Below are 115,343 nucleotides of genomic sequence, written 5' to 3' on the forward strand. Positions count from 1 at the left end.
AACTTCATAATCTTAAGAACTCCTTTTGGCGTGGCAGATAAGTCAGCTACACCTCTAATTCAAAAAAGTGCAGAACTCTTAAGACTTAGTAGTTCAGGTAGAGTAAATGTTGGACTATTTATTGGAATAGTTGTTGCCTTCTTAATTTATTGGATTTTATGGAAAACTACTATAGGTTATGAACTAAGAGCAGTTGGAATTAATCCACATGGCGCAGAATATGGCGGAATTAATATATCAAAAAATACAATACTAGCAATGGTATTTTCAGGTGCAATTGCTGGTATGGGCGGTGCAGTACACGTTTCTGGTATTTTACATCAAACACAAAACTTTATGGCTTTACCAGGCTTCGGTTTTGATGGTATGGCTGTTGCACTTTTAGCTAAGAGTAACCCAGTTGCCTGCATTTTCTCAGCAGTACTTTTTGGTGCACTAAACAGCAGCTCAAAAATATTACAGCTTAATAGTATTCCCAAGGAAATTGTTTATTTAATTCAATCTATAATAATAATATTTGTTGCTACAGATTATATTGTCAAATTTATTGGAGAAAAGAGAAAGAAGAAGGTGATGATAAATGGCTAGTATTACAGTTATTGTTGCGTTATTAGCAGCTACTTTAAGAATGGCAACACCTCTTATTTTTGCAGGTCTCGGAGGAGTATTTTCTGAAAGATCAGGAGTTGTTAACATTGGACTTGAAGGGATGATGACAATAGGTGCCTTTTTTGCTGTACTTGGTACTTATCTTACAGGAAGTCCACTGCTTGGTATATTAATTGGTATGGCAGCAGGGGCAGGGCTTGGACTCATTCATGCATTTTTAAGTATTCACCTTCGAGCAGACCAGGTTATATCAGGTACTGCAATAAATCTTTTTTCCACAGCTTTTGCATCCTTTATGATATATAAGGTTTTTAAAAAAGGCGGACAGACAGATTTAGTAAACTCACTGCCTTATGACTTACCTAAATTTATTAAAGGTATTCCAGTTATTGGAGATTTACTATCTCAGCTAAATTGGTTTGTAATACTTGCAATTGTACTTGTATTTATCGTATCCTATGTCTTATATAAAACCCCTATTGGACTTAGAATAAGATCGGTAGGAGAGCATCCTGCTGCTGCAGATACTTTAGGTATAAGTGTTTATAAAATAAGATATTCCTGTGTTGTATTATCTGGTGCTCTTGCAGGATTAGGTGGTGCAGCGCTGTCACTTGGAATTACACCTCTTTATAGGGAGGGTATGGTTTCAGGACGTGGATTTATAGCATTAGCGGCACTTATCTTTGGCAACTGGACACCTAAAGGAACTATGTGGGCATGTTTACTATTTGGTTTTGCAGATGCCTTTCAGATGAAAGCTCAAGGCTTTGGATGGAGTCTTCCGCAAGAAATATATGCAATGTTCCCTTATGTTCTAACAATGCTTGCACTTGCTGGATTTATAGGTAAGACTCAGGCTCCAGCTGCTGATGGAACTCCTTACGTTAAGGGTGAGAGATAATTTTAATAGCTTATAAATAGAACTCGCAGGTCATTAACCTGCGAGTTTTTATTTTCTTATTATTGAAAAAATGTTATTATAGGTGTATTAAATGAATTTTATTTCTTCAGGTGGTGAAAGAGATGGCTATGAACTTTGAATTATCTTTAACTCAAGAACAAAAGCTTATAATGACCCAGGAAATGCAGCTTTCAGTAAAACTTCTGCAAATGTCAAGCATTGAGCTCAAGGAGCATATAGAAAATGAGGTTTTGGAAAATCCTGTACTTGAGTATGCTGATGAGAATAAAGATAATAATTCCACCATGGAGTATAAAGAATTTATGGACTTTCTAAAAAAAGATAAAACTTATTATAATAATGAAAATACAGATGAGGAAGTTTCACCTTTTTATTTTATTTCTGAAAAAAAGTCTCTAAGACAATTTTTACGAGAGCAGATTAATGAATTAAATGTAAATGATTTCTATAGAAGTATTTGCTATAATATTATAGACAACTTAGATGAAAAAGGCTATTTAGATGAAGAAGTAAAGGATATGGCAATGAACCTTAGAATCGAAGAAAAATTCGTATCTCATGCTTTAAGAATCATACAGGACTTGGATCCTGCTGGAATTGGTGCAAGGAACTTAGAGGAATGTTTAAAGCTTCAGCTTAAGAGAAAAAATATTATTGATGAGACTTTATTAGCTATTATAGAAAATCATATGGAAGATATAGCTGAAAATAAATATAATAAAATAGCAAAGATGCTTAATGTTGAGTTAAAGATAGTTCAAGAATATGCAGATATTATAAAAAAATTAGAACCAAAACCTTCAAGTGGATTTTATGATGGAGAGGAAACAAAGTTTATACTACCAGACGCTTATATTAAAAATATAAATGGTAAACATGAAGTAATAATTAATGAAGCCATTACACCAGGCCTAAGAATAAACCCGATTTATAAAGAAATTCTTAGTAATGATAGTGATAAAAAAGCGGTGGAATATGTTAAACAGAAAATAGATAATGCTGTTTTTTTAATGAAAAGTATAGAATATAGGAAATCAACAATTTATAGAGTAGTAGAAAAAATTGTGGAATTTCAAAAGGATTATTTTGAATATGGAGATGATTTTCTAAAGCCAATGACCTTAAAAGACATTGCTGATAACCTAGGTATACATGAATCTACTGTAAGCCGAGCAATTAAGGACAAATTTATAAATATAAGTAAAGGTACAATTAAGATAAAGGATTTATTTACCTTAGGCTTATCTTCTAAAGACAATACTCAGGATATTTCTACAAACCTAATAAAAAAAGAAATTAAACTTTTAATTGATTCAGAAGATAAGACCAATCCATATTCAGACCAAGGTATTTGTGGTATACTAAATGAAAAAGGTATGAATATTTCTAGAAGAACTGTTGCAAAATATAGAGAGGAATTAGGATTAAAGTCCTCAAGTAGAAGAAAGAGGTACTAAAGTAATGAAACCTGTTTTTTATTTGTTAACACTTTATTAACAAATTTTTTAAAAATACTAATTTAAAAAAATTAGTATTTAATTTATAATATAAGTGGGACAAGAAATGAATGACTGGGACATTCAATGACCAAAGAGGTGTAGCAATTGAATGAAATTATGAAGTTAGCACAAAAGATTGTACCTGAAGCCGTTGACTTGCTTAATAAAAGGTATAATATTCTTAGAACAATTTATTATAATCAACCCATTGGGCGGAGAATTCTTGCAAATAAGCTTGGTGTGGGAGAAAGAATTGTCAGAAGCGAGATAAACTTTTTCAAGGAGGAAAACTTAATAGAGATAAATACTCCAGGAATGACCATCACCAAGGATGGAGAAGAAATAATTGAAAAGCTTAAGGATCTTATTCATGAATTTAAGGGCCTTTCAGATATTGAAAAGGTTATTAAGGAAAAGTTAAGCTTAAAGAATGTTATTATTGTTCCAGGAGATGTTGATGAAGACAATACTGTAATAACTGAAATAGGGAAATCGGCTTCCATATTTCTAAAAAATCTATTTAAAGATAATTGTATTATAGCCATAACTGGAGGTTCTACAGTAAAAGCAGTAATTGACAATATACATAAGACTCCAAATCTCAATAATGTTCTCGTAATTCCTGCAAGAGGTGGAATGGGTAGAAGTGTAGAAATTCAGGCAAATAACTTGGCTGCTAGTTTTGCAAAAAAATTAAATGGTAATTATAAACTTCTTCATATACCAGATAACATTAGCTCTACTGCTTTAAATTCTTTACTTAATGAAAAAGAAGTTAAAGAAATTGTTAAAAATATTAGGAGTTCAAATATATTAATATACGGTATTGGCAAAGCTGATGAAATGGCAGCAAGAAGAGAGCTTCCGCCTGATAAAATCATAGAACTAAAATCTAAGGGAGCAGTTGGTGAAGCTTTTGGTTATTATTTTGATAGAAATGGGAAAGTAATTTGTGCAACCTCTTCAATTGTTGTTGATGGGAATTCACTAAAAGCAATTGAAAATCTAGTTGCAGTTGCAGCAGGGAAAGGTAAAGCAGAGGCAATAGTAGCCACCCAAAAAAATATAACAAACAGCACCTTAATTACTGATGAAGGTGCAGCACTGGAAATAATAAATATACTCAATAGATTAGAATAAGCTAATAGTTTCTAGTGTATATTATTTAAATTTTGTCAAATTATATTTTATATATAATTATAAATATTTTATTATTAGGAGGTAAATATCAAATGGTTAAAGTTGGTATTAATGGATTTGGAAGAATAGGAAGAAATGTGTTTAAGGCATTAGTTAAAAACTATGGCAGTGAATTACAAGTAGTAGCTATAAATGACTTAACTACACCTGCAACACTTGCACATCTTTTAAAATTTGACTCATTATTTGGAAAATATGAAGGAACTGTAGAAGCTACAGAGAGTTCTATAATAGTAGATGGTAAAGAAATAAAGATTTTTGCAGAAAAAGAAGCAAAGAACATTCCATGGGCAACTGTAGGAGCAGAAATAATAATAGAATCCACTGGTTTCTATACTGATGCAACAAAAGCTAAAGCACATATGGAGCAAGCAGGAGTAAAGAAGGTATTAATTTCAGCACCAGCTAAGAATGAAGATATAACAATAGTTCTAGGTGTTAATGAAGACAAATATGTACCAGCAGAGCATAACATAATTTCAAATGCATCTTGTACAACAAACTGCTTAGCACCATTTGCCAAAGTTCTTCATGAAGAATTTGGAATCGTTAAGGGACTTATGACAACTGTTCACTCTTATACAAATGACCAAAAGATACTTGATGCCCCTCACAGTGATTTAAGAAGAGCAAGGGCAGCAGCAGAAAGCATGATTCCAACTACAACAGGAGCAGCTAAGGCTGTTGCACTAGTTCTTCCAGAATTAAAAGGAAAGTTAAATGGATTCTCACTTAGAGTTCCAACTCCAACAGTATCTTGCACAGATTTAGTAGCTGAACTTTCAAAGGATGTAACTGTAGAAGAAGTTAATGCTGCATTTAAGAAGGCTTCTGAGGGTTCATTAAAAGGAATACTTGGATACGAAGAACTTCCACTTGTTTCTATGGACTATAGACAAGATGAAAGATCATCAATTATTGATGCTCCATCAACAATGGTTATAGGCGGAAATATGGTTAAAGTTGTATCATGGTATGATAATGAATGGGGTTATTCAAACAGACTAGCGGACTTAACTAAGTTTGTTGCAGATAGACTATAATAAGATTATTAAGGTCTGGTTTTGTAGTTAGGGCTATAAACCCAGACCTTTCTTTGTTATTTTATTAAATTTTATGTTAAAGGAGATTAAATCATGAATTTCAATAAAAAGACAATAGAAGATATTGATGTTAAAGGCAAAAGAGTATTAGTTAGATGTGATTTCAATGTGCCCATGAAAGATGGAAACATAACTGATTTAAACAGGTTAAATGGCGCACTTCCTACGATTAACTATTTAATTAAGAATGGTGCGAAGGTAATACTTTGTTCTCATTTAGGAAAGGCTAAAGGCCCAGACCCTAGCCTAACACTAGCTCCTGTTGCTATTAAGTTATCCGAGCTATTAGGGAAAGAAGTATTATTTGCAGCTGATGACAATGTAGTTGGAGACAATGCAAGAAGAGCTGTAGAAAAAGCTAAAGATGGAGACGTTATCCTTCTTGAAAACACAAGATTTAGAAAAGAAGAGGGCAAAAATGAGGATTCCTTTTCAATGGATTTAGCTTCACTTGCAGATGTATATGTAAATGATGCCTTTGGAACAGCTCACAGAGCTCATTGTTCAACAGTGGGAGTTACTAAGTTTGTAAAAACTGCTGTTTGTGGTTGCTTAATACAAAAGGAATTAAAATTTCTTGGAGATGCAGTTGAGAATCCTACAAAACCTTTCTGTGCTATTTTAGGTGGTGCAAAGGTAGTTGATAAAATTGCCGTTATAGATAATCTATTAGAAAAAGTTGATACTTTAATAATTGGCGGCGGCATGGCTTATACTTTCTTTAAGGCTCAAGGCTTTGAAATAGGCAAGTCACTACTTGATGAAGAAAGATTAGGCTATGCAAAAGAAATGATGGAAAAAGCTAAGGCAAAAGGTGTTAAACTTCTATTGCCTGTTGATAATAGAGTTGCACCAGAATATGCTGATGTAGATGCTAAAATTACTGAAGATCAAAATGTTCCAGAAGGATTTATGGGGCTTGATATAGGACCAAAATCAGAAGCTCTTTTTGCCGATGCTATTAAAGATGCAAAAACAGTTATTTGGAATGGACCAATGGGTGTCGCAGAATTTAAGAATTTTGCAGATGGTACAGTCGCAGTTGCTAAAGCTATGGCTGCTTCAGGAGCAACGACAATTATTGGTGGAGGAGACAGCGCAGCAGCAGTAAATAACCTTGGATTCGGAAACAAAATGACACATATTTCCACTGGTGGCGGTGCATCACTTGAATTCTTGGAAGGAAAAGAGCTTCCTGGTATAGCTGCCCTTAATGATAAATAGAAGCTTACAATTTGCAGTTAAGAATTGTTATCAATTAAGTTTACAAAATGTGTAATTATGATATAATATATTTGGTTATTAATAATGAATTTTCAAGAAAACTTACAACTCTTATGTTATATTTATAAGCTTATAATTCATTATTAATTGCTAATTCATAAAATAGGAGGGGTTTTAATGAGAAAACCAATTATTGCAGGTAATTGGAAAATGCATAAAACTGTTAATGAAGCTGTTAGCTTTATAGAAGAAATAAAGCCGCTAGTTAAAGACGCTAAATGTGAAGTTGTGGTATGCCCAACGTTTGTATGCCTTGATGCTGTTGTAAAGGCAGCAAAAGGATCAAATATAAAAGTAGGAGCACAAAATATACACTTTGAAGAAAAAGGTGCATTTACTGGTGAAGTGGCTCCTAATATGCTTGAGGCTCTAGGAGTAGACTACGTTATAATAGGACATAGTGAAAGAAGACAATATTTTAATGAAACAGATGAAACTGTTAATAAGAAGCTAAAGGCAGCTTTTGCTCACAATATTATTCCAATCCTTTGCATCGGTGAATCTCTATATGAAAGAGAGGCAGATATTACTGAAGAAGTTATTGGAAGGCAAATAAAGCTTGACTTAGCAGGACTTAATAAAGAGCAGGTTGAGAAAATTGTTATTGCCTATGAACCTATTTGGGCAATAGGCACAGGTAAAACTGCTACTTCTGATCAAGCTAATGATACAATTTCATATATCAGAAAAGTTGTAACTAATTTATATGGAACAGAAACTTCAGATAAAGTAAGAATTCAATATGGTGGTTCTGTTAAGCCTTCAACTATAGGTGAACAAATGGCTAAATCTGATATAGATGGAGCATTAGTTGGAGGGGCGAGTTTAGTTGCTGCTGATTTTGCAGCAATCGTAAACTTTTAACGAGGGGGAATAGCCGTGTCAAAGAAACCAGTTATGTTAATGATTTTAGATGGATTTGGAATATCAGATAAAGAAGATGGTAATGCAGTAACTGCAGCTTATAAGCCAAACTTTGATAGATATTACAACAATTACCCAAGAACTGAGCTTGGGGCTAGCGGCTTGGATGTTGGTCTACCAAGAGGACAAATGGGTAATTCAGAGGTCGGACATTTGAATATAGGCGCTGGCAGAATAATATATCAGGAATTGACAAGAATAACTAAAGCAATAGAAGATGGAGATTTTTTTGAAAAAGAGGAATTTATAGATGCTATTGACAAGGCTATTAAAAGTGGAAATTCACTGCATATTTTAGGACTTTTATCAGATGGTGGGGTTCATTCTCATATAGATCATCTTAAGGCTCTTATTAAACTTGCAAAGAATAGAGGACTTAATAAGGTATATATACATGCTTTCCTTGATGGAAGAGATGTTCAGCCAGGTTCTGCTAAGAATTATATTATTGAGTTAGAAGATTATTTAAAAGAAATAGGAATAGGAAAAATAGCAACTATATCTGGGAGATATTATGCAATGGATAGAGATAAGCGCTGGGAAAGAGTGCAGCTTGCTTATAATGCTATTGTATTATGTGAAGGAGAAACAGCAGCTTCAGCTCTTGAGGGTGTTGAAAAATCCTATCATGACAATAAAACAGATGAATTTATATTACCAACAGTAATCTTAGAAAATGGTAAACCTACAGCTAAAATATCAAACGGGGACTCAGTAATTTTCTTTAATTTTAGACCAGATAGAGCAAGGGAAATAACTAGAGCAATAAATGATAAGGTGTTTGATGGATTTGAAAGAGAAGCTTTAAACTTAAATTATGTTTGTATGACTCAGTATGATAAAACACTAGAAAATGTAACTGTTGCTTATAAACCTGAATCCTATGCAAATACCCTGGGGGAATATGTAAGCAAATGCGGTAAAACTCAGCTTAGAATAGCTGAAACTGAAAAATATGCCCATGTAACCTTCTTTTTTAATGGCGGTGTTGAAGCTCCAAATAAAGGAGAAGATAGAGCGCTTATTCCATCTCCAAAGGTAGCAACCTATGATTTAAAACCTGAAATGAGTGCCTATGAAGTAACTGAGGAGCTTTTGAAAAGAATTGACAGTGATGGATATGATATGGTAATCTTAAACTACGCAAATCCAGATATGGTTGGTCATACAGGTGTATTTGAAGCTGCTAAAAATGCTATTGAAGCTGTTGATGTATGCCTTGGAAAAATTGTTGAAAAGGTATTAGAAAAGGATGGCACAGTTTTCATTACAGCAGATCATGGAAATGCTGAACAAATGATAGATTATTCAACTGGAGATCCTATGACAGCTCATACAACTGATCCTGTTCCATTTATTTATGTTTCAAAAGAGGCAATAGGTAAAGAATTAAGAACAGGTATTTTATCAGATATAGCACCTACTATGTTAGGTGTAATGGGACTGACCGTTCCAGGAGAAATGACAGGTAAATCATTAATAAAATAATTAAAGCTAATATACTGCAAGGTACATGTAAATGTTATTTTGGATATTACAATTTACTGGATCTTGCAGATTATATACATATTTGAAGGGAGTTTTTAATAATGAAAATTCATGTTGACATTGTAGATGTAACTGCACGACAAATTCTAGATTCAAGGTGCTTCCCAACTGTAGAGGTAGAAGTTACTCTCGAGGATGGAACAATCGGCAGAGCTGCTGTACCATCTGGAGCTTCCACTGGTATATTTGAAGCTGTAGAATTAAGAGATGGAGATAAAACAAAGTTTAATGGTAAAGGTGTATTAAAAGCAGTAGATAACGTAAACAATACTATTGCTCCAGAATTAATTGGAATGAACATCTTTGATCAAGTTTCTATTGATAAAACTATGATCGAATTAGACGGAACTAAAAATAAAGGAAGACTTGGTGCTAATGCTATGCTAGGAGTTTCACTTGCCTGTGCACATGCAGCTGCTAATTACTTAGGACTTCCATTATATCAATATGTAGGTGGAGTTAATGCAAAAGTTCTTCCAGTTCCAATGATGAACATAATCAATGGTGGAAAACATGCTGATAACAACGTTGACCTTCAAGAATTTATGGTTATGCCTGCAGGTGCAGCATCCTTTAGCGAAGCATTAAGAATGAGTGCAGAAGTTTACCATGCGCTAAAATCATCCTTAAAAGCTAAGGGTTATGAAACTGGTGTTGGTGATGAAGGCGGCTTTGCCCCAAACTTAAAATCCAATGAAGAAGCTATTCAAGTTATAATTGAAGCTATAGAAAAGGCTGGATATGTTCCAGGAAAAGATATTTATATAGCTCTAGATCCAGCATCATCAGAGTTATTTGAAGATGGAAAGTATAACTTAAAGGGAGAAGGAAAAGTTCTTACTCCTGCCGAAATGGTAGATTTCTATGTTGATTTAGTAAATAAGTACCCAATAATCTCAATTGAAGATGGTATGGCAGAAGAAGATTGGGAAGGCTGGAAGCTTATTACTGAAAAGCTTGGCAGCAAGATTCAATTAGTTGGTGACGATTTATTCGTAACTAATACAGAAAGACTTCAAATGGGTATTGAAAGAGGAACTGCTAATTCAATTCTTATAAAACTTAACCAAATTGGTACTTTAACTGAGACTTTAAATGCTATTGAAATGGCTGAGAGAGCTGGTTATACAGCTGTAGTTTCTCATAGAAGCGGTGAAACAGAAGATACTACAATTGCAGATTTAGTTGTAGCTATGAACGCTGGTCAAATTAAGACTGGTGCACCTGCAAGAAGTGAAAGAGTTGCAAAATATAATCAGCTACTTAGAATTGAAGAAGAACTTGGAGATATGGCAGAATATAGAGGCTTAAAAGCATTTTACAACATCAAAAAGTAGTAAAAAATATGTGGAGCTTAACTGCTCCACTTTTTTTGGAAATTTATATATTTTATTAAGTTGTAAAATATTTGATACTATGATACAATGGGATTACATGATTTGTATGGGAGGTATTTTTAATGCGTATTCCACTTATAATTGCTCTTGTAATTATTTCTATAATTTTAATTGTTTCTGTGCTTATGCAGCCAAGTAAATCCAACGGCCTATCAGGTTTTATAGGTGGAGGAACTGCTGATACATATTACAGTAAAAATAAAGCAAAGTCTTATGAAGCAATAATGGCTAGAGTTACTGTAATAACTGCTATATTATTTGCACTAGTAGTAATAGCCTTAAGTTTGGTAAAATAATAGATTTGCTAAAAGTATAGTCATTGACTGTACTTTTTTATTTTAATAAAATAAATTGGATAGGTTTACTAATAATGTGAATATATTTTTTGTTTATACCAAAAATAGAATATATCTATTTTTATGCAAGGAGGTTAAAGCCCTAAATGGGCTTTAACGGGTAATTTGCGAGGTAAAAGTTCTAAATGAACTTTTACGGGTAACTTGTGAGCGATAGGGAATATTTTAAGTTACCCAGTGCCTGTAAGGGAACGAACGTGGTTAATTACCCAGTTTTGTGACCACTAAAAGGAGGGATAATTTTGAATATAAGAGAAGCTGTATTAGAATTAATGAGAGAAAAAACTTATAAGCCTATTTCTTTATATGAAATTGCAAGCGCACTTAATATTAATAAAGAAGATATAAGAATGTTTGAAAATGTGCTTGAAGATATGGAAGCTGATGGAGACTTAATAAGGATTAAGTCCAATTTATATGGATTGCCTGAAAAAATGGGTTTAGTTATAGGAAAGCTCCAGGGACATCAAAAGGGTTATGGCTTTGTTATACCGGAAAATGGTGAACCAGATGTATTCATACCTATAGCCAATATGTATGGGGCAATGCATGGTGATAAAGTAATTGCTAAGGTTTTAAGAGAAGAAAATGCAGGCAGGAGAAGAGAAGGTGAAATTGAAAGAATTCTTCATAGAGCAAACAAGAACATTATTGGTACCTATGAAGATAGCAGAAATTTTGGCTTTGTTGTTGCAGATGACAAGAGGATTCATCAGGATATCTTTATTCCTAAAAATTTTAGAAGCGGTGCTATAACAGGTCAAGTAGTTATTGTTGAGATTATCTCTTGGCCAGACGGTAGGAGAAATCCCGAGGGTAAGGTTAAACAGATATTAGGCAATAAGGGAGATAGAGGAATAGATATTTTAACTATCATCAAAAAGTATGGTCTTCCAGAGGAATTTCCTCCTAAGGTTGAGGCCTATGCAGAAAATATACCTGATGCAATTCCAAATGAAGAGTATTCTAGAAGAGAAGATTTAAGGCAGCTTAAATTAGTAACTATAGACGGGGAAGATGCAAAGGATTTAGATGATGCTGTATCTATAGAAAGGCTAGAAAATGGTGATTATAGGCTGGGAGTACATATTGCAGATGTATCACATTATGTAAGGGGAAAAAATCCACTAGACAGAGAAGCGCTTAAAAGAGCAACTTCTGTTTATCTTATTGACAGAGTTATTCCTATGCTGCCCAAAAAACTCTCAAATGGTATTTGTAGTTTAAATCCAAAGGTTGATAGACTAGCACTAAGTTGTTTTATGGAAATAGATAAAAGCGGAAAGGTGTTAGATCATAGAATTGTTGAAAGTATAATAAAGACTAAGGAAAGAATGACCTATACAGATGTTACTAAGATACTTAAAGATAAGGATGAAGAACTTATAATAAGATATGATTATCTTTACGAAGACTTTAAGCTTATGGAAGAACTATGCAGTATCCTATACAAGAAAAGAATGTCAAGAGGTGCAATAGACTTTGATTTTGATGAAAGTAAGATTATTTTAAATGATAAAGGAAAACCAATTGATATTAGCCCTTATGAAAGGGAAATAGCAAACAGGATAATCGAAGAATTTATGCTAGCTTGCAATGAAACTATTGCAGAGCATATTTTCTGGGCAAATATACCCTTTGTCTATAGAGTTCATGAAGACCCAGATGAAGAAAAATTATCTAACTTCCATGAATTTGTTCACAACCTTGGTTACACAGTAAGGTGGAGCAAGGAAGTACACCCTAAGTCCCTACAGGAGATAATTGAAAAAGTTAAAGGAAAAAAAGAAGAAACTGTGGTAAGCACTCTACTACTTCGATCATTAAAACAGGCGAGATATTCCCCTGAATGCAGCGGGCACTTCGGCTTAGCAGCCAGATATTATTGCCACTTTACCTCTCCAATAAGAAGGTATCCAGACCTTATTATTCATAGAATAATAAAAGAATATATAAATGGGAAAATAGATGATAAAAGAATAGAAAGACTCAATAAAGAGGTGGAATATGCTTCAAAGCAATCCTCGGAGATGGAAAGACTAGCACAGGATGCTGAAAGAGAAGTGGATGATCTTAAGAAAGCAGAGTATATGGCTGAGAGGATTGATGAAGAATACGAAGGCATTATATCTTCAGTAACAGGCTTTGGCTTCTTTGTGGAACTACCTAATACTATAGAGGGATTAGTTCATATGAGTAATCTAGAGGATGACTATTATATTTATGATGAAAAACACCTAAGTCTAATAGGGGAGAAAACTAAAAAGATTTATAGGCTAGGAGATGAAGTGAGAATTAAGGTCTCTAAAGTTGATATAGAATTTAGAGAAATTTATTTTGAACTCGTTGATGAAGAGAAGGAAGTAGTGGGAAAGAAAAAGTCAGAAAACAAAATAATATCAGTAAAGGAATTTGAAGGGGAAAGTACTTTAAATTTAAGTGAAAATATAGATTAACTAAAAGAGACTGTTAAAGCAGTCTCTTTTATAGTTTTAACATTTTAGAGAAGTCTATTATTCATGTAATAAAATAATATTTATAATCATATCTTATTATGATAATTAAATGCATGGGGGCTTGTAATGTTATCCAACAGTGAATTTGTTAGACAATCCTTGGAACTAAACTTGTTCTTTATGAGAATAGCAAAAGAGCACTCTATATTTTTAGAGGCAGGCTTTACTACAAGAGATAGTCAGTATATAGAACAGTCAGAAATGCTAAAGAATATATTCAGCCAGCTTCTTGTAGAAACTACCAGGATGTCAGCGGGAATAATCAGTCCTGAAGTTGCAACATCTGGTGAATTAGTAACTGATTTAACAATAGATGCTGAAAGAAAAACCCAATTTTATACCGATATTAAAATTGACACAAACATAACTGTAATGGAATCATCACTGGCTTCCAGTAGTCCAAGACCGATTTCTATGAATACTCTAAGAATGGTGGAGGACATTAATAACAGGGCTATAAGAGCAGCACAACAGATAGCAGGCTTTAAAAGTAATATCCTTCAGAATGTATTATCCTGCAGGATGTTTACAACAAACTATCCACTGCTTATTGACCATATTTTAAGGGAAGCTAAATTTTATCTTAGAATGCTTAATATGCTTCAAAAAAGGGAAGAGTTTGATATAGCTAGGGAAGCTGCCTATCAAGAAACCTTCTGGAATAGAATTATGGCTGAACACTCAAAATTTATAAGAGGACTACTAGACCCCACAGAAGAGAAACTGTTTGATACTGCTAACGACTTTGGCAAGAAGTTTGACGAACTTACTCAGGAGGCAAAAAACTTATCTGAAAACATTGGCTTGCTTCCACAGGTAACTGATAAAAGCCTTAAGAATACTGTGGATGTACGAGATTTTAAGAGACAGGGTACTGAGGGACTCATACAGTGTCATATTAAATCAATAGCTTACCCACTTTTAGGTGATCACGTAGTTAGAGAAGCAAATCATTATATAAGAATGCTTAAAAATTTTAAACAAGGCAAAATGGAATAATTTTATACAGGGTACGAAGCTGCATATGTAAACCTTTGTCTAATGGTTATCTTGTATAAAGCACCTTATATATTTTAAATAGTGGGCCGCATATAAAACTATGAGGTCCACTATTTTTACTATCCTTAGCAACTGTAATTATTGTTTGCTGGTTATGCCTTTAATAAAGTGATAATGCTGTTCGGTTATATAGGTTGGACCTGAAATAAAATGAATATGACCGCCAGGCACGTAATAGTTTAGAGTTGTATGCATTGCATAGTAGTGTCTATGTCCATCAGCAAAATCGGTATAACCTGCTATATAATGAATATGGGGCACTCCTGTTGACGCTGCTGAAGTTTCTCCATTATATCTATGGCTGTGACCATCGTTAACTGTAGTATCGCCTGAATAGTGATGAGTATGGTACATCTTTTGGCTCCTAAATATTGTTTGCAATTATATAGTATGTGAAATATGTTTTTATTTGTGTATAGATTTTTGAATAAAATCTATATACAAAAGATATTTTTTAAAGCCTTGTAACGTACAGTGGTGTCAAAAAATTATTTATTTAGCTGCTATTCCATTACTTGAAAATTAATTATAAATAAACGCAGCAAATCTTTTGTGTTGCTTTATTTTATGTTAGTTATTATAATATAGTAAAGAATTATATTGTATTTATTAGTTATTAAATTAATAATATTAACAGTTAACTAAGTTGGTGATTATATGGCAAAGCAAAAAGAAAATAAAACTGTTGCAGAAAATAGAAAAGCAAGACACGATTATTTTATAGAAGAAGCAATGGAAGCTGGAATAGAATTAGTTGGCACAGAGGTTAAATCAATTAGAGCTGGAAAAGCAAATCTTAAAGATAGTTATGCGGAAATCAGAAATGGAGAAGCCTTTGTTAGAAATATGCATGTAAGCCCTTATGAAAAAGGCAATATATTTAATAAGGATCCTCTTAGAGACAGAAAACTTTTACTTCACAAAAACGAGCTGATAAAGCTGGCGGCTTTATCAGCTCAGCAGGGGTATACCTTAGTACCACTATCTCTATACTTAAAAAATGGCATGGTGAAGGTATCCCTAGGTGTTGCCAAAGGTAAACATAACTATGACAAAAGAGATGATATGCTGGAAAAGGCTGCTAAGAGAGATATTGATAGACAAATGAAGGAAAAATCGAGATATTAAATATTTAATTTTAACTTTTCCTTTATTTAAATATTGATAATGATTATAATATGCTGTATTATAATAAATGTACTTGAGGCAAGAGAGTATATTAAAACTTAATAATAGATACACTTCAATCTCTCTATGCACTCCACATAATATGGGGGCGTGCTTGGTTTCGACGGGGGTAAGGGGTATCTAGGAAGCGAGTGGAGGGAACCTGTGGACCCGCCTTAAAAAACTATAGGACTAAATATAAACGCAAATAACGATAATTTAGCTTTAGCAGCTTAGTCTGCTAACGTCAGCCCGGTAGGACCGCGAACCGGAACCTGGCGTCGACAGCGGTGAAACGAGCCCTAGTAAGCTTTGCCTAGGGAACGGGAATAATGAAGCTACTAAAACCAGAAGCCTGTCCTTGGGCGTCTGGCAGAGGGAATGTTAAACTAAGGACTGCACTCGGAGATGCTTAGGTATTTCTACTTTCGGACAGGGGTTCGACACCCCTCGCCTCCACCATACATAAAAACAAAGCTCAGCAATATGCTGAGCTTATTTTAATTGAATGAATTCTTCGTAAAATTGTTTTTTTTCTGAAGTAAACTTTTAGAATACCGCCCATTTCTTGGGTTGGTTTGCTTATACTAGTTAATAATCATTTGGGCTCTTTTCTTTTTAGTGTCAATAACAAGAAAGGGTTCTATTTCCTCCAACAGTTGAATGGCATCATTATATCTTAAATAATATTAGCTTTTTCTTCTAAAGTCATAATAATATGAACACTCTCCTCTTAGATATGTAACTATTATTGACAAATTAAGCTAAAAATATGTTTTAACAAGTTTTCTATGGAGGAATTTCTAATTTGTAAAAGATATACCAATATGAAGAATTTATTCAAGGAAAATAGAAAAGTATTCCGTAATTACGTAAATAGAAAATTAAATATTAAAAAGACTGTCAATAAAAGAGGATTTTGACATTTTATGTAGTAATAATATATAAGATTATTTTATACAAACAACTGCATAAATTTAAAAAATATAATTTAATTTATGATTGGAGGTGTTGATATATGAAAAAATTCTATAAGCTTATTGGTTCAACTTTTTTAGGAATTGCAGCATTAATTACTATTGTAGGTCCTGCATCATTAAATTTAGTTGCTGTTGAAGAAATTCCTGAATCTATAAAACGTAATCGATAGCTAAAAACAAAAAGTTTGTCAGAAATAGGGACAGACTACTGTCCCTATTAAATATTCAAAGGATGGGTACGATTTTATGTTGATAAGAATTTATGACGTTCTTAATACTATCATCCAATCATTATTATTTGTGTGGATATGCAATTATATAGCCCCAGGAAATTACAAAATACCAAAAATTAAGGTAATCATTTTAAGTGCACTAATATTTAGCGATATTTTCTTATTTACTACTTATAGTAATATAAATCCAAATGTTTCAAACTTATTGGCACTGCTTATAGCATTATTACTACTAATCCTATTTTATAGAAAAACCATTATAGATGTCTTTGTAGGTTTTTTTGTAGCATATTTTCTTATTACAATAACCAGTTATTTTACAGTAACTATTTATCAATACTATATTAGCAAACTGAATATTAATATTACCAATGAATTAAGCATGCTCATTTTTATATACATTCCTATATTTTTATTTTACTTACTGTTTTATAGATTAAGAAAATATATCCTTAATTTTGCTATGCATTTAAGGGGGCTCAAGCATTCAATAATTATCATACAGATTATGACCTATGCCTTGCTTTTCATAAATATTTTTTTTCTAGACTGGATTACGGAAAATATGAATCCAGTAATTAAGGCTTTTTTATATAGTCTAGTCTTTATATGCTTTATTTTTGCAGCAATATATTTTGCAAAGATAAATGAGAAAGCAAAGGAAGTGGAGGCCTTAAACGAAGCTCTTAATAATAAAATTATTGAACTTAAAAAGATAAAACATGATCATGGAAGTGAAATAAGCAGTATTTATGGAATGTATCGACTTGGCGATATGGACAGATTAGGCGAATTTTTAAAAAACATTGTAGAAAGAAATCAGACTTTTACTCCTGCAGTAAATGTTGATATAAAGTCTAACCCACTCATTGCCCCTGTATTGAATTTAGCCGTTAATGCAGGTATTAATGTAATAAATCTTGATGGTGCAGACTATGAAAAGTTACCATTAACAGTAAATGAGTTTTTAAAGCTCATTTCAAATATTATAAGAAATTCTATAGATGCAGTAGAAAAGGTTGAAAATCCAATCATTAAGTATAATAGTTATAATAATTCTATGGGGATTGTTATTATGATAAGTAACAATGGCCCTAATATTCCGCAGGAAATTAGAAATAAGATTTTTGAGGCGGGATTTAGCACAAAAGATAATAATGGTGATAGAGGATTGGGGCTTAGCATAGTAATGGATATTCTTAACAAATGTAATGGAAAGATTTCTATTAGGGATAATAGAGAATTTGTGCAATTCATACTTGAGCTTCCTTACAAAGCCTCTTAAAATAAAGAGTTTATTTAGAATTTGTAATATTAGGGAGAATGTCAGTGAGAAGGTTAATTAAAAATTTTGCAGCATTTATTTCGAGAAAAAATGAATATACAAAAGATTTAGAAGAACAAATAGAATATTCTTTAAGAATAACAGTGTTTGAAACCTTAAAGATTTTTGGAGTATTATTTTTCTTCAGTATATTGGGACATTCTGTTGAGGCTGCTGTAGCTGTTGGTACAATGGCTATAATAAAACCTTTTATTGGAGGATACCACGAAGACACACAGGTAGGGTGTTTTGCTGCAGCATTAGTTATTGTAGCATGCGTTATTTATTTGAGTATTAATCTGAAAACTAATTTTATTTCAAAGCTTATTTTAAGTGGTGTATCTTTATATTGTATATGGAATCAGGCACCAGTGTTAAATCCTAAAATGACATTAACAAGAGTAGATTTAATTATGAGAAACAGAAAGGTTGGTCTGTTTCTTACCGCTCTATTTATTATTATTTCCCTAGTAACATATAGATACGATTCAGTTTCTAATTCTATTTTGTGGATAATAGTTATTCAAGCATTATTAATGTTTAATAAAAGAAAACTAGGAAACATTAAAAATTGATTTTAAATTATGTGGATATAATAATTAAAAGCCACGCTAAAGTAATATTTAGCGTGGCTTTTAATATCCTAAAGAATTATGAAGCATATAAAATTAGGTCTCTGCAAAGAAGCATGCTCTTTTTAAGAAGTTATAGGAATATAGCAAAATAAATATATGCAGACTTGTTTTGTATGAGTGATAAATAAGCGTTGAATCACACCAAGGTCATTCACATAAAAAAAACCCATAATGAAAAGAATATAATAAAGAATTAATATTAGGAGTATCAATGATATCTTTAGTTTTTAATAAATTCTAAATGGAGGAATTATTATGGATTCAAGATTTGTACCTGTGATCTGGACAGAGGATAAAATACCTTTTGAAGCCGAAAGTTATTTGGAATGTGAAGTATGTACCGCTAAATCTCGTATTATCTGGGGAGAAGGAAACCCAAAGGCACCTATTATCATTATTTTGGATAACCCAGGGGCTCGTGAAAATAAAGATGGACAAGATTATGTTTGTGGAACAAGAGCTACGCTGCAATTGGCTTTAAATCAAATAAATCTTTCAGCTGATAACGTTTATATTACCTACTTATTGAAATGCAGGCCTCAAGGAAGTTATAATAAGGAAAAGGCAAGATCCTTCAGCAAACCATTTCTAGAAAAACAGATAGAAGCCATTCAGCCCAGATTTATAGTTTGTTTAGGAGATGTTGTTGTTCAGTGGATGTTTGATAATAAAGATGCTCATGTAAAGGATTTACGCGGGAAATGGCATGTAATGATGGGATTTTCAACCATGGTTTCCTATCACCCCTTAGCTGTAAGAAGAAGGCCTAATCTAATGAAGCAATTCATGGAGGACTTTGAAATGTTGTCACAACGTCTTATTGGTGATATCTAAATTTCAATATTAAAAAGAGTATTCGTTTATTATATTAATTCTATATTAGATGACTAAATTAATTTTTAAAATTAGTTCAGTAACATAATTAAATGTGAAAATTATAGCACTTAATACAGAATTCTGGTATAATGTAGCTAACTGAATTGATAATGGGAAATCTCGTTTATTGCTCTATTTTAAAAAATTAAATTAAGATATTAGAAAAGTTTGAGGAACTTATGTCATGATAGAAACTATACTCCTTGCTATGCTTGTGGCTAAACTAAAAGGGTACAAGCTGAACCCCATTTTTAGGTCTTGGGAAATATATCCTATACTTTTTTTTGCGATTTTTTATGTGTTTTTAAATGCAGAAGTGTTTTTGGGAAAGTATAACTTAATAAAATATGCAGGCATCTTAGAGAAAGTTTACTTTTGTACATTTTTCCTTTTAATTATTAAATATAAACAGTATGTTAACGCAATATTTGGTTCTGCAGCTGTTATAATAGGAACAGTATTAAACAAGATAGTAATTTCGGCAAACAACGGAAAAATGCCGGTGTATCCAACTTTATCTTATATTACTGGATATATTAAGCCAGATACTTTTTTGAAAGTTAAGGATATACATATTATTGGAAGTTCCATAAGTAATTTGAAATTATTAACTGATTATATTGATATTGGCTACAGCATTTTAAGTATAGGTGATTTATTTATAAGAGCATTTGTTTTTATTATTATTTATGGCTGTATTAAAAGTGTTATAGAATTAAAAGAAAAAAGTTTGATGAATTAATTTAAAGCAATATTTATAATCTATTTTTACTAAGGGAGATAGGGTATGTTATTAAGAGTATCATTTTTGGAGTTTTTATTAAGGGGAATTCCTGAAAGTCTGCTATTCTATTTAGCGGCTTATGCATATGCAAAATATAAAATTCAATTTAAGAGATATTTTCTTTCTTGTATGCTTCAATCTGTAATTGTCTATCTTATTCGATTCCTTCCAATACAAAATGGTACAGATGCAATATTGAATTTAATCTTACTTATTACATTATCAGTAATTATAAATAAATTTGAAATTATTCAATCTATTAGAGCTGGTATTATTATAATTCTACTTGAATTTATATGTGAAGCATTTAATGTTTTTTTCATTCAGTATATTCTAAAAAAAGATATTAATCTTCTTTTTAATAATCCTATGTTAAAAATATTATATTCTTACCCTTCCTTGCTGTTATTTGGATGCTTCGCAATTTGCTATTATATTAGATTAAGTAAAAGAAATGAGTTGAAGAGTATATAATATGGAAAGGCTTACAAATAATATAGCTGCCAAAATTTCCGAGGAATTAAAATTAGATAATGATAAAAGAGACGTAATTGCTTATGGTATGTTTGCCATAATAGATATTGCTTTTTCTATCTTTCTTGTTATTATTTTTGGACTATTTTTTCACGTTACAATAGAGGCGCTTATAGTTTGTCTTACTGGAAGCATTCTACGAAAATACTCTGGTGGTGCACATGCAGCTTCTCCAGGTAAATGTGCTGCAATAACAACTATAGTTTGTATTGGGTTAGCTTTATTTTTAAAACTTCTAATTGCTAATATAATTACTCCAAGTGTATTATATATTCTTGGCATTGTAATTTATGTAATAAGCTATTATCTGATTTATAAGCTAGCGCCTGTTGACAGCCCTTCAAAACCAATTAAGAAGAAAGAAAAAAAAGACAGGATGAAAAAAGGCTCCAGTTTAGTTTTAAGCATTTACACAATACTTGTTATAGCTAGTTTAGGTATTTATTTTTACACGAAAAATAAAAGTTTTTTAGTGTATTCTTCATGTGTTTATGGTGGTACTATGTGGCAGGCATTTACCCTTACAAAAGCAGGACATAGTACAGTGCATAATATGGATAAGTTTTTAAGTCGAATATTTGCATATAAAAAAAGGAGGTGAGCGAAATGAAAAAAAGACTATTAGTAATGGTTGCAGCTGCTGCAACTTTAGTAGCTTCTATTGTAGCATCATCAGCTTGTTTTTTCTTTAATTATCAGCCAGAAGAACCAAAATCCTTAAGAGAAGAATAATTATAAGGTCGGTTATCCGGCCTTGACATTTTTAAATTTTAACAAGGTAGTGAAAGCATGAGCAAAATAGACGATGAAAAAAAGCAGATAAATGATATAGTATCAGTAGTAAAATTAACTTCGCTTTTATTTTCAGGAATGGGTTTTTTTAAATTTATATTTAATTATTATAAAATACCTTTAGATAATTCAAGTTACACATTAACTATGGTTATGGGTATAATTATAATAGTAGTGTTTGTTTTATCACTAGTTTATTCCATTTGGGCTTTTTCAACTACTAAAAAGTTTAATAAAAAATATATTGCACGAATTCAGTTAATAGAAAATTTTATATTTATTTTTATATTCTTGGTCATCATACTTATTACAAATGCACAAGAAAGCGACTTTAAATTTTTGTTCTTATTTATTATTTTAACCACTACTATTCAATCAGGTATGAAACAAGGTGCGGTAATTGCCTTTTTATCTTCTGCCTTAATCTTAGCTATGGATTTAATATATGGACCTCATACAGGCGAAAATATATATTTTGAAAAGGACTTAATAATAGCTGGCGTTTTTGTACTTACTGCATGGACACTCGGTTTTTATGTAAAAACTGAAAGTGAACATATAAGAAAGCTGAAAAACCTTGCAAATGAAGATGGGCTTACTGAAGTGTACAACCATAGATTCTTTCATGAAGCTTTACTTGAGAAAATAAAATCTTATGAAATAGATAAAAAGCCTATTTCATTAATATTTTTAGATATAGATCATTTCAAAAATTATAATGACCTTTATGGGCACCAAAAGGGTGATGAGGTACTGAAAACTATTGGACTTATCCTTAAGAACAATGTGAGAGAGGAAGATATTGTTGCTAGGTACGGAGGAGAGGAATTTTCTATCATACTACCTGCTACATCGGAACAAACTGCAATTAATATAGCAGAAAATATTAGAATTAAAATTCAAGAAACACCTTTTGAAGGGGAAGAGAATCAGCCCCATGGCAAATTAACTGCTTCTATTGGGGTATCGGTTTTTCCTGACAAGGCAAAAAATGATGTTGAGCTAATTAAATCCGCTGATGATGCCCTTTATAGAGCAAAGTTCTTTAATAAAAATAGGGTTGAAGTTTATTATTCAATATTAGATGAGTTAAAAGAAGATATTGAAGATAAGCATATAGATCTTATTACTTCCATTAAAACCTTAATAAGCGTTATTAATGCGAAAGATAGATATACCTATGGTCATGTTGAAAGGGTTGTAGTATACAGCAGAATGCTTGCAGAAAAGCTTAATTTATGTGCTGAAGATAAGAAAAAACTAATTTATGGAGCCTATATGCACGACATTGGTAAAATTAATATAATGGAAGAAATTTTAAATAAGAAAATGCCATTAACTAAAGAGGAATGGGAAATATTGAAGCAGCATCCTGAGAATGGAGTGGAGATAATAAAGCCAGTAGAATCTTTAGACGAAATTGTTCCACTGATATTACATCATCATGAAAGATACGATGGAAAGGGATACCCAGATAACTTAAAAGGTGAAGATATACCTTACCTTGCCAGAGTTTTAACAGTAGTTGACTGTTTTGATGCCATGACTTCAAACAGACCTTATTCAAAAAGGAAAACTCATGATGAGGCTATTGAAGAGCTAAAAACCTGCAGCGGAACACAGTTTGATCCAACGATCGCTGAGGCCTTTATCGAAGTTATTGAAGAAAACAATGCTAAAATAATTTAATAGAAGAAAGAATTCTAGGCAAAATAAAAGTCCAGTGGTTCACTGGACTTATTTTAATTGTAGAAATATCTAAAGTAAGCTTAAATGCATCAAGTATAAAATATTAATTATTTCTAATGATATGATTAAGAGGAGATGATGAGCTTGAAAAAAGAAAGATTAGAAGAAATATTAGAATCTTATGGCATTATAGATGTTACATATAAAAATAATCCTGTTTGGCTTGAGAGTATCGGTACAGACAAAGATGGAGTTATACAAGTAAGAGATTTAAAGACAGATAAAATTATGATGGTAAACATTAGTGACTTAGATGGATAATTATTATTAAAACTTTGAATGACTACAAATTATTAATAGTATTAAAGAGTTGTTCGAGTTTAGTAAAATTATTTTTGCATATAATAATTTCTTGACCCTCTCTATAAATAATACCTTCATTTGTTAATTTGTTTAAATATCTATAAAGTGTTCTTTTATTTATTTGAAGGGAATCTGCAATGAAAGCTTTATTATCATGTATTCTATGTGGCAGACTTTTGCCTAAAACCTTGTTATATAAGTAAATAATTAAATTTTCATAGGATGATACTGATGACTTATATTCTGAGACCATTATGGAGTGGGTCGAAAAATATGCTAAGTATTTTATTATGATAGATGCAATTTGAATATCATTATAAACTGCTTCTAAAAATTTATCTTTATTTACTTTAACGAGTAAAGCTTTAGACAGCGTGATTACAGTGCCTTTATAATAATTTTCACAATTTATAGCTTCAATTAATCCAAAAACTTGAGCTGCCTTAAGAGTGTCAGCTATAATACGCCTGCCATCAAGAGTATAATTTTCAACATAAGTAGTGCCATTTACTAGAATATATATAAATTCTAATTTTTCATTACTCTTAATGATTATAGTATTCTCTTTTAAACTCAATATTTGAATTAGATCAAATGAAAAATCCTTTAAAAAAGCTCTTGTGTCATATAAGGGCTTTTCTTCTTGAGAGAATGAAAATTCAAGTATTTTTTCTAAAGAATTATAAAAATTATTCATAGCGGCTCCTTTTTTATAAAATGTGACAGTTGTCATTTATTTTATAATAGCATTATTGATAAACTATAATCAATAGAAAATGTTATCAATAAATAAGAAACTGGGGGAGTTTAAGTGAAGATTTACAAAAACATTGAAGAAACAAAAGAAGAAGTTTTAAGAACAATTAAGAACTCAGCGCTTACTTATGAGCAGCAAACCTATGGACTTGCTAAGCTGGCTGAAAATCAGCTGCCGTATCCATCTGGAGCTGATGAAAGATTCTTTGAACTTGTTAACAAAGGAATTATCTGTGATCTTGATGAAGGTCATGCACCTTATGCTCCTAGATATATTTTACCTGATTATGAAAAGTTAATTAAGGAAGGTTGTGAATTCCTAAGATTAGAACCTGCTAAAACCTTAACAGATGCAATTAATATACTTTTGGTATTTTATCATCATGTTCCTTCAGTAACAAGATTTCCTGTTTATTTAGGCAGTATTGATAAACTATTAAATCCATTTATTACTGATGAAGTACAGGCAAGAGAACAAATAAAATGGTTCTTAATTCATTTAGACAGAACAATTAATGACAGCTTTTCACATGCTAATATTGGCCCTGAAGAGACCTTAGCCGGTAATATTATTATTGATTTAGAAAAAGAACTTCAAGATGTAACTCCAAATTTAACTATCCTTTATGATAAGGAAAAAACAAGCAATGAATTTGCTTTAAAATGTGTAAGTACCTCCTTGGTTTGTGCAAATCCGGCCTTTGCAAATGACAAGATGTTTAGAGAAGATTTCAATGGAGATTATGGAATTGCAAGCTGCTATAATGGACTTCCAATTGCTGGCGGAGCCTTTACACTTTCAAGACTAAGATTAAATAAAATAGCTTTAAATTCAGATTCTGTAGAGGATTTTTTTCAGGTTAAGCTAGTAGAAGCTATTGATTCTATGACTAAATTTATGGAAAGTAAAATTAGATTTATAGTTGAAGAAACTCCATTCTTCAAATCAAACTTTTTAGTTAAAGAAGAATTCGTAAAGCTTGATAGATTTGTTGGTTTGTTTGGAATGGTTGGAATGCATGAATGTGTTAATAAGCTAATGGAATTAGATAAAAAGAATTTATGCTATGGCAAGGACCAGGAAGCAAATGAATTAGGAGTTAAAATTTTAGATACTATTAAAAAGAGAGTAGATAAATTTGAAAGTAAGTACGGAAAAATATGGGGTAATAGATTTATATTACACTCACAGGTAGGTGCTGCTAACGATGAAGATACTACTGCTGGCGTAAGAATAGCTATAGGTAAGGAAACTCCTCTATATGACCATTTAAAACAAGCTGGAATGTTCCATAAATATTTTCCATCTGGAATAGGTGATCATTTCCCATTTGATCATACAGCAAAGGAAAATCCGCAGGCAGTTTTAGATATCTTCAATGGAGGCTTTGCTTCTGGTATGAGATATATTTCTGCATACCCAGAAGATGGAGATTTAATAAGGGTTACGGGCTATCTTGTAAAGAAATCAGACCTTGAAAAATTAAATAGTGGGCAGCAAGTAAGTTATGATACCATACAATATGCTCAGCAGCCACTAAATGAGTATGGAATCTTTGATAGAAAAGTAAGAAGTACAAATGAATAAAGCTAGAATAAACAAAATAATTGACAGCAGCGTTGTAGATGGTCCTGGAAATAGAACAGCTATTTTTTTTCAAGGTTGTAATTTTAACTGCAAGTACTGCCATAATCCTGAGACTATTAATAATTGTATAAATTGCAAAGAATGTGTCTCTGAGTGCCCAGTTCATGCACTTTCTGTTGTAGAAGGCAAAGTTCTGTGGAAGAAGGAAATTTGTATTGACTGTGATACCTGTATAAAGGTATGCAGATTTAATGCTTCTCCTAAAATACAAAACCTAAGTGTAGAGGAAGTAGTAGATAAAATTAAAAAGAATATGCCTTTCATTCAGGGCATTACAACCTCTGGAGGGGAGTGTACTCTTCAAAAGGATTTCTTAATACCTTTATTTAAGGAAACCAGAAAATTAGGACTTACTAATTTTATAGATTCAAATGGCTCAATAAGATTTTCTGATTATCCAGAACTTATGGAATATACAGATGCTGTAATGCTTGATATTAAGTCCATTGATAATGAGGAGCATATTGAGCTAACCTCAAAAAGCAATGAAATTGTGCTGGAAAATGCCAAGTACTTGGCAAGCATTGGGAAATTATTTGAAATAAGAACTGTAGTTATTGCCAATTATCTAAATAATCGAAAAACCGTTTATGAAATAACCAATATGCTTAAGGAATATCAAAAGGTTAAAGAAATAAGATATAAGATTATTAGATACAGACACTTTGGTGTTAGGGAAGAATATAAGAATATGAAGGCTCCTTCTGAAGATGAAATGAAGAATTTAAAGGAAATAGCTAATAATAATGGATTTTCTAATGTTTTGTTAGTTTAGTTTTTAAGGTTATTACATCAAAATCAAAGAGTCTGCTATGGTGAATCCATAACAGACTCTTTAATATTAAAGCAAACTATTAAAAGGGTAGAATAAATTATCCTTTAAAATATGAATATCAAACTGTTTTTATTTTCATAGATAAAAACAAATTAATTACAGCTATAAGTGCTGCAAATAAAAAAACAAATTGATAACCTAGTTTAGACCATAAAAGCCCTCCGAAAAACGGAATGGTCATTGCAATAACATGGTCGAAGCTTGTACCTGCAGATAGGGTAGGAGTTACATCCTCTGGATGTACTGCTATTTTTTTAATATAGGTAGACCTAGCCATTTCAACAACACTCATAGAATTATCTATTATGTAACAGGCTGCAATTACTACGACAGCTATACTAGTAGGAAATAATTTAGAAGCAAAGGAATAGCCCATACATATAACTATTAATACTATAGCTTCAAGTGAAAGCACGAATCTTTCACCTTTTATATCTATAGCATTTCCTATTGCAGTTCTAGTAAGTATACTTAAGGTAGCTACAATAAATCCAAGTATGGCAAAGGTTGGTGGACTTAGATGATATTCTTGAATTAATACCCAGGGGGCAAAGGTTAAAAATATTTGCTTTCTCGCACCATTTACAGTACATAATATATAATATAAGGTATATTCCTTTCTAAAGACAAATTTCATTTTCCTAGCAGTTTTTTTATTTTGCTTCATTAGTCCAAGTATAAAAGCAGCAAATATATAAAAGATAGAGGCAATAATAAAGGCAATTTTATAGGTGAGGCCTAAATAATTAAAACCAATCCATACAATTGCATAACCTATTATTGTGGCAACAAGATTATAGGCATTAAATTTTCCAAGTCGCATACCATATTTTTCTTTATCAGAAAGATCCATGCCTATTCCTGCAGATAAGGGCATGAAAATATGAGTTCCAAGGCTTAATAGCATCATCCACACAAGCATTCCTGCAAAACTTGGAGAAAATAGCCCAAGACCAAGCATTCCTAGGGAAGCAAAACACATACCAACTATAGCCATTCTTATATCTCCTAAAAAGGATAATATACCTAAAACAATAACTATGAGTGCACCTGGCAGTTCCCTTGGGAATTCAACTATTCCTCTTGCTGAAGCTGAGAGCTTGTACACATCACTTAAAAAATTATTAAATATAGTTGAATTGATACCACTAGCAATTCCTGTAAATAAACCAACTATTAGAAATAAAGTAAAGTCTCTATCTACACTAAAATTGTGTAAGAGCTTATTAACTTTAATTTTAACTAAATAGTCGGTGTTGGTATTTTTTAATAACTTAAAATTTTTCCCCATAATATATACTCCTTTACATCAACTTAGTTAAGTATATAATAGAAATTGAAACTAATCAATTTAGTAATAACTGCACAGTATTTATTTTTTTGCCTTTTTTGTGTATAATTTTAATTATTAGTTAACAAAAATGTATTAAATTATTAATATTTTCAAGTCACATTAGATATTACTATTACAGTTAATATAATATTATTAATATTTTAATTAAGGTGTGATAAAGTGAGAAAAGAAGATTTCAATATTGAGACTATTAATAAAATTACAAAAAAAATCATAGGTGAAATAGGCTCCAGCAGAGAATCCATAGTTGAAATTGCAGAATCCTTAAGAAAAGAATATGAAAAGCTAAAATATGAGCTAAGTGAAGTTAAGAGTAGAATGGTAAATATAATTCACGAAGTAGATAACCTTGAAAAAGAGGATAAGGCAATGAGACAAAAACTTGCAGAAGTTTCAGCAAACTTTGATAAATATACTGAACTTGATATCAAGTATGCTTATGAAGAGGCTTCTGAAGTGAGGATACAATATTTTGGTAAGCAAAATGAGGAAAAAAATTTAAGAGACAAAAGGACAAGCCTAGAAATTGCACTAAGGCAATCACTTAAAAATATTAATCAAGCGGAAAAAGTTGTTAATCAAGTAAGTATTGCTTTAGGATATTTAGAGGGGGATTTATTGCCTGTAATAGAAAGTTCAGATAAGAGTTCTGAAATGTATATGGGTATAAAAATCCTTGAAGCACAGGAAAATGAAAGAAAGAGAATAGCTAAGGATATACATGATGGACCTGCGCAGCATATGGCAAATGTAGTAATGAAGGTAGATATATGCGAGAAATTTATAAAGAAAGATGTTGAGAAGGCACTTTCTGAACTTTCTGATTTAAAGGAAGCAGTGAAGGTAGCTCTAAAAGAAGTTAGAAGTATAATTTATGACTTAAGACCCATGCTTCTAGAAGAGGTAGGATTAAATCAAACAATTAATGATACTGTTCATACAATTCTAAAAGAAACAAAGATCGAAGTTGAATTTATATTAAAACCTATAAAAAAAGAAATTGAACCAATTATTCAGGTTGCTGTTTATAGAATTCTTCAGGAAGTCTTTAACAATATTAAGAAACACTCAAATGCAAAACATACAAAAGTAAAATTGGATTTTGGAACTAAATATTTAATGCTTATTATTTCAGATGATGGTAAAGGTTTTGATGTAAAGGATACATTAAAAAGAGTGAGAAGTAATGCTGAATCCTTTGGACTTATTGGAATCTATGATAGAGTTTACCAGCTTCAAGGTGAACTTAAAATAAAATCTTCAGTTGGAAGCGGAACTACTTATATTGTTAAGCTGCCAATAAATAGAGAGGTGATAAAGGATGATAGAAACGGAGATTAATGTATTAATAGCTGATGACCATGAGTTAATTAGAGAAGGCCTTAAAAAACTTATTAGTTTGGAAGATGATTTGAAATTGGTTGGAGAGGCTTGTAATGGCGAAGAAGCACTAAAGATAATTAAGTATATAAAAGTAGATGTTATGGTGCTGGACTTTAATATGCCTAAACTTAATGGTATAGAGGTTATGAAAATGCTTAAAGAAAAAGGAAAGGATATTAAAGTAATTATTCTCACTATTGAAAATGAAAGAAGAACCCTAAATAATGCTATTGAAATGGGTGCTGATGGTTACGTGCTAAAGGAATCTAGTGGCATAGAAATAGTCAATGCCATAAGGACAGTATATGGTGGAGAAAAGTACATCGATAAATCTCTAGTTTCTTTACTTTTTTCACAAATAAAAAAGAAAGACAATGTGGTGCAAAATATTATAGATTCTTTAACAAAACGTGAAGTGGAAATTTTAATAAAGATTTCAAAAGGCTTGAGTAATAAAGAAATCGGACAAGAGCTGTTTTTATCGGAAAAAACTGTAAAAAATTACATATCAAATATTTTTAAGAAAATTAATACCGATGATCGAGTTAAGGCTACAATCTTCGCACTAGAAAATAGGATAGAAAGTTATTATAATTCCATATCATAGAAAATTAGGGACTAAGGTCCCTTTTTTTTATGACTTAATTTGGAAATAATATGACTATTGCAGTCTATTAAGTTTGTTTAATGGAAATTATAATAGAATTATTGGAGGAAGGAATTGAAAACATATGATTAAAAATATAACAAAAAATGAAAATATATGTAAAGATGTATTAATTGCCAATAACTTTTTTAAAAGATTAAAAGGTTTAATGTTTACAAAGGAGATGTCACCAGATACATCTATGTACATTAGCCACTGTAATCAAATACATACTTTTTTTATGAATTACAATATTGATGTCTTATATCTTAACAAAAACAGCATAATCGTAGAAATTGACGAAAATATGAAACCTGGAAAAATAGGAAGAAAAGTTAAGGATGCAGTATCAGTAGTTGAACTTAAAGGTGGTACTATTTCAAAAACTAATTTAAAAATTGGACAAGCAGTTATAATTTATTAAAAAAGAATAGCTCTACCTGTAAAATAAGGAGGTGAACATATGTTAAAGCTTGTTAATAGATTACTAAATGAAGAAGAAGGACAAGGCATGACTGAATATGCATTGGTATTAGGAGTTATTACGATAGCAATCATAACAATTATCTCAACTTTCAGTGGAAATCTTCAAGCTGCTTGGACTCATAGAGTTAATTTAAGTAATGAACTAGTGAAAAATACATCACCACCAACTCAATAATAAAAAATAAAAAATAGACAAATAAAAATTTTAGGAGGAAAAAATTATGTTAAACATGGTTAAAAGATTAATGGTTGAAGAGGAAGGACAAGGTATGACTGAATATGCATTAGTATTAGGAGTAATAGCTATAGCATGTATTGGACTAATAACAACTTTCAGTGGACAAATTCAAGCTGCTTGGACCAATATTACTAATAATTTAGGAGCTAAAATATCATCTGGAACAGCAGCTCAATAATACAAAAAATTAAAAAGCAAAAAGATTTTCTTAGATAATAAGGCTCTGCATTTTGTAGAGCCTTTAAAATAGGAGGTTAGAGTGTTGATATTTAATATCCTTCTTATTATAACTTTAGTAGCATGCTGCATAACAGACTTAAGAGTTAGAAAAATATATAATAAAATTATTTTTCCAATCTTATTTTCTGTACTATTACTACAGTTAATTCTTAATGGATTTTCTGGATTAAGGGTTTCACTCCTTGGATTTGCCTCTGGTATTGCAATCCTTATTATACCATTTATATTAGGAGGCCTTGGTGCAGGTGATGTAAAACTTTTAGCACTTATCGGAGCTTTAAAGGGAGGTATTTTTGCCATAAATACAGCCCTGTATATGTGTATAATAGGTGGAGCAATTGCACTTATAATAATAATATTTCATAAAGAAACCATAAACTTTTTTAGAAGCTTTATTTACTTTTTAATAGGACTCATTAGTGGATATCGATGCAAATTAGTATTTTCAACAACACCATTTATGCAAAAATTCCCTTACAGTATAGCAATTGCAGGTGGTGCACTTATAAGCCTTTTATCAAAGGGGGCAGTTATTATATGAAAAAGAAAAAAGGACAAGCTCTTGTAGAGACAGCATTAGTAGTACCAATCTTAATATTATTTATTTGTATGATCATAGATACTGGAAGAATTATCTATGCCGAATCAAGGCTAAATCTAATATGCCAAGAATCTGCACGTATTGCTAGTCTTGGAGGAGTTAACGACGTATATACCTATGCTCATAACAAGCTTGATTCAGCTTCAGCAGATACACTTAATGCAAATGTACTTTATAGCAAACCTAATTCAACAACAACTACAACAGATGCTTCTCTAAATAAGTCAGGAAATTTTGTAACCGTTGATTTAAGTGTTAAATTACAATATATTACACCCTTAGCGAATCTTATTTTACCTTCTCCGTTTGTTGCAACAGCTAAATCTACAATACGTATAGAATAGAGGTGGTTAGGTTGATAAAAAAATTTAAATTATTAAAAGAAGAAGATGGAGTAGGCTTAATATGGTTTGCTCTAACCTTTGCGATAATCATATTTATTACAGGTTTAGCAATCGATGGCGGAAGGCTATATTTAAGTAAAATTGAGCTTAGAAAAACTGCAGATGCGGCTGCATTATCTGGAGCTTCAGAACTTACAGGAACTAGTACATCAATTACTAATATTGTAAATGAAATACTTTCTGCAAACAATGAACAAAGCAGCTTAAAAGCTTTAGATATTAAACCAAACGGGGAATACAAAGTCAAAGTAACCCTTGAAAAGAATGTTCCTTTGTATTTTATGAAAATTTTTGGTTTTAATAATACACCTGTGGATGTTTCTTCTACTGCGGCAATTTATCCTATGGTTGAAACCTCTGGAGCAGTACCCTTTGGTATCAATAAAGATACTATATTTGACTCTAATACATTGTACACTTTAAAAGTAGATGCTGGAGATTCTACAGCTGGTAATTTTGGTATATTAGCACTTGGTGGTGTAGGAGCAGATTTATACTCTGATAATCTAAGATATGGTTATAATCAAGATATTCATGTTGGACAGATTATTGACACACAAACAGGAAATATTCAAGGGAAAACAGTAGATGGAGTTAATTATAGAATTCAAAATTCCCCCTATGCAGCATATGATGAAAGTCATAAAGATGATCCTAGAATAATTAAAATATTGGTTTATGAACCTTATGAAGCTTCAACAAATCAGTTGAAATCAATTAAAATAACTGGATTTGCTTATTTTTATTTAGCAGAGCCAATGGGATCTAATGATTCTGCAGTGAAAGGTTATTTTATAAGGCAAACTGGAGCAGGCACAGGAAGCAGTGATGTAGCAGATAATGGTGCTTACGCAGCAAAATTAGTGGAGTAGGTGATTATATGAAATCAAAGTTTATATTAATTGGGGCATTGGTATTCGCTATTGTTACAACCTTTTTATTTAGCAACTACGTTAAAAACTTAGATAATAAGTATAAAAATGATAAGAATCTAATAAACGTTGTTGTCTTAAAACAGAATATAAAAAAGGATCAAAAAATTACAAGTGACTTACTTGAGTTTAAGGCCTATAGCGTGAATTCAATAATTCCAGGGGCAATAAAAAATATTAAGGATATTGATGGGAGCTATGCCCTTGTGGATATGAAAGCTGGGGAACAGCTTTTTATAGATAGATTTTCAAATCAAACAGATGAAAGTTCATTTTTATCAAGAAAAGTTAAGGAAGGAAACAGGGCAATATCTATCGAAGTAAATTATGTAGAATCAGTTTCTACTTTTATAGAACCTGATGATTATGTAGACGTAATTTTTAGTGAAAAAGCAAAAGATGGAACTATTAATACACAGACCATTTTAGAGAATATACGAGTTTTAGCTGTAGGAAAGAGAATGGAGGAGTCCACAGATGCAGCAGCGAGTGCTAAAAGTACGACTCAAGGTGCAGCAAATACTACTCAAGCAGAATATAATTCAATAACCTTAGAATTGAATCCTGACCAGATTAAAACCATCGATAACGCTGATGAAAGAGGAAATCTAAAATTTGTTTTACGAAGTAAATTTGAAAAGAAGTAATTAAAAGAAATTACTAGGAGGAGCCCGCAAATATGAAAGAGGAAATTGATAAAAAACTAGGTAAAATGGCGGTTTTTGTAAGTAGTAAAGGGGGAGTGGGTAAAACTGTAGTATCAGTTAATGTGGCAGCAACTCTTGCTTCCAAAGGCTTTTCCACCTGTATTGTTGATGGTAGTTTTCAGTTTGGAGACGTAAATCTAGCTCTTGATATACAACCAAGATATACAATTAGTGATTTGGCACAAAAGGATGAATTAGAAAATATAAGAATTTCAGATTATCTATATAATCATGACAGCGGATTAAAGGTACTATCTGCACCACTAAAGCCAGAACTAGCTGACTTAATAACTCCAGACATGATTCCAGTAATATGCGATAAATTACGGGAAGATAATGAATTTTTCATAGCAGATCTTACAACCGGTATTTCTGAAATAAATTTAAATTTCATAGAAAAGGCAGACTTAGTTTTTATAGTTACGGATTTAGAACTTTCTGCCCTTAGAAATACGAAAACAATGCTTAGAACCTTTGAAAAATTAAATATGGAAAGTAAACTAAGAGTAATAGTAAACAGATCAGACACCGAAACCTTAACAAAGGCATCACAAGTTCCAGACATACTTGAGACTAATGACATTATATATGTAATGAATAATTTTAAAGTGGTTACCAAATCCCTAAATATAGGAATTCCTTTCGTAATTAGCAAACCAAATGAGAAAATAACCTCGGATATAATTTCTATTACCAGGGAATTTAACATGGAAAATTCACAAAACAGAAGAAGGAGAAAAAGAAAAGGCGGGTTAATGGGAATCTTAGCACGATAAGACTCAATAAGGAGAGATATTATGAGCTTACTTGAAAAAATAAATACCGTAAGCAAAATTGAAGATGAAAAGAAACAAGTAAAATCTGATAGTAAGTCGATTGTTTCTTCTGAAGCTAACAAAGCTTCAGGTGTGGCATTAAGTAAAGAGCAGGAATATAAATTAAAGCTTCAAAAAATAATTATTAATGAAGCTAAAAAAGATGATGATGTTGAAAACATTATCCCTAAAATAGATTCAATAGCTCAAAAGATTATAGATACTGAAGATAATTCATTTAAAACTGTTGATACGAAGAAGGTAGTAGAAGAACTAATAAACGACGTAACTGGATTTGGACCTATAAATCCTCTTTTATTAGATGAAGATATATCAGAAGTTATGGTGAATGGAATCAATATGGTGTATGTAGAAAAAAGTGGGAAAATTGTCCTTACAGATGTAAGGTTTAGAGATAACGACCAAATAATGAATGTAATTGATAAGATTGTATCACCACTTGGAAGAAGAATAGACGAAAGCAGCCCCATGGTGGACGCAAGACTTCCAGACGGCTCTAGAGTAAATATAATAATTCCGCCTCTTGCACTAAATGGGCCAACAATTACAATAAGAAAGTTCGCAAAAGAACCCTATACTATTCATAATTTAATTCAATTTGGCACAATTTCAGCAGATATGGCTAAATTTTTGGATGCTTGTGTAAAGGCTAGACTTAACGTATTAATTAGTGGTGGTACAGGTTCAGGAAAGACAACTACTCTAAATGTACTGTCTGCTTTTATACCTGACGACGAAAGAATAGTAACAATTGAAGATGCTGCAGAGCTGCAGTTATCACAGCAGCATGTTATTTCTTTGGAATCCAGGCAGGCTAATGTAGAGGGTAAAGGAGCTATTTCGATAAGGGAACTTGTAAAAAATTCTCTAAGAATGAGACCAGATAGAATAGTAATAGGTGAGGTCCGTGGCGGAGAGGCATTGGACATGCTACAGGCTATGAATACCGGGCATGATGGTTCCATTACAACAGGTCATGCAAATAGTCCAAGAGATATGATATCTCGTCTTGAAACGATGGTGTTAATGGCAGGACTGGAGCTTCCTATTAAGGCTATTCGTCAGCAAATAGCAGGAGGTATAGATTTAATAGTTCAGCAGTCAAGACTTAAAGACGGTACAAGAAAGATTATTAATATTACTGAAGTTCAAGACTTAGAAGGGGATGTTATCGTGCTTCAAGATATATTTACATTTAATCAAACTGGTGTAGATAAATCAGGAAAAGTAATTGGAAAGATGACTCCAACTGGTATAAGACCAAAATTCTATGAGCGCCTTGAAACTTCAGGCATAGAGGTACCAGCATCTATATTTAATGTAGAGGAGTGGTAATTGTGAAAGAAATAATCTTTTTATTTTACTTTTTGTGTAGTTTTATGATGATTTTCGGAATTTTATATATTTTAATTTTGAGGGACAAGAAGTTAGAAAAAAGACTTAGATATTATCTTGATATAAATGAAAAGCATAAGAAATCCAAGGATAAAACGAGTAAAGAACAACTAAAGTTTGTAGATCTTAAAAATATTTATCAATTTGTAAGGGCCAAAACATCAGAAGAAACTAGTGAGAAGCTTCTGCAGATACTTAGAAGTTCAGGCATACAAATGGATATTGAAGAATACATTGTTCTAGTTATAATTTCAATGGTATTCCTTGGATTTGCGTTAGCACTGCTTTTAAAAAGTTTTATTTTTGTAATTCCTGGTGCCGTTATTGGATATTTATTACCTAAGTTTTGGTTAAGCAGCAAACGAAAAAAAAGAATTAAGGAATTTAACGAAGCACTGCCAGATATGATTATGACAATCGTTGGATCCTTAAAAGCCGGATTAAGTTTTGCTCAAGCTATGAAGACTGTAGCTGAGGAATGTGAGTCTCCTGTAAAAGAAGAAGTAACAGCACTTTTAAAAGAGATGAATTATGGAATAACCATGGAAGATGCATTAAACAACTTAAAAACAAGAATGCCAAGTAGCGACCTAGATATAATGATACAAGCTATTTTAATCCAGAGGCAGGTTGGAGGAAATCTTTCAATGATTCTAGAGATAATAGTTAAAACTATTAGAGAACGTAATGAAGTAGAAAGACATGTTCAATCCTTGTCAGCTCAAGGAAAATTGTCGGGAAAGGTAGTAGGTTTTCTTCCAATTGCACTTTTTATAGTAATATCATTAATCAACCCAGGGTATATGGCACCCTTTACTAAAAGTTTAATTGGTAAAATAGGCTTAGGGGTTGGAGCTTTCTTTATGATAATTGGATTTATATTGATAAATAAACTTTCTAAAATCGAGGTGTAGTGTATGTTGCTTGAACTTTCCTTTGTAGTTACATTAGTATTTGTATGTTTATTCATTTATTCATTATCTCGTAAAGGGGAAATGAAAATAAAAAAGAGATATAAAAATTATGTGGGTGAAACGAAGCCTAATGCAAATGTTGATATAAAAAAAGGCGAGGAAAATATAAAGAAGAAAATTAATTTTTTTAGAAAAAAGGGCAGTGATTATTATACTAAGAAGCTTTCGACTAAGCAGGAAGAAAAATTAGAAAAAGCCTTGCTTAAAATGGGAAACCCATGGAGTATAACTAGTGCTGAATTTCAATTTTACATACTTTTGTTTAGAATATGTTTTCCTTTATCTGTTGGTATCTTTGAGAAATTAATTGGAGGAAAACTATTAGTTATCATTTTACTTATGCTTGCTAGTTTTGTAATGAGTATTTTCTTACCTAATATTTATATAAGTTCCAAGATAAAAAAAAGATATACTGTGGCTCTTAAGGAACTGCCAGATTTTTTAGATCTTCTTACAGTAAGTTTAGAGGCAGGGCTTGGGTTTGATTTAGCAATGAATAAGGTGATTTCAAAAAGCAATGGGGTATTAGCTTCAGAATTTCATATTTGTCTTGAAGAAATAAGGCTAGGTAAAACAAGAAGAGACTCTTTTATTGGACTAAAGGAGAGATTAAATTTTCCATCCCTAGTGTCTTTAATCAATAGTATCCTTCAAGGTGAAAAGCTGGGAATGAGTATGGTGCAGATCTTTAGAATCAAGTCCCAGGAAGAAAGGGACAAACGAAGACAAAGGGCTGAAGAGGCAGCTATGAAAGTACCTGTAAAAATTTTGTTTCCTTTGGTATTTTTCATATTTCCAAGTTTGTTCATTGTATTACTTGGACCTGTTGCAATAGAGTTAATTAATGGAATTGGTAAATAATCGAAAGTTTTAAGATAGGGGGCTTAGTTATGAAGGTAATTAAGATAAATGGAGTAAAATCTGATTCAGCATATGTTCAAAGTGTTTTAGAAGGGTATTCATTTGACAACCCTATTTTTATAATTGATAAGAATAAGGAGTTGTATAAGTTTATTGAAGAACTTACTATAGATGAATGTTATCTATACATTCTAAGAGTAGCAAGAGAAATTGAGTTTTCTGGCATAGATGTTAAGATCAGAAATCTTGAAACTAATTTCATTGAAAAGGATAATATTTTATCCTTTAGTGAATTACTTGAAGAGCTTAATGAATATGATCTTGATATTCACCAGATCATTATAGATACAGAAGATAAAAACTTTTTAAGTGATGTAATTCAAGCTCTTAATTACTTAAACTTAGATATTGAAGTTACAATGAAAAAAGAAAAAGGTGAAAGAGCAAGAGTAAATGCCTTTAAAACTGGCTTTTATAAATTGAGAAGGTCAATAATAAAAGCCCAGGATTTAATAAATGAAATAGAAGTAATAGATGAGCTTTCCTCTGAAAAGGATAATATTGTAGGTATACTAAATAAAATAAAAGTTAATCTTGATAGCGCCAAAGAAAGAAATTTAAATATTTCAGTTATGGCAACTAAAAAATCGGGAAAAAGTGTTGTCGTTAATTCCTTTCTCGGGGAACAATATGCTCCTACAAGTCTAGAATTACCTACACCTAATACCTGTATTTATAAAAAGAGTATAAATGATCAAATTCGATTAGTTTACGGTCCTGAGAATATTTATTTTGACTCACCTGAGGAAATTTACAAATATACCTATAATGAATTTAAGAAAGCCCAGAATAATTCAGAAGAGGAAAGTGCAATTGACGACATGGAAATTCACTATGTAAAAGACAGCAATGACTTTGCCACCTTTACTATTATTGATACCCCTGGGCCTAATTATGCAGGAGCTAATAATTCTAGTCAAGGAATAAATATGCATAAGAGAAATGCCTATAAGTGGATTGAGAAATCAGATGTGGTAATTTTCTTAGTTAATTACTCAAATTATTTAACTACTGATGAAGAAGAGTTTTTCAGAGATATTAAGACTCAATTTGAAAAACATGATAAGTTTTATTCATTAATTGTAGCAGTAAATAAGCTGGATGAAATGTATATGAGCGAATGTGAAAATAAATCTGTGGTAAGATTTCTAGATTACTTAAGGAGCAAGTTAAATAGCCTAGGCTATAGTGGGTTTATAGTACTTGGAATCTCAGCTAGATCATATTTTGATATTATAAAGGTATCTCAATTAGACAGCAGCGAATTAAAATATTTAGGTGAAACTAAGAGAATGTCACAACTTTCCGGTGATGAATTAAGACTTAGACTTAAAAAATTAAAGAGAAAATATATAGGCAAGAATCAGATGACAGTTTTAAGCTTTGTAGATGATCAACTTGAGAAACTTGAATGCTTTCAAGGACTTAATGACGTAAGCCTTAATACTCTTAGGGAGAGAAGCGGAATCCCTAAATTAATGGATTATACAACCTATGTGGCTATTCAGAAGGCAAATACTGAATTATACTCATCAATCATCTGGAGTATTGATGAATTATTTGTTAGGCTTAAAAATCTTGATTTAGTTAAGAGTATAATAGATGCAAAAATTGAAAAACAAGAAGAAATAGAAGAAATTGAAAATATGCTTCAAAAAATGATGGATACCTTCGATTTAATTGATAAAGAGATAAACCAAAATTTAATTTTTACAGAGCTTCAAGAGGATTTAATTTCTAAAATAAATGAATCTAGGGAAGAAAGTATAGAAGACATTAGCGATGTTTATGAGGAAAAGCTGGATAGATTCTTTATGAGGCTTAGAATGAAGGATAAAGATGATTTAAGGGAAATGAAGACTAAGGGCTTTAGTATTGATCTATCGGTTAATAATACTGAAATTGAAGAGGAATTGAATGCTTTGATTGGTAACATACTTAATACAATAAATTCAGATATTGATCTAAAAGAGAATTATTTTAAACAGTGTGATGCAGCAATAAAGGAAATAGTTCATTCCTTTAGTGAAAAGATTAAGAAGGATTATAATTTGAAGGATTTTATTATTACTGTACCTAAGGTTGATCATGCCTTTAACAGAAAATCTCTTGTTAAAATTCCCTCCATAAATATTGATTGTATAAATATTAAAGAGGATGTTTTAAATAGTATAGATTTTAGAGAGAATTTCTTAGAAAAATGCGTAAATCACTTTTTAGAAAATAAGATAGGTACCTATTCTACTGATGGTAAGAAGCTTAATGAAATAAAAAGAAATTGGATTGAGGCTATTAAGAATTCTGTTGAAGGGGAGTATTCTAATTTATTTACTGCCTTAGAAGTTAATACAATAAATTGTATTGAGGATTTAAAAACTCAAATTTATAAAGCTGCTGATAGCCTTACCAGTACGTACAAACTTACATTTAGTGATATGCTAAAAGATTTGTCAATATCTAAGATGAATGTGGAAGAACAGATGAATTATTTAGATGCCAAGCTTCAATTTTTTGATCAGATTGAAGATAAGATGTCTGAATTTAACGACATCTGGAATGGAATAAGAAGAGAACAAGTATAATTTAAGAATAAGCTGCGGTATAAGTAAATTAATACATGAATTTAAGCTATAGCAATTTGGTTAATGCTATAGCTTTTTTTTAGAGAAGTAAAATTTAACCTAAAAATTGAGGATTTTCTTGAAAGTCGGACCTAATGGCCTTTTGTAGAATAATTAGTTTCATTTCCTTATTATCCTTATTTAAGGAACAAGGAAAAGCAGAAGAACAATTCTTACATTTTAGGGTTTCCTCTTCTTTAATCTGCTCTCTATTATTAAACAGGAAGGGATAGGAAGCTTCCTTAGTTAACCAGGACTCATTATTTATACTATCAAGGTCATAAGTGTATAAGTAAGTTGCTTCTCTTATTAGTTCAAAATTAGTACTTCCGCATTTTGGACACTTTAATAAGGTTTGTAATCCTATTTCCATAATATAGCTCCTTTTTAAGAAAATTGAGTTAAGAAATAATATAAGCAATAATAATCACTAATGATATTAGATAGATTAATAAAAGATAATTATTAAATATATTCTTTCAATAATTAAATTATTTTAAACTTAAATTAGAAAATAATTAAAAATTAAAATTTTGAATTATTTTTTTCATTACTTGAATAAATATTTTGCATGAATCTAGAAAATATTGTAGAATTATAGTAGAAATTTCTAAAATGAGGTGATAACATGTTTGGATTTAAAAAGGACAAGACCATTGAAGAAATAAATCTAAATGAAAAAGCTTTAATAAACGCAGCAGCTCCCATTACAAATGAGAGTGGCATTGCAGTATTAAAGCATAATCAAAAATGTATTGTAGATAGAATTAATGAAAAAATTGAGGAAACTGGCTTTGCAGCTGAGAATTTAATAGCCTTGACTCATGAAATTGCTGAAAACGTTGAAGTACAGATGGGATCAATTGAAAAGGTAGTAAGTGAAGTAAGTAATTACTCTGCTCTTGCTGAAGAGGTATTTGCAAGTACGGAAAATTCAAGGCAAATAGCCGAGCAGACAATGGATATTGCTAAAGGCGGAAGTGAAGCAGTAAATAACTCCATAGAGGCTATGAAAGTAATAGAAGAATCTGTAGAAGAAGCAAAAAAAGTAGTAAATGATCTAAACCTTAAATCGGCACATATAAATGATATGCTTGCTATTATTAAAGATATAGCAAATCACACAAATTTGCTTTCCTTAAACGCCTCAATTGAAGCAGCAAGAGCTGGTGAGGCAGGAAGAGGCTTTGCTGTAGTTGCTCAGGAGGTTAAAAACTTAGCAGAAAGAAGTGTAGATTCTGCAGGTCAGATTTCTACGACTATAGATGAAATAAACGACAGCATAAAAGAGACTATTAAGGCCATGGACAATAGTATGAATAAAGTAATTGAAGGTACAGACATTGCTAATAATACAATGAAAGTATTTAATAATATAATTAATGCTGTTGGTACAACTAGCAGTGTTACTGAGGAAATTAATGTGGCAATTTCAAAGCAAACAGAAAGTTTAGAGGGAATAATTGCGGCAACTGAAGACATGAATAGAACATCAGAAAAAGTTCTTGGCATGGTAGAAACAGCATCACTTAATACCCAGTATACAAAAACTTCTTTGAACATGTTATCAGATGTATCAAAAGATCTTCAAACAATATCTTCAAAGCTTTTAGAAAAAATAGATAAAACTGAAAAAAGTGATACACTTGTAAAAACCTTTATAACTGATGCACCCTTAACAATGGATCCTCAAATGGCTTTTGATACTAATAGTGCTCAAATTCTTTATAATTTAAATGGTTCCATGCTTTATATAGGTTCAACCGGTGAAATTACTCCTGGAATAGCAAAAAGCTGGAATGTAGAGGAAGATAATTTAACATGGATATTTAATCTAAGAAAAGGAGCCAAATTTCATAATGGAAGAGAAATTACCGCTGAGGATATTAAGTACTCCTATGAAAGGCTATTAAGCCCTGCCTTAAAGTCACCAAATAGCTGGTTTTTAGATCAAATAGAGGGAGCAGCGGAATTTTTACAAGGTAGATCAAGAGAAGTAAATGGTATTAAAATATTGGATAGATATAGATTATCCATTAAGCTTACTAAGCCATATACAGGCTTCTTAGTTAATTTAGGACAATCTGTATGTTCAATTTTTGCTAAAGAAGATGTGGAAAAAGGAAAGCTTACTGGCTGCGGACCGTATATTCTTGAAAGTATGGATAAGGAAAGATGTGTGTTAACTGCATTTAAGGACTACTTTGGGGGGGCACCTTATGTAGATAAGATTGTTATAAATTTTGACGGTACTAAAGCTGTTGAAAGCTTTATGAATAATGAATGTGACTTTATTACCATCGATAATAAAACCCAAGTTGATGCCTTATCTATTAATAAATCTCTTAAAATAAGTTATAGAAGTATAATGGCTACCTATTATGCAGGTTTTAATTTGCAGAATAATTCAATTTTTGCTAATGATGCTGAAATTAGGAAAGCATTGAATTTGGCAATTGATAAGAAAAAAATAATAAATAATATTCTAGGAGGCTTAGGTGAAGTAGCTAAAGGACCTCTTCCTACCAATATGATTGATAATAGCTATTTATCTGGCTTTGATTATAATCCAAGAGCTGCAAAAGAAATTATTTCAAGAAAACTCCATGGAGGCTCAAAAATTAAATTCTTAATAAGAGATGAAAGCAGCGAAACTACTTTTAGTAAACTTGCTCGTAGTATTATTGAAGATTTAAAAGCAGTGGGTATTGATTGTATAGTTGAAAAAATATCTCCTGATAAATATCATACAAAAGAAGCTTTAAGCCGATGTGATTTGTTTTTAAGCCGATGGCTTTCAGATACTGGAGATATGGATAACTTCCTTCAGCCAATGTTTAATCCTGCTAATTCAACAGATTTTACAGGGTATAACAATTCAGAAGTTACAAGCATTATGGATAAGGCAAAGGAAATTGTAAACCCTCAAAAGAGAGTTCAATTGTATAAGGAAACTCAAAGTATAATAGCAAAAGATTGTCCTTGGATATTCTTATTTCATCCTCAAATAGGATGTGTATCAAAAGAAGGAGTAATCGGTGCAAGAGTAAGTCCTTTAGGGATTGTTAGATATGAAGATATTTTAAGAGAAAATTAAATAGTTATATAAAAAATCAATAATATTTTGGCTGTGATTATACCTTATTAATTTGTATAATCATAGCCTTTTTTGACGTTATTATATTTAAAATAAATTAATAAAAGTATTGAATATTCATAACGTTTTTAATATTATGATATTAGGATAATTAAAAATTTAACAAAGTTAGGAGTGATTCTTATGGTAAATTCCTGCAAATGTACAGAAAGTGGTTTAGATAACAGAACATTAAAAGTGTTAAATATTATTGAAAAACATAAGGAAGTCAAGGGTGGTCTAATACCTGTACTTCATGGAATACAGGAACTTTACGGCTATTTACCAGAGGAAGCTTTAAGGATGGTATCTGACGGACTTGAAATACCAATGACCGAAATATACGGAGTAGCTACCTTTTATCATTATTTTTCTTTAGTACAAAAGGGCGAACATGTTATAAGAGTGTGTTTAGGTACAGCCTGTTATGTAAAGGGAAGTCAACTATTAGTTAAAAGATTAACACAAGAATTAGGCATTGGTATAGGTGAAACTACGAAGGATAATAAGTTTACATTGGAAGCAACTAGATGTTTAGGAGCTTGTGGACTTGCCCCAGTAATGACAATCGACAATAAGGTTTATGGAAAAGTTACTTTGGAAGACATTAGAAGAATCCTAGATGAATATCTAATTAAGGAGCACAACAATTAGTAATTGCTGGGCACTCCAAAGAATTATAAGTGGAGGTATAATATGAAAACCATTGAAGAGCTTGAAAAAATCAGGAAAAAGACCTTTGAGAATATTAACCCTGGTATTAATAGGAAGAATCCAAGAATTGTAATTGGAATGGCAACCTGCGGAATTGCAGCAGGAGCTATGTCAGTTATGGGCGCAATTATAGATGAACTAAAAAGAAATGATATTAATAACGTGATTGTAGCACAGACAGGATGTATAGGCATCTGCAAACTGGAGCCTGTTGTTGAAGTATATATGCCAGGAAAAGAAAAGGTAACCTATGTAAAAATGAATGTCACTAGAGTAAGAAGAATGATTTATGAGCATGTAATAGGCGGAAAGACTATTGATGAATATACCATGCATCTTATAGAAGGAAAAGTTTTAAATGACTATACTGTGCTAGATACCTAAGTTGAGACGTAAATTTTATAATAAAGGAGGAAATTAAATGGATCTATTTAGGGCTCAAATACTAGTTTGCAGCGGATCTGGCTGCGCTTTAGAGGGTTCAATGGATATTGTCAATCAAATAAAGATTGAACTTAAGAAAAATAGAATAGAAAACGAAGTAGAAGTTATAAGAACTGGCTGTCTAGGACTTTGTGAATTAGGACCAATTATTATAGTCTATCCAGAGGGAACCTTTTATAGTAAAGTAACCTCTGAAGATATAAAAGAACTGGTGGAGGAACATTTGGTAATGGGCAAAGTAGTTAAAAGGCTTGCTCATTTCGAGTCCCTAGAGAATTATGCAGTAAGTTCTTTAAATAAGGCCCCATTTTATAAAAAACAAAATAGAATCGCACTTGCAAATTGTGGCTTAATAGATCCTGAAAATATAGATGAATATCTAGCAGTTGAGGGTTATAAGGCTTTGGAAAAAGCATTATTTAAGCTTACCCCAAGTGAGGTTATAGATGCATTAAAAAAGTCTGGTTTAAGAGGAAGAGGCGGTGGTGGTTTTTTAACAGGTTTAAAGTGGAAATTTGCTTCAAAACAAGAAAGTAGTGATAAATATATAATTTGTAATGCAGATGAAGGAGATCCTGGGGCATTTATGGATCGTTCTATACTTGAAGGAGATCCTCATTCGGTAATAGAAGCAATGATTATTGGAGGCTATGCAATAGGAGCTAATAATGGCTTTATTTATGTCAGAGCTGAGTATCCACTTGCTGTTGAAAGACTGAATATAGCTATAATTCAGGCTTTGGACTATGGATTATTGGGTGAAAATATATTAGGCTCTGGTTTTAATTTCAACATAGAAATAAGGCTAGGTGCTGGTGCTTTTGTATGTGGTGAGGAAACAGCTTTAATGAATTCAATAGAAGGAAAAAGAGGAATGCCAAACCCAAAACCACCATTTCCAGCAGTAAGCGGTCTTTGGAGAAAACCAACAGTAATTAATAATGTTGAAACCTTAGCGAACGTACCTAAAATACTGCTTAAAGGACATGATTGGTTCTCAAGTATAGGAACATTAAATAGTAAAGGAACCAAGGTTTTTGCTCTTGGAGGCAAGATAACCAATGCAGGCTTAATAGAAGTGCCAATGGGTATTACATTAAGAGAGGTTATTTATGACATTGGTGGAGGAATACCTAATGGAAAGCATTTTAAGGCGGTTCAAACCGGAGGGCCTTCTGGAGGCTGCATTACAACAGAGAATTTAGACACACCAATTGATTATGACAGCTTAACAGCCTTAGGCTCAATGATGGGCTCAGGAGGAATGATTGTACTTGATGAAGATAACTGTATGGTGGATGTAGCACGATTTTATTTAGATTTTATTAAAGATGAATCCTGTGGAAAGTGTACTCCATGCAGAATAGGCACTAAAAGGATGCTTGAAATTTTAGAGAGAATAACCTCTGGAAATGGAACACTTGAGGATTTAGATAAATTAGAAGCTTTAGCAAAGCAAATTAAGTTGGTTTCCTTATGCGGACTTGGTCAAACTGCACCAAATCCAGTGCTTTCTACTTTAAAATATTTTAAAGATGAATAACTTGCACATGTAGTAGATAAAAAATGCCCAGCTGGAGTTTGCTCAGCACTCATAGAATACAACATAAATTCTGAAAAATGCAGAGGCTGCAGCCTTTGTGCAAGACAATGCCCTGTAAATGCAATAAGTGGTGAAATAAGACATACCTACAATATAGATCAAATGAAATGTATTAAGTGCGGTGCTTGTATAAATAAATGTCCATTTAAGGCAATTGAAAAGATTTAAAAAAGTTGGTGATAAAATGGAAATGGTTAAGTTTATGATAGATGACAATTATGTGGAAGTTCCGAAGGGAACTACGGTACTAGAAGCTGCTAGAAAAATAGGAATTAATATACCAAGTCTTTGCTACCTAAAAGATGTTAATAACTGCTCCTCCTGCAGAATCTGCATAGTAGAACTTAATAACAAACTTAAAGCCTCCTGTAGTTTAAAGGCGGAGGACAATATGGATATAAAAACTAGCACTTCTATGGTGAGAGAAGAACGAAGGCTGGTAGTTGAACTTTTGCTTTCAAATCACAAAAGAGAATGTACAACTTGCATAAGAAGTGAAAATTGTGAACTTCAAAGGGCAGCAAGGGAATTAAATGTGAAGAATATTAATTATATTGGAGAAAAAGTTCAAAAGCCAATGGATTTATCCTCACACTCTATTGTAAGAGATCCAGAAAAGTGCATACTTTGCGGGAGATGTATAAGTACCTGTGCCAATTTGCAAACAGTAAATGCTATTGGTTTTTCCCATAGAGGCTTCTATACTGAAGTAACTTCTGCATATGATAAACCCTTTGGTGAGACAGTTTGTATAAACTGCGGGCAGTGTATTACAGCTTGTCCAGTTGGGGCTCTAAGTGAAAAAAGTGATATTGATAAGGTTTGGAATGCACTAGAAGATAATGAAAAATGTGTAATTGTGCAAACTGCTCCTGCTGTGAGAGTGGCTATAGGAGAAGAATTTGGCTTAGATTATGGTACAAGAGTTACAGGGAAGTTGGTTTCAGCCCTTAGAAAATTAGGGTTTCATAAAGTTTTTGATACAGATTTTGCTGCTGACCTTACAATCATGGAAGAGGGCACAGAATTAATAAAAAGACTTGAGAAGAGAGAAAACCTTCCGTTAATGACTTCCTGCTGCCCTGGTTGGGTGAAGTTTGTAGAACAATTTTATCCGGAAATGCTTAAAAATTTATCAACTTGTAAATCTCCACATGAAATGGAAGGTGCTCTAATTAAAAGTTATTACGCAGCAAAGATTGGTGTAAATCCAAAACAAGTAGTAGTGGTTTCAGTAATGCCCTGCACAGCTAAAAAATTTGAAGGTCAAAGAGAAGAATTATCAAAAGATAATATGCAGGATGTTGATTATGTGCTTACTACAAGAGAGCTTGCACAGATGATTAAAGAGGATGGAATAGATTTTTATAAATTAAATGATGAAGAATTTGATAGTCCGCTTGGGGAATCAACTGGAGCAGCAGTGATATTTGGAGCTACAGGAGGTGTTGCAGAAGCAGCTCTTAGAACGGTATATGAAATTACAAGTGGAAAGCCTTTAGATAAGATAGAATTTGAGGATTTAAGAGGTAATGAAGGTATCAAAATAGCAAAAATTGAGCTAGGTAATGGCACTATTGTAACGACGGCTGTGGCACATGGTCTTAAAAATGCAAGGGCATTATTAAAGAAGGTAAAAAACAGCGAAATAAAAGTTGATTTTATTGAAGTCATGGCATGTCCTGGAGGCTGCGTCACAGGTGGGGGTCAGCCAATTCTTAGTTCTAAAACCCTGGAGCAAATAGATATTAAAACTCTAAGAGCAAAAGCCATTTATGAGGAAGATCGAGAATTGCCCCTTAGAAAATCACATGAAAATCCATTTATTAAAACGCTCTATGAAGAATTCTTAGAGAAACCTAATAGCTACTTAAGTCATGAGCTCTTGCATACAACCTATAAAGAGAGGGAAAAATTCTAATATTAAAAAGCTGTCTCATATTATGAGATAGCTTTTTTGTATTTAAGATTATTGAACTAGACATTTATGTCTATAATTGTAGATAGAAATGTTTTATAATATTAAATAAACGATGTAAACAATAAATTATATATGTTTGTCTATAATTATAGCTAATGCATAGAACTGGAGTGAAATTAATGGTAAATAAAGCTATAGAAGCATTACAAAAGTATTATGGCTATAAGGACTTTAGAGAGTCTCAAAAACCAGTTGTAGAGAGTATTTTAAAAGGGAAAGACACTTTAGCAATAATGCCTACTGGTGGTGGTAAATCTATATGTTACCAAGTGCCTGCTGTGCTTTTTGAAGGTATTACAATAGTTATTTCACCTCTGATTTCCCTAATGAAAGACCAAGTGGATAATATTGTAGATTTAGGAATAAGTGCAGCTTATATAAATAGCTCACTATCAAGTAATAAAATAAATATAATTTTAGATAAACTTAGAAATAAAGAAATAAAAATTTTGTATTTAGCTCCTGAAAGACTAGAGTCAGTTGACTTTTGTGAGCTTATGAAGGATTTGAATATATCTCAAATAGCCATAGATGAAGCTCACTGCGTATCTCAGTGGGGGCATGATTTTAGAACAAGCTATAGATATATTCCTAAGTTTATATGTATTTTTAAAACTAGACCACTTATTACAGCATTTACAGCTACTGCGACAAAAGAAGTTAGAGAGGATATAGTTAAGCTTCTAGAATTAGATAGCCCAAATGTATTTGTTGCAGGCTTTGATAGGGCAAACTTAAATATAAATGTTATAAAAATTTCAAATAGGTTCAGCTATTTATTAAAATATATAAAGGAAAACTCTGATAGCTCAGGAATTATATATGTTTCCACTAGAAAAGAAGCAGATAACATATATGAGAAGTTAATTGAAAATAATATTAATGCAGGTAAATATCATGCAGGACTATCTGATGAGGATAGGAAAAATAATCAGGAAAACTTTGTTTATGATAGGACTAATGTAATGGTTGCAACTAATGCTTTTGGCATGGGCATTAATAAACTTGATGTTAGATATGTTATTCATTATAACCTTCCTAGAAATATAGAGTCCTATTATCAGGAAATAGGAAGAGCAGGCAGAGATAGTGAGAAAAGTGATTGTATTTTAATGTTTGCACCTCAAGATGTTATGACTCAAAAGTATTTAATCGAAACAAGTATAGAGTCACCTGAAAGAAGGGCTAATGAGTATAAAAAGCTTCAAGGTATGGTGGATTTTGTACATCATAATGGCTGCCTTAGAAAATATATTCTAAATTATTTTGAAGAAGAAGAAGCTTACTCAGAATGCAGCAGCTGCAGTAACTGCTTAAGTGATGGAGAAATGATTGATAAAACCGTTGATGCCCAAAAAGTACTATCTTGTATATATAGAATGAAAAGAAATTTTGGTGTTAATGTAATTGTGGATGTACTTAGGGGATCCTCACAAAAGAAAGTTCTTCAATATAAATTTAATGAATTGTCTACCTATGGCATAATGAAGGAATACTCAAAGGAATATGTAGCTGGCTTTATTAATACCCTTATTTCCCATGGATATATATCTTTAAAGGAAGGAGAATTTCCTACAGTAATATTAAACACTATATCCATGGAGATCCTTAGAGGTCAGGAAAAGGTAATATTAAAAGAATTGACAAAAGTTAAAAAAGTATCTTCAGATAACAGTCTATTCGAAAAATTAAGAGCAGCACGTAGAGAAATTGCTCTTAAGGAAGGAGTACCTCCTTATTATATATTTTCTGATGCTACCTTAAGTGAAATGAGTAGACGCTTTCCTGCAGCTGAAGAACAAATGAGAGACATATCCGGGGTCGGTGAAGTAAAGTATGAAAGATATGGAGAAATATTCATCAATCATATAAATGATTATATAGTTGAAAACAATATAGCAGTAACATGGACCTTTGAAAGAGATATTAAAACAGGTAAATCCAAAGAAAAACTTCCTCTGAAAGAAAACATTGAAGGATTAAAAACAAAAACCCATGATATAACGTTAAATATGCTTAAGGAAGGGAAAAGCATAAGGAATATAGCAAAAGAAAGAGAGCTAACTTTAGTTACAATTTTATCTCACCTTGAGAAATGCGCTGAAGAAGAAAAACTTAAAGGCATTTCAATCGATTTTGAAGAAATGTTTACTGAAGAAGAAGAGATGCTGATACTTAAGGCAGCTAATGAGGTTGGTTCTGAGAGACTTACCCCAATTAAGAAGCTGCTGCCTGAGGACATAAGCTTTGATAAAATAAGAGGGGTAATTATAAAGAACTTTGATTTAAAAAGAGAAGCTAATTAAGTAAAGGACTAAGGGAGAGGAAATAGATGAAAAGAGGGGTAATTGAGCGAAATTTTAGAAAGTTGAAAAATCAAATAAGCCAAATTGATGAAATAGTAAGGCATACAAAAACAAATTCCCTATGGGAACATGAGGCTTCTGTAAGAAAAAAACTAAAAGAACTTAGAGAATATGAGAATGAGAATCTAAAGGACTTAAAAGATGTATATGAAGGTTACTTAAAAATATTAGAATTTATTTCAAAAAAGCTAATTGAAGATTTTAACAAAAGCAATAAAACTGATTTTCACTTTGATGAAATTGTTTATGAACATTATGACAGTTACTTAAAATCAGGTATAATGAGTGCCTTAATAACTGAGCACATTCCTGATATAGCTTCCAGGGAATTTGACAAGGTATTTCCTGAAAACCCTAAGAATGAGTATCCTGAAGCTAGAAAAATGAGCAGAAAATTCTACCTTCATCTAGGTGAAACAAATACAGGTAAAACCTATAATGCAATTCAAAGACTAAAGCAGGCGAATAAGGGAATATACTTATCGCCCTTAAGAATATTGGCTCTTGAAAATTATGAAAGGCTTAATAGTGAAGGTATAAAGTGTAATCTAATTACCGGAGAAGAAGAAATAATAGTTGAAGAAGCTAGACATATCGCATGTACTATTGAAAAACTAAATGTGGAAGAAGAATATGACATAGGAATAGTAGATGAAATTCAGATGATTGATGATGATCAAAGAGGGCAAGCATGGACAAAGGCGCTTTTAGGCCTTAAGTGCAAAGAAATACATGTATGTGGAGCCATAAATACTAAAAAGCTTTTGATTAACATCCTAGAGGACTGCGGGGATGATATAGAGATACTTGAATACAAAAGAGAAATACCACTTGAAGTTTTAAGCAAGTCTTTTTCATATAAAGACATTGATATAGGAGATGCACTTGTTGTTTTTTCAAAGAAAAGAGTGTTGGAATTAGCTTATTATTTCTCAGATATAGGAATAAAGGCGAGTTTAATCTATGGAGATTTACCACCTGAGGTTAGAAAAAAACAATATGAGCAGTTTTTAAATAAGGAAGCAGCTATATTAATAACTACTGATGCAATTGGTATGGGTGTAAATTTACCCATAAAACGAATAATCTTCATGGATATAAAAAAATACGACGGCTATGAGGTAAGATATTTAAAATCTCAAGAAGTAAAACAAATCGCCGGAAGAGCAGGGAGAAAGGGAATTTATGAAACAGGCTATGTTGCATCACAGGGTGGCAATTCAGAATTTTTAAAGGAGAGCCTTGAAGTAGAGGACTATCCCATTAGTAGAGCTGTGCTAGGTCCAAGTGAAGAAATTTTAAAAGTAAGAAATTTACCTCTTAAAGAAAAGCTGGCCCTTTGGGTTACTAGAAAAGAAAAAGTTGGGTTTTATAGGAAAATGGATATAAATGAATATTTAATAATTTTAGATAATGTAAAAAAATATAAACTTGATGAAAGAACTCAATGGACCATACTAAAAATCCCTTTTGATGTATCCAATAATGATATGATGAATTCTTTCTTAAGTTATGTAGATGAGATTTTTATTGCTAATAGAAAAATTATATCTAAACCTGAACTGTTAAAAAAGGAACTCTATGATTTGGAATTACAATATCAAAGGGTTAATTTATATTATTCCTTTTCACGTGCCTTTAATCTAGAATTTGATGAACAGTGGGTATTAGATGCAAGAAAAGATGTAAGTGTTTCTATAAATAATATTTTATTAAAAATATAATAATATAATGGCATCCAGATGTGTTAAATAAGTAATAACTCATATGGATGCCATTAAAAAATTATGCTATAATGATTTGGAAAAAGAGAGGTGTTTAAATGAGTGGAGTAGCTGGAGAGGGATGTGAAATTTTAGTTCCCTTTAATGAAAGAAAACCAATAGAGGTTATAGAAAGAAGTATAACTGCAACATATAGAAAACATATTTGGGCTAAGTTTATAAAGGCCATTCAAGAATATAATTTGGTAGAAGAGGGAGACAAAATAGCTGTTGCAATTTCAGGAGGAAAGGATAGCCTTTTAATGGCAAAGCTTTTTCAAGAGCTTTATAAGCATAGCAAGGTTAAATTTCAGCTGGAATTTATTGTAGCAGACCCTGGATATCATGAAAATATTAAAGAGCTTTTAATTGACAACTGCAAGCATCTAAACATTCCTATAAAGATTTTTAATTCAGGAATTTTTGAAATAGTGGATAAGATTGCTAAGGATTATCCATGCTATATGTGTGCTAAAATGAGAAGAGGGGCATTGTATACAAAGGCACAGGAGTTAGGTTGTAATAAGGTTGCTTTAGGACATCACTATAACGATGTAATAGAAACAACACTATTAAATGTACTATATACGGGTAATTTTAGTACCATGCTTCCTAAGTTAAAATCGGATAATTTTGAACATATGGAGCTTATAAGACCAATGTATTATATTGAAGAAATGTATATTGAACGTTTTACTCAAAATAGTGGTATTTGGCCACTTAATTGTGCTTGTATGGTTGCAGCTAAAAAAATAGGAAATAAACGTTATGAAATAAAAGCTCTTATAAAACAGTTAAAGGAAGACTTTAAAGATGTGGAAAAATCAATCTTCAGAGCTGCAGAAAATGTGAATTTAAATGCTATACTCGGCTATAAAAAAGATGGACAAAAACATAGTTACCTAGAGTTTTATGATGAGGAGTAGATATTTTGATTAAGATTTGGGGCAAGATTATAAAAAATAATAAGATAATTAAGGATGCTGTAGCAACTTCAAATATAGAAGGGGATTACCAAGAAAAATTAAAGGAGTGCATCATTGAATTATGTGAAAAATTCGATATTCAAAAACCATACTGGCTGCCCACTAATTTGGAAGAATATAACAAAAGGAACAAAACTACCTTTACTTATCATAATTTTATGGAAGAAATTGATTTTGATAAGTTTGTAATACAAGAGTTAGATATTAAAAATAAATGAGATTGTATGCTTATATACAATCTCAATTGTTTTTAAAACTATTCATGATAAACTTAAGGTCATAAAACATATCCCCAAAGGGACTAGTACAGCCATAATCAATTAATACATTATTATCCTTCAACATTCCCCAAGAGCTAACGGAAATCAGATCTTCATAAAACAGGTAATGTTTATCAGCTAGAAAACATAAATCATTAAAGAAAGCTTTATCTTTAGAGAAATTAAAAACATTAATATATTTATCCTTGAGAGTATTAGTTAACGGCACAGCTCTTTCCATAATCAAAATATTTGGTTTAAAGCAAGCTATAGGTGATAAATATTTTTTAAGTTTTAGATTCACATGAGTGAAAACGTAAAGCTCTACTTTGTTCTGATATATCCCTTCATTTCCTTTTGCAACCTTAATTACATAATCTTTATCAAGTGCATAAACCTTTCTGCTAATACCTTCTCCAAGAAACAAAAATTTTAAATCAAAATCTGTACTTCTTAAGTTGCACAAGTTTTTAAAAAATGCCTCTGAAATTGCCACAGTGTATCACCTAAAAATTATTCTACTATTACATATATGTTAAGGTATTTAGAATGCTACTTTTTTATTCAAAGGGCAGAATGCCAATGGCTGTATAAAAATCATAATCTACTGTATGACTTGTGCTTAAGTTATTATCTTTTCTAAATTTAATAACCTTTTCTTTCATAGCTTCCCCATATTTTCCGTCTAATGCACCTAAGTAATAGCCTTTATCTTTAAGCCTTCTCTGGACTTCATATACGTCGGCGCCAGTATCACCAGGCTCTAGATATCTAAATTTATTTATGAACATGTCATATGGACCACCATATATGACTACAGGGGTTCCATAGCCAACTCTTTCATATAAATTTTCTACATCTTTATTAAGCATTCTTATGCAGCCAAGTGACACTGAGCCGCCTATAGATAAAGGCTTATTAGTGCCGTGTATGCCATATCTGCCCCAAGGTACATTAAGTCCCATCCATCTAGTACCAAAACCGGCACTCCATTTTCCTTTGCTTACAATAGTCCATGTACCGATTGGAGATGGAGTAGATGGTTTTCCACCAGCTATAGTATAAGAGCTTACAATTAAATTTTTTTGAGTGTCAATTAAATATAATTTTGTATCTACTAAATCAATTAGAATATTGTATTTCGGCTTATATTCATTAGATTTTATCTGGGTTTCAGCCTCGATTAATGTAGGAAAGAAGGATAAAATATATAATGAAAAAGAAAAAATTAAGATACATTTTAAGGTTTTAATTTTATCAACTCCTTACTATTATAAAATACAAAGTTATTATTTACTTTAGAAAATAAAATATTCAAATAAAAAAGTAAGAAGAGTGGTAATATGTTCCTCATACTTTCCTCTTCTTACTTTTTAGTTGATTTTATTAAATTAATTTACGTACTTTACATAATCGCTGTAAACATAACCTTGAATTCCATTTAATTTTATGTTTATCCAATTACCATCTTGTGATGCGTTCAAAAATTCTGCAAATTGATTTTGTGCTAAGGTTCCGTAAATTGAACTACTAGCGGAAGCAGATGCCCTAATATTAAGTAAGTAAGCATTATTAATGGCAACGTATCTGCCGGTTAAATTTGAATTAATTAAATTACCATATATAAATCCTGTCTGACCATTATAGGTTATTTGATACCAGCCATTAGAAAAGTTCAAAATTTTCACAATTGCATCCTTTGGAATGGTTCCTGCTAAACTTCCGGATGTAGAAGGACTAGTTCTGAAATTCGCCGCATAATTTACATTGACTATTTTACCTAAGGAACTAGATGTAGTAATGGAATCATCAACAATATTTATATATCTTCCGGGAATATAACCATTATTAATATCATCCATTGTAACAAAATACCTTTTAGTGCCTTGAATACCTCCAAACACTTGATCCCAAGTTGCCTCATAGGTATATGCTCCACTAATACCATTTAGGGTACCCCATCTATCAAAAATCAATACGTGATCACCTGGTCTATCAAGAATATCCATATGCTTTAATTGACTCAAAGAAATTTTTGTAAAATAGTTATCAAATAAGGAATAGGTAGAAAGTTTATCACCTGCAATATTAAAAACTGATTGAACAAAACCTGAACAATCTATGCCTGAAGTACCTGGAATTAAACCGTAACCTGCAGTTGTATTTACATTACCTGTATTGGCTCCCTTATTAACCGCATCTAAGAAATTTGTCCAAGAAGCACCGTATGAACTTGAATCTAAGCTATCATGACCACCCCAATTATAGGGAATTCCTCTTGCTTCATCTGCGGCAATTCCATTTAACTGATCTGGCTGAGTTACCATAGAAGAATAGGTAGAACCTATAGAATTATTTTTACTTTTGTCATAAGTCCATGTGAGGTTTATCATATTCAGTGCTCTTTGTTCTGCTTGACTTCTAGAAATAGAAGTGGCAGTAACAGCACCTGTTTTATAAGAAGGAATTGTAACTGCAGTTAAAAACAATAAAGCTATTGATGTTTTATGAGTCCATTTCAACAATTATCACTCCTAAAATTTTTTTATTAATATAAGTATTCATCGCAGATTTCTTATATTGAATTTAGCAAAAATATATAAAATATGTGGAATGAGGTTAAAAGCCTAAATGGCTTTTAACGGGCAACTTATGAGTGGCAGCGAGTGCTTTTAAGATGCCCAGTGCCAAGTTTAAAAAAAACTCCAAAGCCTTAGGCTATTCGTTTATTTGAGTGAAAGAATAGCCACAAAGCCTTCGTGTTGTATGTCTGAATGAAATGAATTTAGTTCAACACTTGGTTTTGTGGCTATTGAGAGCTTAGAACTTCTTTCGAAGCGATGAGCTCATGCATCATATTTTATATATTGTAGCTATTTTTATATAAATTTTTAACTGTGAAGTTCCTAATATAGTCAGATTAATATGAAAAAACCATTTTATCAACTCTTAATGCTACAGTCTTTGACCAAAGCCAAGTATTTGTAGTACTATCATCAAAATAGAACTGTGCACCATGAGTAGGATCTGTACCTTTTAATGCATCTAAGGCAGCCTGTCTACTATCAGCTGTAGCAGGATTATTAATCCATCCATTTAAAACTGGTGTAAATTGATAGTAACCATTTATTTGTTGATAGATTACATCTTTAATAGTATTTGGCCAATCAGCACTTTTTACTCTGTTAATTACAACAGCACCAACAGCAACCTTAGCTTCATATGGCTCACCTTGAGCTTCAGCGTTTATAAGTCTAGCTAATAAATCTAAGTCTGCTTCGGTGTAAGGAATTACACCTGCAGATGCCTGACTTACAGAAGTTGAAGGAGATGAACTTTGTGAAGAGCTTGTACCCGGAATTATTAAAGTCTGATTTGGATATATAGCATCAATCCAATAGTTATTTGCAGTTCTTAAAGCAGTTAGAGAAACACCAAATTTTTTCGCTATTAAATATAAGGTATCTCCGCTTTTTACAGTATACTGCACAGCAGGTACATTTAATACTTGTCCAGGATAAATCATAGAAGAACCTAATTTATTAGTCTGCATAAGCACTGAACTATTAGTATTAAATAAATTTCCTATTTTATATAGAGAATCACCAGATACAACTTTATAGCTGGCAGCATGTACCAAATTACCAGATAGAAATGAGATTGATAGAGCAAAAAGTAAACTTTTTGTTATTTTAGATTTTAGCATAATTGCCTCCTTTTGCCTCCGAGGTTAGTTGACGGGTTCGGGTAAGAGGTACCCTACTCATTAAATGAGATTCACCCCAGGATAAATCCCCCGTACTCCTTTTGGAGATTCGGCGTTTTGTATGTGATTATTGTAACAAAAGAAATCTTATATTTCTATGCAATATATGTGGAAATGGGGGCAAATGATGGTATGTGTTTAATTCCTAAGTATATTAAGGCTTATTTTAATTTAAACTATATATTATAAAATTAAACTTTTAAAACAATTTTAAATATACATAAAGTTGCGACAAAAATTAATATATTATATTATAAAATAAGGATTAATTTAAGAGGGGATGGCATATGAATGAATTTAATGACGAAATTTAAAAGACTAGGTAATAATAATTTCCATGCATTAACCCATAAAAACTTTAGATATTATTGGTTTGGACAATGTATCTCCTTAATAGGTACCTGGATGCAGAGTATAGGTCAATCTTGGCTGGTTTTTACCATTACAGGTTCACCATTTTTGCTTGGACTTGTTGGAACTATTCAATTCCTGCCTATAACCATATTTTCTCTTTTTGCAGGAGTAGTTGTAGATAGATTTCCAAAGAAGAAGATATTATTAATAACTCAAAGCATTTCTATGCTCCTTGCTTTAACTCTTTCAATTTTAGTATTTACACATACAGTAAAATATTCATACATACTTATAATAGCTCTTATTTTGGGATTTACAAATACACTGGATACACCAACAAGACAAACCTTTGTAGTTGAGGTAGTTGGAAAGGAAGATTTAATGAATGCAATTGCATTAAATTCTGCTGTTTTTAACTTAGCAAGGATTCTTGGACCATCAATTGGTGCATTGATCATGTCTCTACTAGGTGCTGGATGGTGTTTCTTGTTAAATGGCCTTAGTTTCATAGCGGTTATTTATGGACTTATTAAAATAAAACCAACCCCTTATGTAAGAAAAACAAATTCGGAAAGTAAAATATTAAAGGAAATTAAAGATGGGTTATTATACATTTATAAGACTCCAAAGCTAATGAAAACAGTTTTAATTGTATTTGTATTGGGAGTTTTTGCTTTTAATTATAATGTACTGCTTCCTGTATTTACAAAAAATGTTCTTCATCAGTCTGAAGGAACCTATGGATTTTTAATGGCATCATTGGGAATAGGTTCACTTATTGGTGCTGTTACAGTATCTTTAAAAAGTAGGAAGGGTCCTAAACATTCAACTTTGCTGCTAAGCTCAATTATAGTATCAATAATGTTGATGCTCACTGGATTAAGTAAACTGGAGTACATAGCTGCATTTTCTTTAGCTATAACTGGTGTATTTAATATTTACTTTTCCACAACAGCAAATTCTACACTCCAAATAAATGCTAAAGATGAATACAGGGGAAGGGTGATGAGCGTATATGCCTTAGTTTTTGCAGGTTCAACTCCTATAGGTAATTTGTTTTCAGGCACAGCTGCAGATAAGCTTGGAGCTTCCTCAGCCTTTGTAGTTAGTGGAATATTAAGCCTTTTATTTATAACAATTTTAGTTATAATATTTAATAGAAAACCAAATTCTGAAAAAGCTTAATTAAAAGAAGTTTCTATTTATCATTGATTTTTATAGCTTTGCAGAAATATTATATATGTGATATGAAAAAAAAGGGATGAGTTAAAAACTTTTAACTCATCCCTTTAAGTTATTTTGCGTTATCTTTAAAATAATTACTTCTTATTATTGTATCAGAAATAGTTATACCTTCAATTTCTGAGGTTTTTTCTTTTTCACTAGAACTGTTACCTATATATTCTCCATTTGACAGAACTGCAAAACTCTTATTGGTATTAAATAAATTCTTACCTATAGCCGTTCTTTCAAGAGATTTGGTATCGGCACCCATTAAATAAGCGAGGCTAGGAAGAAGGTCAACTTGTCCGCCAATATTACTGAATTTCTTACATTCCATACCTTTAGTGTATATAATAAGAGGTACTCTCATATTATTATTCTGCCACCAGCTTTCTTGAGGCTGAATTTTTGAAACCTCATCATCGTAATATTTGTGTATTCCAGTATGGTCACCATATACCACTACTACTGAATTATCTAAGACACCATCCTTTTGAAGCTTGTCTAGAAAAATTCCAATGTGTTTATCAGTATAATGAATACTTTGAAAGTAACCGCCTAATTTTGTTTCATCGAGCTTACTGTCTAGTTTTAATTCTCTATATTGTGCTGGAATATCAAAAGGTCCATGACTTGATAATGTTATCATAAAACTGTAAAAGGGCTGTTTTTGCTTTGCGATTATTGGTTCTGCCTGACGAAGAAAAGAACCATCACTTAAACCAAGTCCAATTGTTTCATCTAGTTTATAAGAGGTTTCATCCACTGCCTTTTGAAAACCAATGGAAGTAAGAGCAGGCATCCAATTCCAATAGGAACCTTTATCAGGATGTAGTGCTATAGTTGAATAACCAATACCTTGCATTAGCTTAGGCAGAGAATTGTAACTATTATTAGGGTAACGGAAGAAAGTACTACCGCGTCTTACAGGATAAACTGATGTATTGGTCATTAACTCTGCATCTGAGGTTGTTCCGTTGTATACTTGTTCATAATAGTTATCAAAATAAAAACTGTTTTTTAATAATTTATTTATATTAGGAGTTATTTCTTGATTGTTAATTTTTTGCCCTATAACGAAATTCTCTAAGGATTCAACCTGAATTAGAATTAAATTTTTACCTTTAAACATTCCCTTATATTCATTGTCTGGAAGGGATTCCTTATTATTCATGAACCAAGTTTCTATTTGATTTTTCTCAGTACCCGAAAGCTTAAAAGTCTTATTATCTTCATAATAGTTATAGGCATCATAAATATGATAACCTAGAGGAGATAAATTAGCTATTGTTTGAGTAGGTGTCCAGCAAGTCCTAAAAAGTATGGTCTTTTGTCCTTTTTCAACTATATCTATTTTGTAATGGTCAAACCATATATATCCTATAGATATCAATAGGCTCAATAAAAAAAATATAGGTAATCTCTTTTGATTCTTATATTGGCTTTTGTAAAATATAGTTAACGGAATTAAAATTATAAAGTCAATTACAAAAACCAAGTCTATTGTCCTCATCATTGAGAATACATCACTAGATAAATTGTTTAAATTTCCAGTTTGACTTAAATTGTGCAGGGTTATGAAACTATTAAAACCTCTAAAATACCATAAATCACATAATAATAGAAAGGTAAATAATAGATCTATAACTATAAAATACAGAAGCTTGCCTCTATTTTTAAATAAAAAAGAAAAGGACAAGAAAATAATAATAAAACATAAATAAACTAATAGATGGGGACTTCCATAAAATGCCCAACCTACTTTAAAGGATGTGGCTTTATCGCTATTTATAAGCAAAATAAAAAGTATTGATTTTAAATAAAGGCATAAGAGAGTTACAAAAAATAAAGTATCTTTTGCAAGTAATTGGAGGTTTTCTTTTAAAATGCCTTTTCTGTTGATTTTATTTGTATTTAATTTAGTAGTATTATTTAGCAAAACTAAAACTCCTTTTGTATTTTATATTTAAATCACAATAAAAATTATACAGTAATTATTTTAATAGAACAATAAGTAAAACAAAAATCTGGTTACATAAAATAACCAGATTCAGTGTCTTAGAATTAATAATTTATTGAAATTTGAGCTGAATATTTGTGTGGATTGATTTCTTCAATAGTTGGTATTTTACTATTCTTGTTTTTTAGGTAACCTCTGTATATAAAAAATATTTCAACTAAAAGTATTAATATTAATACGGCAAGTATTTTTATAAATCTTGACATTCATACCTCCATATACATTGCTTGAGAATACAATATACATATATTAATATTTATGCTGTTAATATTACACATAATATTAAATTGAAATAATTTTTAACTTAAAATAAAGTACTAATTTACTGAAAGTACTGCTTTATTTTTGTGTTTTTATCTATAAATAGTAATAGAGGTAATCCAAGCACGTAGGTGCATACAAGTTCACCAAAACCAACTTGCAGTGCTGCTAAAATAAATGGAATGTTTGCTGTGTAAGTTAATAGTAGCCCTATAACCACTGCATTAACAAGTACAGCAGGCAGTGGAGCAATATACTTTTTAAATTTCATATTACTCTTTCCTATGTAATAGGTAATAATAGCTGCAATTAATGTAGCAAAAGAACCAACTACTATATCCAAAGGTCCTATTGAACTTAAAAGATTTGCTATAACACAGCCAATAAATAGTCCTGGAATTGATAGGGATGAGAAAAAAGGTAAAATTGTAAGGGCTTCTGCAACCCTAAATTGGATTTCACCATAGCTCATAAAGGCTAAAGACATGGTTAATGCGGCGTAAATTGCTGCTATAAGTGCTGCAATTACAATTTTTTGAGTTTTACTTTTCATATTTTTTGTTCCTCCTAGTTTTGTTAAGGCAGGATGGTTACGAACTGCCTGTACCTTAGATATTTAAAGTACTTGTCTATTTTAGCTTGTATTTATTCTTAAGTCAATAAAATTAGAACATATATCACTTTTAAGGAAAATGTATTATAATTAGTAAGTATGAGATTTTGTCTTAAGTATTATTTTTAAAGGAGTTTACATGAATAAAAACATTTTTGATGCAAAAATTCACATATTAGAAAATGGTCTACATTTAATTTCTATAAAAAAAGATAGCCAGCTTTCCTCTATACATATTGGCATAAAGGTTGGATCAATAAATGAAAATTCTAACGATAGAGGTATCTCCCATTTTATTGAACACATGCTTTTCAAAGGAACTAACAATTTTAATAACGAAGAGCTAAATGATTATTTAGAACATAGGGGTGGAGAGTACAATGCCTACACTGACTATTCTTGTACGGTATATAGTATTACGGCCCTTGCAGAAGAATTAGAACCCTCAATAAATATATTGTCTGATATGATACAATATTCTATCTTTCCTGAAAAAGAAATAGAAAGAGAAAGAGGAGTTATACTTGCAGAAATCAGAACAAGTAAAGATGATATTGAAGATTTTAGCTTTAAAAGGGCTAATGAAGTTGCATTTACTAATAGTCCTTTAAGATATGATACCTTAGGTGAAGAAAAAACAGTAAAAAGGTTTAAAAAGGAGCAAATTGTAGATTATTATAATAAATACTACTGTCCTAATAATGCATTCATTACTATAGTTTCTCCCTATGATCATGAGGTGATATATAACCTTGTTAAAACCTACTTTTTTTCTTGGCAAAAAAGAGAGCTAAAAGAAGACAATGTTAGTTTAGAAAATAATATTGAAAAAAAGGTAGTTAGCTTAAAGAAAGATATCGAGCAAAGTACCATTGTATATGTTTTTACCTTTCACGGCTTAAGTAAACAAGAGGAGCTTGCTCTTAAAATTTTAAATCATAAATTTGGAGAAAGTGCTAATTCAATTTTATTTAGGGAATTAAGAGAAGAAAAAGGTTTAGCCTATGATGTATATTCTCAGATGGATATTACAAATAATGTTAAAACCTTATATATTTACACAGCAGTTTCAGAAGATAAGATTGATGAAGCCATTAACTCTATTGATGCTTCAATTAAAAAAATAAAAACTGGAGAAGCAAATTTTAATGAAAATACAGTTATACTTATGAAAAAGGTGCTAAAAACAGCTGTAGCTGCTACAATGGAAGACTGTACTGATTTAGGGAATTATGTACTTCATCAAAGTATGGATAATGAGAGTATTTATGAATTTCTCGAGGATATGGAAAATTTAGAGCAAATTAAAAGTATTGATTTATACAAAGTAGCTAATAAGGTTTTTAACAGCCCTACAATTCATATTTTAAAATCTGAAATATAATATATTTTAGGAGTTATCATGATAGAAAAAATAACAAAAATTGAAATTCAAAAGAAAAATGAAGATAGAGTAAATATTTATATTAATTATGAATATGCCTTCTCCTGCAGTAAAGAATTAGTATATACTCATAAATTAAGTAATGGGCAGCAAATTGAAAGAGATGCCTTGAATACAATCGCAGCTGAAGATAATTATATAAAATGTAAGAATAGTGCACTTAGGATAATAGAAAGAACTTATAAATCAGAAAAGGAATTATTTGATAAACTCTTTGAAAAAGGTTATGATGATCAAACTATAGAGAAAACTATAGAATTTCTTAAAAACTATAGTTTCTTAAACGATTCAACTTTTACAAAGATGTATATAAAAGATAAAATTAAAACTCAAGGGAAAAACAAAATAAAGTTTACACTTATTAAAAAAGGAATTTCTGAAGAAATAATAAACAATGAATTGCAAGAATTAAATACTGAGGATCAAAATGATACAATAATGACCTTAGCTGAAAAGAAATATAAAACTCTACAGAAAAATGAACAGGATAGCAGAAAACTTTATAAAAAACTGGCTGATTTCCTTATAAGGAAGGGCTTTCAATGGGAAGAAGTAAAGCCGGCATTAAAACATTTATTAAATGAAGACAGTTTTGAAGAATAATTAAGAAAAGCTAGCTATAATATATAATAGATTTTATATATTGCAGCTAGCTTTAGTTATTTTAAACTATCTCTTTAATATTGCATACTTAGGCAAGCCATTTTCAGTTGGAAGCTCTGGAGTTCCTTGAATTAGCGGGCTTATATAATCTACTGCAGCATCTGTAACAAAATTATTTTCCTTAGTAATCCAAGTTTTAGGGAAATTTTTTATGTGATTAGCTACTTTTATAGGATTCATTAATATAGTTTCATATTTATAAGGATTATTTTGAAGTCTTTTTATTCCAACAACAAATCCAGTTGAACCATTGCCTGCATACTCAACTGCCTTTCTTCCTAGTTCATAAGCTTCTTCTAAATCAGTCTTAGAAATGCAATGCATAGCGCAGCGTTGAGTTACTCCAAGCTCTAGTGTTTTTACACGGGTTGTTATTTTACTTTCAATTATAATACTCTTAAGGCTTGTGCAGACTCCACCAAGCTGTGCATGTCCGAATTTATCGTGTGTTACGCCAGAAGTACTTTTGGCAATAAATTCGTTATTCTCATCCCTTAAGCCTTCAGAAGCTACTATGAAAACTTGATTTTGTGCCTTGAATCTCTTATTTACATCTTCTATAAATTTTTCTTTGTTAAACGCTACTTCAGGCAAATAGATAAAATCGCAAACCTGTTTACCATTGATTTTAGCTAATGCAGCACTGGCAGTTAGCCACCCCGCATCTCTACCCATAGTTTCTACAATAAATATACCATTATTAATATAAACTGAGGAATCAAGGTAGCTCTCTAAAATTGTAGTTGCAATAAACTTACTTGCACTGCCAAACCCAGGAGTATGGTCAGTCTCCATTAAATCATTATCAATAGTTTTAGGGATTCCAATAATTTGTACTTGTATATTATTTAGCTTTGTATATTCTGATAAGGCTCTTACTGTATCCATTGAATCATTTCCGCCAATATAAAAGAAGGCTTCAATGTTATATTTCTTAAATATTTTGAATAATTCTTTATATTCACTGTCATCAGTTATGTAATCCTTCATTTTATATCTACAAGACCCTAAGGCTGAAGAAGGAGTATATTTTAATCCTTTTAGTTCCTCATAAGGAACTGAAGATAAATTTACTAATCTTTCTTTTAATATTCCTTCAATACCATTTAATCCAGCATAGACTGTATTAAAGCTCTTATCATCTAAACATTGATCTAATACGCCAATAAAAGAAGAATTAATAACGGCAGTAGGGCCACCTGACTGTGCAACAATACAATTTCTCATAGCTTTTCTCCTCTCGAAGTAATATATTTATAAAGTAAATTCAGATCATTTAAAATAATTTACTGCTTTATTGTATTATATTATTTTTATATATGCAATATTAATAACTTATAAAATCAAGTTTTAATTTATCTTTTAAAGTTTTTGAATATATAGTAGAATAATATTTAAAAATAAAATAAGTAAATAGATCAAAATAGGTTTTTATTTAAAAGGAGGTAATTTCATGAGTGCTATTGATACTATGGTAATTGAACATAAAAATGTTAAAGCTATGTTAAAGGTAATGAGAGGAATGAGCATTAAGGTTTTAAATAATGACAAGGTTGACTATTCGGACTTTTATAAAGTTATAGATTTTGTAAGAACTTATACTGATAAGCATCATCATGCCAAGGAAGAAAATATCCTATTTAAAAAGATGGGAGAAGAACTTGGAGAAAGAATAGCAAGGGGCCCAATAGCTGGAATGCTGGTTGAACATGATTTAGGGAGATTATATATGGCCAATCTTGAAGCTGCTTTAGAGAAATTTTCAAGCGGTGATATGGATGCAAGGGTAGACATTATTGCAAATTCTATTTCATATGCAGACTTACTTACTAGGCATATTGAAAAAGAGGATACAACAATTTATAAATTTGCAGAAAGGGCACTAAATAAAACTGCTATGGAAGATATAGAAGACAAATGTGCAGAAATTGAAAATTTAGCCTCGGAGAAATCTTTTCAAAAAAAATATATTGATTTACTAAATGAACTTATTGAAAAATATTTGTAATATTTTATTATTTAATGTGAATTCGGGATTAGTCAGGCAGATAAAAATATATATAAAAATTGGCTAAAGAGTAGGAAATTTCTTACCTTAAGTAAAAGCTTGTCTACTTTGGTAAGGGTGTCTATACTTTAGCCTTCTCATTATTATAAATTCATAAGTTTCTTCATAACTTTTACAACGTAATTTATATCTTCTTTGTCAATCCAGTAATTTGTTACAAATCTAAATTCACCATTCTCTTCAGAATTTATTTTTATACCTCTTTCGTACATATAATTAACAAAAGTATCTTTATTAAAGTTAGCCTCACTAACTTTGAAATATACCATATTTATATGTATATCTTTTAAATTAACTTTAATTCTAGGTAATTTTTCTAATTCCATTCCTAAAAACAAGGCATTTTCATGATCCTCATTTAATCTTTTCGTCATTGACTTAAGTGCAACGAGACCTGCAGCTGCGAGAAAGCCTACCTGTCTTAGTCCTCCGCCCATAAGTTTTCTTCCTTTTCTAGCACTGGCAATAAATTCTCTGCTGCCTGCAAGAATTGACCCGATTGGGGCGCATAATCCCTTAGACAGGCAAAACATCACTGAATCACAGTTCGCTGTTATTTCCTCTGCCTCAACATTTAAATATGAAGCTGCATTAAAAAGTCTGGCACCATCTAGATGAACAGGAATATCAGACTCCTTAGCAATTTTATATATGCTTTCCATGTTAGCTATTGGAATTACTCTTCCGTTAGAATGAGCATTCTCAAGGCAAATAAGTCCTGTTTTTGGAAAGTGAATATCAGCTGTACGGATTCTGGTGGCTATTTCATTTGGATCTAGCACTCCATTACAGCTTTTTAAAGTTCTTAACTGGACACCAGCTATTACTGAAGAAGCACCTACTTCATGAACAACAATGTGACAATCATCACCTAGTATTACTTCGTCGCCTCTGCGGCAGTGGGTAAGTAAAGCCAGCTGATTTCCAAAGGTACCACTTGGCACAAAAAGAGCAGCTTCTTTATTAACAAGCTTTGCTGCATATTCTTCTAGTTCCTTTACAGTTGGATCATCTTCGTAAACATCGTCACCAACAACCGCATTGTACATTGCCTCTCTCATTTCTTTAGTTGGTACAGTTACAGTATCACTTCTTAAATCAATAAATTCCATTTTATCCTCCTTGTATTCAGTGCGTAACAATTATTAATTATTACGTCCCTTATATTCTTTTTTTATCCTTTCATTAGCTATTGCTATTTGCCCAAGAGCAATTCCGCCATCGTTTGTGGGAAAGGCCTTAGGATAGTATACCTTAAAACCTAGGGACTTTAATTTTTCATATAAATTCTTCAGAATAAATGAATTTTGAAATACCCCTCCGCTTAATACGACTTCATTTAAGGAGGTATCATCTCTTATTATTGCGCATATTTCAGCGGTTAGGTTTATTATGCTATTGTGGAATTTTAGGCTTAATATATGTTTTTCTGTTCCTGAAAATCTGTCAATTAATATTTCTTCTATAAGTTTATAAGGATTTATAATATAATTATTTTCTTCCTTTACTATAGAATAGTGATAACTCTCTGATTTTGTATCTTTAATTGAAGCCTCTAATTCTATGGAAGCTTGCCCTTCATAGGTGATTTTATCTCTTATTCCTATTATACTAGAAACAGCATCAAAAAGCCTGCCCATACTAGAAGTTTCAGGACAATTTATATTATGTTCTATTATTTTTGAAATTGTTAGAGCCTTTTCTCCATAAAGCCTTGTTATAACTTCATTTAAGCTCAGATTAAGAATTTTTATACCTGATTTATAAAGCTTTTGAATGTATGAAACAGCCATTCTCCAGGGTTCCTTTATAGAAATTTCACCACCAGGAATTTTAATATAATCTAAATGGGCAATTCTATGAAAGCTTAGTAAGTCACAAACTAAAAACTCACCACCCCAAATTTTATCGTCAGTACCATAACCAGTTCCATCAAAAGAAACTCCAATAACCCTATTTGTTATATTGCTTTCAACCATACAGCTTGCTATATGGGCATGATGATGCTGGACAGGGATTTTAGGAGCATCATACTTAAGAGCATATTCAGTGGAATTATAATTAGGGTGCATATCATAGGCGATAAACTCTGGCTCAAAAGAAAAAATATTTTTAAAGTGTTCAACATTTCTTTTGTAATGCATAATAGTTTCAAGATTTTCTAAGTCTCCATTATGCTGGCTTAGAAAGATAAAGTTCTCTTTAGAAATTGCAAAGGTGTTTTTCATGTTTGGACCGCAGGCCAATATTTTAGAAGCAGTTTCATACTTTATTGGATCAGGCGCGTAGCCCCTAGCTCGTCTTATCAATATCTCATCTTCATTAAATACTTTAGTAACAGAGTCATCAACTGGTATATGAACATCTCTGTTATGCATAAGAAAGTAATCTACAATAGAAGACAAATGCCTAGCTGCCTTTTCATTTTCATATTCAAGGGGCAAGCCGAAATAATTTGCGCTTGTCATGACAAGAACCTCAATGTCTTCATTAAATATAAGCTGATGCAATGGAGTATATGGAAGCATAACTCCTAAGGTCTTTTGATTGGGGGCTATAGACCCAGGAAGATTGTAATCTTTATTTTGCCTTAATAATACTATTGGTTTTCTAATTCCGTTTAATAATTCTTCTTCCTTTTTACTAACCATGCAATATTTTTTTACTGCAGCTAAATCCTTTATCATAACCGCTAAAGGCTTATATGGCCTTTTCTTTCTTTCTCTTAAAAGCTTAACAGCATCTCTATTAGTTGCATCGCAGCATAGATGAAAGCCGGTTAAACCCTTAACTGCGAAAATTTTACCTTCCTTTAATTTTTGAACAGTCCATTTTATTATGTTTAGGCTTTCTTTGTTATAATTTGCTGTAACATATAGAGCATTAATTTGATTACCAAAATTGTCAGTAACATAGATTGAAGGTCCGCAATCCTCACAGGCATTTGGCTGTGCATGAAATCTTCTATTTAAGGGATCTTTATATTCAGCTATGCAAGGTTCACACATTGGGAACTTCTTCATAGTGGTTTTATCTCTATCATAAGGAATAGATTTAATTATTGAGAACCTAGGTCCGCAATTGGTACAGTTAGTAAAAGGATAGCCATATCTTCTATTATTCATATCTAGTATGTCATTTTTACAATCTTCACACATGGCTATATCAGGAGATATGAGAGTTATTTTATCATCTTCGGTACTGCTTTCTTTTATTATAAAGCCTTCATAATTCTTTAATTCCATATATTCAGTTACTATTTTCTCAATCCTTGATAGAGGAGGGGGAGTGTTTTCTAATTTATACAAAAATTCATTTATGTCTTTGTCTGTACCTTCTAAATCTATATATACTCCTTCAGAGTTATTGTTTACCCATCCATTTAAAGACAAGGATAAAGCTAAGTTATAAACAAATGGCCTAAAGCCCACACCCTGAACGATACCAGAAACGGTAATAAATATTCTTCTTTTAGTCATGAACTATACCTGCTTTCTATAATGTATAGCTTTATTATATCAATTATTTTAGAAACTAAAAGTGCAAAGAATAAGGAATATATTGTATAATAATCTTAATTGCAATTTTGATTGGGGGACATGAAATGAAAGATAAAAAGTTAGCACATGGAATGGCTCTTGTAATAATGCTAATTTGGGGCGTTTCATATTTAAGTATAAAGGTAGTTGTGTTAGAAATAAATCCAGTACTGTCTGCCTTTTATAGGTTTTTTATTTCTTCAATTATATTATTTAGTTTTTTAAAGTTAAAATATCCAGAAGAAAAGATATTAAAAGAAGATAGATTCAGGATGGTATTGGGTGGACTTTTTGGAGTAGCTCTTTACTTTTTTTTAGAAAATTATTCAATATATTATACCACTGCTTCAAATGTAGCTATTCTAGTTTCTTCTATTCCTTTGTTTACATTAATATCTCAAAGGCTTATATTTAAAGAACCACTTACTATCTGGAAAATATCCGGTGCAGCTTTAAGTGCAATTGGCATTATAATCATAATTTCTTCTAAGGAGAAGGTGAGTTTATTTTCAAAAGGAACTATTGGAGACTTAATGGCTTTAGCCTCCGCACTTTGCTGGGTAATATATAATATAGTTACTAGTAAATTTAAAGGAAACTATAAAAGTATAACTATAACCACCTATCAAGGGTTGTTTGGATGTTTATTTTTGTTTCCATCACTACTTTTTGCAAAAGTAGAATTGCCTTCTTTAAAGGTTTCCTTAAATATTATATTCTTAGCTATTTTTTGTTCTTGTATTTGTTATATCCTATATATATACTGTTTAGAACATCTTGGGGCAACAATATTATCAACTTACATAAATCTTCAGCCAATAGTAAGTCTAGCTTCAGCCTATGTTCTTTTAAAAGAATCTGTAAATCTTAATCAAGTGATTGGCTGTGTAATTATAATTTTTGGTGTGTTTTTAGTAAGTCTTGGAGATAAATTTGTAATGAAGAGTTTTGAAGAACAAATATAATTTCCTTGTTAAAATCAAACATGCAGATAACATAGTTGTAAATATTTACACTGTTTGATAAAATATTATTAAAATATTAAATTAATTAAAGGAGAATTTTATGGGTGATATAAGATTAAATAAACTTGCCAAGCTTTTAGTTAATTATTCTACTGAAATAAAAAAGGGTGATTTTGTTTTTGTTTCTAGTGACGAAGTTGCCGCTCCATGGATGGTGGAAGTAGTAAAAGAAGCCATTAAAGCAGGGGCACATGTAGAAACTTATCTTAGTTCGCAGGATATAGCTGAAATGAAGCTAAAGTACAGCAGCGAGGAACAACTTTTAGAGGATCATATACTCATGAAAACAATGCTGGAAAATGCAGACGTTTGGCTTTCAGCTTGGGGTGGGAGAAATACAAAAGTAAATTCAAATATTGATTCAAAAAAACTTCAGTGTTCATTAAAAGGTGCTTCTAGCTGGAGAAAAGTCTATTCTGAAAAGATGGGAAATGGCAGCTTAAGATGGTGCGGAACTCAATATCCAACTTACTCAGATGCACAGGAAGCAGCCATGAGCTTTAGCGATTATGAAGATTTTGTTTATGGTGCTGGATTACTAGACACCGAGGATCCTGTGGCAGAGTGGAAGAAAATTAGTGCTCAGCAGGAAAGATGGGTTAAATATTTAGATACTAAAAAGGAATTACATATATTATCTGAAGGTACCGATATAAGAGTAAAGGTTGATGGTAGAAAATGGATAAATTGTGATGGAAGAGTAAATTTCCCTGATGGTGAAATATTTACATCTCCTGTTGAAGATTCAATTAATGGCTGTATAACCTTTAGTTTTCCAGGTATTTATTCTGGTAAGGAAATAGAAGGTATCAAATTAGAAATTCAAAATGGAAAAGTAATAAAAGCAGCTGCCCAAAAAGGTGAAGACTTACTACTAGCATTATTAGCTACTGATGAAGGTTCCTCCTTCTTTGGTGAAGTAGCAATAGGTACCAATTATGGTATAAAGAAATTCACAAGAAATATGCTTTTTGATGAAAAAATTGGTGGTACAATTCATATGGCCATTGGTGATTCAATGCCTGAAGCTGGAGGTCTAAACAGATCAACAGTTCATTGGGATATGTTATGTGATATGAGAGGTGGTGGTAAAATTTTCGCAGATGGTGAATTATTCTATGAAAATGGTGAATTTATTAGTGATATTTTAACAAAATATAATTTATAGTATAATAAAAGCGGCATAATTTGAGTGCCGCTTAATTTTTTATAAGAAAGGAGCCTTTGACCATCAAAGGGGTTGATTACAATACATGCTAGAGGAAATTGAGAAGATATTTATAAATAGAAAACCCTCTATTATTGGAGAATATAAAAGAAGTGCAGTTATGTTGCTATTAAATGAAGAGGATGGAGAAACCTATTTAATTTTTGAAGAAAGAGCACATAATTTAAGGCATCAACCAGGTGATATTTGTTTCCCAGGGGGTAAAATTGAGAAAAATGAGTTTCCAAAAGAAACTGCTATAAGAGAAACTATGGAAGAGCTTAATTTAAAAAGTGAGGATATAGATTTAATAGGTGAAATGGATTATTTTATAAGTCCATATGGAAGCATTATGTATCCTTTTGTTGCAAAAACTAAAGCTAATAATATTTATCCTAGTAAAGATGAAGTGGATCACATTATAAAAGTTCCTATTAAATTTTTTTTAGAAAACGAACCACTTTCCTATGATATGGAAGTTGCCCCAAGCTTAAAGGATGATTTTCCATATCATTTAGTTAAAGGAGGCAAAAATTATAAATTTAGCAGAGGGAAATTGACTCAGTTTTTTTATAAATATGAAGGTAATGTTATATGGGGATTTACTGCAATGATAGTTAAAAAGTTTGCCGAAATAATTAAAAAGGAAGCTAGTGATTAGCCTTCCTTTTTAATCCGAAAATCGCAATTGATACAACCATAATTGCTAAAAAAGCTATAATATACATAGTTGAAATAAGTCTTGATCCCAAAAAATATTTTATGTAGGCGAAAGCAGAGAAGGAAATTATAGTCCAAAGCAAGAATATATAGGACATCGTGTTATTATTTCTTCTCCAAGCTTTTGGATTTTTCATAGAGCCAACTATCTTATTTCTATGATTATTGTACTCAGAGGTATTAATAAAAATAATCTTAAAGTAAATAAAAAAGATAAGACAAATAGCTGATAAAACTAGAAAAAAATAAGAAAGAGAAATGCTCGTCATATTCATAATGTACCCTCCTGTATTCCTTATTCTGCGCAGAAGGATTATTAATCCTTCTGTCTCCTGTATTCCTTATATTACACTCAATTATTGTCAATGGTTTAGTCACCTGTAGTCCTATTATTATCATTTTATAGTATTACCAGAATTAGAATAATAATTAAAAATAATTGCTAATTCATATAAAATTTCAAAAAGTCAGAATTTACACTTCATTTTTTACAAATTTTACTTTATAATGGTATCAAGGCTATTTTTTGGGGAGGTTGTAACTATGACACCATGTTCGTTTTTATCTACAACTGATAATGATGTAGAATGCTTTTGTGACTGTGCCTTTTATAACTATGAAGATAATGAGGGAGCATGCCCTTTTAAAAATTTGACTGGAAACAGATTAGGAAAAATTAAGGATCTTCTAAAGTTTGATTTTTTTTCAGAGGACAATGCTAGTGAAGACGATTCTGATTTTGATGATATTAATCACTTTTATAAATAAAGAGTTTATTGGTTAAATTTATTTGAAATATAACAGTATATTTTTATAAAATATGTTTAAAATAAACAATATTGTATTTATTTTAAATGAAGTTAATTAGGAGACAATTATGGAAAGAACACTTATATTAGTTAAACCAGATGGAGTGGAAAGAAAACTATTAGGTAAGATTATAAGTTGCTATGAAAGAAAAGGACTTAATATTATAGCTTTAGAACTTATTCTTGCTGATACTGATACAGCTAAAAGGCATTATGAGGAGCATGTGGGTAAACCTTATTTTGAAGAGCTGATTAAGTATATTACTGAAAACAAGCTCTGTGCCTTAGTAGTTGAAGGAGAAAATGCAATAGAAATTGTGAGGAAGATAAATGGTGATAAAGATCCACTTAAATCTGATTTGGGAAGTATTAGGGGTAAGTTTTCCATAGAAAAGACTAGAAATCTAGTGCATGCATCTGATAGTGCTCAGAGTGCAAAACGGGAAATCGGCATTTGGTTCCCTAAAATTTAATTTTGCATAGTAAAGCTGGGTAAAGTACATTTTAAAATTGACTTAACCCAGCTTTTAATTTTAAATACAATTATTCATATTTATCTATGAACAAATTTAAATAGTTTTACAACAATTTTTACTGCAGCTTCTATTACAATCTGAACAAGCATTTTTATTGCTATCCTTTAAGGTGGTTTTCAGCATAAAGGTATTCTTCCTAAAAACTAGAGTTATTTCGCTGATTCTTTCAAAAACTTTCACATCATAAACTATTGGTAAATTTTCAATATTATCAATTATGTCCCATGAATTATTATTATCTAAGGTGATTTCAACTTTTGGACTTTTGCAGCATCCATCTACATAAGAAAAACGTATAAAGGAATAGTCAGTTTCATTTTTTAACAATATTAATAGTTTTTCATAAGCACTTTCAGATATTTTTATTTTAACTTTATTATCCATATTATTCCTCATAAACATCTGAATATTCATGTAACAGACTTTGTTTAAGCTTCCATAGCTTTGTTGACAAATCTACATAATAGGAATGTGGATTCTCAAATCTTAATACTTCAGGCCAAAGCTTTTCTGTTTCCTGTTTAGCAAACTCCTTCATTTCCATTACGGTTGGACTATTATAAACACTTTCACCCTTTTCAATTATTTTTATCTGCAGCTCTTTAATATAATAATTTTTAATCTTTTTCCTTTTCCATGTATATATTGGATTAAAAATTTCTAAGGGCTTTTTTTCATCCATAATTTCATTATTTATTGTAATTAAGTCGGCAATTGCAAGGTCTGAATTTTTGTCAAAGATTCTATAAACCTTTTTAAAACCTGGATTTGTAATTTTCTCTTCGTTTTCACTTATTTTAATTTTTGGAATTATTTCATTATCATTTTCAATAGCAACTAATTTATAAACCCCGCCAAATACTGGCTCTGATTTTGCTGTAATAAGTCTTTCACCAACACCAAAGGAATCAATTTTAGCACCTTGACTTAAAACATCTCTAATAATAAATTCATCTAATGAATTGGAAATTACTATACTGCAATCAGTATAACCAGCATTATCTAGAGTTTCCCTGCATTTCTTTGTTAAATAGGTTATATCTCCGCTGTCAATTCTGATTCCCTTTGGTCTTAAGCCTCTAGGTTTTAAAACTTCATCAAAAACTTTAATAGCATTTGGAAGTCCTGATTTTAATACATTGTAGGTATCAATAAGTAGAGTACAATTTTCTGGATAAGTCTTTGCCCATGCTGCAAAAGCTTCAAATTCATTAGGGAAAAGCTGAACCCAGCTGTGTGCCATAGTACCTGCAGCAGGGAGTCCAAACATTTCTTCCGCTATTGTACATGCTGAGGAAGCACATCCTCCAATTATTGAAGCACGAGCACCATATATAGCACCATCATAACCTTGAGCTCTTCTTGAGCCAAATTCCATTACTGGCTTTCCTTTAGCTGCCCTGCAGATTCTATTTGCTTTGGTAGCAATAAGAGTTTGGTGATTAACAGTTAACAATATCATAGTTTCAACAAATTGAGCCTGTATAATAGGACCTTTTACTGTAACTAGAGGCTCATTTGGAAATACTGGATTTCCTTCAGGAACAGCCCAAACATCACAGGTAAATTTAAACTTCTTAAGATAATCTAAAAATTTATCGGAGAAATTCCCCTTGTTTCTTAAATATTCTATATCCGAAATAGTAAATTTTAAATTTGTCATATATTCTATTAGCTGCTGAACACCTGCCATAATGCAGTAACCACCATTATCAGGTACTCTTCTAAAGAACATATCAAAATAGGCGATGGTATCACCAACATTATTGTCTAGGTAGCCATTTGCCATAGTTAGTTCATAGAAATCTACTAGCATTGTTAGATTTCTTTCATTTAGTATATCGAAATTCTTCGTATATTCCATAATACAACTCTCCTGTAATTAATTTAATAAACTGCGACATTTTAATTTTAATATTCTATTAAAATTATTACAATAGTTTTTTAACAATTTGAAATATGCTTATTTTTTGCATGATATAATATTTTATGTCAATAATTATTTATAATAATTTAGAATTTTAGAGGTATGACATGCTAAAAGAAAATATTTTAAGGGAATTTTACTTTTTAAGAGATAAAATAATAGAAAAAGACTTTGGTTACTTAGATAAGGAGCAGAGAGCTGCAGTACTAAGCAATGATAGAAATGTAATGGTATCAGCATGTCCAGGCAGTGGTAAAACTACGGTATTAATTAATAAAGTATTATATTTAGTTAAATATGGACTAATCTATAATAGTAATTGTGTGCCAAGGAATCTAAGTTACGAAGTCATAGAAGTAATGAAATTATACTTAGAGAATGGTAAAGAGGAATTAAGGGAAGAAGATATAAGGAAGCTTAATGATACTTTAAGTGAGAAAGCTGTAAATCCTAATAACATTATTGTAATTACCTTTACTAAAGCAGCCGCTGAAAATATGAAAAAGAGATTTGAAAACCTAAGCTGCGGCAGGAAAGCTCCTTTTTTTGGTACCTTTCATGGCCTTTTTTATAAGCTCCTAATAAGGAATGAAGGGCAAATTAAAATTATAGAAGGTAATGAAACCTTTAAAATTATATCAAAAACTCTAACTAGGTATACTGATGAAGTAAGCGAAGAAAAGGTAAATGAAATAAAAAACTATATTTCGATTTTTAAAGTAAGCAGTATTCAATTAGAAGAATTTGAACCAAATATTGATAAATCAATTTTCATAAAATGCTTTGATGCTTATGAAGACTATAAAAACACCCACAACCTTCTAGACTTTGATGATCTTCAATTAAACTTTAAAAAACTTTTAATAAAATCACCTAAAATACTTAATACCTATAGAAGAAGCTTTCATCACTTATTAGTGGATGAGTTTCAAGACTGTGATGAAATGCAGATGCAAATCCTTACAATGTTAAATGAAACAAATTCAATTTTTGCTGTAGGTGATGAGGACCAATGCATTTACAGCTTTAGAGGGTCAAGGCCTGAATTTATGGTGAACTTTAACAGCTTATTTGAGAAGGGTAAAAGTCTTTTCCTTTCCACAAATTATAGAAGCACAGAAAATATAATTGATATATCAAATACATTAATTAAAAATAATATAAATAGGAATACAAAAAATATGTTTCCAAGCAAAAATAAGAAAAAGAAAACTGAAAGTAATAATTTTTATGATGAAAATTCGGAAGGGGATTTTATAGCAAATGAAATAATAACCTTAAATTTAAGAGAAGGATATAGCTATAAAGACCATGCAGTGTTATATAGAACTAATATTGAAAGTAGAAGTATTGTAGATGCCCTACTTAGAAAAAAGCTCCCTTTTAAGTTATTAGATAAGGAATATAATTTTTTTGAACATTTTATTTGTAAGGATATAATAGCCTATTTAAAACTGAGTATATTCCCTGATGACGCGTATAGCTTCATAAGAGTAATAAATAAGCCCTTTAGGTATGTTAGTAAAATAAGCTTAGAAAAACTTAAAGAAAGCAATGTAAAGTACAATTGCTTTGAGGCTGTTAAGAACATGGAAACAACTCCTGTTTTTCAAATGAAAAACTTAGATAAACTTTATAAAAGTATAGCTCACTTAAATAAGATGACACTAGAAGGGGCAGTTCAATTTATAATTAATGATCTGGGTTACGAAGAGCATTTAGAACTTTATTGCAAGAAGTTTAAATTAAAACTCTCAGATTTATTAGATATAATAGAAGAATTTAAGGAGTCTGTTAAACCTTATAATACTATAATAGCTTTTTTATCTCATGTTGAAGAAGTAAAGGAAGAACTAAAGAAAGCTAAAAGTAGTTTTGGGGAGGAAAATGCAGTGATCTTAAGTACAATTCATGGTGTTAAGGGCATGGAATTTAAAAATGTCTTCATTATGAACTGCGTTGAAGATTTGCTTCCACATAAAAACAGCATTGAGGAGGGTATAGAAGAGGAAAGAAGACTCTTCTATGTAGGTATAACTAGGGCAATTGATAATATTTATTTTTGTATTCCTAGAAATATTAGAGGAAACAGTAAGAAATGCTCAAGATTCATTGAAGAAATTGGTATAAGTACAATTGAGTCGTTGAGTGAAATTTATGTTAATGGAGATATAGTTGTACATCAAAGCTTTGGAAAGGGCAAGGTAATTGCTCTAAAGGATAATGTAATAGAAATAGCCTTTGAAAACAGCATATCTAGAAAGTTTGATATCAATATACTTCATAATAATGGAATACTAAAAAAGTTGAGCTGACTGCAAGTGAATCATAAAAGATTATTGTACTACTTTCTTTTTTTACTCAAAGGAAAATGGAAATTTATTAATATAACCAAGTATAATTTAGTGATTCACTAATATAAGAAATAACTGGAACAAAAGTAAAGATTACCAGATTTTAACGATAATATAATTATGAATTACGAAGGAAGTAATAAATCTGATTGTAAAAGCACTATCAATTTTTAAGTTTGATAGTGCTTTTATTTACATAATTTTGTGGGGGTAACAAATAATGCTATCTAAATTGCTTCTATTGCCTTAATACATACGATGGTGAAAAAAGTGATGATGAACATGGTGATGGAAATGGTGAAAACGACGACGTCCAAAACGAGGATCTGGGTCATCAGGATCCATTTGAGGCATCATATTAGATTCATCTATCATTGGACAACTGCTCTTCATTGGGCATGTTTCCATAGAAGGACAATAGGACATTGGTGCCATCATATAAGGCATAGCATACCCCATGTGATGATGGCCTGTTTTGTGATGATGGTCATGATGCTCTGTTTTCCAACGATCTTGTTCTGTTTGAATATTTAACTCTCCAGTGTTGTTTTGGTCTTCAGAACTATAATACATTAATAACCCTCCATAAAATTTACCTACAATAATATGTTATTCAATAAAATTAGATTGTGATACAAAAGTAAATATATAAAAAGGTAGAAATATTGTCCTTGGATATGAATATATATTCTCATATAATATAATCATTATGTCACACTTTTGGAAGGTGAAAACACGAAAATACTAGCTGCAAAACAGATGCCTAAATTTATTGAATATTGTTAGGCCATAGTATATAATTTTATTAAAGAATAAGCTCCTATTCCTAGAATGGGAGCTTTTAAATCATATGCATAAAGAGGTACAAGCTATGAACTCATTAAAAGTAAACCCAAAGGATGTAATTTTCGCATTAGATATAGGAACTAGATCAATTATAGGAACGGTGGGTATAGTAAGAGAAAAGAAATTTTACTGCTTAGCTGAAAGCTATTTAGAGCACGAAGAAAGAGCTATGCAGGACGGACAAATTCACGACATAAGCTTAGTAGCTGCCGGTGTAAATTCGGTAAAAGCTAAGCTGGAAAAAGAGCTTAATTTCAATCTTAAGGATGTATCAATAGCTGCTGCAGGAAGGTTTCTAAGAACAAGTACTGCTAGGACTGAACTTACTCTTGATGATGACAGGGAAATAGATAAAGATTATGTAAGAAGTCTGGAATTAACAGCAGTTAAAATTGCTGAGAATGAAATAAATAAGAGTACAGAAGGTAAGCTATATTGCGTAGGTTACAGTGTAAAGAATTATTTCTTAAATGACTATATTATAAGTAACTTGCTATCACATAAGGGCGATAAAGCAGCTGTAGAAGTAATAGCAACTTTTCTGCCTAGATCCGTAGTAGAAAGCCTATATGCAGTTATGGAAAAGGTAAATTTAAATGTAATTAATCTAACCTTAGAACCTATTGCAGCTATGGAGGCTGCTATTCCTAAAAGCTTAAGGCTGCTTAATCTAGCTTTGGTGGATATTGGTGCAGGCACCTCCGATATTGCCATAAGCAGCAAGGATACTATCAGTGCTTATGGAATGGTATCCTTAGCCGGTGATGAAGTAACTGAAGCTATTGCACAAAGCTTATTAGTTGATTTTAATTCAGCAGAGGTTATAAAAAAGGAATTAACCGAAAAAGAAATTATAAATTTTACTGATGTTCTGGGGCTTCAAAATGAAATAAGTACTGAGGAAATTAATAAAATAATCAAGCCTATAGTAGAAAAGATTAGCAGTGAAATTAGCTCTAAAATAATTGAGTTAAATGGCGGTAAAGCCCCTAATGCTGTCTTTTTAGTTGGAGGAGGGGCACATACTCCGTTTCTTAAGGACTCACTATCAGAAAAACTGAATTTACCAAAGCAAAGAATTGGTATTAAAGGCAGGGATGCAGTAATAGACTGTGTATCTTGTAATGAAGAATTAGGAAGTACAGGAGTTACAGTTTTAGGAATTGCACTTGTTTCAATTATGAAGCTTGGACATGATTTCATTGATGTTACCTTAAATGGTACAGTAGTAAGTCTCTTTAATTCTCATAAGCACACCATTGCAGATGTAATGATGCAAGCAGGAATTAATCCTAAAATTTTAATTGGGAAAAATGGAAAGAATATAAAATATATTTACAATGATATAAAAAGAGTAGCTTTTGGAAGTTTAGCAGTTAATGCAGAAATTATCATAAATGAAAAACTAGGCAATATAGATTCTGAAGTTAAAGAAGGAGACAAAATAGAAATTATTTACGCCAAAAATGGGATGGATGCTGCACCGAAAGTTTACGAGCTAATTAAAGATCTTAATTCAATAAGCTTTTATGAAAATGATATTATTACAGTTATTGATCCAATTGTTTTTATCCAAAATGATAGAGTAACCCTAAATGATATTATAAAAGATGGCGATGAGGTTAAGGTTATTACAGCGCGTACAATTGGTGATTATAAACAATACATAGATAAGGATAGTGGAAGATATTTTATTAATGATGTTGAACTAAAGGACAGCTACATTATTAATGAAGGGGATAGAATATATAAAGTTAAGGAAACAGATAATAGAACAGAAAATAACATAAATACTATAGAAATTGAAGCTGTAACAGAAAATAATATGGCTTCTATTAAGCTCACAGCTGTATCTGATGATACTAAAATTACTAATCAAATTGAAGTATATGTAAATAATGAAAAAGTAATTTTAAGAAACAAGGGAAAATATATATTTATAGATGTATTTGACTTTATAGACTTTGATCTTACAAGGTCTAAAGGGAATTTAGTGCTAATGCTTAACGAAAAGAAAGCAGGTTATTATGATGTGCTATCAAAGGATGATATTATTAAAATCTATTGGGAGTAATAAATATGGAGGTAAAAAATTTGTTGGATTTTTTAAAGAAAGCAGAAGAATTGAAAGGTGAACTTATAGATCTAAGAAGGTATTTTCATACTCATCCTGAGCTTGGATTTGAAGAATATGAAACCTCAAGGAAGATTAAAGCTTTCTTATTAGATGAAGGAATTGAATTTACTGAGGTTGCAGGTACTGGAATCTGTGCTGTTATAAAAGGGCATGGTGAAAAGACTATAGCCTTAAGAGGTGACATGGATGCGCTTCCACTTCAAGATAAAAAAGGTAAAAGCTATTCTTCAAAAGCAGAAGGAAAAATGCATGGCTGTGGTCATGATGCCCATACAACAATTTTAATGGGAGCTGCTAAAATTCTAAATAGTATTAAAGATGAATTAAAAGGTAACGTGAAGTTATTTTTTGAGCCTGCAGAGGAAACAGTTGGCGGAGCAAGGTTTATGATTAAAGAAGGAGTACTTGAAAATCCAAAGGTAGATTGTGTTATTGGTCTTCACGTACATGAGGGAATAAAAGTTGGTAAAATTGGTCTAAAAAAAGGAGTTGTTAATGCTGCTTCTAATCCATTTACTGTTAAAATAACAGGTAAAGGTGGTCATGGGGCACATCCTGAGGATACTGTTGACCCTATTGTTATAGCAAGCAATATTATTTTAGCCCTTCAAACAGTAGTCAGCAGAGAAATACCTCCCACTGACCCAGCGGTTATCACTGTTGGCAGCATCCATGGAGGAACTGCGCAAAATATAATACCAGAAGAGGTGACTATTTCAGGTATTATAAGGACTATGAAAAGTGAGCACAGAGAGTATGTAAAGAAAAGACTTATTGAAATTTGTGAAGGCATTGCTAGTACTCTAAGAGGAAAGGTAGAAATAAAGATAGAAGAAAGCTACCCCTGCCTTTATAATAATGATGATATTTTAAAGGTTATAAAAAATAGTGCTGAGGAAATAATAGGCGGTAAAAATATTATAAATTTAGAAAATCCAAGCATGGGTGTTGAAAGCTTTGCATATTTTTCTATGGAAGTTCCCTCTGCTTTTTATTTCTTAGGAGTTAGGAACGAAGATAAGGGAATTATCCATCCAGCACATGGCTGTTTTTTTGATATAGATGAAGATGCCCTGCCAATTGGGGTTGCTATTCAATGCAAAGCGGCCTATGAATATTTAAAAACTCTATAAAATAGGTTGCACCTTGCATTACTAATGATATATAATTAGTTGTTATTTTAGATAATACAACTTTTTACTAGGAGTGAAGAAATGAGGATAGAAATAGGCTCAAATGAAGCAGGACAAAGATTGGATAAGTTTATAAGAAAATGGCTAAAGGACGTACCATTAAGTGCTATATATAAGAGAATTAGAAAGGGAGATATTAAGGTAAATGGCAAAAAGGCTAAAGAAAAGCTTTTCCTTTCAGAAGGGGATATTGTAGAAACCAAAGAGATTGTTTCTGAATATAAAAAGGATAAATTTCAGCGTATAGAAAATAATCATTTAAAAATTACCTATGAAGATGAGAATATGTTAATAATAGAGAAGTGGCCTGGAGTATTAGTTCATTCAGATAGCCAAAGCGGTGAACCAACTCTAACTGATTATGTACTATCTTATCTTTTTGACAAGGGGGATTATACACCTGAAAAGGAAGTTACCTTTACTCCTGCTCCCTGTAACAGATTGGATAGAAATACCTCTGGTATAGTTATTTTTGGTAAAAATTTTGAAAGTTTAAAGCTTTTAAATGAAATGATTAGAGAAAGAAAAATTAAGAAATATTATGTTGCCTTAGTTAAAGATAGAATCGCAGATAAAAGCTATGAGGCATATATATCTAAAAATGAAGATGAGAACATATCAAAGATTTACAAAGAAAGTAAACCAGATACAAAGAGAATAGCTATGGAAGTAAAAACTCTTCAGAGCTGCGGGACCTTTTCTTTTATTGAAATGGATTTAATCACAGGAAGGAGTCATCAGCTGCGAGCTCACCTTGCATTTTTAGGCAATCCCATTGTAGGAGATACCAAGTATGGTGAGAAAAAATTGAACAGCTTCTTTGTGAATAAATATGGACTTAATTATCAATTTCTCTACGCCTATAAGCTGATTTTTAAGGATTGTCCTGAGAAGCTCTCATATATGGAGAACAAAACAATAGGAGAAAGCCTTCCTCCTATATTTAAGAAGATTAAAAATGACGTTTTTAAATTTTAGAAACTTTTTAATACTTTAAGGAGAGGATTATGAAGACTCAGTCTACTACTAAAGGCTTTGCTATCCTATCTGCCGCTGGAATGATAGTAAAGCTTTTATCACTAATATATGTTCCATTACTGCAGCATTACGTTGGTGAGGATGGCTATGGAATTTACACAACTACCTACACCATCTTTGCTTTTATTTATGTAATTACAAATACAGGATTATCCTCGGCAATTTCAAAAACTGTATCGGAGCTTACTGCTTTAAAAAACTACAAGGACGCAGTAAAAGTTTTTAAGTTAGCTAGAGCTTTGTTATTTGTAATAGGGGTTGTAATGTCAATATTAATGCTAATATTGGCAAGACCATATTCTTTAGCAATAAAGATTCCAAATGCATATCTTGCAATTTCAGCTTTGGCACCTGCTGTTTTACTTACCTCTGTTGCATCCTCCTATAGAGGATATTTTCAAGGCAGAGGAGATATGAAAGCGACAGCAGTATCTCAGGTCCTTGAGCAGGTAATGAATTTGGTGTTCTCAATCATATTCGCAGCGTTACTAAGAAGTCATGGAGTAGGGGCTGCCTGTGCAGGTGCAACTGTAGGTACAACCATTGGAGCCTTGGTCTCAGTAATATACCTGTTATATTATTATAAAAAAAATAAGAGTTATAAGATATCAAAGGGGTACAACTCTGAAGAAATTATTAGATATTCAAATAAAGCGCTTTTTAGTAAACTCATAAATTGTTCTATTCCATTAACCTTAAGCTGGGGTATGCAAAATGCCGGTGGATTTATAGATACTACATATACTAAGAGGAGACTATTAACAGCAGGCTTTAATGATACTGAAGGAGATACAAAAATTGGGTATCTTGGTAAATATCAAACACTTATAAATGTACCTATTACAATAGTTTCAGCCCTTTGCTCAACAATTTTGCCTGTTGTTTCAGGGGCAGCCGCAGTAAATGACAGAGCATCAATAAAGAGAAGCATAGACTATGCATTTAAGACCTGTTTAATAATTGCAATCCCTTCAGCAGTGGGACTTGCAGTTTTAAGTCAACCTATATTTAACACTTTATTTGCAAGATATAGTTCAGGAGCAGTATTAATGAAGTATGGCTCCGCAGTGTTAATATTTATGGCAATTGTCCAAATTCAGGCTACCATACTTCAAAGTATTGGTAAGTTATATATTTCTACTTTATATATTGCTACTGGTATAGCTGCGAAAATTGTTTTAAATTACATACTTATTGCAAAACCTAATATTAATATAGTTGGAGCAGTTTTCGGAAGTATGGCAGCATTTTTAATTCCATTGTTATTAAATAATTACCTTATTAAGAAAAGTTTAAAAATAAAATATAGCTTATTAAAGCTATCAGTAAGACCTATAATAGCTGCAGCCTTTATGGGGATAATTGCATATATAGTGCAATTTGATGTTGAATATGTAATTGGTTTTGTGTATAAGGGATATTTTACACAATTGATATCTACTTTTGCTGCTATGATAGCAGGAGTTTTTAGTTATCTTTATGCCTTAATCCTTGTTGGCGGAATAACAAAAAGGGAAATTGAAATGATACCTCTTAGATTCAGAAAATTTATACCAAAGACCCTTATAAAAAGAATAAGATAGAGGAAAGTCTATAATGGACTTTCCTCATTTATTATAGAAATTGATAAGAAAAAGGCAAGGAAACTAAATATTATTATTGTAATATTTTTTAATATTAAAAAGTCATTTGAAATTATATTATTAATTATGTTTACCACAAAATAAATTAGTAAGGTTATAAGTAGATATATAATAAGTTCACTAGTTTTAAAGCTTATATTACAATATTTTCTTATTTCATATGTATTAATAATGAGTAAAATTATGGAGGTAATAATTAAGGTGATTCCATAGCCAAATATGTTAATAAAACTTATACCTGTAAATATGTACAGTAAAACTACTTCCAAAATTGAAACTATAAGTGAGTTCCTAAGAAGTATTCCTTGTTTACCTAGTCCATTAAGTATTCCGAAAGTTGTTGAGGAAGTAAAGGCAATAGGTGCTGAGCAAGCTGCAAATTTAATATATGGGCCTAAATCTGATCGGTTAAAGAATAACTTTCCCAAGGAATCCGGAATACTTATTCCAATTACAAAGGTGCTCATTCCAAGCAAAAAAGCAATCTTTAGAACCTCTACAATTCTACTTTCTAGTGCATAATAATCCTTTCTATCTAAAGCCTTAGAAAGATCTGGAACTAAGATAGTCGCTATTGAGTTAACTACAAGCAGTGGGAAAAAGATAATGGTCATTGCCATGCCTGAAAACTTTCCTATTAAAGATAAGGCGGTATTATATTGAAGTCCTGCACTAATTAGCCTTCTAGGAACAATTAATGTTGAAATTGTAGAAAGCACAGTAGACAAAAATCCATTTAAGCAAAGGGGCAGTGAAATAACAAGTACGTTAAATAAAAGCTGAGGTCTGCCTTCCCTTATAGTTTTTAAATAAGGTATTCTTTTTTTATCTGCTTCATAAAAAACACTAAGGAGCAGCAAACTAACGAATTCTCCAATACATAGAGATATATATGCTACCGTTACAGTATTATTAATACTTGGAGTTTTTAACATATTTATAAGTGTTACTATTACAGCTATTCTTACGCCCTTTTCTAATATGTCTATAAATGCAGGTATCTTTACCTTAGATATTCCATAAAAGAAACCTTTTAATATTGAAGACAATGCTACAAATATTAAGGCAGGTGCTATGATTTTTAGTGAATTTAAGGTTCTTACGTCTTTTATTATGTTTTTACTTATAAAAGGTGTTAGAAAATAGAATAAGGAGGCAATCGTTATTCCTATAATAAAGTCAAAAACAATTGTAGTTTTAATAGTTCTATGCAAGTTTCTATAATCATTTTTACCATAGTATATAGCTGCTACCTTGGAAATTGCAGTTACCATTCCACCACAGATAAGACAAATAAAGAGATTATATATAGGCATAACTAAACCGTAAAGCCCCATGCCTTCAGGACCTAATTCCTTAGAAAGGAGAATCGAAAATATAAAACCTAAAACGCCTGTAGATAGGTTGGAGATAGTCAACAGTAAAGACTCTTTAAAAAAGTTGTCTTTTTTCATAAAAAAACCCCACATAATTCATAACATTTATAATTATGTGAGGATAATAAATTATATTCTATTATTTTAAGTTTTCTGGATTAAGTCCCTTAAGCTCATCTATTACGAATAGACCATCTTTTCTTATTAGGACATCATCAAAGTAGATTTCGCCTCCGCCATATTCTGGCCTTTGGATAAATACAAGATCCCAATGTACTGAGGATTTATTGCCGTTAAAGGCATCATCATAGGAAGCACCAGGTGTAAAATGAATAGATCCTGCTATTTTTTCATCAAATAAGGTATCCTTCATTGGTTTTAAAATATATGGATTTACTCCAATTGCAAATTCACCAACATATCTAGCACCTTCATCAGTGTCGAATATTTTAGTTATTCTTTCTGTATCATTTGCAGTTGCCTTTACTATTTTTCCATTCTTAAATTCTAATCTTATATTCTCATATGTAAATCCATTATAAACTGCAGGAGTATTATAGGAAATAACGCCATTAACAGATTCTTTTACAGGGGCAGTGTATACTTCACCATCTGGAATATTAAGCTTCCCATCGCATTTTATTGCAGGTATATCTTTAATAGAAAAACTCAAATCAGTATTTGGTCCAGTTAATCTTACCTTATCTGTTTTCTCCATAATTGTAACAAGTGCATCCATTGACTTTGACATTTTGCTGTAATCTAAGTTACAAACATTAAAATAAAAATCTTCAAATGCCTCTGTGCTGCTTCCGGCAGATTGAGCCATTGCATAGTTTGGATATCTTAAAACAACCCATTTTGTTTTAGGAACTCTAATTGCACCGTGCACAGGATTCCAAAGATACTTCATGTTCATTGACATATTTTCAGCAGGTACATCTGCAGTTTCAGTTATATTGTTTCCTGCTCTAAGACCTATGTAAGCATCCATATCGGACATTCTTAAGGCTTCATATTTTGCCATCATATCAAGCTGTTCCTTGCTGCAGTTCATAAGTAAAGCTCTATCAACTTCTTTGTCCTTTATTGTTACAAAAGGTATAGCACCAGCTAAATATGCTTCTTTAACTAACTCCAAAACAAGAGGTCTTTCAAGACCAATTGCTTCGATTAAAACCTTTTCACCCTTCTTAAGTTCACAGGAATAGTTAATTAGATTCTTTGCTAAGGTGCTTATTCTTGGATCTTTCATTGTATATTCCTCCTAATAAAACAATACTTTTAATAACCATCAAAATAATATTATCAGATTAATTTTAATTTTGCAAAGATATTTTTATAAAATTGCTATAAAAAATTGCAAAAATTATATATTATAAAAGATTCATGTCATATTTTTGGTTATTATTTTATGTACAGTATCAGTAAACAGTAGGAATATACAAAAAAATAGCTGCTATTAACATATACCTTTAGAAAATAAAATATATATATATTAAAAGAATGTAATTTAGGAATGGAGGAAGTATGAAAAAGTATGTAATATTAACTGCTGCAGTATGCAGCCTCATAATTATATTTATATTTTTTAAAGGATTTTATAATAACCAATACATAGACTTAAAAGATAACAAGCTAAGTTATGAAATAAAATACAAAGGCTTATTAAATGCAAAGGATTTTACTCAAGATGAAATAGGAAATTCTTATATAGCTTATAAGAACAAAATACAATTTATAGATGTAAACGGTAAAAGCTATGATGTTTTAGTGGACAAGAACCTAAATATTAATTCTTTAGAGTTTTATAAGGATAATTTATATTTTGCCAGCAATAATAAAATCATTACCTTTGATTTAAAGAAAAAGGAGCAAAAGGTAATTATAAATGATTTACCTAATTATGGTGATTATAATGAAAGTCTTATTAGAATAGTAGGGGATGATCTATATATTACTATAGGAGCTGCTACTAACTCTGGAGTGGTTGGACCGGATAATAAGTGGACTAAAGAATATCCATTTTTCTTTGACCTATCACCTAGAAATATTTCACTTAAAGGAACAGCCTTTGGAAATGAGAAAACTGGCGCCTTCGTACCCTATAAAACGAAGAATCTGAAAGGACAATTAATCCCAGGACATTTTCCAGGGAATGGTACAATAATCACCTATAGCTTAAAATCCGGTACTACAGAAAACTTTGCCTGGGGTATTAGAAATATTAAAGGAATTGATTTTAACAGTGAAGGAAAACTTATAGCTTCTGTAGGAGGAATTGAAAATAGAGGACTAAGACCATTATCAGGTGACGCAGATTATATATATGAAATCAAAAAAGGAGTTTGGTATGGCTGGCCAGATTATAGTGGAGGGGATCCTGTAACCTCCCCAAGATTTAAAAGTGAAAATAAAAACAAGATAGAATTTTTACTAGATAATCATCCCTCCTCAAACCCGCCGGCACCCATATATCAGCACAAGTCACTTTCCGCTTTAAGTATACTTACAATTGATAATAAAGCTCAAGTGGGAGAAAAGGATTGTATGTATTTTTATGATAGCAAGGACAATATTCTATATACACTAACAAAAGGAAATGTTTTAAAAGAAATTGCTAAACTAAATCCAAGTACAGACTTATCAGCAATTCGGATTTATGATAAATCATTACTTTTGCTGGATAATAAAGAAGGTATTTTATATAGCTTGCATATTAATACAAATAGTAATATATTTAATTTAAATAAGAACATTATGTATTATTTATTATTTATTTTATTGTTTTCAATAACAATAATTGTATGGAAATATAATAGCAGTGCTGATAGACAATAGACAATATAGCTCTATAACAAAAGAGAGGCAGGTTCTTAAATGAAAGAAAGATTCGAAAATACCTATGGGAAGGCATTAAGAGGGATGATGTTTGCAGTTAATCCCATTAAGAAAAAGGTACTAAAAACAAATTGTACTATACATAAATTCATAAACATTCAAGCTGTTGAGATATTAAAAAATGAAAACTATATTGAGGAACATGAATTTTTTAAGAAATATATTAAGTCTCTAAATGAAGGCGTTACCTGGGCAGATCAAGACTTTAAGAGCTCAAATCATTTTTATCATTTTAGTAAAGGTAAAGGATTATATGGGTTTTCAGATGCGCTTACAGAATTCAAGAAGTACTATAATAAGTCCATAAACTGCTATAAATTAAAGGACATTGAGAGAGCAATTTTTCTTCTTGGGGCCTGCTGTCATCTTTTGCAGGATATGACTGTTCCTCAACACGTGAATAATAAGCTTCTGAATAGTCATAGACAATTCGAAATGTGGATTATTAAAAGATTTTATTCGGATTATTCATTCTTGATAGATAAAGGGATTGTTCGATATAAGTCAGTAGATGAATATATAAAAAACAATGCCTTATTTGCAAATAATGCCTTTCTTAAATATACAAATATTCATAACAGAGAAGAAAGGTATGGAAAAATAGCTGCTGCGGTAATAAAGGAAGCCCAAAACACAACAGCAGGCTTTTTAATTGACTACTATAACACCATAGAAAGATAATAATAAATAATTCTTCCAATATATGGAGGAATTATTTTTTTTCTGTAGAATTAGTGTATTAGTAATTAATAAAGGGGTGGAGCAAATGGCATTATTTTCAATTCACAATTTTAACAATAAGATAATTATAAATATGGAAAGAGAAGTTTTAACAGGTGATGTTTTAGATATAGGCTATAAAAATCAAGGTATTATCTATAGTATTTTCAAGCATTATAATGAGGAGGCCTCTTTAGAATATTTAACAAGTAGAGATGATAAAAAAGAGATTCAGGAAAATAGCTATGACAGCTGCATTATGCTTTTTTCATTAAGGAATATTTGGCTAAAAAAAAGTAAAAGAGAATTCATTAAGGAAATTCATAAATTTTTAAAGGATACAGGTATAATCTATATTTGGGATATAGATAAACCATACTTAAAGATTTCTAAGTGCAGTATAAAAATAATGCTTCCTGAAGAAAAGGTTAAGACAATTAATATTAGGGAACTAAATTTGCTTAAGGATGCTTCAAAAAATGGAACTTTAAAACTTCTAGAGGATTACTTTGAGGTAATTGATTTTAAGTGCTCGGATAATATATACTATATTAAGGCAAAGAAGAAAGGATGTTCAATTAATGAAACTACTACTAGTGGGAATAAATTCAAAGTTTATACACAGCAATTTAGCAATAAGATATCTAAAAGCTTTCACAAGTGATATTAATTACGAATGTAACATTTTGGAGTATTCTATAAATGACAGAGCTGAGAAAGTTGTTGAAAGCATTATACATGAGAAGCCAAGTATAGTGGCTTTTTCTTGTTATATATGGAATATAAGTTTTGTAAAACAAATAGCAGTTTTAATAAAACTAATTAATAATGATATTAAAATATTATATGGGGGTCCAGAGGTATCCTTTAATAGTGGTGATTTTTTTCATAACCATCCTGTGGATTATATTATTGAAGGGGAAGGAGAAGAAACTTTTAGGGAATTTGTTTTAGCTTTAATAAAAGGTTTAGAACCTTATAATATAAAAGGTGTATATTACAAGGAGGGCAGCATAATTAAATATGGCGGCAAACGGCCTTTAATTGACATTAATAAACTTGCCTTTCCTTATGAAAAGGATGAAGACTTAAATAATAAAATAATATATTATGAAGGAGCCAGAGGCTGCCCCTTTAATTGCAAGTACTGTCTTTCATCTACAATCCATGGAGTCAGGTTTTTAGACATTGAAAGGGTAAAAAAAGATTTAAATATCTTAATAAATAAAAAGGTTAAACTCATCAAATTCGTAGATAGAACCTTTAATTGCAGCAGCAAATTTGCAATGGAGGTATGGAGCTATTTAATATCCTTAGATACTAAAACAACCTTTCACTTCGAAATCTCTGCTGATATCTTAAGGGATGAACAGTTAGAACTTCTAAAAAGTGCTCCTAAAGGAAGGTTTCAATTTGAAATAGGAGTTCAAACAACTAATAATGAGATTTTAAAAAATATTAATCGCTTCGTATCCTTCGAAGATATAAAGAGACAAGTAAATATATTAAACAGCTTTGGAAATATAAAACAACACTTAGATTTAATTGCAGGACTTCCGGGAGAAAACTTTGAATCCTTTAAAAAATCTTTTAATGAGCTCTATAATATTAAGCCAGATGAGATTCAACTTGGTTTTCTTAAATTATTAAAAGGGTCACCTATGAAAGAAGAGGCTAGTATATGGGGTATAGTTTCTTCACCCTATGAACCATATGAGGTAATTAGGACGAAGGATATAAGTTACAAGGAATTGACCTTATTAAAAAAAGTGGAAGAAATGGTTGATAAGTATTATAATTCTGGTAAGTTTAAGAGTATTTTAAAGTATTTTCTTCCTAAATTTGAAAAGCCATTTGAATTTTACTTAAATTTAGGATTATTCTTTAGTGAGAAAGGATACTTTAGCAGAAGTTTATCTTCCATAGAATATTACAAAGTTTTCTTAGAATTTAATGTTGAGGTTATAAATGAAAGTAATGAAATTTTAACAGATATAATAAAATATGACTTTTTAAAATTTAACAAGAAAAAATATCTTCCCAATTTTATAGAAAGAAACATTGATAAAATTACAGAAAAGAAAATAAAATTAGCAATTAAAGATAAAATAATTACTATAGATTATTTAAATTATCACCTTGAGAAATTTAATTTAGATATTAATAAATTTTTAATGGAAGATAGAATAATTAATGGCAGTTTCTATTATGTTTTTGATGAAGATAATGCAGAAAATGTTATAGAAATAGCAGCATCCATATGAATTATTACTTACTTATTATTGTCAGAAAAATATTTAAATAGTTAATAGGCTTAAATACCTATAAAAATACGGGGGTAAATAAATGGCAGTGAAAGAGATTCTTAGATTTGGAAATCAAAAGCTAAAAAGAGTCAGCAGAAAAGTTGATATTATAGATACTGAAATTGTTGAACTAATAGAGGATTTAAAGGATACACTCTATAGTACCACTGGTATAGGGCTTGCTGCCCCTCAAATCGGAGTGCTGAAAAGAGTAATTTATATAGATTTAAGAGAAGGAAAGGATCCAATTGCATTAATAAATCCTAAAATTATTGCAAAGGTAGGAAAGGAAGAAGGTATAGAAGGCTGCTTAAGCTATCCAGGTTTTGAGGGTTCATTAATCAGACCTAAGAAGGTAACCGTACAAGGTATGGATATTAACGGCAATACGGTTCAATATAATGCCGAGGGGTTACTCGCAAAGGCCTTTTGCCATGAAATAGATCATCTTGATGGAGTACTATATATTGATAGGGCAAGAAAGGTGTATAAACTTGAAGACTAAATAAATTAAATTTTTGCTTAACAAATGAAACATAACTCTGTATAAAGGTGTATATGGAGGGTTTTATATGAAAGATATAAGAAAGTTGATCTATGCGGCATTATTAACAGCATGGGTAATTATTATTCCAATTTACTTTAAAGGACTTCAAGTAGTTCTAAAAATAACTTTAGCAGAATGAACTTTAGCGAAAATATATAAAAAATATGTTACAGGAGCATAGAATTGTAGCTCATGTAACATATTTTATTTATTATGCATCTTACTATAATTCTAAGTATTTCTTTAGAGAAGCTTCCCATGCAGGCATTTCTATTTCAAAACAATTCTTTAGCAAGGACATATTAAGGATGGTGCATTTCGGCCTTGGAGCTCTATTCGAAATAAAATTTTCAGGTATTTCTATTACGTCCTTTTTTATATTTAAACTATTAAGTATTGTTTTAACCCATATTGATTTTTTAATTGCACCTGCATTAGTACAGTTATAAATTCCATACCTATCAGTGCTCATTATTTTTTCTATAACTTTAGTTAAATCGTCAATATAGGTGGGGGAAGATATTTCGCTTGAGCACATAAATAAAGGCACTTCTTTATTTTCTATAACATTTTTCACAAAACAATCTTTGGTTCCATAAATCCAAGAGGTTCTTAGAATAAAGTATTTAGAACAGATTGTTCGAATAAGTTTTTCTCCAGCTAACTTGGTTTTACCATAAACATTTATAGGTGAACATAAATCTGTTTCATAGTATGGGCCTAACTTATTCCCATCGTATACATTACTGCAAGAAAAATAAATAATAGGTATATCTAATAAACTGCAGGGATATGCTACGTTTAAGCTCCCAATAGTATTAATACTGTAAGCTGAGGTTTCGTCTCTTTCGCATAAATCTACATTTGATAGTGCGGCAGTATGCAGTACTATATGTGGTTTTAAATTTTTTATCTTTTCTATACACATATTTTTATCTGTTACATCTAAATCATTTTTATTTAAAGCAAATATCCTATGATTTTTACATAGGCTTTTAATAAGATAACTGCCTATGTTACCATCCGTACCAGTAATTAATATGTTCATTTAATCCCTCCAAAGCAAATATTACATATGCTAAATATTTTAAGATTCATTAAATTATATGAGTTTAATAGTGATACAATAATAGATATTGACAAATATTTGTATTAAATATAAAATATTATTTTACGTGCAGGAATATGGGGTGATTATATGAGTATAGAACCTAAAGAACTTCTTCAAGAAATAAATAAATTAAATGATGTTAAAGCATGGTTAAAGGCTGAAGTAAATATTATAGAATCAAATGATGATATCCTTAAAGATAAAATTGCTAAAATGAAAAAACAAGCAAAGGGGAAATACAGTGAAGAGCTAGAAACAACGCAAAGACTTTATGAGATAACTCATAAGAATCTTAAAAATTACAGCGAAGCTGAAGTGCAGCCTTTCTTTTCCAGGGTTGATTTTAGAGAATTTAGAAAAGAAAAGGAAAGCTTTTATATTGGCAAATTTGGATTAGGAGATAGTAAGACCGGAGACGAAGTAGTAATTGACTGGAGAGCTCCTATAGCAGATTTATATTACAGCGGCACTCAAGGAGAGGCTTATTACAAAGCACCTATTGGAGTAATTAATGGTGAACTTTCTTTAAAGAGAAAATTTTTAATTAAAAATGGCAATTTAGTAGATGCCTTTGACGAAGGAATTAATGAGATAATACTCAATTCAAATGAAGAACAGGGTACAGCTTTAATTGACGAGTTTCTTAAAATTAGCTTAGAAGAAAGTATAAGCAGTAAGCTTAAGGAAGTGGTTGCAACTATTCAAAAGGAACAAAATGAGATTATCAGAGCTGATAAAAATGGAGCATTAATTGTTCAAGGTTCAGCTGGTTCTGGAAAAACAACCGTTGCTCTGCATAGACTTGCTTATCTGCTTTATAAATACAAGGATAAGCTTTCCGGAAATGATATTTTGGTTATTGCGCCAAATAAACTGTTTTTGGATTACATCTCAGAAGTACTTCCAAACTTAGGTGTGGACATGGTTAAACAAAAGACCTTTGAAGAACTAGCGGTGGAGCTTTTAGATATTAAAGGTAAGGTCTATAGCAAAGACAAAAAGTTATCTATGGTTCTTGAAGCAACAGAAAAAGAAAAAATTAAATATTGTACTAATAGCAGTAAGTTAAAAGGCTCCTTGTCCTTTAAGACAATTTTGGACAGGTACATAAGGTACATAGAAAAAAGAGATATAGAAGTCCATGATATTATAGTAGAAGACTATGTATTATTTGATAGTAAAGAAATTAAAAGATTATATGCTAAGGATATGGTGAATTTACCCATCAACAAGAGAAAAGATGAAATTAAAAGATATTTTTTATTAAAACTTAATGGAAAAATAAATGAAGTATTAGACAAAGTAGATTTTTCTTACGAATATTTACTTGCTAGAACAAAAAGAGTGATGGAAGATGGCAGCTTAAGAAGACAAAGGCTTGTAGAGCTTTATGATGAAAGGGATAATAAAAAGGAATATATAAAGAAAAAGGCAAAAGAATGCTTTGAGGAATACTTTAATAATTGGAGAGAGATAGATACAAGCAAGTTATATCAAGCTTTATTTAATAATAATGAAATTCTTAATGAAGTTGTGGAAGATAAAATTCCAGTTAAATTTCTAAGTTACATTACTGAAGAATTAAGTAATAATATTGATAATGGAATAATTGATAGTGATGATCTAGCTGCAATGCTGTACCTTAAGTTTAAAATTGAAGGAATATCTGAAAAATTCAAGTTCCAGCATTTGGTAGTAGATGAAGCACAGGATTACAGCATGCTTCAAATATATATTTTGAAAAATCTAACTGGTAATAATTCCTTAACCTTAGTAGGGGACATTGGACAAGGAATTTACTATTATAAAGGTATAGAAGACTGGCAAAAGGTGATTAGAGATGTTTTTGATGGGGATGCCAAATATACCCCTCTTACTCAGAGTTATAGGTCTACAGTAGAAATAATCGAATTTGCAAATAAGATTTTAAAAAAGCAAGCTAACAGCTTAAAGCCTGCTATGCCTGTATTAAGACATGGGATGCCTCCTAAAACTATTGAATTTAAAACAAAAAATGAGTTTGGACTCTTAATGGATAAAGTAGTAGAAGAAGTAGAGGCAGCGGGAAGGAAAAGTATTGCTATTATAGGAAGGACCTATGAAGAGTGTAAGCTCATAAAAGAGATAATGAAAAAGAGTAATAATTATAAATGGGAATTAGTAAAAGATACGGATAAAAACCTTAGCTTAAATAGAATTATTATACCTTCCTATATGACAAAAGGCCTAGAATTCGACTGCAGTGTGGTTTTTAATTGTAATGATGCTAATTATAGTGAAAGTGAATTAGACAAAAAGCTTTTATATGTTGTATTAACAAGAGCACTTCATTTTCAGTATGTGTTTTTTAGCGGTAAGATTTCTAGCTTATTAGAATAAGTTAGAAATCTTTTAAATTTTATTTAAAAAAAATACATATTATGTTAGAATAACAAAGGGAGAAAATTGTATAGACTAGGGAGGATAACTTGATATTATGGAAAGTATTAATTTAAAAGATAATATATTTTATGTTGGTGTTAAAAACCCTGAACTAAGAGTATTTGATGTAATTATGGAAACAAAAAAAGGCACTTCATATAATTCCTATTTAATTTTAGATGAAAAAATTGCATTAATAGATACTGTTAAGGATGGTTATTATGAAGAATTTTTAAACAATATAAAGAATATTATAGGGGAAAGAAAAATTGATTATATAATTGTTCAACATACAGAACTGGATCACAGCGGGTCTCTTTCAAGATTATTAAGGGATTATCCTGAGGCAGTAGTTGTAGGGTCAATTGCGGCTATTAATAACAGCAGGCAAATAACAAATTTAGATTTTAAGTCCAGGGATATAAAAGAGGACTTAAACCTTGGAAATACAACCTTAAAATTCATTGCAGCTCCAAATCTACATTGGCCTGATACAATCTTTACCTATGCAGAAAAGCAGGAAGTTTTGTTTACTTGTGACTTTCTTGGTTGTCATTACTGTCCTATATCCAATCTTTATGAGGATTCATCTGAAGAATATTTTAATGAAATGAAATATTATTTTGATGTGATAATGGGACCCTTTAAAAAATTTGTTCTAACGGCGTTAGATAAAATAGAAGGTTTAAAAATAAGCCTTGTAGCTCCTAGCCACGGCCCTATACATAACCATGATATAGATAAATATTTAAATACTTATGGGAAATGGGCAGAGCATGAAATGCCTGAGGATAAAAGAATTGAAATATTTTATGTATCAGCATATGGCAATACAGAGAAAATGGCAAAATACATAGAAACTCAGCTTACACTTAGAGGTTATAAAGCTTCAGCACACGAAATAACTTCAATGAGTATAGATGAAGCAGCTAGCCTTATTGAAAAATCTTCAGGTATACTTTTAGGTTCCCCCACAATTAACCAAGACGCTTTAAAACCAGTGTGGGATATTTTATCTGTTGTTTGCCCAATAACAAATAAAGGAAAGGCTGCAGCAGCTTTTGGATCCTATGGCTGGAGCGGGGAAGGGGTTAAAATGCTCTCTGATCGACTAAAAAGTTTGAAATTTAAAGTTGTGGAGGGCGGACTTATGTTTAAGTTTGTTGCTTTCGAGGAAGACTATAAAAAAGCGGATGATTATATAGAAAAATTTCTTGAGCTTATGAAATAAGTTAAATTGTAACAAAAGGGGTGTAATAATTGGAAGATAAAATGATTATGTCTTTTCTTAATGAGGAAGGAAATAAGGTTGATTTTGAAGCCGTAGCTGAAATTTACTTAGAAAATAAAAAGTATTTGATACTAGCGCCTGTAGAAGCCGCAGAAGAAGATGATGCCTATGTATTTAGAGTAGACAGTGAAGATGGTAAAGAGGTCTATAATATAGTTGATAATGACGAAGAATTCTTAAAGGTTAATAAGGAATACAAAAGAATACTTTATAATGATAAATAATTTTAAAGGGATGTGAAAACTTTGGATAAAGATAAAATAATTAAAATCTTAAGTGAAAATAATCTAAGCTCAATTGAAGAAATACCTTATAATGATAAAACCATAGTGTTAAGGTTTTTTTATGAATTTGATGAGGATGAGATAGAAGCTGCTAAGGCTTACTCCAATGATGAAAGTGAAGACGAGGAAAATGGAGATGAGTGGTATGAGGAATTTTTCCTACCTTATCTAAATGATTTAGCTGTGGACAACATTGGAGAAATTATTGAAGATATTATGGATAAACTGAATATCGATTCTCAATTTGTTTCCTATGAAATGGATGAGGAAGAATACAGCTCAAGTGAATTTATTGCTGCCTTTTCTGAGAAAGAGAAGCTTAAAGAAATTGAAGATATTTTGGAAGATTTAGAATTATAATTTTACTAAAACTAATATATTACAGTTGAAAAAAAGCAGAAACATGATATAATAATAATATACTAAATCCTGAGATGTACGCAAGGCTTATAACGTTCAACCACAGTAATTCATAGGGATTTGCAACAGATTTGTTCTATGTCATGCTTCCTTGTATGGTTTATCCATACTTGTATATTTAGAAGAAGGCAGAATGCAGATGAGCAGAACCCACCTGCTAATGTGCGGGTATGAACAAATAAGCTATACGGCACTTTGGGACCATTACTAAAGTAAATTAAAACCACAAGTTCTAAACTTGTGGTTTTATTTTTTAAATTAGTATTTTCTAAAAAGTAGATCTTCACAGAAACTAGTAAGGAAGTTTTTGCTATCACATTCAGGTAAAGTGCTTATCTTTTTAAAGGCTCTATCTGTATAACGCTTTGCTAAGGATTTTGCTTTATCTACTCCGCCTAAATCTAATGATAGACGTATTAATGAATCAATATCCTCATCTGTATAGTTGTCTTTTAAGAGTAATGGTAAAAGTGTCTCTTTATCTTTTTTTAGAGCATATATTAGGGGTAGGGTATATACACCTTCTTTTAAATCATTTCCAGTGGGTTTCCCTAGTTGATTATCTTCACTTGTGTAATCTAGAATATCGTCAATAATTTGAAAGGCCATTCCAATATCATAACCTATGTCGCCTAGAGTATTTACCAGCTCATTTGAACAATTTCCTTCAAAAGCACCGATATAAAAACTCATTGAAAATAAGGCAGCTGTTTTTGCAGCTATTCTTTTTAAATACTTTTTAACACTTATCTCCTTTGAATAACGGGAGGAAAATTGTTCGATTTCACCTGTACATATATCAAAAATTGCATTAGAAAGCAATTTCATATTATCCATAGAAGTATTATCCGTAAGCATCATAAAACAACGACTAAATAAAATATCACCCATGAAAACCGCATAATCTTTTCCGTATTTTGACTGTATTGTTTCCTTGTTTCTTCTTGTTTTTGCATCATCAATTATATCATCATGTACTAATGTAGCCATATGAAGCATCTCGATTACAGCTGCCAAATTACATAGCTTTTTTGAATCGTAATTACCAAAGCTTCCAGATAGCAATACAAAACCTGGCCTTAAAAGTTTTCCGCCTGAATCAATTAAGTCCAAAAGGGCATTTTCAATTAATTTATTATTATTTCTTACGTTCATTTTCATAATTCTTACTACTTCTATTAAATCAGTGTTAAGTAGTTCAAATTTATTCCAAAAGTTGTTCATTTAATCACCCTTAAAATATTTATTGTTTCTTATACTTGTGTAAAAAGGTAGTTTGTTTATATATTTCATTAGAAATCTTGAAGTAATACCAACAAAAAAACCAGTCCCAATACCAGCAACAGCTAGCACAGGTAAATATACTATAATATTTATATTATTAATAATGAGAGCAGCGGCAATAATTTGGCCTAAATTATGAAAGAATGCACCAGTAATACTAACTCCAATAATACTTATATAATTTTTACCTAATCTCTTAATAACATACATCGCTAGTAAGCTTAATATTCCACCAGATATGCTGTATAAAAAACTTGAAATAGAACCACCAAATAGAGTAGATAGAATTATTCTTAGCATCATAACTATAAATGCATCCTTTAAAGAAAAGATGTATAAGCATACAGTAGTTATTATGTTAGATAAGCCTAATTTCGCACCGGGTGCTATAAAGGGAATAGGAAGCATACCTTCTATTACATAAAGAACAAGTGCCTGAGCAACAAGTAAGGAGATAAAAGTAATTTTCTGCGATTTTCTCATTGAAACCTCCCTTAAAAGGATAAAGTATCGGATTCTGTATTTTCACCCTTTATTTGAACAACTAACTTATGAGGTAAGCAAACCAATACAGAACCAGGTTTATTAATTGCACCATCCTTTATGCAAATTTTGTCTTTGCAATCAGCATCAATTATTCTAACTTTGCCATTATCAATTTCTATTACATTCTCACCTAAATTAGTTTCAACTTTAATTTGTTCCTTTTTGCTATTATCTAAGGGAAGCTTTTTATAAAGCTTCCCTTTAACTTCAATTTCTACATATTTATTATTATAATTCTTTTGAGAATTATAAATAGCAAACCCAGAGGAACCAATGGTTATTATTACTAAAACAATTATAACTACGAAGTCTAAAGGCTTTAATTTCATTGTTATTCCTCGCTTTAAAAAGACATTTTTATATTAATTCTTAGTTGCAGCATGTTCAATATAGAGGTAAGACTTTCTAGCAAATTTAGTATTGTTCCACCATTTTTTAAGGAATGGCATAACGTAATAATCTAATCCTAGAGCTCTTCCGCCTCCGCCTATTAAAGCAAAGCAAGCAAATATATACCATAATATATCATATCCAGCCATACCAGATATTATAAAGTTAAGGCATAAGAAAATTGAACCTGCGCTTGCTATAAAAGTAAACAGTCCTGCTATTAAAGCTAAACCAAAAGCTAATTCTGTGAATACAATTATCACTTGGAACTGAAAACCAACTGGTCTTAACAAGTGCATAAAGCTAACAAAAAAGTGTGGTGGTGAACTAAGTATAGGAGTTACAGTAGCTGCAGCTGCTTGAACACCTTCACCAGCAGCTGATGCTGAAGCAGTAGCATCAGGCATAAATAGAGGAATCTTTAACTGAGATAGCCAACCTGTATTAATTTTATTAATTGCTTCAAGAGTCCACATTACTCCAACATATACTCTTAAAATTGCAAGCCAAAAGCTATGTGATTTTGCAGAAGCATGACCGCCAAATATAGAACGTCTTTCCTTAATATCAAAGAACTCATGTTCAATGTAAGACCAACATGCATTGAATCCAGCAACACCAAATAAATAGTGTAAATTTACAAAGTGTTTCATCAGCATAGCTAAGAAGCCGGATAAAGAAACACCTAGAAGACTAGCTACTGCATATCTGCTGCCAATTGAAACCATCAATCCATGATAATTAGTCTTATGACCTTTCTTTTCCTTATGTGATAATTCTGCTGCAATATTGTCTACGGCAGTCTCTGCTGTTTGTATAGCAGTCTCAACAATTTGAGGAAGACCCTTTCCGTTTTCTTCAATATATGAATTATCACCAATTACGTAAACATCGCTGTAATCAACAGACTGCATAAATTCATTAGTTTGGATCCTTCCAGCTCTGGAAGTAGTTAGCCCTAAATTTGCAGCAAATTTACTTGCTTGTACACCACAGGTCCAGATTAAAGTGTTTGTTTCAATTTTTGTTCCATCTTTTAATGTAGTAACTTCTTTATCTACATTAGTAATAGGGGAACTTTTTAAAATCTGTACACCCTTCTTTTGTAAATATCTTTCTGATTTTGCAATAAGATTATCATTTAAAATTGGAAGTATTTTATCTAGAGCTTCAACTAAAATTAGTTTAACTTCTTTTTCATCAATGTAATAGTTTCTTGCAAGCTTTCCCTTCCATTCAATAAGTTCACCTAAAGTTTCTACACCGGTGAAACCAGCACCTGCAACAACGAAGGTAAGCATCTTTCTTCTTATCTCAGGGTTTCTTTCCTTTGAAGCTTTTCTAAACATATTTTCAATATGTTCTCTAATTTTTAAGGCATCATCAAGTGACCAAATGGTGAAGCTATTTTCTTTAACACCAGGAACACCAAAGAAAGCTGGTTCACTTCCAGCACCAAGAATTAAATAGTCATAATCATAAGATTTTAACTCAGAAGATAAAGTCTTTTTGTTAAAATCTATCTTTGTAATTTCATCTAGAACAACGTTAACTTTTTTACCACTAAAGATCCTTTGTAAATTAATTTGAACACTATCTTGTTCAACTCTTCCACCAGCAACTTCATGAAGCTCTGTCATAAGTGTATGATAAGGATTCTTACCTATTAGAGTTATCTCTACGGCATCATCCTTTTTAAATTTCTTATGTAGCAATTTTGCTGCATGAACCCCAGCATATCCTGTCCCCAAGATAACTATTTTTTTAACATTACCCATTTTTGGCCTCCCAGTTTGACAAATTTTTGTTTTATTTTATAACATATTATATGATTATATATATATTTTAAATTAAAAACTTCAAAATGTCTACCTGTAAAAGAAAGTAAATTTAGAAATTATCAAAGAAATTAATGAAATTTATTGTATAATTATCAAATGTGTAAAAACTAAATCTTCTGATATTATATTGACAATGCTAAAATATGGTGTTAAGATATTAACGAAAACAAAATATATTCGGGGGGAATTGAATATTATGAAGAAAATTATAACATTAGTAATGATAGCTGCACTTACAGTTACTGCTTTTGTAGGTTGCTCAAAGCCAGCAGCTCCAGCACCAGCTGATACAAAACCAGCAACAACAACACCAGCTGATACAAAACCTGCTACAACAACACCAGCAACAACAAATGGGCCTAAAGATGGTACTTATACAGCTGAAGATACAGCTGATTCACATGGATATAAAGGTGTAGTATCTGTTACTTATAAAGATGGCAAACTTACAAACGTTACATTTGATGAAGTAACTAAGGATGGAAAGAAAAAGAGAGATGACGCTAATTACAATTCTCAAATGAAGTCTCAAACTAAGGTTTCTGCTGTTGAAGCTCAAGATAAATTAACTAAAACATATCTTGATAATCAAAAGGTTGATACTGTAACTGGCGCAACAGAAATGTCTGCTAGATTCAAGACTCTAGTTGAAAAAGCTATTGCTTCTAGTAAATAATTAAGAATAATTTATTGCAGATTTTATGGTTTTCAAACGGAAGACTAATAATTAGAAGGTTTTGCCTTATGGCAAAACCTTTTGTTTTTCAATGAAAAGTAAATCTTTACACTAAACTTCCTTGTAAAATTAGAAATATCATCCCTCCACAATCTTAAAAAGCTGTAATCACTTTTTCCTTGATTAATTTAATATTTATTGTAGAATTAATATAACAAAAATAATAGAAAGAGGATTAAATATGAACGCTCAAGAACTTGTAAATAGAATTAACTTTTTATATAAAAAAAGTAAAGAGTCGGGACTAACTGAAGAGGAAAAAGTTGAACAAAAAGACTTAAGACAAAAATATTTAGATAATGTTAAAAGAAATTTCAGGGCGCAGTTAGACACAATTAAAAAGAAGAATTAAATTTAAGGTGTAAGAGGAAGTGAATTTAAATGGCTGTCACTATTGAAAGCCTTATAGAAGACCTAAAATTAGAAATAATAATACAAGGTAAGGCTAATAGAGAAATAACCTACAGTGATATGAATAGACCAGGCCTTCAATTTTCTGGTTTCTATAACTATTTTGCTAATGAAAGAGTTCAAATAATTGGTATGGCAGAATGGAGTTTTTTAGATGCCATGCAGCCAGAACTTAGAAGAAAGAGACTTAAGAAATTTTTTCAGTTTGAAACGCCATGTATTATTATAAGCAGGGGTTTAGAGCCTCATGAGGAGCTCATAGCTTCAGCAAAGGAAAATGGGAGATGGGTTCTTAGGACAAATAGCATTACAACCCGATTCATAAGTAAGTTAACTAATTACCTAGATGATAAATTAGCTCCAGAAACAAGAATGCATGGGGTTTTAGTTGATGTTTACGGAATTGGTATTTTAATTACAGGAGAAAGTGGAATAGGAAAAAGTGAAACTGCACTGGAATTAATAAAAAGAGGACATAGATTAGTTGCAGATGATGCTGTGGATATAAAAGAAATAGATGGCATCCTTAAAGGGAAAGCACCTTTTATAACATCTGGAATGATGGAAGTAAGAGGTATGGGTATTATTGATGTTCCAGCTTTGTATGGGCTAAGTTCAGTGCTTAATGAAAAAACTATTCACATGGTTATATATTTAGAGCAGTGGAAGGACGAAGAGGATTACGACAGGCTGGGAATAGAACAAAATTATATCGAAATCTTGAACGTACCAATAAAAAAAATGACCTTACCAATAAGACCTGGAAGGAACTTAGCTGTAATTATAGAAGCTGCGGCGGCTAATTATAGGTACAGCCTTAATACAAGTATTTCTCCAGTAGATACCATAAATAGTAGAATAGGATTAGGGTAATATATATGGATAAGAAAGAATTAAGAGAGTACATGAAAATTATAAGAGATTCCATGACAATAGAAAATAAGGCAGACAAGGATAGTAATATTTTTAGCCAAATTATTATGAACAAGAATTATAATGAAGCTAAGACTATAATGACCTATATAAGCTTTGGATCAGAAGTAGATACACTATGTATAATAAAGCATGCCTTAGAGAATAATAAGATTGTTTCTGTACCAAAGATAATAAATAAAAGCCTAGGAATGAAGGCAATTAAAATTGAAGCTCTAGGTGATTTAGTAAAGAATAAAATTGGGATATTGGAACCAGTTAGTTTTGATAATGAAATTGATGCAAAGGATATTGATCTGTTTTTGATACCTGGTCTTGCCTTTGATAAAAATGGTGGAAGAATAGGTTATGGTGCAGGTTATTATGATAGATTTTTAAAAGCTTCCGAGGTTAGCAGTATAAAAATGGGTTTAGCCTATGACTCCCAATTAATGGATGGGGTACCAATGACTGAAAATGATGTATATATGAATATTGTTATACATAATTAAGTAAAACTGATTTTATACAAGTTGGTGAGTTTATGATTATTTTAGATATCATAAATAATTTTAAGGTAGTTAAGCAGGACATTAATATTAAAGATGGACATTATTGGATACTTCTTAAGTCTGATGAATTGTATAAAATAAAGAATATGTTTGTTTTAGAAGAAGAGAGTTTAAATGAGTGTGTAAACATTGAGCAGTTTCCAAAGTTAAGTTTTTTTTCCGGATATACCTTCATTGTTTTTAATATCCTCCAGTATAAGGACATAGAGGTAGTATCAAAGGAGTTAAATATTTTTTTAAGTAAAGATTATATTATTACTGTATACAAAGATGAGTTAAATATTTTGCAGAGCTTAGTTGACGACATACGTGAAAATAAGAATTCTTTTATTTTAAAAGAAAAAAATAGAACCTCCATAATTCTATATTACATATTAGATAGAATTATATTAAGAAATTATGATGTGATATCATCCTTAGAGGCTTATGCCGACAAAATAGAAATAAGTATACTTAAAAGTCCAAGGCAAGAGCAGATACATAAATTAATTCATCTTAGAAGGCAGGTATATAAAATCAGAAAATATTTAAATCCATTAAGATATATTGGGGATAGTCTTGTTAGTAATGAAAACAATATTATTGAAAAAGAAGATATAGTCTATTTTAAAAATTTAAGTTTGAAGATTGAAAAGCTAATGCTGTCTCTTGAGGGCCTAGTTCAAGATTTAGCCTTAGTAAGAGAAGCCTTTGAATCTGAAATATCCAATAAGACAAATGAGATAATGAAGGTTTTCTCTATAGTTGCCAGTATATTCCTGCCACTTAATCTTATAACTAGCATGTATGGAATGAATTTTAAAAATATCCCATTTGTTGAACATGAAAATGGTTATTACATTATTAGCTTTGCTATGGTGCTCATATCTTTAGGATTATTATTACTATTTAAGAAAAAGAAATGGCTGTGATTTGTATTTTTGTTTATAATTTGATAGAATAAAAATGTTAATTATTATATTTTTAGGGGGTATTAGTTATGGAAGAAGTTAATAAAAGTTTAAGTAAAAAATATGAATATGCTTGGGAAAAATATTCAAAAGAAGAATTAGAAAAAGTTTTTTTATTAAGCAATAGATATAAGGACTTCATGTCTAATTGCAAAACTGAAAGAGAATGTGTTAAAGAATTTATATCTTTAGCCGAAAAGTCAGGCTTTAGAAATTTAGAAACACTTATCAAGGAGAAAACAGTACTTAAGAGTGGGGATAAAGTTTATGCAAATAACATGAATAAAACATTAGCACTCTTTGTTATTGGTACAGAACCTTTTGAAAAGGGACTTAAGATACTTGGTGCCCATGTAGATTCTCCAAGACTTGATTTAAAGCAAAATCCATTATATGAAGATACTGACTTAGCAATGTTTGAGACTCACTATTATGGTGGAATAAAGAAATATCAATGGGTTACTATTCCTTTAGCAATTCATGGAGTAGTTGTAAAAAAAGACGGTACAGTAATTGATGTTGTTATTGGCGAAGAGGACAATGATCCTGTAATAGGAATATCAGATTTGCTTGTACATCTTTCAGGGGAGCAGATGCAAAAGAAGCTTGATAAAGGTGTTGAAGGCGAGGATTTAAATGTCCTTGTTGGAAGTATCCCTGATATGGATAAAGATTCAAAGGAAAGAGTTAAGCTAAATGTTCTTAAAATATTAAATGATAAATATGGAATTGATGAAGAAGACTTTGTTTCAGCAGAACTAGAAATAGTACCAGCTGGAAAGGCAAGAGATTACGGCCTAGACAGAAGTATGGTGTTAGCTTATGGTCATGATGATAGGGTATGTTCCTTTACTTCTTTTGAAGCTCTATTAGATATGGAAAACCCAGATAAAACTTGTGTAGCCCTACTTGTAGACAAAGAGGAAATAGGTAGTGTTGGGGCAACTGGAATGCAATCTAAGTTTTTTGAAAATGTACTTGCTGAAGTTATGGAGCTTGCAGGAGATTATAGTGAACTCAAGCTTAGAAGAACCCTTACAAATTCAAAAATGTTATCTTCAGATGTAAGTGCTGCCTTTGATCCTAACTATCCTTCTGTTATGGAAAAGAAGAATGCCGCTTACTTAGGAAAAGGAATTGTGTTTAATAAATATACAGGAGCAAGAGGTAAGTCTGGCTGTAATGATGCAAATCCAGAGTATATCGCTGAACTTCGTGCAATAATGGAGAAACATGGTGTTAGCTGGCAAACTGCTGAACTTGGAAAAGTTGACCAAGGAGGCGGAGGAACAATTGCATATATTCTAGCTGAATATAACATGCAGGTAATAGACTGCGGTGTTGCACTTCAAAACATGCATGCACCTTGGGAAGTTGCAAGTAAAGCTGATATTTATGAAACAGAAAGAGCATACTTCGCATTTTTAAAAGAAGCATAATTTATAAAAGCTGCTGGAAGTAAGTTCCAGCAGCTTTTATTTTATTAATACATTATTTAATAAAAAGTAATAAAAGTAATTACATATGAAAGATTGGCTCTTTATACCAGTTACTTAAATAATCATAGGTATCTTCTAATTTAGAATATAGTTCCTTAGGGAATTCATTAGTTTCAAGTTCAACTCCTGATGGCAGTAATCTATTTAAGGAACCAATAAACACACCTCCTATTGAAGTAGCACTATAGTTCCAGCTGCAATGAAAGGTCTCAATAAACGATAGTACACCGGAGGAAAATGCAGGAGCTATGTATGGCTTAAAGCCAAAGGTTCTAACATCTAAATTTGCATTTTTAGTCCTATCAGTCAGATACTCAGATAATTCTTTATTATAGTTTTTAATACTATCTGCCACTACAACTCCTTCACCATGGGGACCAAAACATCGTCCTTCAGTTTTATATTGAATAGCTCCATTTGCTTCAGCAAAATAAGCCGCTCTTCCATGCATAACACCTAGCCCATAACCCCTTATCTGTTCAGGTGCCAGCCCCCTATAATCCATATTTCCTTCTGAATCAGAATTGCTTGAGTTAAAGGCAATATTGCAAAGTAGATCAACTGGGTCTGACATTACAATAAATAGACCTTTATAATTTTTTTCACGAGCAAGCTTTGAATAATATTTAAGTATTTCTGCGTTGCCTTCAAATTGAGCAATTCTAACATCTTCTGGCTCTTTCCCGACTTCAGGTACTCCAACAGATACACAAAAGACAAACATATCACAATCAAATAAATTACTTTTCTCTATAGGGATTATTTCAGGAAAATTGCAATCTAAAGAGGGTGAATAAATTTGACCTGCTTCATAGTGCCAGCGTTTAATTTTGCTGTTATCAGAATCAAATATGCCTATTTTATTTACCTTTTCTGAGGCAGTAAGCCTAAGACCAGCAGCTAAGTTTCCACCAACATCTCCCAAGCCGACTATATTTATAGTCCACTTTTTTGGAATGTAATCTGTAAGGCAGCTTTCCCAGTCAGGAAAAGCTGTATTAACACATTTTACTTCTCTTTTATTAATTTTTTCTTGCAGCCATAAAGGGATATTTTCAATATGATTTTCTGGCTTTTTTAATAATTCAAGCCCTTCACTTTCTAAAAAAAGTAAGGAAGGGTGAGTTACTGCAAAACTTTTTCTACTTTTAGATGGGGACATGTTTGTTATTGAATAAATAGTACCAATTGAATTCTTAGCTTCTTCTTCAGTTAATATTTCATAGCCAAGTCCGGCTATTTTAGAAAGTACTATTTTACCATTGATTTTATAAAATATCATAAGAACTCTCCTCTCATTTTAAACCACTAAATATATGTTGAAATCTAAACAAAAGTTCTAGGTCATTTTTTAAATAAAGCGAAGGACTTAGATTTAAATCATAGTCCATATTTCTACCTTTATCAGGGCACCTTGGTACAGTAAAAACCTGCCCCATATTTAAAAGGCTTAAGTTTCTTTCATGTATGAAATGATATTCACTTTCTAAGGAATTTAATATATCTAAGGAATTTTCTAAACATACCTTAGAAAGATTATATATGGCCTCCATAGGAGCATTTTTTATGAAAGTAGGGGAGGTATAGGGCAATATTAAGTTTATAGAGGGTAAAAGGTTCCTTTCAGGAAAACTTCCTCTCCATAGGGCATCACCGCCTATAAAGGGATATAGAGAATTTTCATTAAACCAAACTTTAAGTCTAGGAACAAAATATACACTATCTACTTCTCTTTTTTGCATATCCATTAAATCTTTGCCACGTCCGGATAATATTCCGCACAAGATTTTCTTAACGTAAATACCTTCCTTTTTAAGCAGAGGATCTAAGGCTTTCATTCTGTATCCTTTATGTAATATATTATCAACTAAAATTACTGGCCTTTTAAAAGATTTTATCATTTTGACTTGTGACTCTAAATCTAAATAGTAGGGAAAAGGCCCTATGCTAAAATCTTTCATATCGGCATTAAATAATTTTTCAGTATGAAGTGCTTTAGTAACTGTATTAGGTATAATGTACCTTTCCAAAATATCTCCATAGGGTACGCACATTGCAGAACCTAATATAGGGGGCTCGCAAGCTTCAGTAGGCACTAGATTTTCATCACATATCTTTCTAATCATTGATTGATGAAGCATGTTACTGTCAAAGCTTAGCATTAATTCACCAGGATAAAGCTTATTTAACGCTATTTGAAGCTTTCTCCTTGAAGAAGCTATAGCAGCTTTTATTTTAGTATTGCTTCTAAATGGTTCCTTAAGTAAATTTTCTGTATCTAAATTTAATACACAAGGTGTACTCATATCTACAACATAGGTTGGATTTAAGGAATCCTCTGTACTAATTTCTATAAAACCCTGGAGTTTAAGTGTATCATACATTGAGGATGAGGCATTATTGGATAAAATATTCTTAAATATTGCAAACTGATAATCCCTAGATAAACAGAAAGCCAAGGTTTCAGTTATAAGTATTTGTTCAAGACCCTTGAATTTATCAGTATTTTTTACCTCAAGGCAGTGAATCAAAATCATTCTGCCAAGGCTATTATCTCTTATATATTGACACATTCTTGTATCTCTTAATTCATCATAAAGGGCGCTTGAACGTACCCAGTGAAAAAGGGAAAAACCAATAATTTGAAACTCCTCTAAAGTATCTGTCAATAGAACAATTCTACCTGAGGGCTTTTGCAGAGCTTCAGAAATTATGTTAATAAGTGACTCTCTATCAATATTTGTAATAGTCACTAAATCATTTATTTTTGCTTCTAATTCCTTATTAAAGCTTTCAAGTATTTCTACTTTATATCTTAGAGATGCTACTGAGGATTTTTCTAATGGTTCCTTTTGATAAAAACCATTGTCATAAATAAATTGCTGTGCTAGTGGATCAATAAGGCTTGAAATATCCCTATTGTCATCAATGTAATTTCTTATTTGAGTTGAACTAATATCAGAATACTTTTGAGGTAAGGTAAGCCAAACAATTTTACCTCTAATATTTTTTACAGCTTCTTCTAATCTTTTGCTTCTATTTCTTTCAAAAATTATGTGATTAAAGCTATGGATAGTATCATTGCCAACATCAACCTTGTAGGAGGAGGCGTTAAGTAAAACATCACTTCCAACTGCTATGTAAAGCTCAGAGTTAATGAAGTTTTTTTTCAAATCACAAAGATCTAAGACATTAGCTATATTAGTGGACAAATTATGAGGATATAGATAAATATTTAATTCATCTGCAATTGACATACTTAAAATATTACGACGTAACATATTTGGCAGAGTTTTCTTCGACCAGGAAAATTCGTCAACTGATAAATATACTTCAAACCCAAGATCTCTAATATCTTTTGCAATTTCTTTGTGGCTTAAGGAAAATGGATCAAAAGTGCCTGGGAAAAAAGCAACCCTTTCTGGTATAGGAATTTTTAAAGCTCCAAATAAGAAGATATAATCTGATAAAAACCTATATATATTATTTAAGGCAGCGGAATTTGCTAAAAATAAAAGTTCTTCATTTTTATTATCAGTAATTAAGGTAATTATTTTTTTACCAATAAGCTTAAAAATATGTTCCTTTTCTTTAAAGTCTAAGAGTTCTGTTCCAAAAATATCCTTACCAATAACGCTTAAAGAAGTTTGTTGAACCTTTGTATCATAGTCTCCTAGTGCATTCAATATAATTCCCAGCATGAATACCAATCTTTTTTCAGAGGCTTCATGGCTTTCAGTAAATCTTAAGCTGTAGGATGAATAATGGGATAAGGCAACTCCAATTGTTTTTAATACAAGTGATTTAACATTTGTACTTGAGCTTTTTATTTTAGCCTGTAAATCCTCTATTATCTCATTAAGTTCTACAGGCTGCAGAAATAGAATTATTCTGCCAATATAATAAGGTATGTATTCGGTGAACTTGTTACCTTCAATTTCTAACGCTCTTAGTAGTTCAACAGCGACTTCGTTTCTTTCTGCTAAAGATAGGCTTGGCATTAGCTGTAAGATTGCTTCACCTGCAGAATTGCGTACACTTTCCACTGCACTCACTTTTAATAGATTGCAAAAATGTATAGCTGAATGAAGTCCATTAGCTTGAATATTTTCAATTGTATATTCCTCAAGCAATAATATTTGGCTCTTCTTTCTAACCCAATCTGTTGCCGTTTTTAAATTGCTTAAGAACATATCTGGGATTTTCTTTTCATCACTTTTACAAAATACCTGAAATACTTCACTCATATCTTCTAAGTTTAAGTATTGAGTGATTTTGTATTTATAATAGTTTTCAGAGGGGATATTGCTTTTTCTATACTTTAATGAAAAATAATTTTTTACTTCCTGAATAATTGAACTACTGTGTGGAATTAATGGAAGTATCTTGTACAAGGCCTCCAATGAGCTGATTCTTAAGGAAATACTATGTTTATTGAGCATTGCTAAAACAAAATCAAAAATAGGTTTTAGATTTGTTTCAAAGGGCTCTAAAGGTATTTCTTTAATGGTTTCAAGAAGAAATAAAAGCTCATCTGAATTTCTGTTTTGTATGTTCTCATAAAATTTTATAAGCACTATTCTATATTGTAGTAAAGTATCCTTTTTACAGTTTCTAAACAAGGAACTAACAATTATGCTTATGCTGTAGCCCATTAAAAATCTATGTGCAAATATAACCTTTCCACCAGGAGAAAGCAGGTTTTCAATATATTCCTTAAGAAGTTCATAGCTTGTAATAGCTGGTGATTCCAGCTTCACATTTTCTGGGATTTCCTTTCTGTAATCCTCATCGAAAATTGAAATAAGTGTTCCTATTAATTCTGCACAATGTCTTCTTATGTCGTCTTCAGGGTGAATTAGATTTTCAAGTAGAAACTTAAGAGTCTGCAATTTTTGATTTTGAGTTAAGTAGGTAGAGTATTCCTGAAATATACGCAAATATTCTCTAAGATTTTTCCAATCTTTTTCACTTCTAGCCATTTCTAAGATGTGCTCTAAGGAATATTCATCTCTTAACTGATACATTAAATTTATATTGTGATTTATAGCTAGGTTTTTTAAGCTTTGGATTATTTTTTCACCCTGCAGGAGAGAATAATTTTGATTTGATTCCGTGATTAGCCATTTCTTATTAGTTATTTCCGTGCTAATTCCCAAGTCCTGCATATATTCTTCAAAATCTTTAAGCTTATTATATACCTTTCTATACCTTTTCTCCTTAACTTCATCTACATTATCAAGCTTTTTTAATATTACATTAAAGGATTCATCCAAAGTGAAAATACACATTTTTTCGTTTTCCAGGAATCTTTTATTCTTAACTCTGAAATCAGAATAGATGAGTATTAAGGATTCAATTGGCAGATTTTCAAGTTCTAAATCCCAAGTAGAATGATTAATAGCAATATTTCTAATATAGTTTATTCCATATCGTTTAAACCAAAGGTCAGAATAGTAATAATGCAGGTATGGAACCCTTTTTAATTCTGAGCCTTTACAACCATATTTCCCAATATCATGGCCTGCAGCAGCCCCTGAAACTCGTCCCAGGTCTATAGGTATACCGGCTTCCTTCAACTGCCTTGCTATAAATAAAGCAAGAAAATGTACACCGCAAATATGATCAAGGGTATTAAAACCAAAAACTTCTTCATTTAGTTTCATCATTTCATAAGTATAATTATGTTTAAAAGCCTTTAAGAACTTTCTATATTCTTCAGGATATTCCAGCGAATTTTCTTCTTCTAAAGTAAGAAAGTCCATTGGATACAAGCTTTGCCATGTGCCATCTTGCGAGGTTTTTTGAACTTCTGCTATTATCCTAAGTACTCTTAGGTAAAATTCACAGGCAGAATTATAAGCAGTATCAATTTTAATGATGACTGCTTCAGGAAAAGATTTAGCTAAGGTGTATTGATATAAATAATCAAGCCAGTTATCAGGTTTACTAAAAGGTACCAAATTATCAATTATTTCATTACATAAATACAGAACTCTTTTGCAGCTATAATCCCTTTCGAAAATTAGATCTTTAAGATTATTTTTAAAACTATCAGCTTTCAAGCCGTCATTTACCATATTAAAGGGGATGTTTAGCTTATTTAGCCAATTTAAGCTTAATAATTTTCTATTTAGTTTACTATACAATTTTTCAAATACTAAATTATTCATGTAATCCTCCTTTTGAAGAAATTATATGTATGTAATGGGTATCTTTAGTAATTATAAATTACATTATATAACTATATAAATCATTTTCATAGATGAAAATTAAAAATGTAAAATGGCATCCATATGAGTTATTACTTTTTTAGAAATAACTCATATGGATGCCATTATTTTTATTGTCTTGGTATTAAATATTGACATAGACCAAAAAGGTTATATAAATTCTGAGTGCCTGTCATATCTATGTAGTCCATAGGAAATGAGCCATCCCATGGGTATATTGTCAAGTATTTTTCATTGTAAACATTAATGACATACTTTTCTTTGTCAAAATTTAAAAAAAGCTTATAGACTGGCTTTTCAGGAAGGTTCTTTGGCTTATCAATAAAATTATATGACTTTAACCCTTTTGTAAAATTTTTAATTGTATCAAGATCATCTTTGGAAAGTTCCTTTTCTTTATAAAAATTTGTATCTAATACCTTTGCTTCTATATTTGAGTCTTTTATTAGTAATTTTGCAATAAGATTTGTGTAATAGTACGTATTAGGTTTCTTTATTGTTAAAGTAAAGTTATTAATAACAACATTTCCAAACTTAGCACTGCAGCCGAAAAAGAAAATTGAAGTTATTATTGCTGCAGATAAAATTAAAAATTTTTTCTTCAAAATATCACCTTTAATCTTATTCTCTAATTAACATATGAATAATTATTATTTAATATTACTGAAAAACTATAGCGCTATTCTAAAAAAAGTATAATCTTATAGATTTAGGATATAGTTAATAATTGTATAGTTAATTAAAATGGAGGTATAACTAATGATTATCGGTATTCCTCAGGGGCTTATGAACTATAAGTATTACCCGTATTTTGAAGTATTTTTTAAGGAACTTGGAGTAAATGTTATTACTTCTAAAAATACAAATAGAGAAATATTTAACGAAGGAGCTAAGTACTGCGTAGATGAAGCTTGTATTCCAATAAAGGTTTTTCATGGTCATACAGCATATTTGAAAGATAAATGCGATATGATTTTTGTTCCAAGAATCATGCAGCTTAATAAAAAAGAATACATATGTCCCAAATTCTGTGGACTGCCAGAAATGATTAAAAATAATATAAATGACCTTCCGCCATTAATAACAAGTACCATTTATGCCTATGATAAGAAGCATTTGCTAAGGGCTGCAAAGGAAGCTGCAAGTGCTATTACTAGGGACAAAAACAGAATAAATAA

The 115,343-nt window shown here is 31.2% G+C and carries 105 protein-coding genes, 2 other RNA genes, 1 pseudogene and 1 riboswitch (1 of these 109 running past the window's edge); of the genes and pseudogenes, 80 read left to right on the forward strand and 28 right to left on the reverse strand.

All coding sequences use genetic code 11. From position 1 onward, the window contains the following. The 12 genes from ACJDUG_RS12280 to ACJDUG_RS12335 all read left to right on the forward strand — a co-directional run. Nucleotides 1–588, forward strand: a 588-nt coding sequence (locus tag ACJDUG_RS12280; protein WP_406770174.1) for an ABC transporter permease, incomplete at its 5' end; no start/stop codon positions are given. Beyond that, nucleotides 581–1,513 carry an ABC transporter permease gene (locus ACJDUG_RS12285; RefSeq protein WP_406770175.1) on the forward strand — a complete coding sequence of 311 codons (933 nt, stop codon included), beginning with the start codon at nucleotides 581–583 and terminating at the stop codon, nucleotides 1,511–1,513. The genes ACJDUG_RS12280 and ACJDUG_RS12285, both read left to right, overlap by 8 nt. A gap of 128 nt (nucleotides 1,514–1,641) precedes the next feature. Further along, nucleotides 1,642–2,991: an RNA polymerase factor sigma-54 gene (rpoN, locus tag ACJDUG_RS12290; RefSeq protein WP_406770281.1), complete on the forward strand. Its 1,350-nt coding sequence runs from the start codon at nucleotides 1,642–1,644 to the stop codon at nucleotides 2,989–2,991. A 147-nt stretch (nucleotides 2,992–3,138) separates the two neighbouring features. Further along, nucleotides 3,139–4,173, forward strand: coding sequence for a sugar-binding transcriptional regulator (locus ACJDUG_RS12295; protein WP_406770176.1), 1,035 nt, complete (start codon nucleotides 3,139–3,141; stop codon nucleotides 4,171–4,173). A gap of 92 nt (nucleotides 4,174–4,265) precedes the next feature. After that, the gene (gene gap, locus ACJDUG_RS12300; RefSeq protein ID WP_406770177.1) at nucleotides 4,266–5,276 is read left to right on the forward strand and encodes a type I glyceraldehyde-3-phosphate dehydrogenase; all 1,011 of its coding nucleotides are present in this window, start codon (nucleotides 4,266–4,268) and stop codon (nucleotides 5,274–5,276) included. A 93-nt stretch (nucleotides 5,277–5,369) separates the two neighbouring features. After that, a complete protein-coding gene (locus ACJDUG_RS12305; protein WP_406770178.1) occupies nucleotides 5,370–6,560 on the forward strand; it encodes a phosphoglycerate kinase in 1,191 nt (396 codons plus the stop codon). Nucleotides 6,561–6,737: 177 nt separating this feature from the next. Further along, a complete protein-coding gene (tpiA, locus tag ACJDUG_RS12310) occupies nucleotides 6,738–7,484 on the forward strand; it encodes a triose-phosphate isomerase (protein ID WP_406770179.1) in 747 nt (248 codons plus the stop codon). Nucleotides 7,485–7,499: 15 nt separating this feature from the next. Beyond that, nucleotides 7,500–9,032 carry a 2,3-bisphosphoglycerate-independent phosphoglycerate mutase gene (gpmI, locus tag ACJDUG_RS12315; RefSeq protein WP_406770180.1) on the forward strand — a complete coding sequence of 511 codons (1,533 nt, stop codon included), beginning with the start codon at nucleotides 7,500–7,502 and terminating at the stop codon, nucleotides 9,030–9,032. A 101-nt stretch (nucleotides 9,033–9,133) separates the two neighbouring features. Further along, complete coding sequence (gene eno / locus ACJDUG_RS12320) at nucleotides 9,134–10,429, forward strand: phosphopyruvate hydratase (protein WP_406770181.1); 1,296 nt, start codon at nucleotides 9,134–9,136, stop codon at nucleotides 10,427–10,429. Nucleotides 10,430–10,551: 122 nt separating this feature from the next. Next, the gene (secG, locus tag ACJDUG_RS12325; protein ID WP_406770182.1) at nucleotides 10,552–10,785 is read left to right on the forward strand and encodes a preprotein translocase subunit SecG; all 234 of its coding nucleotides are present in this window, start codon (nucleotides 10,552–10,554) and stop codon (nucleotides 10,783–10,785) included. 302 nt (nucleotides 10,786–11,087) lie between these two features. After that, on the forward strand, nucleotides 11,088–13,301 hold the full coding sequence (gene rnr, locus ACJDUG_RS12330) for a ribonuclease R (RefSeq protein WP_406770183.1): 2,214 nt from the start codon (nucleotides 11,088–11,090) through the stop codon (nucleotides 13,299–13,301). 126 nt (nucleotides 13,302–13,427) lie between these two features. Next, nucleotides 13,428–14,360, forward strand: a complete 933-nt coding sequence (locus tag ACJDUG_RS12335) for a DUF2935 domain-containing protein (RefSeq protein ID WP_406770184.1) — start codon at nucleotides 13,428–13,430, stop codon at nucleotides 14,358–14,360. Between the two features lie 138 nt (nucleotides 14,361–14,498). Here the strand turns inward: ACJDUG_RS12335 and ACJDUG_RS12340 are convergent, their stop codons facing one another. After that, entirely contained in the window at nucleotides 14,499–14,774 is a 276-nt protein-coding gene (locus ACJDUG_RS12340) for a YmaF family protein (protein WP_406770185.1), read from the reverse strand. Between the two features lie 303 nt (nucleotides 14,775–15,077). Between ACJDUG_RS12340 and smpB the strand changes: the two genes are divergently transcribed. From smpB to ACJDUG_RS12400, 12 genes are all read left to right on the forward strand, one after another. After that, complete coding sequence (gene smpB / locus ACJDUG_RS12345; RefSeq protein WP_406770186.1) at nucleotides 15,078–15,548, forward strand: SsrA-binding protein SmpB; 471 nt, start codon at nucleotides 15,078–15,080, stop codon at nucleotides 15,546–15,548. Between the two features lie 144 nt (nucleotides 15,549–15,692). Next, nucleotides 15,693–16,049, forward strand: a transfer-messenger RNA (tmRNA) gene (gene ssrA / locus ACJDUG_RS12350). 556 nt (nucleotides 16,050–16,605) lie between these two features. Next, on the forward strand, nucleotides 16,606–16,737 hold the full coding sequence (locus ACJDUG_RS12355; protein WP_406770187.1) for a hypothetical protein: 132 nt from the start codon (nucleotides 16,606–16,608) through the stop codon (nucleotides 16,735–16,737). Between the two features lie 571 nt (nucleotides 16,738–17,308). Then, nucleotides 17,309–18,085 carry a sensor histidine kinase gene (locus tag ACJDUG_RS12360; RefSeq protein ID WP_406770188.1) on the forward strand — a complete coding sequence of 259 codons (777 nt, stop codon included), beginning with the start codon at nucleotides 17,309–17,311 and terminating at the stop codon, nucleotides 18,083–18,085. Nucleotides 18,086–18,129: 44 nt separating this feature from the next. Beyond that, the gene (locus tag ACJDUG_RS12365) at nucleotides 18,130–18,699 is read left to right on the forward strand and encodes an accessory gene regulator ArgB-like protein (RefSeq protein ID WP_406770189.1); all 570 of its coding nucleotides are present in this window, start codon (nucleotides 18,130–18,132) and stop codon (nucleotides 18,697–18,699) included. A 315-nt stretch (nucleotides 18,700–19,014) separates the two neighbouring features. Next, on the forward strand, nucleotides 19,015–19,593 hold the full coding sequence (locus tag ACJDUG_RS12370) for a uracil-DNA glycosylase (RefSeq protein ID WP_406770190.1): 579 nt from the start codon (nucleotides 19,015–19,017) through the stop codon (nucleotides 19,591–19,593). Between the two features lie 226 nt (nucleotides 19,594–19,819). After that, entirely contained in the window at nucleotides 19,820–20,377 is a 558-nt protein-coding gene (locus ACJDUG_RS12375) for a DUF5317 family protein (RefSeq protein WP_406770191.1), read from the forward strand. A gap of 45 nt (nucleotides 20,378–20,422) precedes the next feature. Further along, complete coding sequence (locus tag ACJDUG_RS12380; RefSeq protein ID WP_406770192.1) at nucleotides 20,423–20,893, forward strand: hypothetical protein; 471 nt, start codon at nucleotides 20,423–20,425, stop codon at nucleotides 20,891–20,893. A gap of 1 nt (nucleotide 20,894) precedes the next feature. Next, nucleotides 20,895–21,554, forward strand: coding sequence for an accessory gene regulator ArgB-like protein (locus ACJDUG_RS12385; RefSeq protein WP_406770193.1), 660 nt, complete (start codon nucleotides 20,895–20,897; stop codon nucleotides 21,552–21,554). 5 nt (nucleotides 21,555–21,559) lie between these two features. Then, on the forward strand, nucleotides 21,560–21,685 hold the full coding sequence (locus ACJDUG_RS12390; protein ID WP_406770194.1) for a cyclic lactone autoinducer peptide: 126 nt from the start codon (nucleotides 21,560–21,562) through the stop codon (nucleotides 21,683–21,685). 57 nt (nucleotides 21,686–21,742) lie between these two features. Further along, on the forward strand, nucleotides 21,743–23,434 hold the full coding sequence (locus ACJDUG_RS12395; RefSeq protein ID WP_406770195.1) for a bifunctional diguanylate cyclase/phosphohydrolase: 1,692 nt from the start codon (nucleotides 21,743–21,745) through the stop codon (nucleotides 23,432–23,434). Between the two features lie 144 nt (nucleotides 23,435–23,578). Next, on the forward strand, nucleotides 23,579–23,755 hold the full coding sequence (locus tag ACJDUG_RS12400) for an H-type small acid-soluble spore protein (RefSeq protein ID WP_406770196.1): 177 nt from the start codon (nucleotides 23,579–23,581) through the stop codon (nucleotides 23,753–23,755). A gap of 22 nt (nucleotides 23,756–23,777) precedes the next feature. On the opposite strand, the gene ACJDUG_RS12405 is transcribed toward ACJDUG_RS12400, so the two are convergent. Next, nucleotides 23,778–24,494 (reverse strand): Crp/Fnr family transcriptional regulator, encoded by a 717-nt coding sequence (locus ACJDUG_RS12405; RefSeq protein WP_406770197.1) that lies wholly within the window; start codon nucleotides 24,492–24,494, stop codon nucleotides 23,778–23,780. A gap of 114 nt (nucleotides 24,495–24,608) precedes the next feature. Between ACJDUG_RS12405 and ACJDUG_RS12410 the strand changes: the two genes are divergently transcribed. Then, on the forward strand, nucleotides 24,609–26,141 hold the full coding sequence (locus ACJDUG_RS12410; protein WP_406770198.1) for a YjjI family glycine radical enzyme: 1,533 nt from the start codon (nucleotides 24,609–24,611) through the stop codon (nucleotides 26,139–26,141). Next, the gene (locus ACJDUG_RS12415; protein WP_406770199.1) at nucleotides 26,134–26,976 is read left to right on the forward strand and encodes a YjjW family glycine radical enzyme activase; all 843 of its coding nucleotides are present in this window, start codon (nucleotides 26,134–26,136) and stop codon (nucleotides 26,974–26,976) included. The genes ACJDUG_RS12410 and ACJDUG_RS12415 overlap by 8 nt, the downstream gene beginning before the upstream one ends. A 118-nt stretch (nucleotides 26,977–27,094) precedes the next feature. On the opposite strand, the gene ACJDUG_RS12420 is transcribed toward ACJDUG_RS12415, so the two are convergent. Beyond that, entirely contained in the window at nucleotides 27,095–28,327 is a 1,233-nt protein-coding gene (locus ACJDUG_RS12420) for an MFS transporter (protein ID WP_406770200.1), read from the reverse strand. A 222-nt stretch (nucleotides 28,328–28,549) separates the two neighbouring features. Here ACJDUG_RS12420 and ACJDUG_RS12425 point away from each other — a divergent pair, with 222 nt between their 5' ends. From ACJDUG_RS12425 to ACJDUG_RS12490, 14 genes are all read left to right on the forward strand, one after another. Beyond that, nucleotides 28,550–29,731, forward strand: a complete 1,182-nt coding sequence (locus ACJDUG_RS12425; RefSeq protein WP_406770201.1) for a sensor histidine kinase — start codon at nucleotides 28,550–28,552, stop codon at nucleotides 29,729–29,731. Further along, a complete protein-coding gene (locus ACJDUG_RS12430; RefSeq protein ID WP_406770202.1) occupies nucleotides 29,712–30,380 on the forward strand; it encodes a response regulator in 669 nt (222 codons plus the stop codon). The genes ACJDUG_RS12425 and ACJDUG_RS12430 overlap by 20 nt, the downstream gene beginning before the upstream one ends. A 124-nt stretch (nucleotides 30,381–30,504) precedes the next feature. Beyond that, nucleotides 30,505–30,843 carry a DUF192 domain-containing protein gene (locus ACJDUG_RS12435; RefSeq protein ID WP_406770203.1) on the forward strand — a complete coding sequence of 113 codons (339 nt, stop codon included), beginning with the start codon at nucleotides 30,505–30,507 and terminating at the stop codon, nucleotides 30,841–30,843. Between the two features lie 39 nt (nucleotides 30,844–30,882). Then, nucleotides 30,883–31,080 carry a Flp family type IVb pilin gene (locus tag ACJDUG_RS12440; protein WP_406770204.1) on the forward strand — a complete coding sequence of 66 codons (198 nt, stop codon included), beginning with the start codon at nucleotides 30,883–30,885 and terminating at the stop codon, nucleotides 31,078–31,080. A gap of 46 nt (nucleotides 31,081–31,126) precedes the next feature. Next, nucleotides 31,127–31,321 carry a Flp family type IVb pilin gene (locus ACJDUG_RS12445; RefSeq protein ID WP_406770205.1) on the forward strand — a complete coding sequence of 65 codons (195 nt, stop codon included), beginning with the start codon at nucleotides 31,127–31,129 and terminating at the stop codon, nucleotides 31,319–31,321. 84 nt (nucleotides 31,322–31,405) lie between these two features. After that, on the forward strand, nucleotides 31,406–31,924 hold the full coding sequence (locus ACJDUG_RS12450; RefSeq protein ID WP_406770206.1) for an A24 family peptidase: 519 nt from the start codon (nucleotides 31,406–31,408) through the stop codon (nucleotides 31,922–31,924). Further along, entirely contained in the window at nucleotides 31,921–32,328 is a 408-nt protein-coding gene (locus ACJDUG_RS12455; RefSeq protein WP_406770207.1) for a TadE/TadG family type IV pilus assembly protein, read from the forward strand. The genes ACJDUG_RS12450 and ACJDUG_RS12455 overlap by 4 nt, the downstream gene beginning before the upstream one ends. A gap of 11 nt (nucleotides 32,329–32,339) precedes the next feature. Then, nucleotides 32,340–33,260 (forward strand): pilus assembly protein TadG-related protein, encoded by a 921-nt coding sequence (locus ACJDUG_RS12460; protein ID WP_406770208.1) that lies wholly within the window; start codon nucleotides 32,340–32,342, stop codon nucleotides 33,258–33,260. Between the two features lie 8 nt (nucleotides 33,261–33,268). After that, entirely contained in the window at nucleotides 33,269–33,967 is a 699-nt protein-coding gene (cpaB, locus tag ACJDUG_RS12465) for a Flp pilus assembly protein CpaB (protein ID WP_406770209.1), read from the forward strand. A 32-nt stretch (nucleotides 33,968–33,999) separates the two neighbouring features. Continuing rightward, the gene (locus ACJDUG_RS12470) at nucleotides 34,000–34,803 is read left to right on the forward strand and encodes a CpaE/TadZ family protein (RefSeq protein WP_406770210.1); all 804 of its coding nucleotides are present in this window, start codon (nucleotides 34,000–34,002) and stop codon (nucleotides 34,801–34,803) included. Nucleotides 34,804–34,824: 21 nt separating this feature from the next. Next, nucleotides 34,825–36,198 carry a TadA family conjugal transfer-associated ATPase gene (locus tag ACJDUG_RS12475; RefSeq protein ID WP_406770211.1) on the forward strand — a complete coding sequence of 458 codons (1,374 nt, stop codon included), beginning with the start codon at nucleotides 34,825–34,827 and terminating at the stop codon, nucleotides 36,196–36,198. Nucleotides 36,199–36,242: 44 nt separating this feature from the next. Beyond that, nucleotides 36,243–37,172 carry a type II secretion system F family protein gene (locus ACJDUG_RS12480; RefSeq protein WP_406770212.1) on the forward strand — a complete coding sequence of 310 codons (930 nt, stop codon included), beginning with the start codon at nucleotides 36,243–36,245 and terminating at the stop codon, nucleotides 37,170–37,172. Nucleotides 37,173–37,175: 3 nt separating this feature from the next. After that, a complete protein-coding gene (locus ACJDUG_RS12485) occupies nucleotides 37,176–38,093 on the forward strand; it encodes a type II secretion system F family protein (RefSeq protein WP_406770213.1) in 918 nt (305 codons plus the stop codon). A gap of 29 nt (nucleotides 38,094–38,122) precedes the next feature. Next, on the forward strand, nucleotides 38,123–40,735 hold the full coding sequence (locus ACJDUG_RS12490) for a dynamin family protein (RefSeq protein ID WP_406770214.1): 2,613 nt from the start codon (nucleotides 38,123–38,125) through the stop codon (nucleotides 40,733–40,735). Between the two features lie 94 nt (nucleotides 40,736–40,829). Here the strand turns inward: ACJDUG_RS12490 and ACJDUG_RS12495 are convergent, their stop codons facing one another. Continuing rightward, on the reverse strand, nucleotides 40,830–41,147 hold the full coding sequence (locus ACJDUG_RS12495) for a hypothetical protein (RefSeq protein ID WP_406770215.1): 318 nt from the start codon (nucleotides 41,145–41,147) through the stop codon (nucleotides 40,830–40,832). A 255-nt stretch (nucleotides 41,148–41,402) separates the two neighbouring features. On the opposite strand from ACJDUG_RS12495, the gene ACJDUG_RS12500 reads away from it, so the two are divergent. The 9 genes and pseudogenes from ACJDUG_RS12500 to ACJDUG_RS12540 all read left to right on the forward strand — a co-directional run bounded on the left by ACJDUG_RS12500 (nucleotide 41,403) and on the right by ACJDUG_RS12540 (nucleotide 53,985). Continuing rightward, complete coding sequence (locus ACJDUG_RS12500; protein WP_406770216.1) at nucleotides 41,403–43,871, forward strand: ABC transporter substrate-binding protein; 2,469 nt, start codon at nucleotides 41,403–41,405, stop codon at nucleotides 43,869–43,871. Between the two features lie 183 nt (nucleotides 43,872–44,054). Then, the gene (gene nuoE, locus ACJDUG_RS12505; protein WP_406770217.1) at nucleotides 44,055–44,564 is read left to right on the forward strand and encodes an NADH-quinone oxidoreductase subunit NuoE; all 510 of its coding nucleotides are present in this window, start codon (nucleotides 44,055–44,057) and stop codon (nucleotides 44,562–44,564) included. 42 nt (nucleotides 44,565–44,606) lie between these two features. Next, nucleotides 44,607–45,008, forward strand: a complete 402-nt coding sequence (locus tag ACJDUG_RS12510; RefSeq protein WP_406770218.1) for a (2Fe-2S) ferredoxin domain-containing protein — start codon at nucleotides 44,607–44,609, stop codon at nucleotides 45,006–45,008. A 37-nt stretch (nucleotides 45,009–45,045) separates the two neighbouring features. Continuing rightward, nucleotides 45,046–46,839: pseudogene (gene nuoF, locus ACJDUG_RS12515) on the forward strand (NADH-quinone oxidoreductase subunit NuoF). Beyond that, nucleotides 46,826–48,592 carry an NADH-dependent [FeFe] hydrogenase, group A6 gene (locus tag ACJDUG_RS12520; protein WP_479723036.1) on the forward strand — a complete coding sequence of 589 codons (1,767 nt, stop codon included), beginning with the start codon at nucleotides 46,826–46,828 and terminating at the stop codon, nucleotides 48,590–48,592. Before nuoF ends, ACJDUG_RS12520 begins: the two are co-directional and overlap by 14 nt. Nucleotides 48,593–48,771: 179 nt before the next feature. Next, nucleotides 48,772–50,958 (forward strand): DNA helicase RecQ, encoded by a 2,187-nt coding sequence (recQ, locus tag ACJDUG_RS12525; RefSeq protein WP_406770219.1) that lies wholly within the window; start codon nucleotides 48,772–48,774, stop codon nucleotides 50,956–50,958. Nucleotides 50,959–50,984: 26 nt separating this feature from the next. Next, entirely contained in the window at nucleotides 50,985–52,742 is a 1,758-nt protein-coding gene (locus tag ACJDUG_RS12530) for a helicase-related protein (RefSeq protein ID WP_406770220.1), read from the forward strand. A gap of 98 nt (nucleotides 52,743–52,840) precedes the next feature. Beyond that, a complete protein-coding gene (locus ACJDUG_RS12535) occupies nucleotides 52,841–53,707 on the forward strand; it encodes a tRNA 2-thiocytidine biosynthesis TtcA family protein (RefSeq protein WP_406770221.1) in 867 nt (288 codons plus the stop codon). Between the two features lie 5 nt (nucleotides 53,708–53,712). Then, complete coding sequence (locus ACJDUG_RS12540; RefSeq protein WP_406770222.1) at nucleotides 53,713–53,985, forward strand: hypothetical protein; 273 nt, start codon at nucleotides 53,713–53,715, stop codon at nucleotides 53,983–53,985. A gap of 22 nt (nucleotides 53,986–54,007) precedes the next feature. On the opposite strand, the gene ACJDUG_RS12545 is transcribed toward ACJDUG_RS12540, so the two are convergent. The 4 genes from ACJDUG_RS12545 to ACJDUG_RS12560 form a co-directional block, all read right to left on the reverse strand. Beyond that, nucleotides 54,008–54,523: a hypothetical protein gene (locus tag ACJDUG_RS12545; RefSeq protein WP_406770223.1), complete on the reverse strand. Its 516-nt coding sequence runs from the start codon at nucleotides 54,521–54,523 to the stop codon at nucleotides 54,008–54,010. A 64-nt stretch (nucleotides 54,524–54,587) separates the two neighbouring features. Beyond that, entirely contained in the window at nucleotides 54,588–55,280 is a 693-nt protein-coding gene (locus ACJDUG_RS12550; RefSeq protein ID WP_406770283.1) for a L,D-transpeptidase family protein, read from the reverse strand. Nucleotides 55,281–55,418: 138 nt separating this feature from the next. Further along, nucleotides 55,419–56,552, reverse strand: coding sequence for an SH3 domain-containing protein (locus ACJDUG_RS12555; protein ID WP_406770224.1), 1,134 nt, complete (start codon nucleotides 56,550–56,552; stop codon nucleotides 55,419–55,421). A 395-nt stretch (nucleotides 56,553–56,947) separates the two neighbouring features. After that, the gene (locus ACJDUG_RS12560) at nucleotides 56,948–57,733 is read right to left on the reverse strand and encodes a LysM peptidoglycan-binding domain-containing protein (protein ID WP_406770225.1); all 786 of its coding nucleotides are present in this window, start codon (nucleotides 57,731–57,733) and stop codon (nucleotides 56,948–56,950) included. Then, a riboswitch (cyclic di-AMP (ydaO/yuaA leader) is annotated at nucleotides 57,733–57,858 on the reverse strand. (Overlaps the previous gene by 1 nt.) Nucleotides 57,859–58,084: 226 nt before the next feature. Here ACJDUG_RS12560 and ACJDUG_RS12565 point away from each other — a divergent pair. Then, the gene (locus tag ACJDUG_RS12565) at nucleotides 58,085–59,332 is read left to right on the forward strand and encodes an MFS transporter (RefSeq protein ID WP_406770226.1); all 1,248 of its coding nucleotides are present in this window, start codon (nucleotides 58,085–58,087) and stop codon (nucleotides 59,330–59,332) included. Between the two features lie 109 nt (nucleotides 59,333–59,441). On the opposite strand, the gene ACJDUG_RS12570 is transcribed toward ACJDUG_RS12565, so the two are convergent. The 3 genes from ACJDUG_RS12570 to ACJDUG_RS12580 all read right to left on the reverse strand — a co-directional run bounded on the left by ACJDUG_RS12570 (nucleotide 59,442) and on the right by ACJDUG_RS12580 (nucleotide 62,205). Then, complete coding sequence (locus ACJDUG_RS12570) at nucleotides 59,442–61,310, reverse strand: LTA synthase family protein (RefSeq protein ID WP_406770227.1); 1,869 nt, start codon at nucleotides 61,308–61,310, stop codon at nucleotides 59,442–59,444. 125 nt (nucleotides 61,311–61,435) lie between these two features. Then, a complete protein-coding gene (locus tag ACJDUG_RS12575; RefSeq protein WP_406770228.1) occupies nucleotides 61,436–61,597 on the reverse strand; it encodes a hypothetical protein in 162 nt (53 codons plus the stop codon). Nucleotides 61,598–61,713: 116 nt separating this feature from the next. After that, entirely contained in the window at nucleotides 61,714–62,205 is a 492-nt protein-coding gene (locus tag ACJDUG_RS12580; protein WP_406770229.1) for a QueT transporter family protein, read from the reverse strand. Nucleotides 62,206–62,404: 199 nt separating this feature from the next. Between ACJDUG_RS12580 and ACJDUG_RS12585 the strand changes: the two genes are divergently transcribed. Beyond that, nucleotides 62,405–63,649, forward strand: a complete 1,245-nt coding sequence (locus ACJDUG_RS12585; protein ID WP_406770230.1) for a M16 family metallopeptidase — start codon at nucleotides 62,405–62,407, stop codon at nucleotides 63,647–63,649. Between the two features lie 18 nt (nucleotides 63,650–63,667). Beyond that, the gene (recX, locus tag ACJDUG_RS12590; protein WP_406770231.1) at nucleotides 63,668–64,312 is read left to right on the forward strand and encodes a recombination regulator RecX; all 645 of its coding nucleotides are present in this window, start codon (nucleotides 63,668–63,670) and stop codon (nucleotides 64,310–64,312) included. A gap of 66 nt (nucleotides 64,313–64,378) precedes the next feature. Here recX and ACJDUG_RS12595 read toward each other — a convergent pair whose 3' ends face one another. Beyond that, nucleotides 64,379–65,599, reverse strand: coding sequence for a 6-phosphofructokinase (locus tag ACJDUG_RS12595; protein ID WP_406770232.1), 1,221 nt, complete (start codon nucleotides 65,597–65,599; stop codon nucleotides 64,379–64,381). A gap of 226 nt (nucleotides 65,600–65,825) precedes the next feature. On the opposite strand from ACJDUG_RS12595, the gene ACJDUG_RS12600 reads away from it, so the two are divergent. Beyond that, nucleotides 65,826–66,380 carry a hemerythrin domain-containing protein gene (locus ACJDUG_RS12600; RefSeq protein WP_406770233.1) on the forward strand — a complete coding sequence of 185 codons (555 nt, stop codon included), beginning with the start codon at nucleotides 65,826–65,828 and terminating at the stop codon, nucleotides 66,378–66,380. Nucleotides 66,381–66,523: 143 nt separating this feature from the next. On the opposite strand, the gene ltaE is transcribed toward ACJDUG_RS12600, so the two are convergent. Both ltaE and hypF read right to left on the reverse strand, forming a co-directional pair. Further along, on the reverse strand, nucleotides 66,524–67,552 hold the full coding sequence (gene ltaE / locus ACJDUG_RS12605) for a low-specificity L-threonine aldolase (RefSeq protein ID WP_406770234.1): 1,029 nt from the start codon (nucleotides 67,550–67,552) through the stop codon (nucleotides 66,524–66,526). A gap of 33 nt (nucleotides 67,553–67,585) precedes the next feature. Next, on the reverse strand, nucleotides 67,586–69,919 hold the full coding sequence (gene hypF / locus ACJDUG_RS12610; RefSeq protein WP_406770235.1) for a carbamoyltransferase HypF: 2,334 nt from the start codon (nucleotides 69,917–69,919) through the stop codon (nucleotides 67,586–67,588). Nucleotides 69,920–70,044: 125 nt separating this feature from the next. Between hypF and ACJDUG_RS12615 the strand changes: the two genes are divergently transcribed. From ACJDUG_RS12615 to ACJDUG_RS12625, 3 genes are all read left to right on the forward strand, one after another. After that, nucleotides 70,045–70,944, forward strand: a complete 900-nt coding sequence (locus ACJDUG_RS12615; protein WP_406770236.1) for a DMT family transporter — start codon at nucleotides 70,045–70,047, stop codon at nucleotides 70,942–70,944. 100 nt (nucleotides 70,945–71,044) lie between these two features. Further along, nucleotides 71,045–72,172, forward strand: a complete 1,128-nt coding sequence (locus tag ACJDUG_RS12620) for an aminopeptidase (RefSeq protein ID WP_406770237.1) — start codon at nucleotides 71,045–71,047, stop codon at nucleotides 72,170–72,172. Between the two features lie 85 nt (nucleotides 72,173–72,257). Then, entirely contained in the window at nucleotides 72,258–72,872 is a 615-nt protein-coding gene (locus ACJDUG_RS12625; protein WP_406770238.1) for an NUDIX hydrolase, read from the forward strand. On the opposite strand, the gene ACJDUG_RS12630 is transcribed toward ACJDUG_RS12625, so the two are convergent. Continuing rightward, nucleotides 72,862–73,206: a hypothetical protein gene (locus tag ACJDUG_RS12630; RefSeq protein WP_406770239.1), complete on the reverse strand. Its 345-nt coding sequence runs from the start codon at nucleotides 73,204–73,206 to the stop codon at nucleotides 72,862–72,864. The genes ACJDUG_RS12625 and ACJDUG_RS12630 overlap by 11 nt on opposite strands. A 268-nt stretch (nucleotides 73,207–73,474) precedes the next feature. On the opposite strand from ACJDUG_RS12630, the gene ACJDUG_RS12635 reads away from it, so the two are divergent. Both ACJDUG_RS12635 and ndk read left to right on the forward strand, forming a co-directional pair. After that, the gene (locus ACJDUG_RS12635) at nucleotides 73,475–73,699 is read left to right on the forward strand and encodes a hypothetical protein (RefSeq protein ID WP_406770240.1); all 225 of its coding nucleotides are present in this window, start codon (nucleotides 73,475–73,477) and stop codon (nucleotides 73,697–73,699) included. 109 nt (nucleotides 73,700–73,808) lie between these two features. Further along, nucleotides 73,809–74,213, forward strand: coding sequence for a nucleoside-diphosphate kinase (ndk, locus tag ACJDUG_RS12640; protein ID WP_406770241.1), 405 nt, complete (start codon nucleotides 73,809–73,811; stop codon nucleotides 74,211–74,213). A 96-nt stretch (nucleotides 74,214–74,309) separates the two neighbouring features. Here ndk and ACJDUG_RS12645 read toward each other — a convergent pair whose 3' ends face one another. Together ACJDUG_RS12645 and ACJDUG_RS12650 are read right to left on the reverse strand one after the other, a co-directional pair. Beyond that, entirely contained in the window at nucleotides 74,310–74,660 is a 351-nt protein-coding gene (locus ACJDUG_RS12645) for a hypothetical protein (RefSeq protein ID WP_406770242.1), read from the reverse strand. A gap of 1 nt (nucleotide 74,661) precedes the next feature. Next, the gene (locus ACJDUG_RS12650) at nucleotides 74,662–76,140 is read right to left on the reverse strand and encodes a nicotinate phosphoribosyltransferase (RefSeq protein ID WP_406770243.1); all 1,479 of its coding nucleotides are present in this window, start codon (nucleotides 76,138–76,140) and stop codon (nucleotides 74,662–74,664) included. A gap of 170 nt (nucleotides 76,141–76,310) precedes the next feature. On the opposite strand from ACJDUG_RS12650, the gene ACJDUG_RS12655 reads away from it, so the two are divergent. Beyond that, complete coding sequence (locus tag ACJDUG_RS12655) at nucleotides 76,311–78,518, forward strand: ATP-dependent helicase (RefSeq protein ID WP_406770244.1); 2,208 nt, start codon at nucleotides 76,311–76,313, stop codon at nucleotides 78,516–78,518. A gap of 285 nt (nucleotides 78,519–78,803) precedes the next feature. Here ACJDUG_RS12655 and ACJDUG_RS12660 read toward each other — a convergent pair whose 3' ends face one another. Then, a complete protein-coding gene (locus ACJDUG_RS12660) occupies nucleotides 78,804–79,130 on the reverse strand; it encodes a hypothetical protein (RefSeq protein ID WP_406770245.1) in 327 nt (108 codons plus the stop codon). A 298-nt stretch (nucleotides 79,131–79,428) separates the two neighbouring features. Between ACJDUG_RS12660 and ACJDUG_RS12665 the strand changes: the two genes are divergently transcribed. The 4 genes from ACJDUG_RS12665 (at nucleotide 79,429) to ACJDUG_RS12680 (ending at nucleotide 85,354) form a co-directional block, all read left to right on the forward strand. Further along, entirely contained in the window at nucleotides 79,429–81,477 is a 2,049-nt protein-coding gene (locus ACJDUG_RS12665; RefSeq protein WP_406770246.1) for a cell division FtsA domain-containing protein, read from the forward strand. Between the two features lie 5 nt (nucleotides 81,478–81,482). Continuing rightward, entirely contained in the window at nucleotides 81,483–82,673 is a 1,191-nt protein-coding gene (locus tag ACJDUG_RS12670; RefSeq protein WP_406770247.1) for a M20 metallopeptidase family protein, read from the forward strand. An 81-nt stretch (nucleotides 82,674–82,754) separates the two neighbouring features. After that, nucleotides 82,755–83,711, forward strand: coding sequence for an RluA family pseudouridine synthase (locus tag ACJDUG_RS12675; RefSeq protein WP_406770248.1), 957 nt, complete (start codon nucleotides 82,755–82,757; stop codon nucleotides 83,709–83,711). A gap of 29 nt (nucleotides 83,712–83,740) precedes the next feature. Continuing rightward, a complete protein-coding gene (locus ACJDUG_RS12680; protein ID WP_406770249.1) occupies nucleotides 83,741–85,354 on the forward strand; it encodes a putative polysaccharide biosynthesis protein in 1,614 nt (537 codons plus the stop codon). An 8-nt stretch (nucleotides 85,355–85,362) separates the two neighbouring features. On the opposite strand, the gene spoVB is transcribed toward ACJDUG_RS12680, so the two are convergent. Beyond that, the gene (gene spoVB / locus ACJDUG_RS12685; protein WP_406770250.1) at nucleotides 85,363–86,868 is read right to left on the reverse strand and encodes a stage V sporulation protein B; all 1,506 of its coding nucleotides are present in this window, start codon (nucleotides 86,866–86,868) and stop codon (nucleotides 85,363–85,365) included. Between the two features lie 61 nt (nucleotides 86,869–86,929). Next, nucleotides 86,930–88,045, reverse strand: a complete 1,116-nt coding sequence (locus tag ACJDUG_RS12690; RefSeq protein ID WP_406770251.1) for an aminopeptidase — start codon at nucleotides 88,043–88,045, stop codon at nucleotides 86,930–86,932. Nucleotides 88,046–88,320: 275 nt separating this feature from the next. On the opposite strand from ACJDUG_RS12690, the gene ACJDUG_RS12695 reads away from it, so the two are divergent. The 5 genes from ACJDUG_RS12695 to def all read left to right on the forward strand — a co-directional run bounded on the left by ACJDUG_RS12695 (nucleotide 88,321) and on the right by def (nucleotide 93,222). Then, entirely contained in the window at nucleotides 88,321–89,631 is a 1,311-nt protein-coding gene (locus ACJDUG_RS12695; RefSeq protein WP_406770252.1) for a PQQ-dependent sugar dehydrogenase family protein, read from the forward strand. A 39-nt stretch (nucleotides 89,632–89,670) separates the two neighbouring features. After that, nucleotides 89,671–90,372 (forward strand): zinc dependent phospholipase C family protein, encoded by a 702-nt coding sequence (locus ACJDUG_RS12700; RefSeq protein WP_406770253.1) that lies wholly within the window; start codon nucleotides 89,671–89,673, stop codon nucleotides 90,370–90,372. Between the two features lie 85 nt (nucleotides 90,373–90,457). Next, nucleotides 90,458–91,075, forward strand: a complete 618-nt coding sequence (locus tag ACJDUG_RS12705) for a class I SAM-dependent methyltransferase (RefSeq protein WP_406770254.1) — start codon at nucleotides 90,458–90,460, stop codon at nucleotides 91,073–91,075. Next, a complete protein-coding gene (locus ACJDUG_RS12710) occupies nucleotides 90,993–92,675 on the forward strand; it encodes a B12-binding domain-containing radical SAM protein (protein ID WP_406770255.1) in 1,683 nt (560 codons plus the stop codon). Before ACJDUG_RS12705 ends, ACJDUG_RS12710 begins: the two co-directional genes overlap by 83 nt. 82 nt (nucleotides 92,676–92,757) lie before the next feature. After that, a complete protein-coding gene (def, locus tag ACJDUG_RS12715) occupies nucleotides 92,758–93,222 on the forward strand; it encodes a peptide deformylase (RefSeq protein WP_406770256.1) in 465 nt (154 codons plus the stop codon). Nucleotides 93,223–93,487: 265 nt separating this feature from the next. Here the strand turns inward: def and ACJDUG_RS12720 are convergent, their stop codons facing one another. Beyond that, nucleotides 93,488–94,312, reverse strand: a complete 825-nt coding sequence (locus ACJDUG_RS12720; RefSeq protein ID WP_406770257.1) for an SDR family oxidoreductase — start codon at nucleotides 94,310–94,312, stop codon at nucleotides 93,488–93,490. Nucleotides 94,313–94,462: 150 nt separating this feature from the next. Between ACJDUG_RS12720 and helD the strand changes: the two genes are divergently transcribed. The 5 genes from helD to ssrS all read left to right on the forward strand — a co-directional run bounded on the left by helD (nucleotide 94,463) and on the right by ssrS (nucleotide 98,997). Further along, nucleotides 94,463–96,754 (forward strand): RNA polymerase recycling motor HelD, encoded by a 2,292-nt coding sequence (gene helD / locus ACJDUG_RS12725; RefSeq protein ID WP_406770258.1) that lies wholly within the window; start codon nucleotides 94,463–94,465, stop codon nucleotides 96,752–96,754. Nucleotides 96,755–96,851: 97 nt separating this feature from the next. Beyond that, nucleotides 96,852–98,027: an FprA family A-type flavoprotein gene (locus ACJDUG_RS12730; RefSeq protein ID WP_406770259.1), complete on the forward strand. Its 1,176-nt coding sequence runs from the start codon at nucleotides 96,852–96,854 to the stop codon at nucleotides 98,025–98,027. 29 nt (nucleotides 98,028–98,056) lie between these two features. Next, nucleotides 98,057–98,311 (forward strand): DUF1292 domain-containing protein, encoded by a 255-nt coding sequence (locus ACJDUG_RS12735; RefSeq protein WP_406770260.1) that lies wholly within the window; start codon nucleotides 98,057–98,059, stop codon nucleotides 98,309–98,311. Between the two features lie 12 nt (nucleotides 98,312–98,323). Continuing rightward, on the forward strand, nucleotides 98,324–98,731 hold the full coding sequence (locus ACJDUG_RS12740) for a hypothetical protein (RefSeq protein ID WP_406770261.1): 408 nt from the start codon (nucleotides 98,324–98,326) through the stop codon (nucleotides 98,729–98,731). 63 nt (nucleotides 98,732–98,794) lie between these two features. Continuing rightward, a non-coding RNA gene (gene ssrS, locus ACJDUG_RS12745) (6S RNA) lies at nucleotides 98,795–98,997 on the forward strand. Nucleotides 98,998–99,049: 52 nt separating this feature from the next. Here ssrS and ACJDUG_RS12750 read toward each other — a convergent pair. The 4 genes from ACJDUG_RS12750 to ACJDUG_RS12765 are packed head-to-tail and all read right to left on the reverse strand — an operon-like array spanning nucleotide 99,050 to nucleotide 102,789. After that, nucleotides 99,050–100,015, reverse strand: a complete 966-nt coding sequence (locus tag ACJDUG_RS12750; protein ID WP_406770262.1) for a polyprenyl synthetase family protein — start codon at nucleotides 100,013–100,015, stop codon at nucleotides 99,050–99,052. Further along, nucleotides 100,016–100,558, reverse strand: coding sequence for a Gx transporter family protein (locus ACJDUG_RS12755; RefSeq protein ID WP_406770263.1), 543 nt, complete (start codon nucleotides 100,556–100,558; stop codon nucleotides 100,016–100,018). It lies immediately after the preceding gene. Nucleotides 100,559–100,569: 11 nt separating this feature from the next. Next, complete coding sequence (locus ACJDUG_RS12760) at nucleotides 100,570–100,950, reverse strand: NusG domain II-containing protein (protein WP_406770264.1); 381 nt, start codon at nucleotides 100,948–100,950, stop codon at nucleotides 100,570–100,572. 33 nt (nucleotides 100,951–100,983) lie between these two features. Next, nucleotides 100,984–102,789: an FAD-dependent oxidoreductase gene (locus ACJDUG_RS12765; protein WP_406770265.1), complete on the reverse strand. Its 1,806-nt coding sequence runs from the start codon at nucleotides 102,787–102,789 to the stop codon at nucleotides 100,984–100,986. Nucleotides 102,790–103,048: 259 nt separating this feature from the next. On the opposite strand from ACJDUG_RS12765, the gene ACJDUG_RS12770 reads away from it, so the two are divergent. The 6 genes from ACJDUG_RS12770 to ACJDUG_RS12795 all read left to right on the forward strand — a co-directional run bounded on the left by ACJDUG_RS12770 (nucleotide 103,049) and on the right by ACJDUG_RS12795 (nucleotide 107,872). Continuing rightward, nucleotides 103,049–103,528 (forward strand): FMN-binding protein, encoded by a 480-nt coding sequence (locus tag ACJDUG_RS12770; protein WP_406770266.1) that lies wholly within the window; start codon nucleotides 103,049–103,051, stop codon nucleotides 103,526–103,528. A gap of 241 nt (nucleotides 103,529–103,769) precedes the next feature. Then, nucleotides 103,770–103,940 (forward strand): DUF896 domain-containing protein, encoded by a 171-nt coding sequence (locus tag ACJDUG_RS12775; protein WP_406770267.1) that lies wholly within the window; start codon nucleotides 103,770–103,772, stop codon nucleotides 103,938–103,940. Between the two features lie 29 nt (nucleotides 103,941–103,969). Further along, nucleotides 103,970–104,872 carry an HPr(Ser) kinase/phosphatase gene (hprK, locus tag ACJDUG_RS12780; protein WP_406770268.1) on the forward strand — a complete coding sequence of 301 codons (903 nt, stop codon included), beginning with the start codon at nucleotides 103,970–103,972 and terminating at the stop codon, nucleotides 104,870–104,872. A gap of 5 nt (nucleotides 104,873–104,877) precedes the next feature. Further along, nucleotides 104,878–105,423: a 5-formyltetrahydrofolate cyclo-ligase gene (locus tag ACJDUG_RS12785; RefSeq protein WP_406770269.1), complete on the forward strand. Its 546-nt coding sequence runs from the start codon at nucleotides 104,878–104,880 to the stop codon at nucleotides 105,421–105,423. A gap of 32 nt (nucleotides 105,424–105,455) precedes the next feature. Then, nucleotides 105,456–106,394 carry a magnesium transporter CorA family protein gene (locus ACJDUG_RS12790; RefSeq protein WP_406770270.1) on the forward strand — a complete coding sequence of 313 codons (939 nt, stop codon included), beginning with the start codon at nucleotides 105,456–105,458 and terminating at the stop codon, nucleotides 106,392–106,394. Between the two features lie 68 nt (nucleotides 106,395–106,462). After that, nucleotides 106,463–107,872 carry an aminopeptidase gene (locus tag ACJDUG_RS12795; RefSeq protein WP_406770271.1) on the forward strand — a complete coding sequence of 470 codons (1,410 nt, stop codon included), beginning with the start codon at nucleotides 106,463–106,465 and terminating at the stop codon, nucleotides 107,870–107,872. Between the two features lie 79 nt (nucleotides 107,873–107,951). Here ACJDUG_RS12795 and ACJDUG_RS12800 read toward each other — a convergent pair whose 3' ends face one another. From ACJDUG_RS12800 to ACJDUG_RS12810, 3 genes are all read right to left on the reverse strand, one after another. Beyond that, nucleotides 107,952–109,214: a Rossmann-fold NAD(P)-binding domain-containing protein gene (locus ACJDUG_RS12800; protein ID WP_406770272.1), complete on the reverse strand. Its 1,263-nt coding sequence runs from the start codon at nucleotides 109,212–109,214 to the stop codon at nucleotides 107,952–107,954. Nucleotides 109,215–109,227: 13 nt separating this feature from the next. Continuing rightward, the gene (locus ACJDUG_RS12805) at nucleotides 109,228–114,105 is read right to left on the reverse strand and encodes a nucleotidyl transferase family protein (protein ID WP_406770273.1); all 4,878 of its coding nucleotides are present in this window, start codon (nucleotides 114,103–114,105) and stop codon (nucleotides 109,228–109,230) included. 170 nt (nucleotides 114,106–114,275) lie between these two features. Next, complete coding sequence (locus tag ACJDUG_RS12810; RefSeq protein ID WP_406770274.1) at nucleotides 114,276–114,770, reverse strand: DUF4883 family protein; 495 nt, start codon at nucleotides 114,768–114,770, stop codon at nucleotides 114,276–114,278. A gap of 154 nt (nucleotides 114,771–114,924) precedes the next feature. Here ACJDUG_RS12810 and ACJDUG_RS12815 point away from each other — a divergent pair, with 154 nt between their 5' ends. After that, nucleotides 114,925–115,343 carry the beginning of an acyl-CoA dehydratase activase-related protein gene (locus tag ACJDUG_RS12815; RefSeq protein WP_406770275.1) on the forward strand. 499 nt of this gene lie beyond the right edge of the window, so only the first 419 of its 918 coding nucleotides appear in the window; its start codon is at nucleotides 114,925–114,927; its stop codon lies off the right edge, out of view.

This window comes from Candidatus Clostridium stratigraminis (genome assembly GCF_045310675.1).
GTDB lineage: Bacteria > Bacillota > Clostridia > Clostridiales > Clostridiaceae > Clostridium_AT > Clostridium_AT stratigraminis.

Excerpts from the sequence above, each read along its gene's own strand:
- ACJDUG_RS12455 (WP_406770207.1), top strand. The coding sequence starts at position 31,921 with ATGAAAAAGAAAAAAGGACAAGCTCTTGTAGAGACAGCATTAGTAGTA.
- ACJDUG_RS12600 (WP_406770233.1), top strand. The coding sequence starts at position 65,826 with ATGAGTGCTATTGATACTATGGTAATTGAACATAAAAATGTTAAAGCT.
- ACJDUG_RS12380 (WP_406770192.1), top strand. The coding sequence starts at position 20,423 with ATGTTATTAAGAGTATCATTTTTGGAGTTTTTATTAAGGGGAATTCCT.
- ndk (WP_406770241.1), top strand. The coding sequence starts at position 73,809 with ATGGAAAGAACACTTATATTAGTTAAACCAGATGGAGTGGAAAGAAAA.
- ACJDUG_RS12670 (WP_406770247.1), top strand. The coding sequence starts at position 81,483 with ATGGAGGTAAAAAATTTGTTGGATTTTTTAAAGAAAGCAGAAGAATTG.
- ACJDUG_RS12445 (WP_406770205.1), top strand. The coding sequence starts at position 31,127 with ATGTTAAACATGGTTAAAAGATTAATGGTTGAAGAGGAAGGACAAGGT.
- ACJDUG_RS12765 (WP_406770265.1), bottom strand. The coding sequence starts at position 102,789 with ATGGGTAATGTTAAAAAAATAGTTATCTTGGGGACAGGATATGCTGGG.
- ACJDUG_RS12420 (WP_406770200.1), bottom strand. The coding sequence starts at position 28,327 with ATGGGGAAAAATTTTAAGTTATTAAAAAATACCAACACCGACTATTTA.
- ltaE (WP_406770234.1), bottom strand. The coding sequence starts at position 67,552 with ATGGAATTTATTGATTTAAGAAGTGATACTGTAACTGTACCAACTAAA.
- eno (WP_406770181.1), top strand. The coding sequence starts at position 9,134 with ATGAAAATTCATGTTGACATTGTAGATGTAACTGCACGACAAATTCTA.
- ACJDUG_RS12655 (WP_406770244.1), top strand. The coding sequence starts at position 76,311 with ATGCTAAAAGAAAATATTTTAAGGGAATTTTACTTTTTAAGAGATAAA.
- ACJDUG_RS12565 (WP_406770226.1), top strand. The coding sequence starts at position 58,085 with ATGAATTTAATGACGAAATTTAAAAGACTAGGTAATAATAATTTCCAT.
- ACJDUG_RS12650 (WP_406770243.1), bottom strand. The coding sequence starts at position 76,140 with ATGGAATATACGAAGAATTTCGATATACTAAATGAAAGAAATCTAACA.
- ACJDUG_RS12585 (WP_406770230.1), top strand. The coding sequence starts at position 62,405 with ATGAATAAAAACATTTTTGATGCAAAAATTCACATATTAGAAAATGGT.
- ACJDUG_RS12370 (WP_406770190.1), top strand. The coding sequence starts at position 19,015 with ATGGATTCAAGATTTGTACCTGTGATCTGGACAGAGGATAAAATACCT.
- ACJDUG_RS12720 (WP_406770257.1), bottom strand. The coding sequence starts at position 94,312 with ATGAACATATTAATTACTGGTACGGATGGTAACATAGGCAGTTATCTT.
- ACJDUG_RS12430 (WP_406770202.1), top strand. The coding sequence starts at position 29,712 with ATGATAGAAACGGAGATTAATGTATTAATAGCTGATGACCATGAGTTA.
- tpiA (WP_406770179.1), top strand. The coding sequence starts at position 6,738 with ATGAGAAAACCAATTATTGCAGGTAATTGGAAAATGCATAAAACTGTT.
- ACJDUG_RS12560 (WP_406770225.1), bottom strand. The coding sequence starts at position 57,733 with ATGCTAAAATCTAAAATAACAAAAAGTTTACTTTTTGCTCTATCAATC.
- ACJDUG_RS12680 (WP_406770249.1), top strand. The coding sequence starts at position 83,741 with ATGAAGACTCAGTCTACTACTAAAGGCTTTGCTATCCTATCTGCCGCT.
- secG (WP_406770182.1), top strand. The coding sequence starts at position 10,552 with ATGCGTATTCCACTTATAATTGCTCTTGTAATTATTTCTATAATTTTA.
- ACJDUG_RS12485 (WP_406770213.1), top strand. The coding sequence starts at position 37,176 with ATGTTGCTTGAACTTTCCTTTGTAGTTACATTAGTATTTGTATGTTTA.
- ACJDUG_RS12490 (WP_406770214.1), top strand. The coding sequence starts at position 38,123 with ATGAAGGTAATTAAGATAAATGGAGTAAAATCTGATTCAGCATATGTT.
- ACJDUG_RS12665 (WP_406770246.1), top strand. The coding sequence starts at position 79,429 with ATGAACTCATTAAAAGTAAACCCAAAGGATGTAATTTTCGCATTAGAT.
- helD (WP_406770258.1), top strand. The coding sequence starts at position 94,463 with ATGAGTATAGAACCTAAAGAACTTCTTCAAGAAATAAATAAATTAAAT.
- ACJDUG_RS12510 (WP_406770218.1), top strand. The coding sequence starts at position 44,607 with ATGAAAACCATTGAAGAGCTTGAAAAAATCAGGAAAAAGACCTTTGAG.
- ACJDUG_RS12440 (WP_406770204.1), top strand. The coding sequence starts at position 30,883 with ATGTTAAAGCTTGTTAATAGATTACTAAATGAAGAAGAAGGACAAGGC.
- ACJDUG_RS12535 (WP_406770221.1), top strand. The coding sequence starts at position 52,841 with ATGAGTGGAGTAGCTGGAGAGGGATGTGAAATTTTAGTTCCCTTTAAT.
- ACJDUG_RS12335 (WP_406770184.1), top strand. The coding sequence starts at position 13,428 with ATGTTATCCAACAGTGAATTTGTTAGACAATCCTTGGAACTAAACTTG.
- ACJDUG_RS12760 (WP_406770264.1), bottom strand. The coding sequence starts at position 100,950 with ATGAAATTAAAGCCTTTAGACTTCGTAGTTATAATTGTTTTAGTAATA.
- ACJDUG_RS12775 (WP_406770267.1), top strand. The coding sequence starts at position 103,770 with ATGAACGCTCAAGAACTTGTAAATAGAATTAACTTTTTATATAAAAAA.
- ACJDUG_RS12480 (WP_406770212.1), top strand. The coding sequence starts at position 36,243 with ATGATGATTTTCGGAATTTTATATATTTTAATTTTGAGGGACAAGAAG.
- ACJDUG_RS12615 (WP_406770236.1), top strand. The coding sequence starts at position 70,045 with ATGAAAGATAAAAAGTTAGCACATGGAATGGCTCTTGTAATAATGCTA.
- ACJDUG_RS12360 (WP_406770188.1), top strand. The coding sequence starts at position 17,309 with ATGACCTATGCCTTGCTTTTCATAAATATTTTTTTTCTAGACTGGATT.
- ACJDUG_RS12305 (WP_406770178.1), top strand. The coding sequence starts at position 5,370 with ATGAATTTCAATAAAAAGACAATAGAAGATATTGATGTTAAAGGCAAA.
- ACJDUG_RS12375 (WP_406770191.1), top strand. The coding sequence starts at position 19,820 with ATGATAGAAACTATACTCCTTGCTATGCTTGTGGCTAAACTAAAAGGG.
- ACJDUG_RS12785 (WP_406770269.1), top strand. The coding sequence starts at position 104,878 with ATGGATAAGAAAGAATTAAGAGAGTACATGAAAATTATAAGAGATTCC.
- recX (WP_406770231.1), top strand. The coding sequence starts at position 63,668 with ATGATAGAAAAAATAACAAAAATTGAAATTCAAAAGAAAAATGAAGAT.
- cpaB (WP_406770209.1), top strand. The coding sequence starts at position 33,269 with ATGAAATCAAAGTTTATATTAATTGGGGCATTGGTATTCGCTATTGTT.
- ACJDUG_RS12705 (WP_406770254.1), top strand. The coding sequence starts at position 90,458 with ATGGCATTATTTTCAATTCACAATTTTAACAATAAGATAATTATAAAT.
- ACJDUG_RS12795 (WP_406770271.1), top strand. The coding sequence starts at position 106,463 with ATGGAAGAAGTTAATAAAAGTTTAAGTAAAAAATATGAATATGCTTGG.
- ACJDUG_RS12630 (WP_406770239.1), bottom strand. The coding sequence starts at position 73,206 with ATGAATATGACGAGCATTTCTCTTTCTTATTTTTTTCTAGTTTTATCA.
- hypF (WP_406770235.1), bottom strand. The coding sequence starts at position 69,919 with ATGACTAAAAGAAGAATATTTATTACCGTTTCTGGTATCGTTCAGGGT.
- ACJDUG_RS12470 (WP_406770210.1), top strand. The coding sequence starts at position 34,000 with ATGAAAGAGGAAATTGATAAAAAACTAGGTAAAATGGCGGTTTTTGTA.
- ACJDUG_RS12625 (WP_406770238.1), top strand. The coding sequence starts at position 72,258 with ATGCTAGAGGAAATTGAGAAGATATTTATAAATAGAAAACCCTCTATT.
- ACJDUG_RS12355 (WP_406770187.1), top strand. The coding sequence starts at position 16,606 with ATGAAAAAATTCTATAAGCTTATTGGTTCAACTTTTTTAGGAATTGCA.
- ACJDUG_RS12805 (WP_406770273.1), bottom strand. The coding sequence starts at position 114,105 with ATGAATAATTTAGTATTTGAAAAATTGTATAGTAAACTAAATAGAAAA.
- ACJDUG_RS12675 (WP_406770248.1), top strand. The coding sequence starts at position 82,755 with ATGAGGATAGAAATAGGCTCAAATGAAGCAGGACAAAGATTGGATAAG.
- ACJDUG_RS12340 (WP_406770185.1), bottom strand. The coding sequence starts at position 14,774 with ATGTACCATACTCATCACTATTCAGGCGATACTACAGTTAACGATGGT.
- ACJDUG_RS12390 (WP_406770194.1), top strand. The coding sequence starts at position 21,560 with ATGAAAAAAAGACTATTAGTAATGGTTGCAGCTGCTGCAACTTTAGTA.
- ACJDUG_RS12475 (WP_406770211.1), top strand. The coding sequence starts at position 34,825 with ATGAGCTTACTTGAAAAAATAAATACCGTAAGCAAAATTGAAGATGAA.
- ACJDUG_RS12500 (WP_406770216.1), top strand. The coding sequence starts at position 41,403 with ATGTTTGGATTTAAAAAGGACAAGACCATTGAAGAAATAAATCTAAAT.
- ACJDUG_RS12750 (WP_406770262.1), bottom strand. The coding sequence starts at position 100,015 with ATGAACAACTTTTGGAATAAATTTGAACTACTTAACACTGATTTAATA.
- ACJDUG_RS12800 (WP_406770272.1), bottom strand. The coding sequence starts at position 109,214 with ATGATATTTTATAAAATCAATGGTAAAATAGTACTTTCTAAAATAGCC.
- gap (WP_406770177.1), top strand. The coding sequence starts at position 4,266 with ATGGTTAAAGTTGGTATTAATGGATTTGGAAGAATAGGAAGAAATGTG.
- ACJDUG_RS12395 (WP_406770195.1), top strand. The coding sequence starts at position 21,743 with ATGAGCAAAATAGACGATGAAAAAAAGCAGATAAATGATATAGTATCA.
- ACJDUG_RS12385 (WP_406770193.1), top strand. The coding sequence starts at position 20,895 with ATGGAAAGGCTTACAAATAATATAGCTGCCAAAATTTCCGAGGAATTA.
- ACJDUG_RS12755 (WP_406770263.1), bottom strand. The coding sequence starts at position 100,558 with ATGAGAAAATCGCAGAAAATTACTTTTATCTCCTTACTTGTTGCTCAG.
- ACJDUG_RS12730 (WP_406770259.1), top strand. The coding sequence starts at position 96,852 with ATGGAAAGTATTAATTTAAAAGATAATATATTTTATGTTGGTGTTAAA.
- ACJDUG_RS12695 (WP_406770252.1), top strand. The coding sequence starts at position 88,321 with ATGAAAAAGTATGTAATATTAACTGCTGCAGTATGCAGCCTCATAATT.
- nuoE (WP_406770217.1), top strand. The coding sequence starts at position 44,055 with ATGGTAAATTCCTGCAAATGTACAGAAAGTGGTTTAGATAACAGAACA.
- ACJDUG_RS12620 (WP_406770237.1), top strand. The coding sequence starts at position 71,045 with ATGGGTGATATAAGATTAAATAAACTTGCCAAGCTTTTAGTTAATTAT.
- smpB (WP_406770186.1), top strand. The coding sequence starts at position 15,078 with ATGGCAAAGCAAAAAGAAAATAAAACTGTTGCAGAAAATAGAAAAGCA.
- ACJDUG_RS12495 (WP_406770215.1), bottom strand. The coding sequence starts at position 41,147 with ATGGAAATAGGATTACAAACCTTATTAAAGTGTCCAAAATGCGGAAGT.
- ACJDUG_RS12435 (WP_406770203.1), top strand. The coding sequence starts at position 30,505 with ATGATTAAAAATATAACAAAAAATGAAAATATATGTAAAGATGTATTA.
- ACJDUG_RS12415 (WP_406770199.1), top strand. The coding sequence starts at position 26,134 with ATGAATAAAGCTAGAATAAACAAAATAATTGACAGCAGCGTTGTAGAT.
- ACJDUG_RS12770 (WP_406770266.1), top strand. The coding sequence starts at position 103,049 with ATGAAGAAAATTATAACATTAGTAATGATAGCTGCACTTACAGTTACT.
- rpoN (WP_406770281.1), top strand. The coding sequence starts at position 1,642 with ATGAACTTTGAATTATCTTTAACTCAAGAACAAAAGCTTATAATGACC.
- ACJDUG_RS12405 (WP_406770197.1), bottom strand. The coding sequence starts at position 24,494 with ATGAATAATTTTTATAATTCTTTAGAAAAAATACTTGAATTTTCATTC.
- ACJDUG_RS12790 (WP_406770270.1), top strand. The coding sequence starts at position 105,456 with ATGATTATTTTAGATATCATAAATAATTTTAAGGTAGTTAAGCAGGAC.
- ACJDUG_RS12530 (WP_406770220.1), top strand. The coding sequence starts at position 50,985 with ATGAAAAGAGGGGTAATTGAGCGAAATTTTAGAAAGTTGAAAAATCAA.
- ACJDUG_RS12690 (WP_406770251.1), bottom strand. The coding sequence starts at position 88,045 with ATGAAAGATCCAAGAATAAGCACCTTAGCAAAGAATCTAATTAACTAT.
- ACJDUG_RS12700 (WP_406770253.1), top strand. The coding sequence starts at position 89,671 with ATGAAAGAAAGATTCGAAAATACCTATGGGAAGGCATTAAGAGGGATG.
- def (WP_406770256.1), top strand. The coding sequence starts at position 92,758 with ATGGCAGTGAAAGAGATTCTTAGATTTGGAAATCAAAAGCTAAAAAGA.
- ACJDUG_RS12580 (WP_406770229.1), bottom strand. The coding sequence starts at position 62,205 with ATGAAAAGTAAAACTCAAAAAATTGTAATTGCAGCACTTATAGCAGCA.
- recQ (WP_406770219.1), top strand. The coding sequence starts at position 48,772 with ATGGTAAATAAAGCTATAGAAGCATTACAAAAGTATTATGGCTATAAG.
- ACJDUG_RS12660 (WP_406770245.1), bottom strand. The coding sequence starts at position 79,130 with ATGTATTATAGTTCTGAAGACCAAAACAACACTGGAGAGTTAAATATT.
- ACJDUG_RS12575 (WP_406770228.1), bottom strand. The coding sequence starts at position 61,597 with ATGTCAAGATTTATAAAAATACTTGCCGTATTAATATTAATACTTTTA.
- ACJDUG_RS12635 (WP_406770240.1), top strand. The coding sequence starts at position 73,475 with ATGACACCATGTTCGTTTTTATCTACAACTGATAATGATGTAGAATGC.
- ACJDUG_RS12645 (WP_406770242.1), bottom strand. The coding sequence starts at position 74,660 with ATGGATAATAAAGTTAAAATAAAAATATCTGAAAGTGCTTATGAAAAA.
- ACJDUG_RS12285 (WP_406770175.1), top strand. The coding sequence starts at position 581 with ATGGCTAGTATTACAGTTATTGTTGCGTTATTAGCAGCTACTTTAAGA.
- spoVB (WP_406770250.1), bottom strand. The coding sequence starts at position 86,868 with ATGAAAAAAGACAACTTTTTTAAAGAGTCTTTACTGTTGACTATCTCC.
- ACJDUG_RS12710 (WP_406770255.1), top strand. The coding sequence starts at position 90,993 with ATGAAACTACTACTAGTGGGAATAAATTCAAAGTTTATACACAGCAAT.
- hprK (WP_406770268.1), top strand. The coding sequence starts at position 103,970 with ATGGCTGTCACTATTGAAAGCCTTATAGAAGACCTAAAATTAGAAATA.
- ACJDUG_RS12595 (WP_406770232.1), bottom strand. The coding sequence starts at position 65,599 with ATGAGAAATTGTATTGTTGCACAGTCAGGTGGCCCTACTGCCGTTATT.